Source organism: Streptomyces sp. NPDC096205, from assembly GCF_044763135.1.
In the GTDB taxonomy this organism is placed as follows: domain Bacteria; phylum Actinomycetota; class Actinomycetes; order Streptomycetales; family Streptomycetaceae; genus Streptomyces.
Genome location: NZ_JBIWFS010000001.1, coordinates 445931 through 559183, shown reverse-complemented (window position 1 = coordinate 559183; position 113253 = coordinate 445931). Strand labels below are relative to the sequence as shown.

Annotated in this window: 97 protein-coding genes, 2 tRNA genes and 5 pseudogenes (1 of these 104 running past the window's edge); 68 read left to right on the top strand and 36 right to left on the bottom strand. The window is 73.3% G+C overall.

The window, feature by feature from the left end; all coding sequences use genetic code 11:
• Positions 1–69 precede the first annotated feature (69 nt).
• A complete protein-coding gene (locus ACIQ6Y_RS02550) occupies positions 70–2166 on the top strand; it encodes an ATP-binding protein (protein ID WP_404031766.1) in 2097 nt (698 codons plus the stop codon).
• Positions 2167–2224: 58 nt separating this feature from the next.
• Here the strand turns inward: ACIQ6Y_RS02550 and ACIQ6Y_RS02545 are convergent, their stop codons facing one another.
• Both ACIQ6Y_RS02545 and ACIQ6Y_RS02540 read right to left on the bottom strand, forming a co-directional pair.
• Complete coding sequence (locus ACIQ6Y_RS02545; RefSeq protein ID WP_404031763.1) at positions 2225–2692, bottom strand: hypothetical protein; 468 nt, start codon at positions 2690–2692, stop codon at positions 2225–2227.
• Positions 2689–3912, bottom strand: a complete 1224-nt coding sequence (locus ACIQ6Y_RS02540) for a hypothetical protein (protein ID WP_404031760.1) — start codon at positions 3910–3912, stop codon at positions 2689–2691. Before ACIQ6Y_RS02540 ends, ACIQ6Y_RS02545 begins: the two co-directional genes overlap by 4 nt.
• Before the next feature lie 461 nt (positions 3913–4373).
• Between ACIQ6Y_RS02540 and ssuE the strand changes: the two genes are divergently transcribed.
• Both ssuE and ACIQ6Y_RS02530 read left to right on the top strand, forming a co-directional pair.
• Positions 4374–4931 (top strand): NADPH-dependent FMN reductase, encoded by a 558-nt coding sequence (gene ssuE / locus ACIQ6Y_RS02535; RefSeq protein WP_404031757.1) that lies wholly within the window; start codon positions 4374–4376, stop codon positions 4929–4931.
• 31 nt (positions 4932–4962) lie between these two features.
• Positions 4963–6123: an LLM class flavin-dependent oxidoreductase gene (locus ACIQ6Y_RS02530; protein WP_404031754.1), complete on the top strand. Its 1161-nt coding sequence runs from the start codon at positions 4963–4965 to the stop codon at positions 6121–6123.
• Positions 6124–6158: 35 nt separating this feature from the next.
• On the opposite strand, the gene ACIQ6Y_RS02525 is transcribed toward ACIQ6Y_RS02530, so the two are convergent.
• The 8 genes from ACIQ6Y_RS02525 to ACIQ6Y_RS02490 all read right to left on the bottom strand — a co-directional run bounded on the left by ACIQ6Y_RS02525 (position 6159) and on the right by ACIQ6Y_RS02490 (position 12417).
• Entirely contained in the window at positions 6159–6581 is a 423-nt protein-coding gene (locus ACIQ6Y_RS02525; protein ID WP_404031751.1) for a molybdopterin-binding protein, read from the bottom strand.
• Between the two features lie 75 nt (positions 6582–6656).
• Entirely contained in the window at positions 6657–7829 is a 1173-nt protein-coding gene (locus tag ACIQ6Y_RS02520; RefSeq protein WP_404031748.1) for a GTP-binding protein, read from the bottom strand.
• Positions 7830–7833: 4 nt separating this feature from the next.
• Complete coding sequence (rpmF, locus tag ACIQ6Y_RS02515; protein WP_404031745.1) at positions 7834–8004, bottom strand: 50S ribosomal protein L32; 171 nt, start codon at positions 8002–8004, stop codon at positions 7834–7836.
• Between the two features lie 91 nt (positions 8005–8095).
• Positions 8096–8494 carry a (2Fe-2S) ferredoxin domain-containing protein gene (locus ACIQ6Y_RS02510; protein ID WP_404031742.1) on the bottom strand — a complete coding sequence of 133 codons (399 nt, stop codon included), beginning with the start codon at positions 8492–8494 and terminating at the stop codon, positions 8096–8098.
• Positions 8491–9018: an NUDIX hydrolase family protein gene (locus ACIQ6Y_RS02505; protein ID WP_404033663.1), complete on the bottom strand. Its 528-nt coding sequence runs from the start codon at positions 9016–9018 to the stop codon at positions 8491–8493. The genes ACIQ6Y_RS02510 and ACIQ6Y_RS02505 overlap by 4 nt, the downstream gene beginning before the upstream one ends.
• 24 nt (positions 9019–9042) lie before the next feature.
• Positions 9043–10179 carry an amidohydrolase family protein gene (locus ACIQ6Y_RS02500; RefSeq protein ID WP_404031739.1) on the bottom strand — a complete coding sequence of 379 codons (1137 nt, stop codon included), beginning with the start codon at positions 10177–10179 and terminating at the stop codon, positions 9043–9045.
• Complete coding sequence (locus ACIQ6Y_RS02495) at positions 10179–11582, bottom strand: glutamine synthetase (protein ID WP_404031736.1); 1404 nt, start codon at positions 11580–11582, stop codon at positions 10179–10181. Before ACIQ6Y_RS02495 ends, ACIQ6Y_RS02500 begins: the two co-directional genes overlap by 1 nt.
• 25 nt (positions 11583–11607) lie before the next feature.
• Entirely contained in the window at positions 11608–12417 is an 810-nt protein-coding gene (locus ACIQ6Y_RS02490; RefSeq protein WP_404031733.1) for an SAM-dependent methyltransferase, read from the bottom strand.
• 154 nt (positions 12418–12571) lie between these two features.
• On the opposite strand from ACIQ6Y_RS02490, the gene ACIQ6Y_RS02485 reads away from it, so the two are divergent.
• Positions 12572–13432: a Cof-type HAD-IIB family hydrolase gene (locus ACIQ6Y_RS02485; protein WP_404031730.1), complete on the top strand. Its 861-nt coding sequence runs from the start codon at positions 12572–12574 to the stop codon at positions 13430–13432.
• Positions 13433–13671: 239 nt separating this feature from the next.
• On the top strand, positions 13672–14907 hold the full coding sequence (locus ACIQ6Y_RS02480; protein WP_404031728.1) for an amidohydrolase: 1236 nt from the start codon (positions 13672–13674) through the stop codon (positions 14905–14907).
• Here the strand turns inward: ACIQ6Y_RS02480 and ACIQ6Y_RS02475 are convergent.
• The 5 genes and pseudogenes from ACIQ6Y_RS02475 to ACIQ6Y_RS02455 all read right to left on the bottom strand — a co-directional run bounded on the left by ACIQ6Y_RS02475 (position 14897) and on the right by ACIQ6Y_RS02455 (position 17913).
• Positions 14897–15709 (bottom strand): SAM-dependent methyltransferase, encoded by an 813-nt coding sequence (locus ACIQ6Y_RS02475; protein WP_404031725.1) that lies wholly within the window; start codon positions 15707–15709, stop codon positions 14897–14899. The two genes, ACIQ6Y_RS02480 and ACIQ6Y_RS02475, sit on opposite strands and share 11 nt — an antisense overlap.
• A gap of 50 nt (positions 15710–15759) precedes the next feature.
• A pseudogene (locus ACIQ6Y_RS02470) lies at positions 15760–16164 on the bottom strand (endonuclease); the annotation flags it as partial.
• A 226-nt stretch (positions 16165–16390) separates the two neighbouring features.
• Positions 16391–16630, bottom strand: a pseudogene (locus ACIQ6Y_RS02465) (endonuclease); the annotation flags it as partial.
• The gene (locus ACIQ6Y_RS02460) at positions 16627–16959 is read right to left on the bottom strand and encodes a DUF3140 domain-containing protein (protein ID WP_404031722.1); all 333 of its coding nucleotides are present in this window, start codon (positions 16957–16959) and stop codon (positions 16627–16629) included. The pseudogene ACIQ6Y_RS02465 and the gene ACIQ6Y_RS02460, both read right to left, overlap by 4 nt.
• Positions 16960–17112: 153 nt before the next feature.
• On the bottom strand, positions 17113–17913 hold the full coding sequence (locus tag ACIQ6Y_RS02455; protein ID WP_404031719.1) for a lysophospholipase: 801 nt from the start codon (positions 17911–17913) through the stop codon (positions 17113–17115).
• Between the two features lie 132 nt (positions 17914–18045).
• Between ACIQ6Y_RS02455 and ACIQ6Y_RS02450 the strand changes: the two genes are divergently transcribed.
• From ACIQ6Y_RS02450 to ACIQ6Y_RS02440, 3 genes are all read left to right on the top strand, one after another.
• Positions 18046–19233 carry a thiolase family protein gene (locus ACIQ6Y_RS02450; RefSeq protein WP_404031716.1) on the top strand — a complete coding sequence of 396 codons (1188 nt, stop codon included), beginning with the start codon at positions 18046–18048 and terminating at the stop codon, positions 19231–19233.
• 127 nt (positions 19234–19360) lie between these two features.
• Positions 19361–20872 carry a long-chain fatty acid--CoA ligase gene (locus tag ACIQ6Y_RS02445; protein ID WP_404031713.1) on the top strand — a complete coding sequence of 504 codons (1512 nt, stop codon included), beginning with the start codon at positions 19361–19363 and terminating at the stop codon, positions 20870–20872.
• Between the two features lie 66 nt (positions 20873–20938).
• Positions 20939–21712 carry a sulfite exporter TauE/SafE family protein gene (locus ACIQ6Y_RS02440; protein ID WP_404031710.1) on the top strand — a complete coding sequence of 258 codons (774 nt, stop codon included), beginning with the start codon at positions 20939–20941 and terminating at the stop codon, positions 21710–21712.
• 52 nt (positions 21713–21764) lie between these two features.
• Here the strand turns inward: ACIQ6Y_RS02440 and ACIQ6Y_RS02435 are convergent, their stop codons facing one another.
• Positions 21765–23393, bottom strand: coding sequence for an amidohydrolase (locus tag ACIQ6Y_RS02435; protein ID WP_404031708.1), 1629 nt, complete (start codon positions 23391–23393; stop codon positions 21765–21767).
• 54 nt (positions 23394–23447) lie between these two features.
• Positions 23448–24119 (bottom strand): TetR/AcrR family transcriptional regulator, encoded by a 672-nt coding sequence (locus tag ACIQ6Y_RS02430; protein ID WP_404031705.1) that lies wholly within the window; start codon positions 24117–24119, stop codon positions 23448–23450.
• A gap of 98 nt (positions 24120–24217) precedes the next feature.
• On the opposite strand from ACIQ6Y_RS02430, the gene ACIQ6Y_RS02425 reads away from it, so the two are divergent.
• Both ACIQ6Y_RS02425 and ACIQ6Y_RS02420 read left to right on the top strand, forming a co-directional pair.
• Complete coding sequence (locus ACIQ6Y_RS02425; RefSeq protein ID WP_404031702.1) at positions 24218–25642, top strand: purine-cytosine permease family protein; 1425 nt, start codon at positions 24218–24220, stop codon at positions 25640–25642.
• 77 nt (positions 25643–25719) lie between these two features.
• Entirely contained in the window at positions 25720–26454 is a 735-nt protein-coding gene (locus ACIQ6Y_RS02420; protein ID WP_404031699.1) for a cobalt-precorrin-6A reductase, read from the top strand.
• Position 26455: 1 nt separating this feature from the next.
• Here the strand turns inward: ACIQ6Y_RS02420 and ACIQ6Y_RS02415 are convergent, their stop codons facing one another.
• From ACIQ6Y_RS02415 to ACIQ6Y_RS02405, 3 genes are all read right to left on the bottom strand, one after another.
• On the bottom strand, positions 26456–28531 hold the full coding sequence (locus ACIQ6Y_RS02415; RefSeq protein WP_404031696.1) for an MDR family MFS transporter: 2076 nt from the start codon (positions 28529–28531) through the stop codon (positions 26456–26458).
• A 64-nt stretch (positions 28532–28595) separates the two neighbouring features.
• Positions 28596–29369: a precorrin-6A synthase (deacetylating) gene (gene cobF, locus ACIQ6Y_RS02410; protein WP_404031693.1), complete on the bottom strand. Its 774-nt coding sequence runs from the start codon at positions 29367–29369 to the stop codon at positions 28596–28598.
• Positions 29370–29439: 70 nt separating this feature from the next.
• Positions 29440–29955, bottom strand: a complete 516-nt coding sequence (locus ACIQ6Y_RS02405) for a DUF309 domain-containing protein (RefSeq protein WP_404031691.1) — start codon at positions 29953–29955, stop codon at positions 29440–29442.
• Between the two features lie 120 nt (positions 29956–30075).
• Between ACIQ6Y_RS02405 and ACIQ6Y_RS02400 the strand changes: the two genes are divergently transcribed.
• Positions 30076–30149: transfer RNA gene (locus ACIQ6Y_RS02400), tRNA-Pro, on the top strand.
• A 91-nt stretch (positions 30150–30240) separates the two neighbouring features.
• Here ACIQ6Y_RS02400 and ACIQ6Y_RS02395 read toward each other — a convergent pair.
• From ACIQ6Y_RS02395 to ACIQ6Y_RS02385, 3 genes are read right to left on the bottom strand one after another with little or no spacing between them, the layout of a single operon-like run.
• A complete protein-coding gene (locus ACIQ6Y_RS02395) occupies positions 30241–31650 on the bottom strand; it encodes a phytoene desaturase family protein (protein WP_404031688.1) in 1410 nt (469 codons plus the stop codon).
• Positions 31647–32375 (bottom strand): SDR family NAD(P)-dependent oxidoreductase, encoded by a 729-nt coding sequence (locus tag ACIQ6Y_RS02390; protein ID WP_404031686.1) that lies wholly within the window; start codon positions 32373–32375, stop codon positions 31647–31649. Before ACIQ6Y_RS02390 ends, ACIQ6Y_RS02395 begins: the two co-directional genes overlap by 4 nt.
• Entirely contained in the window at positions 32372–32911 is a 540-nt protein-coding gene (locus tag ACIQ6Y_RS02385; protein WP_404031684.1) for a helix-turn-helix domain-containing protein, read from the bottom strand. The genes ACIQ6Y_RS02390 and ACIQ6Y_RS02385 overlap by 4 nt, the downstream gene beginning before the upstream one ends.
• Before the next feature lie 175 nt (positions 32912–33086).
• Between ACIQ6Y_RS02385 and ACIQ6Y_RS02380 the strand changes: the two genes are divergently transcribed.
• The 5 genes from ACIQ6Y_RS02380 to ACIQ6Y_RS02360 all read left to right on the top strand — a co-directional run bounded on the left by ACIQ6Y_RS02380 (position 33087) and on the right by ACIQ6Y_RS02360 (position 37786).
• Entirely contained in the window at positions 33087–33758 is a 672-nt protein-coding gene (locus ACIQ6Y_RS02380) for an NUDIX domain-containing protein (protein ID WP_404031682.1), read from the top strand.
• 43 nt (positions 33759–33801) lie between these two features.
• A complete protein-coding gene (locus ACIQ6Y_RS02375) occupies positions 33802–34605 on the top strand; it encodes a DUF427 domain-containing protein (protein ID WP_404031679.1) in 804 nt (267 codons plus the stop codon).
• Between the two features lie 208 nt (positions 34606–34813).
• A complete protein-coding gene (locus ACIQ6Y_RS02370; RefSeq protein ID WP_404031676.1) occupies positions 34814–35836 on the top strand; it encodes a sugar ABC transporter substrate-binding protein in 1023 nt (340 codons plus the stop codon).
• Positions 35836–36897 (top strand): ABC transporter permease, encoded by a 1062-nt coding sequence (locus ACIQ6Y_RS02365; protein ID WP_404031673.1) that lies wholly within the window; start codon positions 35836–35838, stop codon positions 36895–36897. The genes ACIQ6Y_RS02370 and ACIQ6Y_RS02365 overlap by 1 nt, the downstream gene beginning before the upstream one ends.
• A gap of 7 nt (positions 36898–36904) precedes the next feature.
• Positions 36905–37786 (top strand): ATP-binding cassette domain-containing protein, encoded by an 882-nt coding sequence (locus ACIQ6Y_RS02360; RefSeq protein WP_404031671.1) that lies wholly within the window; start codon positions 36905–36907, stop codon positions 37784–37786.
• A 220-nt stretch (positions 37787–38006) separates the two neighbouring features.
• Here the strand turns inward: ACIQ6Y_RS02360 and ACIQ6Y_RS02355 are convergent, their stop codons facing one another.
• Complete coding sequence (locus ACIQ6Y_RS02355; protein ID WP_404031667.1) at positions 38007–38993, bottom strand: DUF3068 domain-containing protein; 987 nt, start codon at positions 38991–38993, stop codon at positions 38007–38009.
• Positions 38994–39325: 332 nt separating this feature from the next.
• Here ACIQ6Y_RS02355 and ACIQ6Y_RS02350 point away from each other — a divergent pair, with 332 nt between their 5' ends.
• Entirely contained in the window at positions 39326–40708 is a 1383-nt protein-coding gene (locus ACIQ6Y_RS02350) for a glutamate decarboxylase (RefSeq protein ID WP_404031664.1), read from the top strand.
• A 4-nt stretch (positions 40709–40712) separates the two neighbouring features.
• On the opposite strand, the gene ACIQ6Y_RS02345 is transcribed toward ACIQ6Y_RS02350, so the two are convergent.
• Together ACIQ6Y_RS02345 and ACIQ6Y_RS02340 are read right to left on the bottom strand one after the other, a co-directional pair.
• Entirely contained in the window at positions 40713–41717 is a 1005-nt protein-coding gene (locus tag ACIQ6Y_RS02345; protein WP_404031661.1) for a Gfo/Idh/MocA family oxidoreductase, read from the bottom strand.
• 47 nt (positions 41718–41764) lie between these two features.
• The gene (locus ACIQ6Y_RS02340; RefSeq protein WP_404033661.1) at positions 41765–42925 is read right to left on the bottom strand and encodes a Gfo/Idh/MocA family protein; all 1161 of its coding nucleotides are present in this window, start codon (positions 42923–42925) and stop codon (positions 41765–41767) included.
• Positions 42926–43042: 117 nt separating this feature from the next.
• Between ACIQ6Y_RS02340 and ACIQ6Y_RS02335 the strand changes: the two genes are divergently transcribed.
• Complete coding sequence (locus tag ACIQ6Y_RS02335) at positions 43043–44044, top strand: LacI family DNA-binding transcriptional regulator (RefSeq protein WP_404031658.1); 1002 nt, start codon at positions 43043–43045, stop codon at positions 44042–44044.
• 130 nt (positions 44045–44174) lie between these two features.
• On the opposite strand, the gene ACIQ6Y_RS02330 is transcribed toward ACIQ6Y_RS02335, so the two are convergent.
• On the bottom strand, positions 44175–44519 hold the full coding sequence (locus ACIQ6Y_RS02330; protein ID WP_404031656.1) for a cupin domain-containing protein: 345 nt from the start codon (positions 44517–44519) through the stop codon (positions 44175–44177).
• Between the two features lie 129 nt (positions 44520–44648).
• Here ACIQ6Y_RS02330 and ACIQ6Y_RS02325 point away from each other — a divergent pair, with 129 nt between their 5' ends.
• The 8 genes and pseudogenes from ACIQ6Y_RS02325 to ACIQ6Y_RS02290 all read left to right on the top strand — a co-directional run bounded on the left by ACIQ6Y_RS02325 (position 44649) and on the right by ACIQ6Y_RS02290 (position 50222).
• The gene (locus tag ACIQ6Y_RS02325; protein ID WP_404031653.1) at positions 44649–45155 is read left to right on the top strand and encodes a hypothetical protein; all 507 of its coding nucleotides are present in this window, start codon (positions 44649–44651) and stop codon (positions 45153–45155) included.
• Between the two features lie 99 nt (positions 45156–45254).
• The gene (locus ACIQ6Y_RS02320) at positions 45255–45905 is read left to right on the top strand and encodes a GntR family transcriptional regulator (RefSeq protein WP_404031651.1); all 651 of its coding nucleotides are present in this window, start codon (positions 45255–45257) and stop codon (positions 45903–45905) included.
• A gap of 68 nt (positions 45906–45973) precedes the next feature.
• A pseudogene (locus ACIQ6Y_RS02315) lies at positions 45974–46129 on the top strand (PIG-L family deacetylase); the annotation flags it as partial.
• Between the two features lie 137 nt (positions 46130–46266).
• On the top strand, positions 46267–47361 hold the full coding sequence (locus ACIQ6Y_RS02310; protein ID WP_404031649.1) for a 4-oxalomesaconate tautomerase: 1095 nt from the start codon (positions 46267–46269) through the stop codon (positions 47359–47361).
• Between the two features lie 16 nt (positions 47362–47377).
• Positions 47378–47677, top strand: coding sequence for an MFS transporter (locus ACIQ6Y_RS02305; protein ID WP_404033659.1), 300 nt, complete (start codon positions 47378–47380; stop codon positions 47675–47677).
• Between the two features lie 81 nt (positions 47678–47758).
• A complete protein-coding gene (locus tag ACIQ6Y_RS02300) occupies positions 47759–48400 on the top strand; it encodes an SRPBCC family protein (RefSeq protein ID WP_404031646.1) in 642 nt (213 codons plus the stop codon).
• Positions 48401–48453: 53 nt separating this feature from the next.
• Positions 48454–48530 (top strand) — tRNA-Pro (locus ACIQ6Y_RS02295).
• A 183-nt stretch (positions 48531–48713) separates the two neighbouring features.
• Positions 48714–50222, top strand: a complete 1509-nt coding sequence (locus ACIQ6Y_RS02290; RefSeq protein ID WP_404031643.1) for a DUF4246 domain-containing protein — start codon at positions 48714–48716, stop codon at positions 50220–50222.
• A gap of 94 nt (positions 50223–50316) precedes the next feature.
• Here ACIQ6Y_RS02290 and ACIQ6Y_RS02285 read toward each other — a convergent pair whose 3' ends face one another.
• Positions 50317–51357, bottom strand: a complete 1041-nt coding sequence (locus ACIQ6Y_RS02285) for an alpha/beta hydrolase (RefSeq protein ID WP_404033657.1) — start codon at positions 51355–51357, stop codon at positions 50317–50319.
• 74 nt (positions 51358–51431) lie between these two features.
• Positions 51432–53948 carry a penicillin acylase family protein gene (locus ACIQ6Y_RS02280; protein WP_404031640.1) on the bottom strand — a complete coding sequence of 839 codons (2517 nt, stop codon included), beginning with the start codon at positions 53946–53948 and terminating at the stop codon, positions 51432–51434.
• Positions 53949–54131: 183 nt separating this feature from the next.
• On the opposite strand from ACIQ6Y_RS02280, the gene ACIQ6Y_RS02275 reads away from it, so the two are divergent.
• From ACIQ6Y_RS02275 to ACIQ6Y_RS02175, 21 genes and pseudogenes are all read left to right on the top strand, one after another.
• Complete coding sequence (locus ACIQ6Y_RS02275; protein ID WP_404033655.1) at positions 54132–55121, top strand: alpha/beta hydrolase; 990 nt, start codon at positions 54132–54134, stop codon at positions 55119–55121.
• A 38-nt stretch (positions 55122–55159) separates the two neighbouring features.
• Positions 55160–56611 (top strand): peptidoglycan DD-metalloendopeptidase family protein, encoded by a 1452-nt coding sequence (locus tag ACIQ6Y_RS02270; protein ID WP_404033653.1) that lies wholly within the window; start codon positions 55160–55162, stop codon positions 56609–56611.
• Between the two features lie 29 nt (positions 56612–56640).
• Complete coding sequence (locus ACIQ6Y_RS02265) at positions 56641–58113, top strand: hypothetical protein (protein ID WP_404031637.1); 1473 nt, start codon at positions 56641–56643, stop codon at positions 58111–58113.
• Positions 58114–58116: 3 nt separating this feature from the next.
• Positions 58117–60147 carry a family 43 glycosylhydrolase gene (locus ACIQ6Y_RS02260; RefSeq protein WP_404031634.1) on the top strand — a complete coding sequence of 677 codons (2031 nt, stop codon included), beginning with the start codon at positions 58117–58119 and terminating at the stop codon, positions 60145–60147.
• 417 nt (positions 60148–60564) lie between these two features.
• Positions 60565–61356 carry a serine/threonine protein kinase gene (locus ACIQ6Y_RS02255; protein WP_404031631.1) on the top strand — a complete coding sequence of 264 codons (792 nt, stop codon included), beginning with the start codon at positions 60565–60567 and terminating at the stop codon, positions 61354–61356.
• Positions 61353–62873: a serine/threonine-protein kinase gene (locus ACIQ6Y_RS02250; protein ID WP_404031628.1), complete on the top strand. Its 1521-nt coding sequence runs from the start codon at positions 61353–61355 to the stop codon at positions 62871–62873. Before ACIQ6Y_RS02255 ends, ACIQ6Y_RS02250 begins: the two co-directional genes overlap by 4 nt.
• A 47-nt stretch (positions 62874–62920) precedes the next feature.
• Positions 62921–62993: pseudogene (locus ACIQ6Y_RS02245) on the top strand.
• Between the two features lie 72 nt (positions 62994–63065).
• A complete protein-coding gene (locus ACIQ6Y_RS02240) occupies positions 63066–64208 on the top strand; it encodes a gala protein (protein ID WP_404031625.1) in 1143 nt (380 codons plus the stop codon).
• Positions 64205–66028: an ankyrin repeat domain-containing protein gene (locus ACIQ6Y_RS02235; RefSeq protein WP_404031622.1), complete on the top strand. Its 1824-nt coding sequence runs from the start codon at positions 64205–64207 to the stop codon at positions 66026–66028. Before ACIQ6Y_RS02240 ends, ACIQ6Y_RS02235 begins: the two co-directional genes overlap by 4 nt.
• Positions 66025–67215 carry an AAA family ATPase gene (locus ACIQ6Y_RS02230; RefSeq protein WP_404031619.1) on the top strand — a complete coding sequence of 397 codons (1191 nt, stop codon included), beginning with the start codon at positions 66025–66027 and terminating at the stop codon, positions 67213–67215. Before ACIQ6Y_RS02235 ends, ACIQ6Y_RS02230 begins: the two co-directional genes overlap by 4 nt.
• 4 nt (positions 67216–67219) lie before the next feature.
• Positions 67220–68428, top strand: a complete 1209-nt coding sequence (locus ACIQ6Y_RS02225) for a VWA-like domain-containing protein (protein WP_404031616.1) — start codon at positions 67220–67222, stop codon at positions 68426–68428.
• Positions 68429–68513: 85 nt separating this feature from the next.
• Positions 68514–68636, top strand: a complete 123-nt coding sequence (locus ACIQ6Y_RS02220; RefSeq protein ID WP_404031613.1) for a hypothetical protein — start codon at positions 68514–68516, stop codon at positions 68634–68636.
• A gap of 66 nt (positions 68637–68702) precedes the next feature.
• Entirely contained in the window at positions 68703–69359 is a 657-nt protein-coding gene (locus ACIQ6Y_RS02215; RefSeq protein WP_404031610.1) for a glutathione S-transferase C-terminal domain-containing protein, read from the top strand.
• A 111-nt stretch (positions 69360–69470) separates the two neighbouring features.
• Positions 69471–69626 (top strand): hypothetical protein, encoded by a 156-nt coding sequence (locus ACIQ6Y_RS02210; RefSeq protein WP_404031607.1) that lies wholly within the window; start codon positions 69471–69473, stop codon positions 69624–69626.
• A gap of 242 nt (positions 69627–69868) precedes the next feature.
• The gene (locus ACIQ6Y_RS02205; RefSeq protein WP_404031604.1) at positions 69869–70852 is read left to right on the top strand and encodes an amino acid ABC transporter permease; all 984 of its coding nucleotides are present in this window, start codon (positions 69869–69871) and stop codon (positions 70850–70852) included.
• Positions 70849–71613 carry an amino acid ABC transporter ATP-binding protein gene (locus ACIQ6Y_RS02200; protein WP_404031601.1) on the top strand — a complete coding sequence of 255 codons (765 nt, stop codon included), beginning with the start codon at positions 70849–70851 and terminating at the stop codon, positions 71611–71613. The genes ACIQ6Y_RS02205 and ACIQ6Y_RS02200 overlap by 4 nt, the downstream gene beginning before the upstream one ends.
• A 36-nt stretch (positions 71614–71649) precedes the next feature.
• Positions 71650–72663, top strand: a complete 1014-nt coding sequence (locus ACIQ6Y_RS02195) for an ABC transporter substrate-binding protein (protein ID WP_404031598.1) — start codon at positions 71650–71652, stop codon at positions 72661–72663.
• Positions 72664–72803: 140 nt separating this feature from the next.
• The gene (locus ACIQ6Y_RS02190; protein WP_404031596.1) at positions 72804–73988 is read left to right on the top strand and encodes an LLM class flavin-dependent oxidoreductase; all 1185 of its coding nucleotides are present in this window, start codon (positions 72804–72806) and stop codon (positions 73986–73988) included.
• Positions 73989–74009: 21 nt separating this feature from the next.
• Positions 74010–75389, top strand: coding sequence for an NtaA/DmoA family FMN-dependent monooxygenase (locus tag ACIQ6Y_RS02185; RefSeq protein ID WP_404031594.1), 1380 nt, complete (start codon positions 74010–74012; stop codon positions 75387–75389).
• Positions 75386–76471, top strand: a complete 1086-nt coding sequence (locus ACIQ6Y_RS02180) for an LLM class flavin-dependent oxidoreductase (protein ID WP_404031592.1) — start codon at positions 75386–75388, stop codon at positions 76469–76471. Before ACIQ6Y_RS02185 ends, ACIQ6Y_RS02180 begins: the two co-directional genes overlap by 4 nt.
• Positions 76464–77588 (top strand): MsnO8 family LLM class oxidoreductase, encoded by a 1125-nt coding sequence (locus ACIQ6Y_RS02175; protein WP_404031589.1) that lies wholly within the window; start codon positions 76464–76466, stop codon positions 77586–77588. Before ACIQ6Y_RS02180 ends, ACIQ6Y_RS02175 begins: the two co-directional genes overlap by 8 nt.
• A gap of 134 nt (positions 77589–77722) precedes the next feature.
• On the opposite strand, the gene ACIQ6Y_RS02170 is transcribed toward ACIQ6Y_RS02175, so the two are convergent.
• Positions 77723–78808, bottom strand: a complete 1086-nt coding sequence (locus tag ACIQ6Y_RS02170; protein ID WP_404031586.1) for a M12 family metallopeptidase — start codon at positions 78806–78808, stop codon at positions 77723–77725.
• Between the two features lie 320 nt (positions 78809–79128).
• Between ACIQ6Y_RS02170 and ACIQ6Y_RS02165 the strand changes: the two genes are divergently transcribed.
• Positions 79129–81189 (top strand): LuxR C-terminal-related transcriptional regulator, encoded by a 2061-nt coding sequence (locus ACIQ6Y_RS02165; protein ID WP_404031583.1) that lies wholly within the window; start codon positions 79129–79131, stop codon positions 81187–81189.
• Between the two features lie 93 nt (positions 81190–81282).
• Here the strand turns inward: ACIQ6Y_RS02165 and ACIQ6Y_RS02160 are convergent, their stop codons facing one another.
• Positions 81283–83847, bottom strand: coding sequence for a CHAT domain-containing protein (locus ACIQ6Y_RS02160; protein ID WP_404033651.1), 2565 nt, complete (start codon positions 83845–83847; stop codon positions 81283–81285).
• 148 nt (positions 83848–83995) lie between these two features.
• On the opposite strand from ACIQ6Y_RS02160, the gene ACIQ6Y_RS02155 reads away from it, so the two are divergent.
• The 3 genes from ACIQ6Y_RS02155 to ACIQ6Y_RS02145 are packed head-to-tail and all read left to right on the top strand — an operon-like array spanning position 83996 to position 86588.
• A complete protein-coding gene (locus ACIQ6Y_RS02155) occupies positions 83996–85420 on the top strand; it encodes a S8/S53 family peptidase (RefSeq protein WP_404031580.1) in 1425 nt (474 codons plus the stop codon).
• A 56-nt stretch (positions 85421–85476) separates the two neighbouring features.
• A complete protein-coding gene (locus ACIQ6Y_RS02150) occupies positions 85477–86076 on the top strand; it encodes an RNA polymerase sigma factor (RefSeq protein WP_404031577.1) in 600 nt (199 codons plus the stop codon).
• Positions 86073–86588: a hypothetical protein gene (locus ACIQ6Y_RS02145; protein WP_404031575.1), complete on the top strand. Its 516-nt coding sequence runs from the start codon at positions 86073–86075 to the stop codon at positions 86586–86588. The genes ACIQ6Y_RS02150 and ACIQ6Y_RS02145 overlap by 4 nt, the downstream gene beginning before the upstream one ends.
• A gap of 310 nt (positions 86589–86898) precedes the next feature.
• On the opposite strand, the gene ACIQ6Y_RS02140 is transcribed toward ACIQ6Y_RS02145, so the two are convergent.
• A complete protein-coding gene (locus tag ACIQ6Y_RS02140) occupies positions 86899–87684 on the bottom strand; it encodes an N-formylglutamate amidohydrolase (RefSeq protein WP_404031572.1) in 786 nt (261 codons plus the stop codon).
• A 121-nt stretch (positions 87685–87805) separates the two neighbouring features.
• Positions 87806–90025 carry an NADP-dependent isocitrate dehydrogenase gene (locus ACIQ6Y_RS02135; protein WP_404031570.1) on the bottom strand — a complete coding sequence of 740 codons (2220 nt, stop codon included), beginning with the start codon at positions 90023–90025 and terminating at the stop codon, positions 87806–87808.
• A 233-nt stretch (positions 90026–90258) separates the two neighbouring features.
• Here ACIQ6Y_RS02135 and ACIQ6Y_RS02130 point away from each other — a divergent pair, with 233 nt between their 5' ends.
• Positions 90259–91818, top strand: coding sequence for a M1 family metallopeptidase (locus ACIQ6Y_RS02130; RefSeq protein WP_404031567.1), 1560 nt, complete (start codon positions 90259–90261; stop codon positions 91816–91818).
• A gap of 20 nt (positions 91819–91838) precedes the next feature.
• Here the strand turns inward: ACIQ6Y_RS02130 and ACIQ6Y_RS02125 are convergent, their stop codons facing one another.
• Positions 91839–92936 (bottom strand): mechanosensitive ion channel family protein, encoded by a 1098-nt coding sequence (locus tag ACIQ6Y_RS02125; protein ID WP_404031565.1) that lies wholly within the window; start codon positions 92934–92936, stop codon positions 91839–91841.
• 312 nt (positions 92937–93248) lie between these two features.
• On the opposite strand from ACIQ6Y_RS02125, the gene ACIQ6Y_RS02120 reads away from it, so the two are divergent.
• The 4 genes and pseudogenes from ACIQ6Y_RS02120 to ACIQ6Y_RS02105 all read left to right on the top strand — a co-directional run bounded on the left by ACIQ6Y_RS02120 (position 93249) and on the right by ACIQ6Y_RS02105 (position 97721).
• Positions 93249–94688 (top strand): FGGY family carbohydrate kinase, encoded by a 1440-nt coding sequence (locus ACIQ6Y_RS02120; RefSeq protein WP_404031562.1) that lies wholly within the window; start codon positions 93249–93251, stop codon positions 94686–94688.
• Entirely contained in the window at positions 94685–96088 is a 1404-nt protein-coding gene (locus tag ACIQ6Y_RS02115) for an FAD-dependent oxidoreductase (RefSeq protein WP_404031559.1), read from the top strand. Before ACIQ6Y_RS02120 ends, ACIQ6Y_RS02115 begins: the two co-directional genes overlap by 4 nt.
• Positions 96085–96927, top strand: a pseudogene (locus ACIQ6Y_RS02110) (FAD-dependent oxidoreductase); the annotation flags it as partial. The gene ACIQ6Y_RS02115 and the pseudogene ACIQ6Y_RS02110, both read left to right, overlap by 4 nt.
• A gap of 77 nt (positions 96928–97004) precedes the next feature.
• A complete protein-coding gene (locus tag ACIQ6Y_RS02105; RefSeq protein ID WP_404031556.1) occupies positions 97005–97721 on the top strand; it encodes an SDR family oxidoreductase in 717 nt (238 codons plus the stop codon).
• Between the two features lie 12 nt (positions 97722–97733).
• Here ACIQ6Y_RS02105 and ACIQ6Y_RS02100 read toward each other — a convergent pair whose 3' ends face one another.
• Positions 97734–98699 carry a YbhN family protein gene (locus ACIQ6Y_RS02100; RefSeq protein ID WP_404031554.1) on the bottom strand — a complete coding sequence of 322 codons (966 nt, stop codon included), beginning with the start codon at positions 98697–98699 and terminating at the stop codon, positions 97734–97736.
• Positions 98700–98823: 124 nt separating this feature from the next.
• On the opposite strand from ACIQ6Y_RS02100, the gene ACIQ6Y_RS02095 reads away from it, so the two are divergent.
• Positions 98824–100704 carry an ABC transporter ATP-binding protein gene (locus ACIQ6Y_RS02095; protein WP_404033649.1) on the top strand — a complete coding sequence of 627 codons (1881 nt, stop codon included), beginning with the start codon at positions 98824–98826 and terminating at the stop codon, positions 100702–100704.
• A 104-nt stretch (positions 100705–100808) separates the two neighbouring features.
• On the opposite strand, the gene ACIQ6Y_RS02090 is transcribed toward ACIQ6Y_RS02095, so the two are convergent.
• A complete protein-coding gene (locus tag ACIQ6Y_RS02090) occupies positions 100809–101696 on the bottom strand; it encodes a pentapeptide repeat-containing protein (RefSeq protein ID WP_404031551.1) in 888 nt (295 codons plus the stop codon).
• A gap of 308 nt (positions 101697–102004) precedes the next feature.
• On the opposite strand from ACIQ6Y_RS02090, the gene ACIQ6Y_RS02085 reads away from it, so the two are divergent.
• The 11 genes in view from ACIQ6Y_RS02085 to ACIQ6Y_RS02035 are tightly spaced (at most 18 nt apart) and all read left to right on the top strand, a layout consistent with a single transcriptional unit that may run on beyond the window.
• Complete coding sequence (locus tag ACIQ6Y_RS02085) at positions 102005–103000, top strand: NAD-dependent epimerase/dehydratase family protein (protein WP_404031548.1); 996 nt, start codon at positions 102005–102007, stop codon at positions 102998–103000.
• An 18-nt stretch (positions 103001–103018) separates the two neighbouring features.
• The gene (locus ACIQ6Y_RS02080) at positions 103019–104656 is read left to right on the top strand and encodes a carbamoyltransferase (RefSeq protein WP_404031545.1); all 1638 of its coding nucleotides are present in this window, start codon (positions 103019–103021) and stop codon (positions 104654–104656) included.
• Positions 104653–105699 carry a glycosyltransferase family 2 protein gene (locus ACIQ6Y_RS02075; protein ID WP_404031542.1) on the top strand — a complete coding sequence of 349 codons (1047 nt, stop codon included), beginning with the start codon at positions 104653–104655 and terminating at the stop codon, positions 105697–105699. The genes ACIQ6Y_RS02080 and ACIQ6Y_RS02075 overlap by 4 nt, the downstream gene beginning before the upstream one ends.
• Positions 105696–106616 (top strand): D-glycero-alpha-D-manno-heptose-1,7-bisphosphate 7-phosphatase, encoded by a 921-nt coding sequence (locus ACIQ6Y_RS02070; RefSeq protein WP_404031540.1) that lies wholly within the window; start codon positions 105696–105698, stop codon positions 106614–106616. The genes ACIQ6Y_RS02075 and ACIQ6Y_RS02070 overlap by 4 nt, the downstream gene beginning before the upstream one ends.
• A complete protein-coding gene (locus ACIQ6Y_RS02065) occupies positions 106613–107620 on the top strand; it encodes a glycosyltransferase family 9 protein (protein ID WP_404031537.1) in 1008 nt (335 codons plus the stop codon). Before ACIQ6Y_RS02070 ends, ACIQ6Y_RS02065 begins: the two co-directional genes overlap by 4 nt.
• Entirely contained in the window at positions 107617–108573 is a 957-nt protein-coding gene (locus ACIQ6Y_RS02060) for a glycosyltransferase (protein WP_404031534.1), read from the top strand. Before ACIQ6Y_RS02065 ends, ACIQ6Y_RS02060 begins: the two co-directional genes overlap by 4 nt.
• The gene (locus tag ACIQ6Y_RS02055; protein WP_404031531.1) at positions 108570–109802 is read left to right on the top strand and encodes a glycosyltransferase; all 1233 of its coding nucleotides are present in this window, start codon (positions 108570–108572) and stop codon (positions 109800–109802) included. The genes ACIQ6Y_RS02060 and ACIQ6Y_RS02055 overlap by 4 nt, the downstream gene beginning before the upstream one ends.
• A complete protein-coding gene (locus ACIQ6Y_RS02050; protein ID WP_404031529.1) occupies positions 109799–110377 on the top strand; it encodes an SIS domain-containing protein in 579 nt (192 codons plus the stop codon). Before ACIQ6Y_RS02055 ends, ACIQ6Y_RS02050 begins: the two co-directional genes overlap by 4 nt.
• Positions 110374–111876 carry a D-glycero-beta-D-manno-heptose 1-phosphate adenylyltransferase gene (gene rfaE2, locus ACIQ6Y_RS02045; protein WP_404031526.1) on the top strand — a complete coding sequence of 501 codons (1503 nt, stop codon included), beginning with the start codon at positions 110374–110376 and terminating at the stop codon, positions 111874–111876. Before ACIQ6Y_RS02050 ends, rfaE2 begins: the two co-directional genes overlap by 4 nt.
• A gap of 9 nt (positions 111877–111885) precedes the next feature.
• On the top strand, positions 111886–112884 hold the full coding sequence (locus ACIQ6Y_RS02040; RefSeq protein WP_404031523.1) for a glycosyltransferase family 9 protein: 999 nt from the start codon (positions 111886–111888) through the stop codon (positions 112882–112884).
• Positions 112874–113253 carry the beginning of a glycosyltransferase family 2 protein gene (locus tag ACIQ6Y_RS02035; protein WP_404031520.1) on the top strand. The gene runs 514 nt beyond the window's last position, so 380 of the gene's 894 nt are visible here — the first part of the coding sequence; it begins with the start codon at positions 112874–112876; its stop codon lies off the right edge, out of view. The genes ACIQ6Y_RS02040 and ACIQ6Y_RS02035 overlap by 11 nt, the downstream gene beginning before the upstream one ends.

Sequence of the window (113253 nt, the reverse complement as noted above, 5' to 3'; positions counted from 1 at the left end):
GGCACCGGGGTAGGACCCCACATCGTCGATACATCATCGACAGGAGCGACAACGGGGGAGAGGAACGTGATGAGTGAGGCGTGGGAGGAAGGTCGGGGAAGAGGCAGCAGCAATTCGATCTCGGGATCGGCCCGTTTCTACGGACCCACCGTCCAGGCCCGTGACATCCACGTCCAGGCACCCGCACCACAGCCCCCGCCGACCCCACGCCAACTCCTGCCCGTTCCCGCTCACTTCACCGACCGCGTGAACGAACTCGCCGCCCTGGACCACATGCTCGCCGCGCAGGAGCCTCCCCTGGTCGTGGTCACCGGCCCGGCCGGCATCGGCAAGACCACCCTGGTCTCCCGCTGGTTACGCGGACACGCGTCCGCCTTCCCCGACGGGCAGTTGTACGCCGACCTGCGCGGCCACGCGGCGGACGGACCGGCTCCGCCGGGCGAGATCCTCGGCAGGTTCCTGCGGGCGTTCGGTGCCCGGGCGGTGCCCGTGGACGTGGCGGAGCAGGCCTCGCTGTGGCGGTCGGTCACCGCCGAGCTGCGGATCGCGGTCATGCTGGACAACGCCTTCACCGCGGCACAGATCCGGCCGTTGTTGCCGGGTGGCTCGGGCGGCCTCGTCGTCGTGACCAGCCGCCGCAGGCTGACGGGGCTGCGGATGGACGGCGCGGAGTTCCATCAGGTGCAGGCGCTAGGCCCCGCGGCCGGGGTGGAACTGTTCCTCCGCGGTGCCGGAGAGGACCGCACCACGGGTGAACTGCCCGCCGTGCGACGGGTGGTGTCGCTGTGCGCGGGCCTGCCCCTCGCGGTGTGCCTCGCCTCGGCCCGGCTCGCCGCGCGGCCCGGACAGCCCGTTGCCGCACTCGCGGACGCGCTCACACCGGACGGCGGCCGGCTGGCCGCGCTGGAAGTCGAGGGGGAGGCCACGGTGCGCAAGGCACTGGACGCGTCGTACGCCGTGCTCGGCCCGGAGGCGGCCCGCCTGTACCGGGCCCTCGGACTGCTGCCCCTGCCCGCCTTCGACTCCCTCACGGCGGCGGCGGCCCTGGCGGAGTCCCCGGAGTGGGCGGCCCGCCGGCTGGACGAACTCGTGGAGGCCAACCTGCTGGAGGACCTCGGCCCGGACACCTTCCGCTTCCACGACCTGGTCCGGGTCCATGCCCGCGACCGCGCCCGGTCGACCGACACCGAGGAGACGCACGACCGCATCCTGCGACGGGTGGCCGACCGGTACCTGCAGACCGCGACCGAGGCCCAACGCCTCATCACCCCGCACCAGTTCACCCTGCCCCGGACCTACGCCCACCCCTCCCTGCTGCCGGCGCCCTTCGAGGACGCCCGGGACGCCCTCGGCTGGCTGGACGCCCGGCGCGGCGACCTCATGGCCGTGCTGCGGCTGGCCGCCGAGCGCGGCTGGCACACCACCGCCTGGCAGCTCACCGACGCCATGTGGCCCCTCTTCCTCCGTCTGCGCCACTACGACCTGTGGATCGAGGCGCACCGCATCGGCCTGGACGGGGCGCGCGGCGACGGAGACCGCGAGGCCGAACGGCAGATGCTCAACTCCGGCGCCATCGGCCTGAGCGCCGCCGGCCGCATCGCCGACGCCGCCGAGTGGTACGACGCCTCGCTCCGGGCGGCCCGCGACGCCGGCGACGTACGGGACGAGGGGCAGGCCCTGCTCGGGCTCGGCGGCTGCCGCATCGCCGAGGGCCGGCTCGCGGAGGCCCGCTCCCTCCTGGACCGCGCCGTCACGGTCTGGGACGCCTGCGGCTACCCCCGAGGAGTTGCTCTCGCCCGCATCCTGCTCGGCGAGATCGCCCTCGCCGAGCAGGACCCGCAGCGGGCCGTCGACTGCTTCTCCCGGGCCCGGGAGGGCCTGCTCGCGGTGGCCGACCCGCATGACGCGGCCCGCGCGCTGGTCTTCCTGGGGCGGGCCCGGGCCGTCGCCGGTGACCACGCGACGGGCATCGCCCAGATGGAGGAGGCCCTCGCGGTGTTCACCGCCTCCGGCGCCGCCCACTGGCAGGCACGCACCTGGGAGATGCTGGCGGACACCGCGAAGGAGCGCGGCGAGGACACGGCCGCCGAGGACTTCCAGGCCCGTGCCCTCGCACTGTACGAGCAGACCAGTCCGGCGGACGCCCGCCGGCTCAGGGATCTGTAGAGCCGGCCGCCTCCGCCGGCCACCGGCGCGTCAGCCGCCTCCGTCAGTCACCGGCGCGTCAGCCGCCTCCCCCCACCACCCGGACGTCCTCGATGTCCCGCAGGCGGCGGCCGGCCGTCAGCCAGCCGTGCAGGCAGGAGGCCAGCAGAGGACGGTCTGCCGGCACCCCGCGGAGCAGCAGCAGACCCGACCGGTCGGTGACGGCCCAGCCGCCGTCCGCCAGCGGCACCGCGCCCACCCGGCAGCCGGGGTGGGCGGCCATGACGGCCGAGAGCCAGCGGGCCGCGGCGGCGAGCGGGCGGGGATGCCGCCCGTGCAGGACGTCGGCACAGGCGGACCACCGGGGCTCCACGCCCGCCTCGGCGTCGACGGCCAGGTGTTCGTCGGCGCCGGGCCCGTCGCCACCACCGACCCGGGCCAGCAGGTCGTAGTCCCGCCCGCCCGAGCGCAGCAGGAGCACCAGGTCCAAGCCGGGGTCCGCCGTACGGTGATGATCCGTCAGCAGGACGGAGACGAGGCACCTCACGCCGGGATCCCCCGGCGACCAGGTGCCCACGCGTCCAGCGCGGGCGGCACCGGTAAGGGGACCGTCTCCGGCTCGTGCGCGGGCTGCCCGAGGCCCAGCAGGCGGTACATCAGGCGGCGCATGTTGCGGTTGAAGCGGCCGGGCTCCGAGGTGATGCGCGAGGCGATCGCCGCGTACTCCTCCGGCCGGTACTCGGCCGCCGCGTAACGGAGTTGGTCGACGAGCGGGTGGGTGGGCGACAGTGCCGGCGCGGTCGCGGCCAGCGCGGCTGCGGGCGAGGCCGGGTTGATCTCCCGCTCCGGCGAACTCGCCAGCAGGATGGGCGCCCCGGTCAGCGTGCCGTACAGCGTGACCGAACCGTGGTCACCGATGATCGAGTCCGCGGCGATCAGCACGGTACGCCAGTCCGCCTCGGGCGGGACCAGCGTGACACCCAGCCGGATGCACTGCGCCAGCCAGGCCCTGACCTGCCACGAGCCGTGCCCCGACCAGACGTTGGGATGCACGAGCAGCACCGTCCGGTACCGGCCCGCGGGCAACTCGGCGACCAGCCGGGGCAGCAGGGCCTCGAATCGGCCGAAGGACGACGACGCGCCCCAGGTCGAGGCGACCACCACCAGCTCCTCGCCGTCCGGGACGCCGAGCGCCCGACGGTATGCGGCGCGCAGCGGCAGACTCGCCGTGATCCTGTCGTGCGCCGGATCACCGACCACATGGGCGTACGGCATCACCTCCGGGCAGTGGCGCGCCAGATCGGGCAGTTCGGCATGGTGCGGGACGGCCACCGCGGCGGGCAGCCGGCCGCCGGGCACGAGGTCGTACCGGCGCAGCCCCGCCACCCCCGGGTGCGCCCCCTTCACCAGGCGCTTCACATAACCGGCCCCGTGCGGCAGCGTGATCAGCGGGGCGGAGATCTCCTCCACGCCCCGCGGCCCCGCCGCCAGGGCCAGATCGAACGACATCCGCACCGCCTCCTCCCACGGCACCACCGCGCCGCCCAGCCCCTGGAGGAAGCGCGGCACCTCGTCTCCGAAGACGTGCGGCGGCGCGGTGAACACGACCTGGACCCGGAAGTCGGCCTCCAGCAGCGACAGGACGTCGACCAGGCGCTTTCCGTAGGTGAGGGTGTGCACCACGGCCAGCACCGTCTTGCGTTCGAGCAACGTCAGCCACTCGCGCCCTTCGTCCGGCACCCTCGGGCTCTTCCCCAACGCCGACATGGCAATGTCCCCCCGTCGTCCCTGCGGCCCGGGCGGGCCGCTCGCCGGGCGTGTGCCCCTGCCGGATGGACGGAAGGCTTGCCGCCGCCTTGCGGAAACCTTGCAGCGGGCGACCGGGCGGGCCGACGGCGGGTGTCCTCCGGGATGTGGAACGGCGTCGAGGCGTTCTTGACCCGTTCGGACCCGCCCTGCTTGGATCGGGGCATGAAGCGACAGGACCTCACGCGGCGACGCCATGTCGACCTCGCGCGTGTCTGCAGCTCCTGCTGTCGCAGCCGGGCCTGACCGTACCGAAGGCATTCCTCGTACCGTCCGCCCGGCCGGATTTCCCTCCGCGTCGGTGACGCCGTTCTTTTCCATTCCCTTCCCGCGCGCCTGAGTTCGCGTTCGCCGGTGTTACGTGCTGCCCGGCGGGTGAGGCCTGCGCGGTGTCGGCGCCTCATGAACCGAAAGGTCCCCGCATGGCCACCGTCCTGTCCGTCTCCGGCAGCCCCTCCGCCACCTCCCGCACCGCCCGACTGCTGCGTCACCTCGACCGGCGGCTGACCGAGCAGGGCCATGAGGTGATACCGCTGGATGTGCGGACGCTGCCCGCCGAGGCCCTGCTGGGCGCCGACTTCGGCCATCCGGCGATCGTCGAGGCCACCGCGCTGTTCGAGCGGGCCGACGGGGTCGTGATCGGCACGCCCGTCTACAAGGCGGCGTACTCCGGGCTGCTGAAGTCGCTGCTCGACCTGCTGCCGCAGTACGCGCTGGCCGGCAAGACCGTCCTGCCTCTGGCCACCGGCGGTACGACCGCGCACGTCCTCGCCATCGACTACGCCCTGCGCCCGGTCCTGGCCTCCATGGGACCCGCGCACATCACGCCCGGCTGGTTCACCCTCGACAAGGACCTCACCGTCGGCGAGGACGGCACGCTCACCGTCGCGCCGGCCTCGGCGGAGGCGCTGGCCCAGGTCACCGACCAGTTCTCGCTCGCCCTCGGCGGCCGGCCGCACCTCCTCGCCGCCACCGGCTGACAGCCGCCGCCGATCCGACAGGAGTCACCCCATGTCGCTCACCTTCCACTGGTTCCTGCCCACCAACGGCGACAGCCGCCATGTCGTCGGCGGCGGGCACGGCAGCCCGGCCACCGGGTCCGGGCGCGACCGGCCGCCGACGGTCGGCTATCTGAGCCAGATCGCCCGCGCCGCCGAGGACCTGGGCTTCGCCGGCGCCCTCACCCCCACCGGCGCCTGGTGCGAGGACGCCTGGCTGACGACCGCGATGGTCAGCCGGCACACCGAGCGCCTGAAGTTCCTCGTCGCCTTCCGGCCCGGCTTCGTCTCACCCACGCTCGCCGCGCAGATGGCCTCCACCTTCCAGCGGCACACCGGCGGCCGCCTGCTGCTGAACGTGGTCACCGGCGGCGAGAGCCAGGAGCAGCGCGCCTACGGCGACTTCCTCGACAAGGACGCGCGGTACCGCCGTACCGACGAATTCCTGGACGTCGTACGGCAGTTGTGGGAGGGCAAGGCCGTCGATCTGCGCGGCGAGCACCTGCGGGTCGAGGACGCGAGGCTCGCGCGCGTGCCCGACCCCGTCTCCGAGGTGTACTTCGGGGGCTCCTCGCCGATCGCCGGGGAGGTCGCCGCCCGGCACGCCGACGTGTACCTCACCTGGGGCGAACCGCCCGCGCAGGTCGCCGAGAAGATCGCGTGGATCCGCGGCCTGGCGGCCCGGCGGCAGCGCAGCCTGCGCTTCGGCATCCGGCTGCACGTCATCACCCGCGACACCGCCGCACAGGCCTGGGCGGAGGCGGACCGGCTGCTGGACGGCTTCGACCCGGAGACCGTGCGGGCCGTCCAGGCCGGGCTCGCCCGCAGCGAGTCCGAGGGGCAGCGGCGCATGCTCGCCCTGCACGACGGCGGCAGCCGCGAGCGCCTGGAGATCCACCCCAATCTGTGGGCCGGCATCGGCCTGGTCCGCGGCGGCGCGGGGACCGCCCTGGTCGGCAGCCACGACGAGGTGGCCGACCGCATCGAGGAGTACCACGCCCTCGGCATCGACGAGTTCGTCCTCTCCGGCTATCCGCACCTGGAGGAGGCGTACCGGTTCGGCGAGGGCGTCCTGCCCCGGCTGGCCGGGCGCGGCCTGTGGCGGCACCCCTTCGGCGACCCGGCCACAGCCGAGGCTCAGGTGTCCTTCGCCGGCACGACGGGAGCGCGCTGAGATCCCCGCCCCGACCCCGCTCCGACGGCGTGCGGTCAGCCCGTCGCGAGCGACACCTCCGTCGCCTTGACCAGGGCTGTCACCGGGGCGCCCGTGTCCAGGGCCAGTTCGGCGACGGCGTCCCGGGTCACGGCGGCGGTCAGCTCGCCGACGCCGTCGACCGTGACCTTCACCGAGGCCATGACGGCCCCCGTGGTGACCTCCCGGACCACTCCGGGCAGGCGGTTGCGGATGGACAGGCCCGCGACCGGCCCGGTGGCCAGCGCCACCTCGGTGGCCTTCACCAGGGCGCGCACGGCGGCGCCCGGGGCGAGCTCCAGCTCGTCCACGGCCTCCCGTGTGATGGCGGCGGTGAGTTCCCGGCCGCCGTCGAGGCGGACCCCGACCGTCGCCATGACCTCGCCGGGGACGACGGTGACGACCGTGCCGGTCAGCTGGTTACGGATGCTCAGGCTCATCGGGGTGCCTCACAGCCTTCGGGCCTCACGGGGAGGGAGTTGTCCGGTTTGTCCCCCACCGTACGGCCCGGAGCCTCAGCTCCCCGCGACCGCCGCGGCGTGCTCGTGCTCGCAGGTCTCGTCGAAGCCGTGGGTGTCCCAGGCCGGGAACGGGTCCTCGGCCGGGGCCGGCTCGCCGGGCCGCAGCAGACAGCCGGTGAGCGCGGTCCGCAGGGCCCCGGAGTCCAGGCCGGTGCCGATGAAGGCCAGTTCCTGGGCGTACGGCGCCCCGGGGTCGCGGGCCCCGGAGGGCTCGAAGCGGGCCACCGACCCGGCCTGCGACCACAGGCCCGTCACCCGCTCGCGCCCGGCCAGGGTGAAGAAGCCCTTGGACCGCAGGACCCTGCCGTACGCCCCGCTGTCCATGCCCTGGGTCACGAAGCTCCACAACCGCCCCGGATGGAAGGGGAGTTCGGAGCGGAAGACGGTGGAGGAGATGCCGTACTCCTCGGTCTCGGGCACATGGTCGCCGTTGAGCTCGCGCACCCAGCCGGGGGCCTGCTGCGCCCGGTCCAGGTCGAACAGGCGGGTGCCGAGCACCTCGGTGAGCGGAACGCGGCCGTGGGTCGCCGGGACGACACGGGCGGCCGGGTTGAGCCGGGCGAGGGTGGCCCGCAGCCGGTCCGCGGCGCCGGTGTCGACCAGGTCGAGCTTGTTCAGGACGAGGACGTCGGCGAACTCGATCTGGTCCATCAGCAGGTCGCTGACGGTGCGTTCGTCGTCCTCGTACGGGGCCAGGCCGCGTTCGGCCAGATCGTCGCCGCTCTGGAGCTCCGGCAGCAGATTGACCGCGTCCACGACCGTGACCATGGTGTCCAGGCGGGCCAGATCGCCGAGGGTGGCCCCGTCGTCGCGGGCGAAGGCGAAGGTCGCGGCCACCGGCATCGGCTCGGAGATACCGCTGGACTCGATGAGCAGATGGTCGAACCGCCCCTCGCGGGCCAGCCGTTCCACCTCCACCAGCAGGTCGTCGCGGAGCGTGCAACAGATGCAGCCGTTGGTCATCTCGACCAGCCGCTCCTCGGTGCGCGACAGCGCGGCCTCGCCGCCGCGCACCAGCGCGGCGTCGATGTTGACCTCGCTCATGTCGTTGACGATCACCGCCACGCGCAAGCCCTCGCGGTTGGCCAGCACATGGTTGAGCAGGGTGGTCTTGCCCGCTCCGAGGAAGCCGGACAGGACGGTGACGGGCAGTCGGCCGTGCGGCATCGGCTCAGCCCTCGGGGCGCAGCAGCCCGCGCTCGTACGCCTTGACCAGGTGCTGCGGGACGAGGTGGCGGACACCGTCGACGGTCACGGGCACGAGCTGCGCGGTGGCCGCCTTCCACTGGGCGCGCCGGTGGCGGGTGTTGCTGCGGGACATCTTCCGCTTGGGAACGGCCATGGGGAGTCCTCCACATAGGTGTGCCGGGGTGCGGCACCGACGCTACATGAAAATGAATCCCATTACGAAATGCGCGAAACGCTCGGGCGCCTCACCGCCGGGCCCGCGACCTGGCCTCCCGAGGCGCCGGGATGAACTGCAGCTCCAGCGTGCCCGGCGGCTCGGCGACGCCCGGCCCGCCCGCCGCCGCCCAGCGCACCAGGTCGTCCGTGCTGGCGTCGTCCGTCGCGAAGCCCACCCACACCGCGCGGCCGCCCGCGCGCCGGCCGGCCGCCGAGGGCTGGACCACCACGACGTTGGCCTGGCCGCACGGGCCGAGGCAGTCCGTCGTACGCACGGCGAACCGGCCGCCGGAGTCGGCCGCGGCGGCGCGCAGCAGCTGGAGCTGCCAGTCGTGGTCGAAGCCGGGATTCTTGCGGCGGTCCCCGCAGCAGCAGCCCCGGCAGACCACCAGCGTGCACGGGCGGGCGCTGTTGATGAAGGGGCTCAAAACGCCAGGCCCACGTGTGCCAGCGCCTGCTTCAGCAGGACCCCGTGCCCGCCCGGCATCTCGCTCTGCAGCGCCGCCGACGCCGCCTCCTGGGGGCTGAACCACACCAGGTCCAGGGCGTCCTGCCGGGGCCGGCAGTCGCCGCTGACGGGGACGACGTAGGCGAGGGACACCGCGTGCTGGCGCGGGTCGTGGTAGGGGGTGACGCCTGCCGTGGGGAAGTACTCCGCGACCGTGAAGGGCTGCGGGGAGGCCGGGACGCGGGGCAGCGCCACCGGGCCGAGGTCCTTCTCCAGATGGCGCAGCAGGGCGTCGCGCACCCGCTCGTGGTGCATCACCCGGCCCGAGACCAGGGTGCGGCTGACGGTGCCGTCCGGTCCGATGCGCAACAGCAGTCCGATGCTGGTGACCTCGCCGCTGTCGTCCACCCGCACCGGCACCGCCTCGACGTACAGGATCGGCATGCGCGCGCGTGCCATCTCCAGCTCATCGGTGCTCAGCCAGCCGGGCGTGGTTTCGGTCATGTCAGACATTGCTTGATCATACTTTCAGAGGTCGTCGGAAAGGCGGTAGACCCGGCGGGCGTTGTCCGCTCCCGCCCACCGCGCGAGACGCACGGCGTCCGCCGGGGACATCTCGTCGGCATCCACCCGGTCCTGCAGCAGCTCACCGAGCCCCCGGCGGAACGCGTACGCCCCGAGCCAGTGGAACTCGGCGAGACCGCAGGCGTCGGAGCTGTACAGCAATTTGCGGTACGGGGTGATCTCCAGCGCCTCCTCCAGCACCGCCCGTGCCCGCACCGGGCCCACGTGGTGCAGCGTGAGCCCCACGTCCAGGTACACGTGCTCGAACACCGCGGCCAGATAGGCGGCTTGGCGCTGATAGGGCCAACAGTGCAGGAACAGCACCGCAACGGTGCCGGAGACCAGATGCAGCCAGTCGGTGAGCAGCGCGGGGTCCGAGCGGTGCATCCGCAGGTCGTTGTCGCCGAACCCGGTGTGCAGCTGGAGCGGCAGCCCCAGGTCGACGGCCGTCCACAGCAGGTGACGGACCAGGACCGGGTCGTCCAGCCGGCCCCCGCGCGCCAGCCAGCGCCCGGCCGCGGCGGTGACCTCCTGGTCCGTGGGCCGGGCCGGGTCCAGCGCGAAGCCCGTACGGTACGCGGCCACCGACTTCACCCCGACCACCCCCGGCCGGCGCACGGCGTCCAGCGCGGCCGTGCGGAAGGCGTCGCCGTACGCGTCCGCCTCCACACCCCGCGCCGCCACGCCCTCGGCGACGCTCTCCAGCCGCACCACCTCGTGCGCCACCGCCCCCGCCGCCTCGGCGAGTTGAGCGGGAGTGCCGAGCAACTCCGGCGCGAACCCGGTGTCGACGCAGAACACCGCCGTCCCGGTGGCGGTGAGGAACCGGCGCTCGACCTCCCGCGGCCCCAGCTCGGCCCGCCGCGCCAGATACTCCTCGGCCGGGACGTGCCGCGGCAGGTCCAGCAGCGGCGCACAGTGACGTCGTACGGCCGTACCGACCGGCGTGTCGAAGGCGGAGACGCCCGGCCAGGGGTCGCCCTCGGTGAGCAGTGCCTCGAACCCGGCGGGCGTCAGGGCGCCGGTGGCCACGCCGTGACAGTGGTGGTCGATCAGCGGCAGCCCGGCGAGCGCCTCGTGCACGGCTGTGGCGGCTGCCATCAGTACACCCAGCGGTAGGCGGCGGCGATCTGCGCGTCCTCCAGCCCGTCCACCTGCGCGACCTCCCCTTCGCGTACGGCGGTCACCGCGTCGGCGAGGACCGGACCGAGGGCGGTGCGCAGCACCTCGTCGCCGCGGAACACCTCGACGGACTCGGCGAGGGTCTTCGGCAGGCGCCGCACCTCGCGGGCGGCGGCCTCCTCCGGGGCGAGATGGGCCGGATCGCCGGTGGTCTCCGGGGGCAGGACCGCCTCCGACTCCACTCCCTCCAGGCCCGCGGCGATCACACAGCCCAGCGCCAGATAGGGGTTGGCGGCCAGGTCCACCGGCTTGACCTCCAGGTTCGCGGCCCGGTCGCGCAGCCCCGCCGTGCCGGTGACCAGGCGCAGCGCACACTCCCGGGTCTCCAGGCCCCACGCGGTGTACACACCGGCCCACTGGGAGGGCCGCAGCCGCAGATAGCTCGCCGGGCTGGGCGCGGTCACCGCCGTCAGCGCGGGCAGCCGGGCCAGGACACCCGCCGCGAACGACTCGGCCTCGGCGGTCATGCCGTACCGCCGGACGCCACCGGTGTGCAGGTTGACGCCGTCGCGCCAGGCGGACAGATGCAGATGCCCGCCGTTGCCGACACCGGTCGCGTTCACCGCGGGGGAGAAGGACACCCGCAGCCCGTGCCGACGGGCCACAGCCCGGATGGTGTGCCGCACCAGGACGCTGCGGTCGGCCGCCGCGACCGGGTCGAGCGCGCCGGTGGAGAGCTCGAACTGCCCGGCCGCGTACTCCGGATGGAACTGGTCGACGTCCACGCCCTGCGCCGCGCAGGCGGCCAGCAGGTCGGCACCGAAGTCGCCCAGCTCCACCAGCCGGGTCGCCCCGTACGCGGGACCGGTGGCCGCCGGCACGAACTCCCCGGCGGGCGCCGAGTCCAGGCCCACCGACCACTCGATCTCCACGGCGGCCCGGAAGTCCAGACCGTGCCGGGCCCTGGCGTCGGTGAGGGTGTGCCGCAGGAAGGTGCGCGAGCAGCCCGGGTGCGGCGCGCCGTCCTGGGTGATCCGGTCGACCGGCACCCACGCCCAGCCGGGCTGCGCGGCCAGCACCGTGAGCCGGTCCAGCTCGGGGTAGAGACGCAGATCGCCGTCCGGGGAGCCGAGCACATCGGTGGTGACGATCGCGTCACCGGCCAGGAAGGTGTCGAACACCGGCGACATGCCCACGCCCCAGGCGGCGGCGTCCGCGAGCCGTCCGGTGGGGATCGTCTTGACCCGGCCGACACCCGCGGTGTCGACGTACGCCAGCACGATCCCGTGCACGCCCCGCCCGGCCAGCTCTCCGCTCAGCGCGGTCGCCCGCTCGACGTCGCCGGGGCGGCCGCCGGGGACCGGGTCGGCCAGGGTGGTCATACGTCCTCCTCACAGGCCGTGAGTGTCACGGCTTCACGGCGACCGCGCCGAGCTGCGGCACGACCACCGGCGCGTGCAGCTCCGCCCGCCACTGCGAACACGGCACCAGGCCCGGCTCCAGCAGGTCGAGCCCCTCGAAGAAGGCGGCGATCTCGTCGCGGGGGCGGGCGGTGATCGGCGGGGTGGCGTTGGCGTTCCAGAACTCCATCGCCGCCACATTGCCCTCGCCGCCCAGGTCCGCGTCGAAGGTGGGGTGCGTCAGCACCAGGAAGCTGCCCGACGGTACGGCGGCCATGACCCGGCGCACGATCTCGCGGGCCTTGTCGGTGTCCAGCACGAAGTTCAGGATGCCGAGCATCATCACGGCGATCGGCTTGTCGAAGTCGAGGGTCTTCCGTGCGCGGGCCACGATCGCGTCCGGGTCGTGCACATCGGCGTCGAGGTAGTCGGTGACGCCCTCGGGGGTGCTGGTCAGCAGCGTGCGGGCGTGCAGCAGGACGATCGGGTCGTTGTCGACGTACACGATCTTCGACTCGGGGGCGATCCGCTGGGCGATCTCGTGGGTGTTGTCGACGGTCGGCAGGCCCGTGCCGATGTCCAGGAACTGCCGCACCCCGCGCTCACCGGCCAGGTAGCGCACCGCACGGCCCAGGAAGTCGCGGTCGGCGCGCGCCACGTCCCGGATCACCGGGAACAGGCCGGCCACGTGCGCCCCGACCTGCTGGTCGACCTCGTAGTTGTCCTTGCCGCCGATCCAGTAGTTCCAGACCCGCGCGTTGTGCGCCACGGTGGTGTTCAGCCGGGCCGTGCCCTGTGCGGGCTGGCTGTCGCTCACGTCGCTCGCCTCTCCTCACGCCGGGCCTTCGCGGCCATTGTGCCCCGCCCAAGATCGGCTGTCCCGGGATTCGGCCGCCCCGGTAGGGTGGACGGTCGTTCACGGAACGACGAGGTGCCGTGGAGGTCCGTACCCGCCCAGCCAGGAAGCAGACATGCCCTACTCCGCGTCGCCCGAATCCGTCCGCACCGCCTCCGGAGCCACGGACATCCGTTTGATCGTGACCGACATGGACGGCACACTCCTCGACGACGACAAGCAGCCGCCGGCCGAGCTGTGGACCGCGCTGGAGCTGCTGCGCGAGCGCGGTGTGCTGTTCAGCCCGGCCAGCGGCCGCCAGTACGCGACCCTCGCCCGCGAGTTCTCCGGCGCGGCCGACGGCATGGTCTTCATCGCCGAGAACGGCACCTATGTCGTCCGCGACGGCGTCGAGCTCAGCTCCGACCCGCTGGACAAGGCCGTGGTCGCCGACGTGCTGGAGACCGTACGGCGGCTCAACGCCGACGGCGTCGACGTGGGCGCCGTCGTCTGCGGCAAGCGGTCCGCCTACGTCGAGCGCGCCGACGAGCCGTTCCTCGCCGAGGTCCGCAAGTACTACGTCGAGAACCGGGTCGTCGCCGACGCCACGGCCGTCGAGGACGACATCCTCAAGGTGGCCCTGTTCGACTTCGGGCCCGCCGAGCGGACCACCGCCCCAGCCCTCGCGCCCTTCACCGCCACCCACCAGGTCGTGGTCTCCGGCGAGCACTGGGTCGACCTGATGAACGGCACGGCGAACAAGGGCGCCGCGATTCGCCGCCTCCAGCGGGAGCTGGGCATCACGCCCGCGCAGACCATGGTCTTCGGCGACTACCTCAACGACCTGGAGATGCTCGACACCGCCGACTGGTCGTACGCCATGGCCAACGCCCACCCGGAGGTCGTGCGCCGGGCGCGGCATCTGGCGCCCGCCAACACCGACAACGGCGTGCTGCGCACGATCGCGCGGGTCCTGGGACTGCCACTGTTCACCTAGGGCCTGTCGTTTGGATCATGCCGGCGTCGCGGGGCCTGGCACGCACATCTGCGGCGTTGTCGTCGGTTGCCGACGCTCCGCGTCGACGCCCTCCTCCGCCTTGCAGCTGCACGCACCAGACCCCGCTCGACCCGGCCAAGAAGTGCAGTCCCTTTCAGCCGACCTGATCCAAACGACAGGCCCTAGCCGTGCCAGGGTGGCCTGGCCGGTGCTCAATGCCTTCGACGAGAGGGAGCCAGATGACCGAGCCCGTCCGGCTGACCAGGGAACTGACCTCCGCCCTCGACCGCGAGGAGCTGGCGGGCTTCTACGAGGACCTGCACCGCCACCCCGAACTGGGCTTCCAGGAGCACCGCACCGCCGCGAAGCTCGCCCTGCGCCTGCGCGCGGCCGGGTTCACCGTCACCGAGCGCGTCGCCGGCACGGGCGTGGTCGGGGTGCTCGGCAACGGGGACGGGCCGGTGGTGTGGCTGCGCGGCGACATGGACGCGCTGCCGGTGCGGGAGGCGACCGGACTGCCGTACGCCTCGACCGTGGACGGCGTGATGCACGCCTGCGGGCACGATCTGCACGTCACATGGCTGGCAGCCGCCGCCGAAGTGCTCGCGGCGGGCCGCGACGCCTGGTCCGGCACGCTCGTGGTGGTCGGGCAGCCCGCCGAGGAGACGGGCGGTGGCGCCGCCATGGCCGACGACGGCCTGCACGAGCGCTTCCCGCGCGCCGACGTGCTCCTCGGCCAGCACGTCACCCCGGGGCTCGCGGGGCTGTACGCGCACACGCCGGGCCTGATCATGTCGGCCTCCGACAACATCGACGTCGTCGTGCACGGCGTCGGCGGCCACGGCTCGCGCCCCGAGGCGACCGTCGACCCGGTGGTGACGGCCGCGCATGTGGTCACCCGGTTGCAGACCGTGGTCTCGCGCGAGATCGCGCCGAGGGACTCGGTGGTGCTCACGGTGGGGGAGTTCCACGCCGGTACCAAGCCCAACGTCATCCCCGCCGAGGCGCGGCTCGCGCTGAATCTGCGCACGCAGGACCCCGCGGTCCGCGACCGGGTTCTCGCCGCCGTACGCCGCATCGTCGAGGGCGAGTGCGCGGCCGCGGGCTGCCCGGTGCCGCCGGAGGTGTCGGTCCGGTCGGGCGGTTATCCCGTCACCGTCAATGACCCCGTACTGGACGCCGAGATCGCGGCCGTGCATCGCGAACTCCTCGGGGCGGAGAGGGTGTTGGACCTCGGACCGGCGATGGGCAGTGAGGACTTCTCGCTGCTCGTGCCCCAAGGGGTGCCGTACGACTACTGGTTCGTGACGTCGACCCCGGCGCAGGTCTGGGAGGCGGCGCCGGGGGAGGGGCTGCTGGAGAAGTTCGCCGCCGTGCCCAGCAACCACAGCCCGCTGTTCGCCCCCGACCCCTCGGTGCTCGTGCCCGGCGTGCACACGCTGGTGTCCGCCGCGTTGAGCCGCCTCAGCGCTTGACGCCCACCGCGCCGTACAGCGACACCGGCCCGTGGCCGAGGTCGGACTCGCCCTCCGCGAGTTCGGGGCGCCAGTCGGCCACCGACACGACACCCGGCTCCAGCAGGTCGAGTCCGGTGAAGAAGGCGGCCAGTTCGGCCTTGTCGCGGGCGACGAGGGTCACGCCCCGGGCGGTGTAGGCGTCGATGCCCCGCCGGACGTTCTCCGGCTCGAAGTCGGCCGTCATCGCCGACAGCACCAGGCAGCTGCCCGGCGCGAGCGCGTCGACCAGTGTGCTCACCAGGTCGTGGGCGCCGTCCTCGTCCGCGATGAAGTGCAGCAGCGCGATCAGCGACACGGCGACGGGACGCTCGAAGTCCAGGACGCGGCGCGCCTGTTCGAGGATGGTCCGCGGATCGCGCGCGTCGGCCTGGAGGTACTCGGTGACGCCCTCGGGGGTGCTGCGCAGCAGGGCGCCCGCGTGGGCGAGGACGATCGGGTCGTTGTCGACGTAGACCACCCGCGTCTCGGGCGCCACGCCCTGCGCGATCTGGTGGAGGTTGGGCTCCGTCGGTATGCCGGTGCCGATGTCCAGGAACTGGCGGATTCCGGCCTCCTTCGCCAGCAGCCGGGTGGCCCGCTGCATGAACCAGCGGTTGGCGCGGGCGGCCCGCGGGGCGCCGGAGTCGATGGCCATGATCTGCCGGCCGAGCTCTTCGTCGACCGGGTAGTTGTCCTTGCCGCCGAGGTACCAGTCGTAGACCCGGGCCGGGTGCGGCCTGCTGGTGTCGATGTACGGAGAGGCCGGCTGGGTCCCGGTCACACATGCTCCTCAGTCTCGCGGCGGGGCTTGGTGCGAGCAGTGTGACACGATCAAGCGGCCGCGCGGAGACAGTCTTCGGCCACCTCCTTCTCCAGTGAGGCCCGCACCGACGCGGCTGCCAGCACGGCCGGTTCGGCCTTCCCGGCCAGGCTCAGCAGCCGGTCGGGGTCCTTCGGCAGCCCGAGCCGGGCGGCCCCGTCCAGGGCCTTGCCGTCGACCTGAGGGGCGATGTCCGGCCACACGCGCTGTACTTCGCGCAGGAAGATGTCCGCACCGGCCGGGCCGATGCCGGGCACCTCCTGGAGCAGGCGCCGCAGTTCGCCGGTGTTCCCTTCGGCGGCCTCGTGCAGCCGGCGCAGGTCGCCCTTGTAGCGCTCGGTCAACAGCTCGGCGCCCTCGCCGAGTTGGGTGGCGGTGCGCTCGTCGTAGCGCCGGTAGCCGCCCCGGCCTAGGGCCTGTCTTCCGGATCATGCCGGCGTCGCGGGGTCTGGCACGCACATCTGCGGCGTTGTCGTCGGTTGCCGACTCCCCCACGCTCGAATCGAGCTCGCGCGGGGGGACCCCCATCGCGTCGACGCCCTCCTCCGCCTTGCAGCTGCACGCACCAGACCCCGCTCGACCCGGCCAGGAGGCGGAAGCGCCTCGCAGCCGGCCTGATCCGGAAGACAGGCCCTAGCGCGCCACCCGCTGCTGCCAGTCGGCGTCGGCCATCCGGCGCGGGTCGCGCAGCCCCGCCGCGTACAGCTCGCGGGCGGCGGCCACCGCGACCGAGGCGCGGATGCGGGCGCTGAGCAGCAGCGCGAGCACCAGCAGCCGGTACAGCGGCTGCGGGGTGTCGCGCAGGGTGATGCCCGCCTCCTCCGCGTAGGTGCGGCCGTGGCCGTCGAGCAGGGCCTTCAGGACCCGCTTGTCGTCGGTCATGGCTTGAGCGGGTCGTGGCCGATCGTCATCAGCTCATGGCGGCGGTCGGTGCGTTGTGCCTCCGGCTCGCTCTCCGGGTCGACCTGCCCGGAGACCATGTCCACCACGAGCCGCATCACGCGGACGTCGTCGTCGGTCAGGTCCATGCGCCGCTTCTGCAGGATCGCCAGGACGTGCCGCCCGAGCGGCGTGCCCGCCTGTTCGGGCAGCGGCTCCGTGGTCTCGTCGGCGTCGCGCACCCGCAACCAGGCGGCGAGTTCCTGGGAGGTCATGTTGACCACGCGGTGGAAATCGTCCCACAGCGTGTGGAGTTCCAGCGGGTCGGTCATCGCGGGCTCCTCCTTCCCACGTCGTGTCCTCGGCGGGAGAGCCGGAGCAGATCGGAAGAACAGCTCGGGGTCCTCACCCGCGCAGGCAGCGCTCCGTGAGCACTCCATGCGGGCGCGGGTGCCCGCCGCCCACCCGGACAAACACGGCCCGGCTCAGCGCGGCAGCACCCCGTCCAGGAAGCGCGTCAGGTCGGCGAAGACCTCGTCCCGGTTCGTCTCGTGGAACACCTCGTGCCGGGCCCCGGCGTAGATCCGCTCGGTCAGTGCGCCCCCGGCGAGCCGCTCCACTCCGACCCGGCTGCCGGTGAGCGGCACCAGCCGGTCGTCGTCGCCGTGCAGCCACAGCACCGGCAGCGGGCCGACGTCCCCGGCCTCGGCGACGGTCGCGAGGGTGCGCTCGAAGGCTTCCAGGGTCGGCTGCTTCATCGGGCCGTGCCAGACCAGCGGGTCCACCGCGTAGGCCTCGCCGACCGCGGGGTCCCGGGAGAGGGCCGCCGGGCTGACCGGGACGTCCGGGATCTCGTCGTACGCGAGCAGCCTCGACGGCGTCTCCCAGGCGCCGATCACCGGCCCGGACAGCACCAGCGCGGCGAGCCCGGCGCCGTGGTGCTGGGCGTAGCGGGCGGCGATCAGGCCGCCCATCGAGTGTCCTACGACGATCAGCGGCAGGTGAGGATGGTCGGCGCGGGCCTGCTCGGCGACCGTGTGGACGTCCGTGACGACGTCCTCGAAGTCCTCGATCACCACCCGCTCGCCGGCCGATCTGCCGTGGCCCATGTGATCCGGGGCGTGGACGGCGGCTCCGTGGGAGGTCAGCACCTCGGCGAGCCGTTCGTAGCGGCCGGAGTGCTCCCCGTAGCCGTGCACCAGCAGGGCCAGGAAGCGTGGGCCGGGGTGCGGCCAGGTGCGCACGGCGACCGTGCCTCGGGTGCCGGTGAAGGTGTGCTCGGGCATGTGTCCTCCGGCGGCGCGGGTGGAAGGTTCCGACGGATCTTCCCAGCGGGGCCGTCGGGCGTCTATAGTCCGAAACTAGCAGTGCTAATTAAGAGCTCTGGTCCACAGCGTCGTCGGTCAGGAGTCCCACCCGTGCGTCCCGTCCACTTCGCGGCCGCCCGCCGCACGCCCATCGGCAAGCTGCGCGGCGCCCTGTCCGCCGTACGTCCCGACGACCTCGCCGCGGCGGTGATCCGCGGCCTGGTCGCCGAGGTGCCCGCCCTCGACCCGGCCAGGATCGACGACGTCTACTGGGGCGCGGCCAACCAGGCCGGCGAGGACAACCGCAACGTCGCCCGCATGGCAGCCCTCCTCGCGGGCCTGCCCGAGAGCGTGCCGGGCGCCACGGTGAACCGGCTGTGCGCCTCGGGGCTGGAGGCGGTCACCACCGCCGCCCGCACCATCGCCGCCGGTGAGGCCGACATCGTCGTCGCGGGCGGCTCCGAGTCCATGAGCCGCGCCCCCTTCGTGCTGTCCCGGCCCGACGAGGCCCTGCCGCACCGCATGGAGACCGTGGACACCCGGCTCGGCTGGCGGCTGGTCAACCCGGCGATGAAGGACCTGCACGGACTGCTCTCCATGGGCGAGACCGCCGAGGAGGTCGCCGCCCGGCACGGTGTCTCGCGCGAGCGGCAGGACGAGTTCGCCCTGCGCAGCCATCAACTCGCCGCCCAGGCCCGTAAGAACGGGCACTTCGACGACGAACTCCTGCCGGTCCAGCGCCCGGACGGGGTCGTCGTCGACGCCGACGAATGCATCCGCGAGGACACGTCGTACGAGAAGCTGTCGCAGCTCAGGCCCGTCTTCCGCGCGGGCGGCACCGTCACCGCGGGCAACGCCTCCCCGATGAACGACGGCGCCGCGGGCCTGCTGCTGGTCAGCGAGGAGGCACTGAACGAGCTCGGTCTGGAGTCCCTGGGCCGCTATGTCGCCGGCGCCTCGGCCGGTGTCCACCCCGACGTGATGGGCATCGGCCCCGTCCCGGCCACGCGCAAGGCGCTCGCGCGGGTCGGCTGGGGAGTCGGTGACATCCAGGAGGCCGAGTTCAACGAGGCCTTCGCCGCCCAGGCCCTCGCCTGCGTCGACCAGCTGGGCATCGACCCGGACCTGGTCAACCCCAGCGGCGGCGCCATCGCCCTCGGCCACCCCCTCGGCTGCTCGGGCGCCCGCATTCTGACGACCCTGCTGCACCGCATGCGCCGCACGGGGGCGGAGCGCGGACTCGCCACCATGTGCGTCGGGGTGGGACAGGGCAGCGCGGTGCTCGTCGAGAGGCATTAGGCCTGTCTTCCGGATCGGGGCGGTGCCGCGGGGCGACGCGGGCGCCCTGTGCAGCCGGCCTGATCCGGAAGTCCGGCCCCGCAAGGCAATCCGGTACACGAGCCGCGAGAAGACGGAGCATCACCCCATGGCAACCCTGTCCCTGGCCAGCATCCTCGCCGAGAACGCCCGGCGCCGCCCCGACAAGGAGGCCCTGGTCGAGGGCGACCTGCGGCTGACCTTCGGCGAGGTGTGGCGACGGGCCCGCGCCCAGGCCGGCGCGCTCGCCGCCCTCGGCGTCCGCCCCGGGGACCGGGTCGCCCTGATGGCCCCCAACACCGCCGAGTTCCCTCTCGCCTACTACGCGATCGCCGCGGCCGGCGGGGTCGTCGTCCCCGTCCATCTGCTGCTGTCGGCGCCGGAGGTGGAGCACGTCCTGAAGGACAGCGGCGCCTTGCTGCTGCTGTGTCACCCCGCCCACGCCGAGACCGGCACCGCGGCGGCCGAGGCCGTCGGCATCCAAGTGGTCGCGCTGGGGGACGAGTTCGACAAGCTCGCCGCCATCGCCGAGCCGCTCCCGTCGTACGTCACCCGGGACGCCGACGACCCGGCCGTCGTCTTCTACACCAGCGGCACCACCGGCGTACCCAAGGGCGCGGTGCTCAGCCACTTCAACCTGGTGATGAACGCGACCGTCAACGCCTTCGACGCCAACGACATACGCCCCGACGACAGGGCCCTCGGCGCGCTGCCGCTGTTCCACGCCTTCGGGCAGACCGTGTCCCTCAACTCCACCTGGCGCGCGGGCGCGACGCTCGTGCTCCTGCCGCGCTTCGACGCGGAGCGCGCGATCGAGCTGATGGTGGCCGAGAAGGTCGACACCTTCCACGGCGTGCCCATGATGTTCGTCGTGCTCACCGCCGCCGCGGCCGGGGCGAAGGAGCTGCCCGAGCTGCGCGTGTGCATCTCCGGCGGAGCCTCGCTGCCCGTCGCCGTGCTGGAGGACTTCGAGGCGGCCTTCGGGGCGACGATCTACGAGGGCTACGGACTGTCGGAGACCTCGCCCACGGCGACCGTGAACCAGCCCTGCTTCGGCACCAGGCCGGGCACCATCGGGCACCCGCTGTGGGGCGTGGACGTGGAGATCGCCCGCGCGGAGCTGGAGGGCGCCGTCGAGCTGCTGCCGCCCGGCGAGCTCGGCGAGGTCGTCATCCGCGGCCACAACGTCTTCTCCGGCTACCTCGGCCGCCCCGAGGCCACCGCCGAGGCGATCGTCGACGGCTGGTTCCGCACCGGCGACCTGGGCACCAAGGACGACGACGGCTTCCTCAGGATCGTCGACCGCAAGAAGGACGTCATCATCCGCGGCGGCTACAACGTCTACCCGCGCGAGGTCGAGGAGGTCCTCGTGCGCCACCCCGCCGTCGCCCAGGTCGCCGTCATCGGCCTGCCGGACGACCTGCACGGCGAGGAGGTGTGCGCGGTGATCGTGCCCGCACCGGGCGCACCCGAGCCGGACGCGGCCGCGCTCGTGGAGTGGTCGAAGGAACACCTCGGCAAGCACAAGTACCCGCGCCACGTGGAGTTCACCGACGCACTGCCGCTGGGGCCGAGCATGAAGGTGCTCAAGCGGGAGCTGAGGGCGCGGTACGCCGACTGACCCCTGTACTTACGGTGAGGGGCGCCCGACGGAGGCCCGATGCGTGCGCATAGCATCGGTCCCCGCATGGACATCATCTCCTCGTGGCACCTCACCGGCTGGGAGTTCGCCGCCCTGGCCGCCGCCGCCCTGCTCGTCGGGTTCTCCAAGACGGCCGTGAGCGGGGCCAACACCGTCAGCCTGGCGATCTTCGCGGCGGTGCTGCCCGCCCGTGCCTCCACCGGCGTGCTGCTGCCGATCCTGATCGCCGGGGACGTGCTGGCCGTCCTCACCTACCGGCGGCACGCCCACTGGCCCACGCTGCTGCGGCTGTTCCCGGCGGTCGCGGCGGGCGTGGTGGCCGGCACGGTGTTCCTGGTGTGGGCCGACGACGAGGTCGTACGCGTCTCCATCGGCGCGACCCTGCTGCTGATGACGGCAGTGACTCTGTGGCGGCGGCGGGTGGCCGGCCAGGAGGACGACCCGGACGCGGTGACCACCCGCGCCGGCCGCGTCAAGGCCCGCTCCTACGGCGTCCTCGGCGGCTTCACCACGATGGTCGCCAACGCGGGCGGCCCGGTCATGTCGATGTATCTCCTTTCGGCGGGCTTCCGCAAGCTCGGCTTCCTCGGCACGTCGGCGTTCTTCTTCCTGATCGTCAACGTGGCGAAGGTGCCCTTCAGCGCGGGACTCGGGCTGATCGACGGGCACTCCCTGCTGCTCGACGCCGCGCTCGTGCTGTTCGTCGTACCCGGCGCGTTCATCGGCACATGGGCTGTGAACCGGATCAACCAGCGGCTGTTCGAGCAGCTGGTGATCGCCGCGACCGTGCTGGGGGCACTGCAGCTGCTGCTGCGCTGACCCCAGCAGGCCGGGCAGGCCGGGCAGGCCGGGCGGACGGCGGCGCCGTCCGTCAGAGGTGCGCCGCCCGATGGGTCGGCTTCCCGCCCACGACCGTGAGCAGCACCGGAACGCTCGCCAGGTCGGTGTCGGCGATCGTGAGGGGGTTCTCGGCGAGGACGGTCAGGTCGGCCCGGTGGCCGACGGCCAACCGGCCCGCTGTCGCCTCCTCGCCCGCCACCCACGCGGAGTTCACGGTGATGCCCCGGAGCGCCTGGAGCGGTGTGAGCGCCTGCTCGGGGCCGTGCGGCGGAAGGGACAGGTCGCTGGGCCGCCGGTGCCGGGCGCCGGCCATGACGGCCAGCGGCGGGAACGGCGCGATGGGCCAGTCCGAGCCCAGCACCACCCGCGCCCCGGCGTCCCACAGATCGCGGCAGCGGAACGCGCGCGAGGCCCGCTCCTCACCGAGCCGGCGGGACCAGTTGTCGGTGTGGTCGGCCCGGGTGAACTCACAGCAGTGGGTGGGCTGCATCGAGGCGGTCACCCCGAGCGCCGCGAACCTCCGCACCGTGTCGTCCGGCACCGTCTCGATGTGCTCCACCCGATGCCGTGGCGCCGGGGCCTGTGCGCCGTCCCCCGCCCGCGCCTTCTCCACCGCGTCCAGCACATGCCGTACGGCCGCGTCGCCGATGGCGTGCGTGGCGGTGGGCACCCCGGCCCGGTGCAGCTCGGCGATCACCTCGGTGAACCTCTGCGGGTCCGGCCAGAAGGCGTGCGTGGACTCGCCGTGGCAGTCGGGACGCTCCAGCCAGGCGGTGCCGTTGTCGATCGTGCCGTCCATGAACAGCTTCACCCCGGCGACCTGCCACCGCCGCCCCCCGGTGCCCTGCAGCGCGATCAGCTCCCGTACGGCGTCCGCGTCGGCACCCGGCTGGCACCAGGGCGCCACCCGCAGCCGCAGCGGCAGCTCGCCGTCGTCCTCCAGCGCGGCCAGCGTCGCCAGGCCGGTGCCGTTGGCGTCCATCGCGTGACCGCCGGTCAGCCCGGCCGCCGCCATGGCGCGCAGCACCTCGGCCGTACGGGACCGCACTTGCGCCTCGGTGGGCCTGGGCGCGACGGCCTCGACGACTTCGCAGGCGGCGTCCTCCAGCATCAGCCCCGTGGGCCGCCCGTCCGCGTCGCACACGATCTCCGAGCCCTGCTCGAACCGGCGCGGCCCGTCCACCCCCGCCAGCTCCAGCGCACGCGGGCTCGCCAGCAGCGAGTGGGCGTCGAACAGGTCCAGCAGCGCGGGTACGCCGTCCAGGACCGGCCCGAGCGAGGCGGAGGCGACCGGCGCGTCACCGAACGCGTTCGGGTCCAGGCCCCAGCCGCGCAGCCAGCCGCCCGGCTCCAGTGCCGCGACGGCCGCGGCGAGGGCAGCCCGTACGGCCGGCAGGTCCTTGCAGCCGGACAGGTCCACGCCCATCGTGCGCTCGGCTCCGGACACCGGATGCATGTGCCCGTCGGTGAAACCGGCCGTGACCACGGCCCCCTTGAGGTCGACGACCGTGGTGCCGGGACCGGCGAGCGCCCGCACCTCACGGTCGTCGCCCAGGTGTGTGATCCGCCCGCCGCCCGCGGCGAGCGCGGTGTGCGGCAACAGCTCACCGCTGCCGGGGTCGAGCAGCCGGGCGGAGAGCAGGACGAGGTCGGTGGACACGGAGCGGCTCCTTACGAGGGGGACAGCAGGGGCGGGGAGGGACAAGGGGGTGGCTCACGGGGAGTCGGCGGCGTCCTCGGCGCCGGGGCCGGTCCCGGCCGGGCGGCTCAACGTGCCCGGCTCCAGGCCCAGTTCACGCTCGGCCGTGATGAACGCCATCCGGGCGACGGCGTCCGGCAGATCCTCGTGGCCGACGTTGGCGTCGACCCCCAGCCCGTCGAGGACGACCAGAATCTGAAGGGTCGTCACAAGCGGGTCCTCCGTACGGAATTCGCCCGTCTCGACGCCCTCCCGGACGAGCCCCTCCAGCCGGGCCCGCCATGCGGCCTCCTGTACGGTGACGCGCTCGCGCAGCACCGGGCGGTAGCGGCTGAGGTGCCGGGCGTTGATCCACAGCCGGCTGATGGCGTCGTACGCCTCGCCGGCCGTGTGCCCGAGGAACCTCGCCAGATGACCGGTGGGCGTGCCCTGCGGCCGCTCCGCCGGAAGCAGTGCGTCGATCTCGGCGCCGGCGGCGCTGCCGAAGGCCTCGGCCACCAGGTCCTCGGCGGACGGGAAGTAATGGCTGATCAGGCCCGGGCGGACATCGAGTTCCTCGGCGATCCGCCGCAGGGTGACGCACTCCAGCCCCTCGGCCAGGGCGACCGCTGCGGCGGCGTCGACGATCTCCGCCCGGCGGGCGGCCGGGTCCTTGCGGATTCGTTTGCGCTGAACGCTTGACGACATATCGCGGATGCTATTGAGTGTGCGCCCAATAAGCAACACTATTGGTCTCTCGACCAATAGTGGTTCCCGAGGTCGCCACAACCGCTCCCGGAGGGCCCATGGTGTCCACCACTCCCGAATCGCAGCAGGACGCGGACGGCAGCTCCGCCCCGCCCGGCGGTCCGGCCCGTATCGAGGCCCACGGCATCGACCACATCCCCGACTCCGAACGCCGGGGCCGCCCCCGCGAGCTGTTCTCCGTCTGGGCCGCCGCCAACGTCAACTACCTCAGCCTCGTCATCGGCGGGGCGCTGGTCCTGATGGGCCTGAGCCTGTGGCAGGCCCTCGCCGTCATCGTCGTCGGCAACCTGCTCTGGCTGCTCACCGGGCTCCTCGCGATCCCGGGACCGGCCGCGGGCGCGCCCAGCGAGGTGATCACCCGCGCCGTCTACGGCGTCCGCGGCAACCGCGTGAACAACGCGATCACCGGCTGGCTGATCTCCGTCTGCTACTTCGCGCTGAACCTCGCCGCCGCCGCGACCGCCGCCTTCGCCCTCGTCGAGAAGACCGGCCTCCCGCTGAACACCGGCGTCCAGGCGGCCGTCGTCGTGGTCATCGCCGCCGCCACCCTGACCATCAGCGTCTACGGCCACGCCCTGATCGTCCGGCTCTACGTGCCGATCACCCTCGCGCTCACGGCCGTGTTCGCCGTCGTGGCCGCGTACGTGCTGCGCGGGGCCGACCTCTCCTACACGCCCGAGGCACCGCTGACCGGCACCGGCCTGTGGGCCACCCTCCTCGCCGGCGTCACCCTCATCGGCTCCGGCCCGCTGTCGTACACCACCAGCGCCGACTTCTCCCGCTATCTGCCGCGCACCTCCAAGGCCCGGGCGATCATCGGCTGGACCGCGACCGGCGCCTTTTTGCCCAGCGTCGTCGTCTCCTCGCTCGGCGCCCTCGCCGCGACCGCGGTGGACATGTCCGACCCGCAGTCGGCGCTGGGGCAGATGCTGCCGGGCTGGTTCGAGCCGGTGTTCCTGCTGGCCCTGGTCCTCGGCACGATCGCCATCAACGCCCTGACCGCCTACAGCGCGGGCCTCGCCCTCCAGGCCGTCGGGCTGCGCATCCGCCGCACGCTCAGCGTGCTCGTCGACGGTGCCGTGGCCGTCGCGCTCACGCTGTACGCGCTGCTGGTCTCCGACTTCCTCGACACCGTCTCGGACGTCCTCCAGCTCACCGTCGTCCTGCTCGGCCCCGCGACGGCGGTGTACGCCATGGACATCGTCCTGCGCCGCAATCGCTACGACGGCGCTGCGCTCGGCGATGAGCGGCCGGGCAGCGCGTTCTGGTACACGGGGGGCTTCAACCTGGCGGGGGTGGCGGGCCTCGGGGCGGGCGTGCTGGTGTCCGCGCTGTCGGTGAACACCCTGTACACGGGGCCGATCGCGCAGGCGCTGGGCGGGGTCGACATCGCCCTGCCGGCGGGTCTTGTGGTGACGGCGGTGGTGTACGCGGTGGGGGCGCGGAAGAAGGTGGGTGGCTGAGGGCGGTCCGCGGGTGCGGGCTGCCCCACGCGACCCGCAGTCGGGCGACGGCGGTCAGGCCCACTACGCTCGGCCGCATGTCGCACATCCTCATCCTCGGCGGCACCACCGAGGCCCGCCGTCTGGCCGACGAGCTGGCAGCACGGCCCGGTATCCGGGTGACCACCTCCCTGGCGGGAAGGGTGAAGAGGCCTGGGGCCGTCGAGGGGGAGGTCCGCATCGGCGGGTTCGGAGGTGCCGAGGGACTCACCGACTGGCTGCATGAGCACGGGGTCGACACCGTGGTCGACGCCACTCACCCCTTCGCTGAGGGCATCACCGCGAACGCGGCCCGCGCCGCCGCGGTCAGCGGCGTGCCGATGGTGGTCCTTCGACGCCCCGGCTGGCACCCCCGGCAGGGGGACCGCTGGCACTGGGCCGGCTCCCTGGCCGAGGCCGCTGCACTGCTGCCCGGCCTCGGGCAAAGGGTGCTGCTGACCACCGGCCGCCTGGGGCTGGGAGCCTTCGCCCACCTCACCGGCCTGCACTTCGTCGCTCGCTCCGTGGAGCCACCCGAGCCGCCGATGCCGCCGCACACCGAAGTCCTCCTGGCCCGCGGCCCGTTCACCGAGGCCGGCGAGACGGAGCTGCTGCGGGACCGCCGTATCGACGTCGTCGTCACCAAGGACAGCGGGGGAGAGGCGACCGCCGCGAAGCTCACGGCGGCGCGACGGCTGGGGCTGCCGGTGGTCGTCGTACGGCGTCCGCCGCTGCCCGAAGGGGTGGTGGCCGTGCCCGATCTCGCGGGTGTCCTGGACCGGCTGGGGGTGTGACTCAGGGCGCGGCGGCCGCGGTCAACTGGTCGGCGCGGTCGGGCAGTCCGCTGTTGAGGTCCTCCACCAGCAGCCGCTTGGCGATCGTGTGGACCGCCGCGCGCAGGTCGGCGCCGGGCGGGCGGCCGAAGTCCTGGTGCACGCGTTCCTCCAGCCAGCCCGACCAGGCCTGTCCGATGAGGGCGGCCTCGCGGGCGCCCGCCTCGGTGTGGGAGAGGAGCATGCCGTCGCGGGTGAGGTAGCCCTCGTCGACCATGCGGTCGAAGACCGGCAGCAGCACCTCCGGCGGAAGGTGCCGGCGGGCCGCGATCAGGCCGAGGCCCGCGTGGCCGACCATGCGCGTGAAGAGGTCGACCTGCATCACCGCCCAGGCCCCGGCGATGTCGAGCCGGCTGTCGGAGTCGCGCAGCAGTCTGCGGGCCGTGCTCAGGTCGGTCCCGGCGATGATCTTCGCGACGGTGGTCTCCAGGAGCCGTTGCGAGTCGGCGCCGTGCGGTGAGGCGAAGCCCTCGCCCATGTCGGTGGAGCCCATGCGGGCGCTGTCGCGCAGGGGGACCTGCTTGAGCAGCAGGGCGATCAGGAAGCCGAGCGCCGCGACCGGGACGGTCCACAGGAACACCGTCTGGAGCGTGTCCGCGTACGCGTCGACGATCGGCGCGGCCGCCTCGCCGGGCAGCTGGTGCACGCCCTCGGGGCTGGTCGCCGCCCGGCCGATGGTCTCGGCGTCGACCGTGCCGGTGGCCGTGGCCTCGCCGATCGCCTCCCGCAGCCTGGGCGTGAGGGTGTTGGTGTAGATCGTGCCGAACACCGCGGTGCCGAACGAGCTGCCCAGCGTACGGAAGAAGGTGACGCCCGAGGTGGCCGTGCCGAGGTCGGCGTAGTCGACGGTGTTCTGCACGGCGATCGTCAGGACCTGCATGCACAGCCCGATCCCGATGCCGAGCACGAACATGTACAGCGACTCCAGCCACGCCCCCGTCGACGGCCCCATCAGGGACATCAGATACAGGCCGAGGCCCATCACCAGCGCGCCGACGACCGGGAAGAGACGGTACTTTCCCGTCTTGCTGACCACGTTGCCGCTGAAGACCGACGCGATGAGCAGGCCGATCACCATGGGCAGGGTACGCACCCCGGAGATCGTCGCCGAGTCGCCGTCCACGTACTGCAGATAGCTCGGCAGGTAGGTCATCGCACCGAGCATCGCGAAACCGACGATGAAGCTGAGCACCGAGCAGACCGTGAACACCGGGTTGCCGAACAGCCGCATCGGCAGCATCGGTTGGGCCGCCCGTGTCTCCACCCAGCAGAACAGCCCGAGCGCGAGGACGCCGCCCACGAACAGGCCGATGATGACGCCCGAGCCCCACGCGTACTCGTTGCCGCCCCAACTCGTCGCCAGGATCAGCGCGCTGGCGCCCGCCGCGACCAGGGCGATGCCCAGATAGTCGATGACCGGGCGGACGGCCGACTTCACCACCGGGATGGTGCGGGCCGCGGCCGCCACGACGACGATCGCGATGGGCACGTTGACATAGAACGCCCAGCGCCAGGTCAGGTGGTCGGTGAACAGGCCGCCCAGCAGCGGGCCGATGACCGTGGCCACCCCGAACACCGCGCCGATCGCGCCCTGGTACTTGCCGCGCTCCCGCAGCGGGATGACGTCCGCGATCAGCGCCATGGACGTCACCATCAGACCGCCCGCGCCGATGCCCTGCATGGCCCGCCAGGCGATCAGCAGCGACATGTTCGAGGCGAGGCCGCACAGGAACGAGCCCGTGATGAACACGACCGCCGAGACCTGGAAGACCACCTTCCGGCCGAACAGGTCACCGAACTTGCCGACCAGCACGGTCGCGACGGTCTCCGCCAGGAGATACGCCGTCACCACCCACGACATGTGCTCCGCGCCGCCGAGGTCGGAGACGATCGTCGGCAACGCCGTGCCCACGATGGTCTGGTCGAGGGCCGCGAGGAGCATGCCGAGCATGATCGTCACGAAGACGACGTTGCGACGGCGGCTGTCCAGCACGGGAGGCTGCGCGGCGGGCGGAGCGGTTTCCTCGGCGACTGTCACGAGGCCACGATCACATCGGCCGCCCGCACGCGCACGCGGGAGCCGACCGCGCGGGTGGGGCCTCTCAGACGTCCCCGGGGTTGCGGCGCAGCAGGTACGTGTCCATGATCCAGCCCTTGCGCTCGCGCGCCTCGGCCCGCAGGGCCTCGATGCGGGGAGCGGCCTCGGCGATCGGACCGGAGGCGAGGATCTCGTCCGGGGTGCCGAGGTACGCGCCCCAGTAGATGTCGATGTCCTGGTCGGCGTACTGCCGGAAGGTCTGGTGGGCGTCGAGCATCACCACCACGTCGTCCACGCCCTCCGGGAAGCCCTCGGCGAGCCGCCGCCCGGTGGTGATCTGCACCGGCCGGGCCACCCGGTTCAGCCCGGTGCGGTGCCGCGCCACCAGCGACGAGACGCTGCTGATGCCCGGTACGACGTCGTACTCGAAGGCCACTCCGCCGCGCTCCAGCACCTCCTGGAGGATGCCGAGCGTGCTGTCGTACAGCGCGGGGTCGCCCCACACCAGGAACGCGCCCGTCTCCTCCTCGCCGAGCTCCGCGGTGATCAGCTGCTCGTAGATGTCCGCGCGGGCGCTGCGCCAGTCCCCGACGGCCGGGGAGTAGGCGGCCCCGCCGGCCCTGCGGTCCCGCTCCGGGTCGCGCGCCTCGACCACCCGGTAGGTCCCCTCGGGTATGTGCGCCCGGAGCATGTCCCGGCGCAGGTCGGTGAGGTCCGACTTCACCTCGCCCTTCTCCAGGATGAAGAAGACGTCCGTGTCCCGCAGCGCCCTGACCGCCTGCAGGGTCAGCTGGTCGGGGTCGCCCGCACCGATACCGATGACATGAATCCTTCGCACGCCCCCGAGTCTGCCGTACGCCACCGACACCGCGTACACCGGCCGTGCCCTCCCGGTGACGGGGTCCGGCTCAGCGCCCCCGCAGCCGGGGTGCGCGCGCGGCCGCGTCCACTGGGTGCTCGTCCCCGGCCTCCACCATGCGCGCCAGCTCCCGGGCCCAGGCCACGACGTGCGCCACGTCCACGTCGTGCGGCCGGGGGCGGCCGTCACTGGCGGCCCACTCCTCGGCCGCGGCCGCCCCGCGCCGGAGCAGCCGGGCACCGCCGGTGGTGTTGCCGCGGGCCGCGTGGGTGAGGCCGACGGCGAGCTGGGCGAGGCCGCGCCACAGTTCTCGTTCCTCCTCGGGGCCCGACTTCCAGGCGTCCTCGAACACCTCGTGCGCATGGAACGGCTTGCCCGCGTCCAGCAGCGCCTGCGCCTCGTCGACCGTCTCCCGCGGGCTGCGCGGCACCCCCTCCGGCTGCCGCTCCACCCCCGGCGCCCCGTACGGCAACGGCCGCCCCAGCCCGTCCCGCGGCCGGGCACTGCGCGCCCGCCCCTCACTGTCCCGGTCCCGGGCGGCTGCACGGCCCTCCGCATGCTCCATACGCCCATTGTCCGCCCGGCCAACCGACCGCCCGCCCGGCCGCCCCGCTTCGGTCTGCCCCGCCGGGTGAGGTAAAGTACTGTCCGCATGATCACGCGGGTCACCCGCGGATCACGGCATCGGGACGTGGCGCAGCTTGGTAGCGCACTTGACTGGGGGTCAAGGGGTCGCAGGTTCAAATCCTGTCGTCCCGACTTGTGAAAGTCGCAGATCGAGGGCTGTTTCAGAGCACATCTGAAACAGCCCTCGGCCGTTCCCGGGGGCCCGTTTCCGCAAGACGATCTCTCAGAGCCGGGCGAGGGCCCGCCGTGCCGCGTTGTAGCCGCACATGCCGTGGGCCCCGGCTCCGGGCGGGGTCGCGGCGGAGCACAGGTAGACGCCGGGGACACCGGTGGCGTACGGGTCGAGGGCCGCGCGGGGGCGGAAGAGCAGCTGCCAGGGGTCGTTGGCGCCGGTCACGATGTCGCCGGCGACGTAGTTCTCGTTGTGCCGGCTGATCTCGGTGGTGGAGCGTACGTGGACGGCCCGGATCCGGTCGCGGAAGCCGGGCGCGTACCGCTCGATCTGCGCGGTGATCGCCTCGGTGGCGTCGCCGGTGTAGCCGGCCGGTACGTGCGCGTAGGCGTAGAGGGGGTGTACGCCGCCCGCCGAGCGGGTCCTGTCGGCGAGGTACTGCTGGCCGACGAGGACGAACGGCCGCTCGGGCATCCGGCCGGCCGCCACGTCCTGCTCGGCGGCGGCGATCTCCGCCACGCTGCCGCCGAGGTGCACCGTGCACGCCGAGCGCGAGCCCTCGTGTGTCCATGGCACCCCGCCCTCGACGGCGTAGTCGATCTTGAACGCGCCGGGGCCGTGCCGGTAGCGGGTGTACGCGCGGCGCACCCCGGCCGGCATCCGGTCACCCGCGATCCGGGCGGCCGCCGCGGGTGAGGTGTCCAGCATGACCAGGTCCGGGCCGCCCAGCTCGTCGAGGGAGGTCACCCGGCGGCCCGTCTCGAACCGCACGCCGTACTCGGCGGCCCGCACCAGGACCGCGTCCCGGATCGCGGCCGAACCGCCCTCGGCGACCGGCCAGCCGACGGCGTGCGCGGACGCGGTCAGCGGGACCCCGATCGCCGAGGAGGCGAGGCTGTTCAGCGGACGGAAGGCATGCGCCGCCGCGCCGATCCACAGCGCCTGGGCCTCGGGCGAGCCGAAGCGGCGGGCGAGCAGCGTGGCCGGCAGGCCGGCGTAGACGCCGAGGCGGGCCAGGTGGAAGGGGTGCCGGGGGAGGTGCAGCACCGGCTGCAGGAACTCCTCGCTGATCGTCCCGAACCGCTCGGTGAGCGGGCCGAACACCCGCTGCCAGCCGCGCCCGCCCGCCCCCAGCCCGGCGGCGGTCCCGGCCACCGACCGGACCACGACCGCGCCCCGCCCGCCGTCCAGCGGGTGCGCGAACTCGGCCGGCGCCCAGCGCCAGGTCAGCCCGGCCCCGGCCAGGTCGAACCGCCTCGCGAAGGCCGAGCCCGGCCCCAGGGGGTGCATGGCGGAGCACTCGTCGTGGATCAGGCCGGGCAGGGTCAGCTCACCGGAGCGGGTCCCGCCGCCGAGGACGTCGGCGGCCTCGACGACCCGGACACGTACGCCCGCGGCGGCGAGGGTGAGGGCGGCGGCGAGCCCGTTGGGCCCGCTGCCGACCACGACCGCGGTGGTCATGTGACCGCTTCCCCCGTCTCCTGCGCCAACGCCTCCAGCAGGGCGTCCTGGAACTCCTCGTCGTGGACGGCCCGGTGGGGCCGGCGCAGGTGGCGGTGGTACCAGTAGCCGCCGGACGTGAGGGCCTCGGGGTCGTCGCCGGTGGCGAGCCACTCCTGGGTGCGATGGCCGAGTTCGAGGTCGTCGGGGGCGTTCGGGCCGCCCATCCTGGTCGGTACCCAGCCCGGGTCCACGGCGTTGCTCAGTACGTCAGGACGCAGCCGGGCCACCGCCGCCGCGAGAGTCGTGACGAACAGCTTGCTGTCGGAGTACGACCCCGCGCTGCGGCCCCGCCAGTCGATCCCGGTGAGCAGGGGGCGGCCACCGAAGTGCGAGCTGCTGCTCAGGTACACCAGCCGCCGCGGGGCGCGCAGCAGGGCGGTCAGCAGGTACGGCGCGACGATGTTGACCGGCATGACCGCGGGCCCGCTCCACACGCCGGCGTTGTGGATGACCGCGTCGAGCGGCCGCGCCGCGTTCAGCTCGGCGGCGATCCGCCGTACGGCGTCACGGTCCGCGAAGTCGCCCACCACCAGGTCCGCCCCGCGACCGGTCAACTCGTCGAGGGCCGCGGCGCGTTGCTCGTTGCGGGCGTGCACCACCACCTCGTGTCCCGCGGACAGCAGCGCGTCCGCCGCGGCGCGGCCGAGGCCGTCCGTGGAGCCCGTCACCAGGATGCGGCTCATGAGCGCGTCGGCTGCGGGGGCGGGCCGGCCTCCTGGGTGGCGGCCCAGGAGGCGAGCAGGCGCAGGCCCTCTTCGGAGGGGGAGCCGGGTTCGGCGGTGTAGACGGTGAGGGTCGGTCCGGGGTCGGCGGCCATCTCCAGGCCCTCGTGGGCGAGGGTGAGGTCACCGACGGCCGGGTGGCGGAACCGCTGCAGGCTGCGGTGCGGCGTCCACTGCCGGCCGGCCCGGCGCCGGGGGCGGGTGAGGGCGTCGGAGCCGTCGGCGGCCTGCGCCGGATGGAGCAGGTGGGCGCGCTCGGCGTCGTCGAGCCGCAGCGCGCGGGCGACGGCCTCGAGGACGGCGGGGGAGACGCCGGCGAGGCTGCCGCGCTCCGGTTTCGCGTAGTACTCGACACTCATGTCGGCCGGCGCCGCGACCTCGCTGCGCCGCAGGCCCGCCACGCGCCGTCTGCTGCCGGCGGGCAGCCCGGCCCGCTCGGGGGTGATCTCCGCCCGCCGCGAGGTGAGGAACTCGCGGACCTCTTCACGGTTGTCCACATCTCGACGGTACGGCGTCCCGGCCGCGGAGGGATGTACCAGCGGTACACCCCTCACCGGTGACTCACCGACCCGGGCGACGTCGAGCGACTCGCCACCGCCACGCGCGTCCTCATCGAGGCGGCCTCCCGACCGCCCGCCACCTGGCCGACATCCGGCCGTGGTAGAAGCAGGCATGACCACCACACCTGGAGCCGACACCCCCGACCGCCGCGGCCGCACCGGCCTGCACCGCACCGGCCTGGACCTGGCCGGCAACCCGCGGGTCAAGGTGCGCGAGGTGGAGCTGCTGTCCAGCCACTGGTACGTCGAGCGGGCCACGACGTACGACATCCAGCGGGCCGACGGCAGCTGGAGCACTCAGCAGCGCGAGACACACGACCGGGGCAACGGCGCGACCATGCTGCTGTACGACGCCGAGCGGGAGACGGTGCTGCTCACCCGGCAGTTCAGGTTCCCGGTGTATGTGAACGGCCACCCCGACGGGATGCTGATCGAGACGCCGGGCGGGGTGCTCGACGAGGAGGGCGAGCACCCGGAGGTCGCCGTGCGGCGCGAGGTGGTGGAGGAGACCGGGCACACCATCGGGGCGGTCCGGCATGTCTTCGACGTCTATATGAGCCCCGGCTCGGTCACCGAGCGCGTGAGCTTCTACGCCGCCGAGTACGGCCCCTCGACCCGTACGCACGAAGGGGGCGGGCTCGACGAGGAGGGCGAGGACATCGAGATCCTGGAGCTGCCCTTCCGCAGGGCGCTGGAGATGATCCGGACCGGCGAGATCGCCGACGCCAAGACGATCATGCTGCTGCAGTGGGCTGCGCTGGAGGGCCCCTTCGCCCGGGCGTAGGCTCCGAAGGGGGCTCCGCAGAGGTGCTTCGAAGGAGTGGGCCATGCCTGTCTTCCCCACCGAGCGGTCGGTCCGTACGACGCCCGAAGGCCTGCTGTGGGAGCCCAGTGAGCGCTGGGTGCGCGGCGTGAAGGGCGAGGTCACCGTCGTCGACAGCCGGCAACCCGTCCTGGTGTGGGAGCCCGAGGTGCCCGTGCCGTGCTACGCCTTCCCGCGCGAGGACGTCCGCACCGACCTGCTGAACCCGGCCGCGGACCCGCCCACGGGTGAGCACCGGGGGGCGCGGATCTTCTACGACCTCCGCTCCGGCCCCGAGCAGGTGGCGAACGCCGCGTGGACGTACCCGGGCGCCGACCTGGCCGGGCACATCGCCTTCGAGTGGTTCCGGCGCTGGGGCAGCGGCCTCGACCACTGGTACGAGGAGGAGGAAGAGATCTTCGTCCACCCGCGCGACCCGCACAAACGGGTGGACGCCCTGCCCAGCAGCCGCCATGTCCAGGTGGAGATCGCCGGCACCGTCGTCGCCGACACCCACCGCCCGGTGCTGCTGTTCGAGACCGGGCTGCCGACGCGGTACTACCTCCCGCGCGAGGACGTCCGGCTCGACCTGTTCGAGCCCACCGACCGCCGCACCGGATGCCCGTACAAGGGCACGGCCGAGTACTGGACCTGGCAGGGCGGGGGCGAGGTCCCGCGCAACATCCTGTGGAGCTACGCCGAGCCGCTGCCCGCGGTGGCCGCCGTGAAGGGGCTGCTGGCCTTCTACAACGAGGCCGTGGACCTCACCGTGGACGGCGTACGGCTGGAGCGCCCGGTCACCTTGTTCAGCAAGACACTCAGGCCCTGACCGGCAGCGGGAAGTCCCTCGCGGTTGACCGCCGCGGCCGGGGGTAGGGAACGGCCACACCAGCTGCGTTTCCTGACTTTGTGCTGACATTCTGACCTGCTCCTGAAATGATGTCTTGACAAAGTATTGACAGCGGGTGCGACGAGGGAGTGGAATCCGGTCGCAACAGCCGAGCCTTCCCCCTGTCGCACAGTGAGGTGCAGGAAAGATGGACCGCTCTTCGCGCCCCCGCTCCCGCAGAATCGCTCCCGCTCTGGCCCTGGCCGCGGCGGTGGCGCTGGCCCTCGCCGGCTGCTCCAGCAGCTCCGGCGGCAAGAAGGCCGAGGAGGGCGGCGGAGGTGGCGGCTCCGCGGGCAAGGCCGACACGCCCCGCATCAAGATCGCCTTGATCACCCACCAGTCGCCCGGCGACACCTTCTGGGACATCGTCCGCAAGGGCGCCGAGGCCGCCGCTGCCAAGGACAACGTCGAGCTGATCTACTCCGCCGACCCCAACGCGGGCAACCAGGCCAACCTCGTGCAGAACGCCATCGACCAGAAGGTCGACGGCATCGCCGTCACCCTCGCCAAGCCCGACGCCCTGAAGGACGTGGTGGCCAGGGCGAAGGCGGCCGGCATACCCGTGGTCGGCCTCAACTCCGGTGTCAGCGAATGGCAGAAGCTCGACCTGCTGGAGTTCTTCGGCCAGGACGAGACCGTCGCCGGCGAGGCCCTCGGCAAGCGGCTGAACGAGGTCGGCTCCAAGAAAGCCGTCTGCGTCATCCAGGAACAGGGCAACATCGGCCTCACCCAGCGCTGCGACGGCGTGCAGAAGACGTTCTCCGGCGCCATCGAGAACCTCTACGTCAACGGCACCGACATGCCCTCGGTGAAGTCGACCATCACCGCCAAGCTCAAGAAGGACGGCGACATCGACCATGTCGTCGCGCTCGGCGCCCCCATCGCGCTGACCGCGGGCCAGTCGGTCTCCGAGGCCGGCAGCAAGGCGAAGGTCGCCACCTTCGACCTCAACAAGCAGCTCACCAAGGCCATCGCCGACGGGCGGATCGAGTTCGCCGTCGACCAGCAGCCCTACCTCCAGGGCTACTTGGCGATCGACTCGCTGTGGCTCTACGAGAACAACGGCAACTACATGGGCGGCGGCGAGCAGCCGGTGCTCACCGGCCCGGCCTTCGTCGACAAGTCGAACGTGGCCAGCGTCGACACGTTCGCCGCGAAGGGCACCCGGTGATGAACATGGCCCAGCAGGCGCCGCCGGCCCCCGTCCAGGGGAAGGAGACCGACGGGCGGACCGCACAACGCCCCTTCGCGCGCAGGCTGTTGGCCCGCCCCGAGGTCGGCGTCCTGCTCGGTGCCGCGGCGGTGTTCGTGTTCTTCCTCGTCGCCGCCCCCGCGGTGCGCGACGGCAGCTCGATGGCGAACATCCTCTACCAGTCGTCCACCATCGGCATCATGGCCCTGCCGGTCGCGCTGCTGATGATCGGCGGCGAGTTCGACCTCTCCTCCGGCGTCGCGGTGATCACCTCGGCGCTGACCGCGAGCATGGTCAGCTACCAACTGACCATGAACGTCTGGGTCGGTGTACTGATCGCCCTCGTCGTCTCGCTCGGCGTCGGCCTGTTCAACGGGTGGCTGCTCATCAGGACCGGCCTGCCGAGCTTCCTCGTCACGCTCGGCACCTTCCTGATCCTCCAGGGCGTCAACCTCGCCGTCACCAAGTGGGTCACCGGCAACGTCGCCACCGACGACATCAGCGACATGGACGGCTTCGGCCAGGCCAGAGCGCTCTTCGCCTCGTCCTTCGGCGTGGGCGGCGTCCAGGTGAAGATCACCGTGGTGTGGTGGCTGGTCTTCGCCGCGCTGGCGACCTGGGTGCTGCTGCGCACCAAGTACGGCAACTGGGTCTTCGCGGTCGGCGGCAACAAGGAGAGCGCCCGGGCGGTCGGCGTGCCCGTGACCTTCACCAAGATCTCGCTGTTCATGCTGGTCGGCTTCGGCGCCTGGTTCGTCGGCATGCACCAGCTGTTCTCCTTCAACACCGTGCAGTCCGGCGAGGGCGTCGGCCAGGAGCTCATCTACATCGCCGCGGCCGTGATCGGCGGCTGCCTGCTCACCGGCGGCTACGGCTCCGCCATCGGGCCCGTCTTCGGCGCCTTCATGTTCGGCATGGTCCAGCAGGGCATCGTCTACGCCGGCTGGAACCCCGACTGGTTCAAGGCGTTCCTGGGCGTGATGCTGCTCGGCGCCGTCCTGATCAATCTGTGGGTCAGCCGCACGGCGACCCGGAGGTGACCCACCGATGACTGAACACCCTCTTGTGGAACTGCGCGGCGCGGGCAAGTCCTACGGCAACATCCGCGCCCTGCACGGCGTCGACCTGTCCGTGCACCCCGGCAGGGTCACCTGTGTGCTCGGCGACAACGGCGCCGGCAAGTCCACCCTCATCAAGATCGTCTCGGGGCTGCACCAGCACACCGAGGGCGAGTTCCTCGTCGACGGCACCCCCGTGCGCTTCACCACCCCGCGCGAGGCGCTGGACCGGGGGATCGCCACCGTCTACCAGGACCTGGCGACCGTGCCGCTGATGCCGGTGTGGCGCAACTTCTTCCTCGGCTCCGAACTCACCAAGGTGCCCTGGCCGCTGCGCCGCCTCGACATCGAGACGATGAAGCGGACCGCGGACCAGGAACTCCGTGCCATGGGCATCGTCCTCGACGACCTCGACCAGCCCATCGGCACGCTCTCCGGCGGCCAGCGGCAGTGTGTCGCCATCGCCCGCGCCGTCCACTTCGGCGCGCGCGTCCTCATCCTCGACGAGCCCACCGCCGCCCTCGGCGTCAAACAGTCCGGCGTGGTCCTGAAGTACATCGCCGCCGCCCGCGACCGCGGCCTCGGCGTCATCTTCATCACCCACAACCCCCACCACGCCTACATGGTCGGCGACCACTTCGGCGTGCTGCGCCTGGGCACCCTCGAACTCAGCGCCGCCCGCGACCGGGTCACCCTGGAGGAGCTGACCAACCACATGGCGGGCGGCGCCGAACTCGCCGCCCTCAAGCACGAGTTGGCCCAGGTCGACGGGGTCGACACCGGGGGGCTCCCGGAGCCCGAAGACGTCAGGCCCCAGGGTCTGTCTTCCGGATCAGGGCGACGCCGCCATGGTCCGGACGTCGGGCCCTAGGACCTGTCTTCCGGATCATGCCGGCGTCGCGGGGCCTGGCACGCACATCTGCCGCGTTGTCGTCGGTTGCCGACTCCCCCACGCTCGAATCGAGCTCGCGCGGGGGGACCCCCATCGCGTCGACGCCCTCCTCCGCCTTGCAGCTGCACGCACCAGACCCCGCTCGACCCGGCCAAGACGCCCATGTCCCTCATGGCCGGCCTGATCCGGAAGACAGGCCCTAGCCGACCGGCTGAGGCACGGGCGCAGTGGCGGCCGGTTCGGGGGAGACCGGCCGCCGGCCCCGTACCAGCAGCACCGCACCGGCCACGGCGAGCAGGAACCCACCGGCGGTGGCACCGACGGGCACGGACGTGCTCACGGCCCGCAGCAGGGCGCTCTCCTGCCGCGCCTTGTCCACCGCGAACTTCTGCGTGGCGGTGGTGTGAGCCAGCTTCGGCACGTCGAGCAGCACCACGGCGTCCTTCGCGGCACCCGGCGCGCGCAGCGTCCGGCGCGGACCGAGCTGCGCGTACAGGACGCGGCCGGTGGCCTGGTCGACGACCAGCCTGATGCCGTGGTTGGAGTACCACTCCTCGGCGAGCACCTGAGCGGCGCCCCGCCGCCCCACCAGCGCGCCCGGCACCTGCCGCGTGCCGACCTTGGTGGGGGCGACCGTGCCGGTGAAGACGTACCCCTCGTACCCCTGGACCTTCTGCTCGCCCCGGTAGGCCAGCGGGACGGTCGCGCCCAGCGCGCTGTCCCACCACTGGTAGGTGCGCCGCTGCACGTCGAAGGGGAACTTCAGATACGCCTCGCCCTCGTGGTACGGCTGCTCCTGGCAGCAGTGCGCGGGCCGGTTGGTGCGGCGGTCGGTGACCCAGCGCGCCTGCGTGAAGTCCAGGGCGTCGTGCGGGTCGGCCGCGGGCAGCGAGCCGTCCGTGTCGATCGTCGTCACGACGTCCCACACGGCCTTCCCGCTCGCCTCGCTGTCCGCCACATCGCCCCGCACCCGCTGTGTGACGGTGATGCGGCGCCCTTCGACCGTCCGGGCCGCGGCCACGTCGAAATAGCTGCCCTTCCCCTCGTACACCGCGGTCACGTCGATGTCGATCGGGTTCACCGCGGCGCGCGGCGCGACGTACCACGCCAGCATCGGCGCGAGGACCAGCAGGAAGACGCCGGCCCCCAGCAGGATCAGGGCCAGCGGTGAAGCGGTGCGACGCATCCGGCACTCCAGGAGGGCTCGACTGCGGGGACCGTATGGCGGCGGAGGGACCGCGTCTACGCACGCGCGTGACAAAAACGGGCCCGGGGACGCGGGGCTGTATCGGATGTGCGGCTCCGCCACGCGGGTGCGACGAGCCACGACGAGCCCGCAGCCGCCGAACGACTGGGGCCACCCCGTCCGGACGCGCAAAAAGGGCGCCACCACCCCCGCCCCGCCAGACTGACGACAAGAGGGGGCCGGTCGCGGCGTCGCAGTCCTCACGCGTGCTGCTCGGGTGTTCGCTTCCGGCCTCCTTCCTCCACACGTCCCTCGACCCGGGGATCACGGACATGGCGCTGCACCGCACGCACCGCGGCGACGCGGAACCCTTCGACGACGTGTACGCCCTGCCCATCAGCGAACACGCCCTGCCCAAGTACCGCATGCCGCAGCGCGTGTCGGACGCCCGGGCGGTGCGGGCCCTCATCCACGACGAGCTCACCCTCGACGGCAACGCCGCCCAGAACCTCGCCACGTTCTGCACCACCTGGGCGGAGCCCGAGGTGCACGCGCTGATGGACGAGTGCCTCGACAAGAACATGATCGACAAGGACGAGTACCCGCAGACCGCGGAGATCGAGAACCGCTGCGTCCATATGCTGGCCGACCTGTGGAACTCCCCGCAGGGCACCTCCACCGTCGGCTGCTCCACCACCGGCTCCAGCGAGGCCGGCATGCTCGGCGGCCTCGCCTTGAAGTGGCGCTGGCGCGAACGCCGCCGCGCCGAGGGCAAGTCCACCGACCGGCCCAACCTCGTCGCGGGTCCTGTGCAGGTGTGCTGGGAGAAGTTCGCCCGCTACTTCGACGTCGAACTGCGCCAGGTCCCGCTGGAGAAGGGCGCGTCGGGCCTGCGCGCCCACCAACTCCGCGACCACGTCGACGAGAACACCATCGGCGTCGTCGCCATCCTCGGCGTCACCTACACCTGCGTCTACGAGCCGGTCGCCGAGATCGCCGTCGAACTCGACCGTATCCAGCGGGACTCGGGCCTCGACATCCCCCTGCACATCGACGCGGCGAGCGGCGGCTTCGTCGCGCCCTTCCTCCAGCCCGACCTGGAGTGGGACTTCCGCCTGCCCAGGGTCGCCTCCATCAACGCCTCCGGGCACAAGTACGGCATGGCCCCGCTCGGCGTCGGCTGGGTGGTGTGGCGGTCGGCCGACCTGCTCCCGGAGGACCTCGTGTTCCGGGTGGACTACCTCGGCGGCGATATGCCCACCTTCGCGCTGAACTTCTCCCGCCCCGGCGGCGAGGTCGTCGCCCAGTACTACAACCTGCTGCGCCTGGGCCGTGAGGGCTACGCCAAGGTGCACGGGGCCTGCGCGGACAGTGCCGGGATGCTGGCGCGCAAGCTGGCCGGGATGGGCCCCTTCACCGTCCTGCACGACGGACAGGGCGGCCTCCCGGGGGTCTCCTGGACCCTCACCGACCCCGCCGCCACGCCCTTCACCCTCCACGACCTCTCCGACCAGCTGCGCCGACGCGGCTGGCAGGTCCCGGCGTACCCGCTGCCCGCCGGACGCCAGGACACCGTCGTCGCCCGCGTCCTGGTCCGACACGGCATCGGCTACGACAAGGTCGCCCTGCTCGCCGACGACATCCGCGCCGCGGTCGCCCGGCTCACCGAGGCGCCCGGGCCCCATGTGACCGAGCAACCGGGCTTCCACCACTGACAGTTCAGACGGTACGCACTTCCGCGAGCCGCACCGGCCGGTGCTCGGCGAGGGACAGCGCGCACGCCTCCGCGATCCACCCCGCCTCCAGCGCGTCCGCGACCGTGCAGGGGGAGGGCCGGGACCCGGCCACCACCTCGGTGAACGCGGCCAGTTCGGCACGGTAGGCGGCGGTGAAGCGGTCCATGAAGAAGTCGTGCGGCGTGCCCGCGGGGAAGCGTACGCCCGGTTCCACCGATCGCAGCGGCAGCTTGTCCTCCAGACCGACGGCGATGGAGTCGGCGAATCCGTGGATCTCCATGCGGACGTCGTAACCACGGCCGTTGTGGCGGGAGTTGGACACCACCGCGAGCGTGCCGTCGTCGAGGGTGAGCAGCGCGCCGGTGGTGTCGGCGTCCCCGGCCTCCCGGATGTACGCGGCGCCCCGGTTGCCGCCGACGGCGTACACCTCGTTCACCTCGCGGCCCGTCACCCAGCGGATGATGTCGAAGTCGTGCACCGAGCAGTCCCGGAAGATGCCCCCGGACGCGGCGACGTACGCGGCGGGCGGCGGAGCCGGGTCCAGCGTCGTCGACCGTACGGTGTGCAGGGTGCCCAGCTCCCCGGACCGTACGGCCCGCCGGGCGGCGGCGAAACCGGCGTCGAAGCGGCGGTTGTACCCGATCTGCACCGGAACCCCGGTCCCCTCGACCGCCTTGAGGACCTCGACGCCCTCGGCCATCGTCCGGGCGACCGGCTTCTCGCAGAACACCGGCACCCCCGCCTCGACCGCGGCCCGGATCAGCCCCGGATGGGCGTCCGTCGCGGCCGCGATCACCACCCCGTCGACCCCGGCCGCCAGCAGCGCCTCCGGCGAGTCCACGACCTGCGCGCCGAACCGCTTCGCAGCGGCCGCCGCCGCGTCCGCGAACGGGTCGGCCACGACGAGCGACTCGACCACGTCGAGTCCGAAGAGGGTCTCGGCGTGGAAGGCGCCGATCCGGCCGAGGCCGAGGATTCCGATGCGCATGGGTGCTCCTTACTGGGTCACAGAGGGGGTTCCGGCGTGCAACTGGTCTATGGCGCCTCGACGTCGGCCCACCGGCCGCTGCTCGCCGAGCGCTCCATCGCCTCCAGTACGGCGGCACTGCGCACCGCATCCATGAGCGTGGCCCCGTACGGCCGGCCCTCGGCGATCGAGCGCAGGAAGCGGTACGCCTCGATGACCTTCAGGTCGTCGTAGCCCATGGCGTTCGCCGCTCCGGGCTGGAACGCGCCGAACTCGCCGTCGCCCGGCCCGACATACACCCGGCTCACCGGCTGGTCCTGGTAGGCCGTGCCACGGCTGACGCCGAGCTCGTTCATTCTGCGGAAGTCCCAGAACAGCGCGCCCTTGGTGCCGTGCACCTCGAAGCCGTAGGCGTTCTGCTCGCCGACCGACACCCGGCAGGCCTCCAGCACACCGCGGGCGCCGGAGGCGAAACGCAGCAGGCAGCCGACGTAGTCCTCGTTCTCGACCGGGCCGAGGGCGCCGCCCGCGGCACGGGCGTGACCGGCTGTCGCTCCGGCGGGGCGGGGCCGGTGGGGGACGAACACCGCGCTGTCGGCGGTGAGTTCGGCGATGTCGCCCAGCAGATACCGGGCGAGGTCCGCGCCGTGCGAGGCGAGGTCGCCCAGCACTCCGCTGCCGCCGCGCTCACGCTCGTAGCGCCAGGTCAGGGCGGACTCGGGGTGGGCGGCATAGTCGGAGAACAACCGGATGCGGGCATGCGTGACCGTGCCGATCTCCCCGGCGGCGATCAGGTCGCGGGCCGTCTCGACGGCGGGCGCGCTCCGGTAGTTGAAGCCGACCGCGCCCTGCACCCCGGACCCCGCGACCGCGTCGGCGACCGCGCGGGCGTCGGAGAGGGCCAGACCCACCGGCTTCTCGATCCAGATGTGCTTGCCCGCGGCGGCCATCGCGGTACCGATCTCGCGGTGCAGGAAGTTCGGCGCGGTGATGCTGACCGCCTCGATCCCGGGGTCCGCGGCCAGCTCCCGCCAGTCGCGGGTGGTGGAGGCGAAGCCGAACTGCGCGGCCGCCGCCTGAGCCCGTCCCGGCACCTCGTCGGCGACCGCCACCAGCTCGGGCCGTACGTCGAGGTGCGGATAGTGGTGCGGGACGCGGACGTAGGCCTGGCTGTGCACCCGGCCCATCCAGCCGAACCCGACGACGGCGACACCGAGTGCGCGCACCACCATGGCTTGCCCCACTTCTTGGACCGGTCCAACACCTGTCCACGCCACCCTGGGCGCGGCTGTGGGGCGTGTCAAGGCCTTTGACAACCGGGCGCGCCGCGTGGAACGGTCCATCCCATGAGACCGCCGACCATCCGTGACGTCGCCGAGCGGGCCGGTGTGTCCAAGTCGCTGGTCTCCCTGGTGCTGCGCGGCTCGGCGCAGGTGCGGCCGGAGAAGCGGGACGCCGTGCTGCGGGCCGTACGGGAGCTGGGCTACCGGCCGAACGCGGCCGCGCGGAGCCTCAGCGAGCAGCGGACCCGCACGGTCGGGGTCCTCCTCAACGACCTGCGCAACCCCTGGTTCGTCGACCTGCTCGACGGCCTGAACTCCCTGCTGCACGACAACGGCCTCAACATGCTGCTCGCCGACGCCCGGCTGAACCGGCGCGCCGGCCAGGACCCGGCGGGGCCCCTGACGGACCTGGGCGTGGACGGCCTCGTCGTGGTCGGCACGCTGCCCGAACCCGCCGCGCTCGGAGCGGTCGCCGCACAGGTGCCGGTCGTGGTGGCCGGGGCGCGCGAGCCGGTGCCGGCCGGTGTGGACCTGGTGGCCGGCGACGACGAACGGGGTGTCCGGCTGGTCACCGAGCACCTCATCGGCCTCGGCCACCGCCGGATCGCCCACCTCGCCGGGTACGGGGCGGTGGGGGAGCTGCGGCGGCGTGCCTTCGAGGAGGTCATGCGGGAGCACGGGCTGGCGGCCGGGGCCGTGGTGGAGCCGGGTGACATGACCGAGGAGAGCGGGCACCGGGCCGGCGTGCGCCTGCTGGCCCGGCCGGACCGGCCGACGGCCGTCCTCGCGGTCAATGACACCGCCGCGGTGGGGGTGCTGTCGGCTGCCGAGGGGCTGGGGCTGCGGGTGCCGCACGACGTGTCGGTGACCGGCTACGACAACACCGGTGTCTCCCGGCTGCGGCACCTGTGGCTCACGACCGTCGACCAGGCCGGCCATGAGGTCGGCCGACGGGCCGCGCGCTTTCTCCTCGACCGGTTCGCGTCCGCCGGGGGAGAGGGGCGGGTGTACTTGGCTGCGCCGGTGCTGGAGGTGCGGGGGACGACGGCTGCGCCGTCGGGCTGACCAGCCAGCCGGGCGGGCGTCTTGGGTGGTTCTGTGGGGTGCCGGGTGCGGGTTGTGTGTGGCTGGTCGCGCCCACGCGGCGGAGCCGCACATCGGTACAGTCCCGCGCCCCTTTTGGGGCGCCACAGTTTCAGAGGTTGATCGCGTACGCCTTGCGCAGTGTCTCGTGGACCGTCCATGTCGTACGGTCGCCCGCGCGCAGGATCGCCATGTCGCCGGGGCCGACCTCCAGGGTCGGGCCGTTGTCGACCTCGACGGTGGCGCGGCCGCTGATCACCACGAACAGCTCGTCCGCCTCCGTGTCGGTGACCACGCCGGGCGTGATCTGCCAGATGCCGCGGAGCTGCTTGCCGTCCGCCGACTCCCAGACGACCTTGCCGGTCACCTCGGGCGTGCCCGACACGATCTGGGCCGGGTCGAGGGGCTCGGGTTCGAGGGCGGCGTCGGGGATGTGGAGAGCGAAGCTGTGGGTCATGGGGCGACCCTAGCGAGCGGGTGGGTGTCCCGGGCGGCGACAGAGTGTGGGGTATCGGCCCTGGTGACGGGACAGTCCGTCGGGTCGGCGAAGTGGCGGGGGTGATCGCGCCGCGTGATCGTGGAGGGCATGGCCCAGAACCCGCCCCTGGAGCGGCACCGGCACGACACACGCGAGGCCGTGCTGTTCGGCGGGGTCTACGGCGCCGTCCTGGCCAGCTCGATCGTCGCCGCGCTCACCCAGTACGGCCACTCCTCGCGCGGTGACCGCCGCTACGACGCCCTGTGGCTGCTGGTGACGGCGCTCGCCTCCGCGTTGGCTCATGGATACGCGCACTACATCGCCGAGCGGGGGCCGCACCGCCGCTGGGACGTGCTGCGCACGCTGGCCGACGAGTGGCCGCTGGTGGCTGCCGTGCTGCCGACCGTGGTGGTGCTCGCGGGTGCGGGCTGGGGCTGGTGGCCGGCGAAGAGTGTGGAGTACCCGGCCTTCGCTCTCAACATCGCGCTGCTGTTCGCGCTGGGCCTGCTGACGGCGCGCTGGTCGCACCGGTCGTGGGGCCGGGCGGTTCTTCTCGGTCTGGTGGACGCCCTGCTCGGGGTGGTCGTGGTGGTGGCCAACGCGCTGATCAAGTAGCGGGCGGGTGTCCGAGCCCGGTCGAGTGTCGTCGACGAAATTGTTGACAATGTTGTGGACTAGATTTAGTTTCGACAGGCACTCACTCAGGGAGGGCATGTGCCGAAAGAAGCCCGTCCGAGCACCGGGGAGCAGGCCAAGCAGCATGCGCTCGCGCAGTTGCGGCAGGCGATCCTGCACGGCGAGATGGCACCGGCGCAGCGGCTGGTGGAGCAGGAGCTCGCCGAGCAGTTCGATGTGACACGGGCGAGCATCCGCGCGGCGCTCATCGATCTGGAGGGCCAGGGTCTGGTCGAGCGGATCCGCAACCGTGGCTCACGGGTGCGGGTGGTGACCGTCGAGGAGGCGGTCGCCATCACCGAGTGCCGTATGGCCCTGGAAGGGCTGTGCGCGGCGAAGGCCGCCGTCGCGGCGAGCGACGAACAGCTCGCCGAGCTGAAGGAGCTGGGCGCGGCCATGGCCAAGGCCGTGGCCGACGGTGAGCCGATGACCTACTCCGAGCTCAACCAGGAGCTGCACGCCAAGGTCCGGGAGTGCTCCGGCCAGCGCACGGCCGTGGACCTGCTGGAGCGGCTCAACGCCCAATTGGTGCGCCACCGCTTCCAGTTGGCGCTCCGCCCAGGGCGCCCGCAGCACTCCCTGAACGAGCATCTGGCGATGATCGAGGCGATCACCTCCAGGGACCCGCAGGCGGCCGAGGCGGCCGTCCGCGCCCACCTCACCAGCGTGATCGAGGCGCTGCGCGACTGACCGTCGCGAGGGGGCGCACCGATCCGTGCGAGGCGGGCGCACACCTGTCACTCCTAGGAGATCCATCCATGACGCACGCGGATGCGCCCTCCCCCGCTCTCGGCTCCGCCCGAGCGGGGGGACCCCCGTCCCCGCCCCGCTCGACGCTCGTCGTCACCGCCCACGCCGGCGACTTCGCGTGGCGGGCGGGCGGAGCCGCCGCCCTGGCCGCCTCCCGCGGGGAGGCCAAGGAGGCCGCCACCCGGGCCGCCTTCCCCGACGGCCAACTCGGCGTGGACCGCGACGAGTTGCGCGAGACCCTGGCCCGGCTGGGCGTCACCTGCCGGTCGTACGAGGAGTACGCCGCCGAGGAGGCCGGGTCATGACCGGCCCCGCAGAAGTGCGCTGCATGCTGATGCGCGGCGGCACCTCCAAGGGCGCCTGCTTCCTGGCCGAGGACCTGCCCGCCGACCCGGCCGCGCGCGACGAGCTGCTGCTGAGCATCATGGGCAGCCCGGACCCGCGGCAGATCGACGGGCTGGGCGGCGCCCACCCGCTGACCAGCAAGGTGGCGGTGGTCTCGCCCTCGGCCGACCCGCGCGCCGACATCGACTACCTCTTCCTCCAAGTGGCCGTCGACAAGCCTGAGGTGAGTGACCGTCAGAACTGCGGCAACATCCTCGCCGCGGTCGGCCCGTTCGCCGTCGAGCGCGGGCTCGTCCCGGCGGGGGAGGACCGTACCGCCGTACGCATCCGCATGGTCAACACCGGTGACCATGCCGTCGCGACCTTCCCCACCCCGGGCGGCCGCGTCGACTACACGGGCTACGCCGAGATCTCGGGCGTGCCCGGCACGGCGGCCGCTGTGGAGATCGAGTTCCCGCCCGGCGAGGGGCCGTTGCTGCCGACGGGCCGGGTCCGCGACGAGATCGACGGCATCCCTGTGACCTGCGTGGACAACGGCATGCCGACCGTCCTGATCCCCGCCACGGCCCTCGGTGTCACCGGCTACGAGTCCCCGCAGGAGCTGGAGGCGGACGCCGTCCTGGCGGAGCGGCTGCGCTCCCTGCGCCTGGCGGCGGGCCGGCTGATGGGCCTCGGGGACGTGTCCGCCACCACCGTGCCCAAGGTGACCCTGCTCGCCCCGCCCCGCGACGGCGGCGCGATCACCACCCGCACCTTCATCCCGGTGCGCTGCCACACCTCGATCGGCGTGCTCGGCGCGGCGAGCGTCGCCGCCGGCGTACGCGTCGAGGGCGGTGTCGGCGCGGACCTCGCCCGGCTCCCGGCCGACGGGGACCGCGTGCGCATCGAACACCCCACCGGGTTCCTCGACATCGACAGCGGCCTGGGCGCCGGCCCCGACGGCCTGCCCGTCGCCCGCCGCACCGCCGTGGTCCGCACGGCCCGCAAGATCCTCGACGGCACCGTCTTCCCCAGGACCGAACCCGCACAGCCCCCAGGAGGCCGACGATGACTCCCCGCTCGGCGACATCGCCCACATCGGCCACGCCCAGCTTGCCCAGGCCGGTGACATCGGCTCCTACGCCACCTTCGGCATGCTGATCGGCGCGCTCGCCTCCGGCGCCGTCAGCGACTGGGCCGGCCGCAAGAAGACGAGCAACGTCTCGACCGCCCTCTTCTCCCTCGCCTCGGCTCTGTGCGCCACGGCCGGCAGCCTGGGCGCGTTCGGCTTCGGACGGTTCGTCGCCGGCATCGGACTCGGCGGCCTGCGGTCTCTGCGGCCCGCCGCGTCGGCCGACACGCCGCGCTCGCTGTCCCCGGCGGGCTGACCCGCCCGCAGGCCTCCTGGATGCCCGGACCCGGCGCCACTGCTTGGATGGGTGGCGTCCGGACCCACTCGGAGGAGCCCCATGATCGACGTGACCCAGCAGATCGACTCCGTACGCCGTGAGGTCGGCCGACGTGCCGTCGACGGTGGCCAGGTGCGGGTGGTGAGCCTGAGCCGGAGCTACGACGTCCCGGCCGAGGACCTCTGGGCGGCCTGCACCGACCCCCGGCGCATCCCGCAGTGGTTCCTGCCGGTGTCGGGGGAGCTGCGCACCGGCGGCCACTACCAGCTGGAGAACCACGCGGGCGGCACCGTGGAGCGCTGCGACCCGCCCCACGGCTTCCTCGCGACCTGGGAGTACGGCGGTGACGTCAGCCGGATCGAACTGCGCCTGACCCCCGAGGGCGAGGGCCGCACCCGCTTCGAGCTGGCGCACCTCGACCCCGACGACGACAAGAAGTGGACCGAGTTCGGCCCCGGCGCGGTCGGCGTCGGCTGGGACATGGCCCTGGTCGGCCTCACCCTCCACCTGTCCTCCGGCGCCCCCGTCGACCCCGCCCAGGCCATGGCCTGGTTCGGCTCCCCCGAGGGCCTCGCCTTCGTCACGGCCGCGGGCGAGGACTGGTACGCGGCTCACGTCACGAGCGGCGAGGAGCCCACCGCCGCCCGCGCCGCCGCCGACCGCACCAGGGCCGCCTACACCGGCGAGGACCCCTCCGCCTGATGCGGTAAGGTTTACCTGCACGATCACGCGGAACACCCGTGATGCGCGCACATCGGGACGTGGCGCAGCTTGGTAGCGCACTTGACTGGGGGTCAAGGGGTCGCAGGTTCAAATCCTGTCGTCCCGACCACGCGGAAACGCAGGTCGGAGGCCGTTCTCTCATCCATGAGAGGGCGGCCTTTCGTGCGTCCGGGGAACGGGCGGTCGCGGCCACGCCGGTCGGGGCGGGCGGTCGGCGGCTCGCGCGGCCGTGGTGTCAGTGGGCTGGGCTATCCTTCCCGCCACCGCACAACGACCTTAGGGATCACGAGAATTGACCGGCCTGTCTGCCTTTCCGCTGCCCTTCCACGCTTCCCGTTCCATAACGTACGCGACACCCCGTACGCTCCGGGAAATTCAGATGATGCAGTGCAGCGCGCACATCCGGGCGAAGCCGGGATGGTTCGACAAGATGAACGATGCCGACATCGTCGCCAGGTGGACGCGCGAAGCGGTTGCCCAGGGCCTCACCGAAGCGCAGGTCCGCTATGTGCTCGCCGAACTCGTGCACTACGCCGCGCTGCGGGACGGACGCACCGGCATCGAGGTGTCCGCCGTCGACGGGGTGTGGCAGTCGGACACCCTGATCGACGACAAACTCAGGTCACGGCTGCGCGAGGCGGTCCGGGTCCTGGAAGAAGTCCCCGAAGCTGAGCAGGACTGGCATCCCGGATCCGACGGGCAGGTACTGGATCTGGTGCATCCCTCACTGTTCTGCCTGGTGAGAGAGGTCAGCGGCGCGCCCGAGCGAGCCTGGCAGAACCCCACGGACCGCTACTCGAAGTACGAGTTCTCGGAGAGGTTCCAGTGGCTGCCCACCGACGTCGATGTCAGTGACGACGGCGCTGTCGCCTTCCGTTCGTACGTCAACAACGTCCACCCCGAGACCCATCACGCACTGGCTGCCGTCCTGCCGGACCTGTTCGCGCGAATGCGCCCGCTGCTGGAGAACGTGCTCACCGATCTGCGCCATCCGCGGCCCCTGCGGATCGAGGCCGACCCCTACGGGTGGTACGACTCGGAGCCGGAGCAGCCGGACAAGTCCTCCTACAGCGACGACGGGGCCTACGCGGAGGCGGTCCGTGCCTGGGAAGCGGCCCAGGACGACTGGTGGGAGAACCGCCGCCCGGTCGTCCCGGACGCCCCGGACTTCACCCCGCCCGAGGTGCCCGACGCATCCGCCCGAGTCGATCTGCGCGGCCGCGGTCTCCAGGTCATCGTCAAGCTCGCCACCATTCATCTGACCCCGGAGAAGCCGGAATACCCCGGCGGTTCCTGGCACGTCGAGGGAATGCTGAACGAGCGGATCGTCTCGACCGGCATCTACTACTGGGACAGCGAGAACATCACCGAGAGCCGGCTGAGCTTCCGGGCCGCACTCGACGACCCGGACTACGAACAGAACGACGACAACGGTGTGCGCGAGGTCTACGGCCTGGAGAACGAAGACGCACTGAACCAGATGCTGGGATCGGCATCGACGCCTCAGGGGCGCTGCCTGGCGTTCCCGAACATCCTGCAACACCGCGTCGGCTCGTTCCGCCTCATGGACCCCACCCGCCCGGGACACCGCAAGATCGTGGCGTTCTTCCTGGTCGACCCGTCGGAAAAGATCGTCTCGACCTCCGATGTGCCGCCGCAGCAACCTTGGTCCGACACCTCGACCATGACGCTCGAACAGGCCAAGGACTTCCGCGAGCAGCTCATGCACGAGCGCAAGTTCTTCGTCGCCGAACACAACGAACAGCTCTACGAACGGGAATTCTCCCTCTGCGAGCACTGAACGCACGCGGCCCTCGACATGACGAAGCCCCGGCTCGGGTCCGTTCACCGGCCGGGGCTTCGGGTCTCACGCTGCGCTCACGGGCTCTCGCAGGTCAGGACGCGAAGGCCCGCTCCAGGCGGGGGATCAGGTCGCGCAGGTCCTCCTCCCAGCAGCCGGCGTTGTGGCCGCCGTCGCAGAGGGTGCCCCAGCCGGAGCCGTCGCCGTAGTTGACGTAGTAGTAGGGCATGCCGAGGGCGTCCATGCGGGCCTTGACGTTCTTGGCCGCGCCGGCGAGCCAGAACTCCATGTTGGCGGGGGAGCCGCCGCCGTCACCGACGTAGACGGAGACCCCGATGCCGGCGCCGGCGAGCCGGTCCATGTGCTGGGAGGGGTCGACCTCGTTCCAGCGCCAGTCGGCGTTGAAGAACGGGTAGGGCGAGCCGAAGAGGGCGTCGCTGTCCACGCCGGGCTTGTACGGGGAGTCGTTGGGGTCGCAGTAGCCCGAGGCCGAGGCGCAGACCGCGCCGAGCGCGTCGGTGACGGAGGCGACGACGGCCATGCGCAGGTCCATGGAGTTGGCCGACAGGTCGATGTCACCGGACAGGGACGCGGTCTGGCTGAAGAGGTCGGGACGGACCTGGGCGTAGTGGAAGGCACCGAACCCGCCCATGGAGACACCGGCGACGGCCCGGGCCTTCTTGGTGGGGATCGTCCGCAGGTTCGCGTCGATGAACGGGATCACCTGCTTGAGGTGGAAGTTCTCCCAGTTCTGGGCGCCGAGCACGGTCTTCTGGTTGAGCCAGTTGGCGTACCAGCTGCGGGCGCCGCCGTCCGGGATGACGGTGATCATCTGGGTCGACATGCTTAGCGCCGGATAGTTCTGCTGGACCGGATCGTCGGGCGAACCGTGCAGGAAGTACAGGACGGGGTAACGCCGGGCCGGATCGTCGTAGTAGCCGCTCGGCAGGATGATCTTGATGTGCTGCTCGCCCGTGACCTCGGGTGTGGTCACCGTCAGGTAGAAGTGGGTGGCGCTGCCTGTCGGTGCGCCGACCTGGGTGAGGCCGAACCCGTTCGCCATCGGTGGTGGTGCGGTGCCGTCGGCGGCCTGTGCCGTGCCTGCCGGCAGGGTCAGGGCCATGGCGGCGACCATCCAGGCCACCACCAGCGCCCACCGGTTCACTCTCTTCGTCACTGTGTGCCCCCTGGTGAGTCTGTGTATGGCGCTCAGGTCAGAACCTTGACCTGAAGCTGCGGTGAGGCCGCGATCTGTTCCTCGGTGAACCGCTCGGTCACCCACCGGCCGGCCGAGAACAACTTCGTCTGGTCCGCGTAGTGCGGCGAGTTCGGGTCGGCCGACTGGGAGTAGGCCAGCAGGGACAGCGTCTGGGGCGGCCCGTCGGCGGTGAACCGTACGATCTGCATGAAGCTGGAGCCGAAGACGATGTCCAGCTTGCCGTCGATCTGGGCCGGAGTGATCACGTTCAGGACGCCCAGCTCGGAGAGCGAGCCGTGGATCGGGATCTGCTCACCGCCCCGGGTGATCTTCTGGATGTCCGACAGCGGCGCGTTCAGCGGAATGCCCGCCTTGCGCAGCGCGAGCACCGCGCGGCCGAACGCGTCGCGGACGGCGGAGCTGCCGGAGTCCAGCGAATTGGGCGTGTGCACCGGGTCGTTGGGGTCGAAGGGAACCCGCCACGGCAGCTTCTCGATGCTCTGCCCGTTGCGCAGCAGCTCCCAGTAGTTCGCGAACAGCCAGGACCCCCGGCTGCTCGCCGAGTAGTCGTGGTCCTTCCATGCGGCCAGGATCGGACACGCCTCGCTGACGTTGACCAGGTTGCCGTCCACCAGGATCAGCCCGAACGGCTGGCTCTGGCACATCGTCACCGTGGCGTTGAGGGCCAGGTCGGCCGCCCTGCTGTTGTCGGCGAACAGCAACTGCCCCATGTTCTCCGGCGTGAAGCCCCTGCCCGGCAGGCCGTCCGTGCCGTTGAGCCGGTTCTGCGCGGTCAGGATCAGCTCCTGCGTCCGCAGCGACCGGGGCGCCGCCCTGTCACCCATCACCCTCGGGAAGGTCAGCGGCTGCTCCGGGTTGGCCAGCCAGGCACTGTCGTTGGCGTTGCCCACGAAGTCGGAGCGGATCAGCCGCGGCTGCTTGTGCGGGTCGAGGAGGCCCGGCGCGACCGCGTTCGGATCGTTCGGCCAGTCGCAGGCGCTGCGCTTGCCGTCGAGGATGGACACCGGCGGCACGTTCGGCAGCCGCAGTGACTGGTTGAACAGCAGCTTGCCCGTCTCGGTGAGGCAGTTCTGCGCGTGCTCGTCGGTGATGTTCGGGGTCGCCTGGATGTCGGCGTACAGCGCCCTGCCCGTGCGGTCGGAGGCGACGGTGTTGAAGAAGGGCACGCCCTGCGTGGTCTCCAGGGTGTTCACCACGTCGTCGACGTCGGTGGCCTGGTCGAGCCGGAACCAGGTGTTCAGCGCCCGCAGGTTGTTCATGTTCACATCGCGGACTGCGTGCGCGCTGACCACCCAGGGCAACGGGACGCCCTGCATCGAGGTGGTGACCGGGCCGTAGCGGGTGGACCACAGCGTCCTGGTGACCTTGCCGAGCGAGCCGTCCGCGTTCCGTACGTCGACACTGACCTGCTGCGAGGTCATCTTCTGCCAGGTGCCGTCGACCAGGTACATGGTCGGGTTCAACGGGTCGACCTGGACGTCGAACAGCCCGAACGGGGCCACGGTGGCCACGGTGTGGCTCCAGGCGACGTTCTCGTTGTGCCCGATGTTCACCGCGGGCAGTCCGAGCAGGCCGGCCCCGGAGACGTTGACCTTCCCCGGGATCGTCAGATGGGCCTGCCACATACGGTTCTTGCCCTGCCAGGGGAAGTGCGGGTTGGCCAGCAGCATGCCGGTGCCGCCGGACACGCCCTGCGAGCCGACCGCCAGCGCGTTGCTGCCCATGCTCTCCCGACGGCTCGCCGCCATCGCGTCGCGGATCTTCGCCGCGGTCTTCGCCGGGTTCATGGCTTTCGGAGCCTTCGGAGCCTTCGGAGCCTTCCTGGCCTCCGTAGCCTTCGTGGCTTCCGTGGCTTTCGTGGCTGTCGTGGCGGAGGACGCCGACGGCGGTGCGGCGTTCACCTGGCCGTCCAGCAGCGCCTCGGCGCTGCCCATGATGATCTCGGCGTGGGCGTGCCGGTAGACGTCCAGCTCGGTGATCGGCCGCACCCAGGCGGCACCGCGGCAGGCCGGGTCGGAGATGTTGCCCACGCCCGTCTCGGACAGGTACCTGTTGTACCCCTGGACGTAGCCGCGAACGGCCTCCCTGACCTCCGGCTCCGGCCCGTTGGGTGCGGGCTGTTCGAGGAGGCGCTCCACGACCCGGTCGTCCTTGATCCGCTGGAAGTACAGGTCGCTGTTGAGGTTGGTGGTGGTGTTCTGGTTCTGGCCCGGGCTCGCCCTGCCGTCGGGCCCCAGATACCGGGACCTCTCCGCATTGACCATCAGATAGGTGTCGGCCAGGATGCAGAGGTTGTCCTTGGCCGCGGCGTATCCGTAGCCGGTGCCGAGTCCCTCCCAGTCGGAGGCGACGATGTGCGGGATGCCGTACTCGGTGTAGCGGATCGTGGGCCTGTCCGGCCCCTCTTCGGCGGTGGCCGGCCCGGTGGCCGCCGATGTGCTCAGCACCGCCGCCACCATGGCGACGACCGCCATGGGCAGCCTTGTTCTCCGTCTCCTCCGCGCCATGAGCCGTCCTTCCCCTGGGCTGCGGCCTGCGGCCTGCGGCCTGCGTCCGAATGCGGCCACGGTAGGAGGGCCGGCCGGGACGGTCACTCCGTAACCTTCCGGAGTCCCCGGGCACCCCCTCCGTTGCTACGGTCCGGATCTCCTGTCCTGACATCGCGTCACGGTCCCGACCCGGAGGTCATGTTGAGCGCCCAGCACCCCACTCGCAGGAACATCCTCAAGGCCGTCGGCGGACTCTCGGCCGCCACGGCACTGGGCGCCGGCGGCGTCCTCGCCGGCGCCTCGGCCGCCGCCGCGGTCGGCGACGGCTTCGGCCTGCGGATCGTGGACCGCAACGAGGGCGACCCCCGCATGTGGTACTACCGGTTCCAGACCGCCGCGATCGGCTGGAACCCCGGCGTCAACGTGCTCCTCCCGGACGACTACCACTGGAGCGGCCGCACCTACCCGGTCCTCTACCTCTTCCACGGCGGCGGCACCGACCAGGACTTCATCACCTTCGACCGCGAGGGCGTCCGCGACTGGACCGCCGGGAAACCGATCATCGTCGTCATGCCCGACGGCGGCCACGCCGGCTGGTACTCCAATCCGGTCAGCTCCAACGTCGGCCCCCGCAACTGGGAGACGTTCCACATGGCCCAGCTGCTGCCGTGGGTCGAGGCGAACTTCCGCACCTACGCCGAGTACGACGGCCGTGCCGTGGCCGGGTTCTCGATGGGCGGCTTCGGCGCGCTGAAGTACGCCGCCAAGTACTACGGCCACTTCGCCTCGGTCAGCGCCCACTCCGGCCCCGCCAGCCTGCGCCGCGACAACGGCATGGTCGTCCACTGGGCCAACGCCAGCTCCGCGGCCCTCGACCTGGGCGGCGGCACGGTGTACGGCGTCCCGTTCTGGGACGAGGCCCGGGTCAACGCCGACAACCCGGTGCAGCGCATCGAGAGCTACCGCAACAAGCGGGTGTTCCTCGTCGCCGGCACCAGCCCCGATCCGGTCAACTGGTTCGACACGGCCAACGAGACCCATGTCCTCGCCGGCCAGCGGGAGTTCCGCTCCCTGCTCGGCAACGCGGGCATCCCGCACGAGTGGTACGAGCTGCCCGGCGGCCACTTCATCCGCCACGACATGATGCGGCGCGACATCGACGGCATCATCGACCGCCTGCGCAAGGCGTGACCCCGGTGAAGCGGACACTCGCGGCGGCAGCCGCCCTGATGCCGGTCCTGGTGTTCACATCCCCGGCCACGGCCCGCACCGCCGACTTCACCGCAGCCTGCCCCGCCGCCGGCTTCGTGTCCCAGCACTTCCACAGCGGCCACAACGGCGTCGACATCGCCAACGACTACGGCACCCCCATCTACGCCGTGGGCGACGGCGAGGTGACCCACTCCGGCTATGCCGGCGGCTACGGCCAGTGGATCCGTATCCAGCACCCCGACGGGACGATCTCCGAGTACGGCCACATGTACCAGCGGGACGTCGCCGCCGGCGACCATGTGGTGGCCGGCCAGCAGATCGCCCTGATGGGCTCCGAGGGCGAGTCGAGCGGCCCCCACCTCCACCTGCGGATCTGGGGCGATTCCTCCGCCACGTACGGCATCGACCCCGAGCCCTACCTCGCCGAGCGCGGCGTGGTCCTGCCCTGCACCCCGGGCACCGGCCCACGCCCCCAGCCGCTCGTCTACCCGGCGGAGTCGGGGCGTGTGGTGTCGGCGCGGTCGGCGGACGGCCGTCTGGAGGTGTTCGCGGCCGGAGCGGACGGGATTCATCATGCCTGGCAGCTCCAGTCGAACGGGAACTGGTCGGCGTGGGAGTCTCTCGGCGGGCCGGGTGGGGCGGAGTTGGCGATCGCGCCGAACGCGGACGGCCGGTTGGAGTTGTTCGCGATCAACGGGAACGTCTTCCAGCACCGGTATCAGCTGTCGGCGTCGGGTGGCTGGTCGGGCTGGGAGTCGTTCGGTGGTGGGGGTCGTGATGTGGCGGCCGGGGTGAACGCGGACGGGCGGATCGAGGTGTTCGCCTCGGGTCCGGTCGGGCTGTTCCACAAGTACCAGACGGCACCCAACAGCGGGTGGTCCGACTGGGAGCCGACGGGTGGTGGCCCTGCCGACGGCCGGGTGGAGATGGAGAAGTCCCCGGACGGGCGTCTTGAGGTGTTCGCCCTCAACGGCAGCACGTTCCAGCACCAGTACCAGACCTCACCGAACGGCGGCTGGTCGCAGTGGGACACCTTCGGTGGCGGTGGACACGATGTGACCGTCGACCACAACGCCGACGGCCGGCTCGAGGTGTTCGCCTCCGGTCCCGTGGGCGTGTTCCACAAGTACCAGACGAGCCCGACGAGTTGGTCCGACTGGGAGCCCACCGGCGGACCGGCCGACTCGCAGTTGAGCACCGAGCGTACGGCCGACGGCCGCGTCGAGGTGTTCGCGATCAACGGCAGTACGGCGATGCACGCCTGGCAGACCGGTCTGAATGCGCCCTACAGCGAGTGGGCGGCCTTCGGCGGGGGCGGCACCGAGGTCACGGCGACGGCCAACGCGGACGGCCGGATCGAGGTGTTCGGCACCAGCCATGCCGGGGTCTACCACAAGTGGCAGACCGGCTTCTCGACCTGGTCCGAGTGGGCCTGGGTCAACAACTCCGGCGGCCCCGCCCTCGATTGACCCCCCGGCAACCCGAAGGAGGCAATGACGTGACCACTTCCCTCAGACGCCGCGCTCCGCGCCGGCTCGTCCTGTCGTCCCTGGCCGCCTCGCTGCTCGTCGCCGGCGGTGTGCTCGGCGGGGCCTCGCCGGCGAGTGCCGCGCCCAGCGACCTGTGTGCCAAGGTCGGCTACCACGCGGGCTGGCGCGGTGACGCCCTGGTCACCGCCGTGGCGGTCGCCCTGGCCGAGTCCGGCTGCAACCCCGCCGCGTCCAACACCGCGGGCAACGTCGACGCCCCCGGGTCGACGGACCGCGGGCTGTGGCAGATCAACGACGAGTTCCACCCGGACGTCTCGGACGCCTGCGCCTACGACGCCCAGTGCAACGCCGACCAGGCCTTCCGCATCTCCTCCGGCGGCACGAACTGGCAGCCCTGGTCCACGTACAACCGCGGTATGCACTGGCAGTACATGGACACGGCCCGCGAGGCGGTGGGCCGACTCGGCAACCCGGGCACCGGTCCCAAGCCGCTGGTGTACCCGGTGGAATCGGGGCGTGTGGTGTCGGCGCGGTCGGCGGACGGCCGTCTGGAGGTGTTCGCGGCCGGTGCGGACGGGATTCATCATGCCTGGCAGCTCCAGTCGAACGGGAACTGGTCGGCGTGGGAGTCTCTCGGCGGGCCGGGTGGGGCGGAGTTGGCGATCGCGCCGAACGCGGACGGCCGGTTGGAGTTGTTCGCGATCAACGGGAACGTCTTCCAGCACCGGTATCAGCTGTCGGCGTCGGGTGGCTGGTCGGGCTGGGAGTCGTTCGGTGGTGGGGGTCGTGATGTGGCGGCCGGGGTGAACGCGGACGGGCGGATCGAGGTGTTCGCCTCGGGTCCGGTCGGGCTGTTCCACAAGTACCAGACGGCACCCAACAGCGGGTGGTCCGACTGGGAGCCGACGGGTGGTGGCCCTGCCGACGGCCGGGTGGAGATGGAGAAGTCCCCGGACGGGCGTCTTGAGGTGTTCGCCCTCAACGGCAGCACGTTCCAGCACCAGTACCAGACCTCACCGAACGGCGGCTGGTCGCAGTGGGACACCTTCGGTGGCGGTGGACACGATGTGACCGTCGACCACAACGCCGACGGCCGGCTCGAGGTGTTCGCCTCCGGTCCCGTGGGCGTGTTCCACAAGTACCAGACGAGCCCGACGAGTTGGTCCGACTGGGAGCCCACCGGCGGACCGGCCGACGCGCAGCTCAGCAGCGAGCGCACGCCCGACGGCCGTGTCGAGGTGTTCGCGATGAACGGCAGTACGGCGATGCACGCCTGGCAGACCGGGGTGAACGCCCCCTACAGTGAGTGGACCGCGTTCGGGGGCGGTGGCAGCGAGGTCACGGCGACCACGAATGCCGACGGCCGGATCGAGGTGTTCGGCACCAGCCATGCCGGGGTCTACCACAAGTGGCAGACCGGCTTCTCGTCCTGGTCGGAGTGGGCGTGGGTCAACAACGCCGCCGGACCGGGGCTGGACTGAGCCATGCCGTCGATCAGCAGACGGAGCCTGTTGCGGGCCGGCGTCGGCCTGGGGGCTGTCACGCTCCCGGGTGCCGGCCCCGCCATGGCCACGACCACCGCCGACACCCCGCCGCACCGGTGGATCGGCGCGGGCCCGTTCTCGTACGTCCACGATCCGTCCACCTCCGCCGGGCCCCGCTATCTCAACGACCACACGCTGATCAAGGTCCAGGACCGCTGGCATCTGTTCGGGATCGTCGGGGACAGCGCGCCGCGAGGGCAGTCGCCGGACAGCGCGGCGGAGGTGTCCTTCGCCCATGCGTCGGCCCCGTCGCCGTACGGTCCGTGGACGACGCACCCCGATGCCCTCACGGTCGACCCGTCCTACTTCGGGGAGGCGCACCTGTGGGCGCCGCATGTCGTGGAGGCGGGGGGCCGGTACTGGATGTTCTACGCGGCCGGCGGTGACGCGGGGGCCGCGATCAACCTCGCCACCTCCACGGACCTGTTCACCTGGACCCGGGAGCCGTCGGGCCCGCTGTTCCGCGGTCTCGCGGCGCGTGACCCCATGGTGGTGCGGGTCGGGGGCGAGTGGGTCATGTACTACACCGAGCTCTCCGGGCCGGGCGGCCATCACATCGTGGCCCACCGGCGCTCCGCCGACCTGCTGCACTGGAGCGAGCCGGGGACCGCGTTCACCGACCCGAGCACCGCGACGACGGTGTCGGTCACCGAGTCGCCGTACGTGGTCGAGCGGGACGGCTGGTACTACCTGTTCATCGGGCCGCGCGGCGGCTACGAGGGCACCGATGTGCTGGCATCGCGGGACCCGTTCCGCTTCGGCCTCGACGGCTACGCGGGTCATGTGCCCGGGCATGCGGTGGAGGTGGTGGCCGACGGGGACACCTGGTACGCGAGCGCCGCGGGCTGGTTCCGCAACGGGCTGTACGTGGCGCCGCTGCACTGGCGTGACACCCCGCAGTGGTGGCAGAGCCCCGAGAACCCGGCCGCGGGCCTCGACGTGGACGGCCGGCTCACGGTGTTCGCGCTCGACGCGGGGGACCGGTCGATGCTGCGGCGCGTCCAGCTGGACCCCGCCGCCGACGCCTGGTCGGGGTGGGAGTCCTTCGGCGGGCCCGCCGGGGCGGCGCCCACGCTCGGCCGGAACACGAACGGCAGGCTGGAGGTGTTCTCGCTCGCTCCGGGCGGGGTGAATCTGCACCACCGGGTGCAGCGGCCCGACGGGGGCTGGCACGAATGGGAGGAGTTCGGCGGCCCCGCGGGCGCGGCTCCTGCCGTCGGGCGGGACGCGGCCGGCCGGCTGGAGGTCTTCGCGCCGAGCCCCGGCGGTGCCTCGTTCGCCCGCAGGCGCCAGTCGTCGCCCGGGTCGCTCGCCTGGGACCCCTGGGAGCCCGGGTTCGGTGGTGCCGTGGGTGCACCGCCCGTCGTCGCGGCCAACGCCGACGGCAGGCTGGAGGTGTTCGCCCTCGCGCCCGGCGGTTCGGGGATCCACCATCGCTGGCAGGAGGCGCCGGGCGGCGCCTGGACCGGCGCATGGCACCTCTTCGGCAACGCCGCGGGGGCCGCGCCGCGGGTGGCCCGGGACGGCAGTGGCCGGCTCACCGTGACCGCCATGGGGCCGTCCGGTGTCGGGACGTTCCAGCGCCGGCAGTCCGTGCCCAGCGGCGGTTGGGACGACTGGCAGCCGCTGTTCGGCTGGAGCGCCGCCGCCCCGGCTCTCGCCGTCAACGCCGACGGACGGCTCGAGGCCTTCTCCCTGTCTCCTGGCGGGGCACGGCTGAGCCATCGCTGGCAGTCGGCGCCGGGTGGTTCCTGGTCGTCCGAGGCGGAGTTCGGGGAGCCCGGTATCCGGCTCGCCGCGACCCCCACGGCCGTGCTCGACCCCACGGGGCGGTTGCAGGTCTTCGCCGTCACGGCCGAGGGACGCATACGCCGACGGGTCCAGCTCCGGCCGAGCGGCGGGTGGGGTCCGTGGGCGACTTTCGGTGACCGTCCGGTCGCCCCGGTGCTGTCGGGCAGCCCCTCGCCCTGAGCCGGGGTCGGGATCTCGCCATGCGGCGGGTGGCGACCCGGGCCGCGGGCCCGCAGGCCCGGGCCCCGTCCGCCCCGTGCGCGGTGACCTTGCCCACCTTGCGGTATGCGGCCCGGACCGTCCCCGCTCCCGGCCCCGGCCGTCCGCCGCGCGCGGTCGGGCTCGGGGACCGGCTCCCCAGAAACTGAAAAACCATTCTAAAACACCGCTCCTGATATGGAGTTCGGGTGCCGTGGGTCACACCGTGAACGCCGGTCGCCGGCCGCTCGCGCCGTACCGGAGGGCTGCACTCCGGGACCTCGGGGCCGCTGCTCGCGGTCCCGCCCGAAGTGGCCGAAGCCCGCCGGTGAATCCCCCTTACCCGTGGGTATCGTTCCGCCCGTCCGAGAACTGCCGACGCGCGGAACGGGGGGTGCGGTGAGCGGCGTAGTCGTCCATCTGCCGCAGGGGAGCGGCGGCGCCGACGGCGGCGAGGCGGTGACCTTGCGGCTGGGGCCCGGTCAGGTGGCGCGCTTCGGGCGGGGCTCTCCCCGGACACCGGTCGAGCTCCGGCTGGACGACGACGCGGTCTCCCGGCTCGCGGGTGAGATCAGGGTGACCGACGACCACTGGCAGCTGACCAATCACAGCACCGCCCACAGCTACCTGGTGGAGAACCCGGAGGGAGCGGGCGAGTACATCAGGGTGCAGCCCCGCCGGGTGGGCGCGCCCATCCCGTTCGAGTTCTCCCGGGTGGTGCTGCCCGCCCGCAGCCAAACCCCCGTCTCCTTCCAGGTGTTCGCGCCCGACCACCTCTACCTGGACCCGGACGCGCTCGGTGCGCCCTGGGGGAGCCGCACCGTCACGGCGTACTCCCTCGACGAGACGGCGACGTACTTCCTCGTGCTCGTCGCCCTGTGCGAGCCGCGCCTGCGCGACCAGTCGCGGGTGGCGGTCCCCACCACGCCGCAGATCGCCGAGCGGCTCAGAGGGCACCCCACCGCGGGCGGCCTGACCCCCCGGGCGATCAGCTCGCACATCGACTACCTCGCCGAGCAGAAGCTGCGCATCGCCGACGCGCAGGAACCCGGCAAGGGCGACCGCCGCAACGGCAAACGCGAGGAGATCGTCACCCTCGCGCTCCGCTTCGGGCTCGTACGCGAGGAGCACCTCCCGCTGCTGCACCCGCCGGCGGGATCGGCCGGGCGGGAGCGGAAGTCCGCACCATGACACCGCCGCACGGCGCCGGTGACGACACGGAACACGACCCGCCTGACCTGCTGCCGCGCGGCTACCGGGCGGGGTCGTGGGTGGTCACGGGGCTCATCGGGGCGGGCGGGTGGTCCACGGTCTACGCGGCCCGACCGGCCGGTGCCGCGTGCGCCGATACGGCCGCCTCCGTGACCGCCGATCCGGCCGGCGCCTCGGGCGCCGGTCCGGCCGCCGTGCCCGCCACGCCCGCCGACTCGGCCGTCACCCCCTTTGGATCGATCACCATCGCGACCACCAGCCCCGCCCCCGACGACGTCGCCCTCAAGGTCATGCCGACCGCAGGTCTTGCGCCCCGGCAGGTGGCGCGGATCGTCGAGTCGGCGCGTAGGGAGGTCGAGCTCGGTCGTAGGGCGGGGCATCGGAGGCTGGTCGGGCTGCGGGAGTCGTTCGTGCTGTCGGCGCCGGACCGCCCGGCGCTGGACGGGGCGATCGTGCTGGTCATGGAGAGGGCCGCGGGGAGTCTGCGGGAACTCCTCGATGCCGGAGTGCCCGAGGAGGACCGTGGCCGGCTGATCGAGGGGATCTGCGAGGGGCTGGCCCATCTGCACCGCTCCGGCTGGGTGCACGCCGACCTGAAACCGGAGAACGTGCTGCTGGGCAGGGACGGTTCGGTGAAGCTCTCGGACTTCGGCCTCGCCACCGAGCTGACCGGCACGCACGGTTACGCGCCTCCCCTGGGCACCCTCGACTACCTGCCGCCCGAACGCTGGAAGGCCCCCCTCGGCGCACAGGGCGTGCAGATCAGGCCGAGCGCGGACATCTGGGCCCTGGGCATCGTCGTGCACGAGGTGTTCGCGTCCGGCACCTCGCCCTTCCCCGGGGCCACGCCGATGGCGCGCGGCGCCGCCGTGCAGGAGTACGGCGAGGGCCGCGCCCCGCTGCGCATGGACCACACCCTCCCGCCGTTCTGGCGCGACCTGGCGGCCGACTGCCTGGCCCCCACACACGAGGCGCGCGCCGCGCACACGGCCGAGAGCCTGTTGCGTCGTATCGCCGCCGAGCGGTCGAGGCGGCGCGGGCGGGGAGGACGGGGTGTACGGCTGACCGGGCGGACCCGCGCGGCCCTGCTCGCCGCCGCCCTGTGCGGCACCGCGGGCACAGCCCTGTGGTGGGGTGCCGTACGGGACGATCCGCCCCGGGCCGGCCGTGACCTCACGGTGTTCAACGCCGAACGGGGCTGCCAGGAGCGTGCGGACCGGGACCTGGAGTGCAGCCTGGGGCTGGCCGTCGATCCGCTGCGGCCGTACACCCCCGACAACGTCGTCCCGACCCGGGTGTGGCACGGGGACGTTCTCACCGCCGACTGCCAACTGCCGGGCGGACAGCCCATCGTGGACGAGGAGGACCGGCGGTCCACCCTGTGGTTCCGGGTGCGTCTCCCGCGCGGCACGACGCCCGGTACCGCGTGGCTGCCTGCCGTACGCACCAAGGACCGGCCCGCGCTGCCCCGTTGCCCGCACCCCTCGGGCTCCTGAACTGGTGATCGAAATCGGCCGCGCGGACGGCTATGATCCTGCGCAGCAAGGCCGTAGCGCAGTGGTCGTCGCGCCCACGCATCGAGCTGGAGGACGTCGGTTCGAATCCGACCGGCCTTGCGTCTACTTTGTTACCGACTACTTGATCTCGACGCGGACGCCGGGCACCGGCGAAGGACCGGTGGAGTGGTGATGAACCAGCCGACAACGCCCGTACGCTGTCCCGCCATCGAGCACCCCGATCTGCCGCTCGCCGACCCCGCGCGGCTCGGCCCGCTGCTGGACCGCCTCACGGACGCGCGGCCCGTCACCGATGACGAGGCCTTCCCGCTGGGCACGTTGCGCGCCGACAGCCGGGTCGACCTGTGCAAGCAGGGCCTCGGCCCCCAGGGCGCCGCCCAGTTGCTGCCCGTCGCCACCGGCTCCCCGCACGCCGCCCACCTGCTGCTCGGCACCAACTCCCTCGGCGACGAAGGCGCCCGGTCGGTCGCCGGGGCACTGACCGCCGATGCCTCCCACGGAGTCCACACCCTCTACCTCGGCTGCAACCGCATCGGGCCCGAAGGCGTGACCGCCCTCGCCGAGGCGCTCGCCGACGACACCACGGTCCGTGCGCTGTGGCTCAAGCGGAACCCCGTCCACGAGACCGGCGCCCGCACCCTGGCCGGGCTGCTGCGCCGCAACACCGGCCTGCGCACCCTCGACCTCGTGAACTCCGGCATCGGCGCCACGGGCGTACGGCTGCTGCTCGACGCCCTGCTGGAGCGCGACGCACCGCTGGAGCGGCTGTTCCTCGGCGGCAACGGCCTCACCGCCGCCGATGCGCCGCTGCTCGCCGCCCTCGTCCGTGACGCGGGCGTCCGTGAGCTGTATCTGACGGCCAACCACCTCGGCGACGAGGGCACCGCCGTCCTGGCCGCCGCGACCGACCCCGCCCGGCCCGTACGGCTCGGCCTGGGCGGCAACGGCATCGGCCCGGCGGGCGCCCGCACCCTCGCCGACGCCCTCGACGGCATCGACACCCTCGACCTCGGCCGGGCCATGTCCGAGCGCAGCCTCGGCGCACCCGCCAACGCCACCGGCGACGACGGCGCCCGCGCCCTCGCCGCGGCCCTGCCCGGCAGCCCGCTGCGCCGCCTGGAACTGCGCCACACCGGCATCACCGGGCACGGCGCCAAGAGCCTGCTCGCCGCGCTGCCCGACGGCCACCGGCTGGAGTACGTCGGCCTCGGCCCCGGCCTGCCCCGCCGCGTCAAGCGGGCCTTCGCCGACCGGCTGCGCCCCGCCCGGCCGACCCACCCCGACCTGCGCGCGATCGGCAGCGTGTACCGATGAGCCCGCTGCCGAAGACACCCGGCGCCCTCCAGCCCGACGAGGCCTCCGCCTGGGCCCGCGTCCGCCGTTACGCCGTACCCCGCCGGATGATCGAGCGTGCCACCGAGGCCCGCCTGGCCGGTGACTGGCGTACCGCGTGCGCCGTGGCCGCCGTGGACGTCCCCGCCGACCTCGACCCGGAGCGCGTCGCCGACCGGTACGGCGCTGAAGTGGCCGCCTCGGTGGCCGACGACCTGCGCCATCTCGCCCCCGACCTGCTGCGCTGGCATCTGCCGCGCGCTCTCGGCGGCCACACCACCCTGATGCCCGCCCGGCGGATCGTCCTCGCCTCCTACGGCCCCGCGGGCCCGGTCCTGTCGGTGACGACCACCCCGATGCTGGAGGGGCCCCAGCGGCTGCGCCTGCGCTTCGGGCCCGCCGTCGTACCCGACAAGGACCGGCTGCACGGGCTGACGTACACCACCGAGGACTGGACGGCCGCCCGTCGCTTCTGGGACGCCCGCCGTACGGGTGAACTGCGCTACAGCGCGGGCCCGTTCGACTGCGTCCGGCTGCCGTTCCTGCGCCCGGACGGCTCCCCGCTCGCTGTCGAGGAGCTGCCCTCCGAGGACCCGGGGTCCGCCGACCCGGCCGCCCGCGCGGAGTGGGTCGCCGTGCTCCAGGCGCGCGGCGACCACGCCGAGGCCTACGCCGCCGCCGGGCTCGACCTCGACCTGACCGCCCCGCCGCGCGGCCGGTACTCGTACCGGGACCTCGACGTCGCCGCACAGGTGTCCTTCATCGCACCCGACCTCACCCGCCTCGTCGCCGAGATGCGGCTGCTCGAGCGCGCCGGACGCGGCAGCCGGTTCCGGCTCCCCGTCGGTTGGCAGGGCCACCTGCGGATCGCCCTCCCGGACGAGGGCACAGCCGCGGCGCAGGTCTCCGGCCGGGAGCGCGGCCAGGAGGACGACGTCCCGATGCTGCCCTCGTACGTCTGGCAGCGGCTGCCCGACATCGGCCTGCTGCGGGCCGGCCGCATCCGGCCCGAGGAGCTGCACCCGCTGGTCACCGCCGCCCTGTTCCCGCAGGCGGGCCCCGCTGTCGGCCCGCCCGAGCCGGGACTGCCGACGCCGGTGCGGGTGCGCTGCGGGGGTGTCTGGCACAAGGTCGTCTCCCGGGGCGGCACCCTGGACATCCCGCACACCGCGCAGGAGCAGCAGCGCGAACTCGCCCTGCGCGCCTTCGGCGGCACCGTGTCCGGCTGCTTCGCGGTCCGGCACGCCTGGAGCACCGGCGAGGGCCGCCTCCCGCGCGCCCTGCGCGACCAGCGGCGCGAGCTGTTCCAGCTCGTCCAGCACGGGGACACGCCGGCCGTGCTGGCGCTGCTCGATGCCGGGGCCGACCCGCATGTGCGCGACCGCAGGGGGCGCGGACTGCTGCACGTCCTGCATCTGCTCGACCACCGGGAGCTGCTGCCGCGGCTGCTGGCCGCCGGGCTCGACCTGGAGGCGAAGGACAAGACGCACCGCACACCGCTGCAGAGCGCCGTCCAGTGCCAGGGCTCGGCCGACCTGGTGCGCGACCTCCTCGACGCCGGTGCCCGCATCGACGTGGTCGACGACATGGAGCTCTCCCTCGCCCAGGTCGCCCGCCGCTTCGAGCGCACGGACCTGATGTTCCTGCGCCGCCGGGTACTGAAGGAGCACCCCGGCATCGGCTCCGAGTGGTTCGACGAGTACATGAGCGAGCGGAACGCCGAGCCCGACTGGGACGAGGACGACGTGCCGTTCCCCGACGACGACTTGCCGTTCCCCGACGACGAGGACATCACCGCGTGACCCCCTCCGTGCCCACCGCCCTCGCCGCGGCCGACGCCCTCAACGCCCGTCTGCGCGTCACCCGCAGCGAACCGGCCGGCAACCCCCAACTGGAGGCACTCGCCCTGGCGGTGACGGCCAATCAGCCGGTGCTGCTGTGGGGCGAGCCGGGCATCGGCAAGTCCGCCGGCATGGAGCAGCTCGCCGACGCCCTCGGGGTGCGCCTGGAGACGGTCGTGGCCAGCGTCCACGAGCCGTCGGACTTCGCCGGGCTGCCGATCGTCGGCGACGACCCCGCCACGCAGGGCGTGCCGATGGCCCCGCCGGACTGGGCCGTCCGGCTCGCCCGGACCGGGCACGGGCTGCTGTTCTTCGACGAGTTGTCCTCCGCGCCGCCCGCCGTGCAGGCCGCCCTGCTGCGGGTGGTGCTCGAACGCCGGGTGGGCAGCCTGGAGTTGCCCGAGTCGGTGCGGATCGTCGCCGCCGCCAACCCGCCCTCCAGCGCCGCCGACGGCTGGCACCTCACCCCGCCGCTCGCCAACCGCTTCGTCCACCTCGACTGGACGCACGACCCGCGCACGGTCGCCCGCGGCATGGCCGGCACCTGGCCCGAGACCGTCCTGCCCGTGGTGGACCCGGCGCGCGTGCCGGGCGCGGTCGCGCGGGCCCGCGGTGTCGTCTCCGGCTTCCTCACCGCCCGCCCCGGGCTGGTCCATCACATGCCGAAGGAGGCCGAGGGCCGCGGCCGGGCCTGGCCCTCACCTCGTACGTGGGAGATGGCGCTGCGGCTGCTCGCCGCCGGGTACGCCTCCGGAGCCGGACGCGAGGCGCAGGCCGCCGCCCTGACGGGCGCCGTGGGGGAGGCCGCCGGCATCGAGCTGCTGTCGTACCTGGAGAACCTCGACCTGCCGGACCCCGACCGGGTGCTCGCCGACCCGTCGGCCTTCGCGCTGCCCGAGCGCGGCGACCGTCAACTGGCGTTCCTCATCGCGGTCGTGGCCGCCGTGCAGAGCGAACCCACCCGCCCCCGCTGGGAGGCCGGCTGGGAGGTCCTCGCCAAGGCCGTGGAGGCCGGGGTGCCGGACGTGGCCGCGCGGGCCGCCCGCGACCTCGCCACGATGCGCGAACCCGACTGGCCGATCCCGCCCGGCATCGACGCCTTCCTGGAACTCCTCCAGCTCGCCGGCGCCCTGCCCGGCCCGCGCTGAGGCCATGACCCCCGCCGAAGGCCCCGCCGGCGCGCTGGACCGCGCCAAGCTGCTCGCCGCGCGCTACACCGCGGCCGAGGCCCGCCCGTACCTGGCCTCGGCCCTGTACGCGCTCACGGTCGTCCCCTCCGGGCAGGTGCGCACCATGGCCGTCGACCGGCACTGGCGCTGCTATGTCGCGCCCGCCTTCGTCGAGGCCACCGGCGTCGAGGAACTGGCCGGGGTGTGGGTCCACGAGGTGGCGCACCTGCTGCGCGACCACCACGGCCGGGCCGACCGGCTGCCCGCCGCCGAGCAGCGCGACCGGCTGCGCGTGAACATCGCGCAGGACTGCGAGATCAACGACGACCTCCTCTCCGACGGACTGCGGCTGCCCGAAGGGCGCATGGAGCCACGGCTGTTCGACCTGCCGGAGGGCGGCACCTTCGAGACGTACCTGCCCGGCATCCCGCCCACGCCCGACCTCACGCTGGACTGCGGGTCCGGCGCACACGGCGTCCCCGCGCCCTGGGACCTGGGGGAGGGCGGCGCGGGCGTGGCCGGGCTCGGCCCGGTGGAGGCCGAGGCGCTGCGCCGCCAGACCGCGCAGGCCGTCCGCGCCCACCAGCGCTCCCGAGGCTCGGTCCCGGCGGGCTGGCGGCGCTGGGCGGAGGAGGTCCTGGAACCCACCGTCGACTGGCGCAAGGCGCTGACCGGCGCCGTCCGCGAGGCCGCCGCCTGGGCGGGCGGCGCCGTCGACTACACCTACCGGCGCCCTTCCCGCCGTACGCCCGCCCTCGGCGGCCGCGTCGTGCTGCCCAGCCTGCGCCGGCCGCTGCCGCGCGTGGCGATCGTCGTCGACACCTCGGGCTCGATGGGCGAGGACGACCTCGCCGCCGCGCTCGCCGAGGTGTCGGGCGTGCTGCGCGAGGTGGGCGTCGGCGGCAACCGGGTCGCCGTCCTCGCCTGCGACGCCGATGTGCACGCCGTCGCCCGGGTGACCGCCGTCGACCAGGTCGAACTCGCGGGCGGCGGCGGGACGGACATGACCGTGGGCATCGCGCGGGCGCTCGCCGCACCTGAACGGCCCCAGATCGTCGTCGTGCTCACCGACGGCTACACGCCCTGGCCGCCGGAGCCCGTCTCCTGCCGGCTCATCGTGGCCCTGATCGGCGAGGACGCCCCCGAGCCGCCCGCCTGGGCGGAGACCGTACGGATCACGCCGCCGCGCTGACCGCCGCATGGTGGACGCCCCCTTGACGCGGGACCCGGCCCGGCCGACACTCCAGTCAGGAATCCTAGTGAACAGGTAGGGAAACATGGGGCGCCGCGAGCAGGTCACCGAGGCGGTGCCCCGCGTGTCCCCGCGGCCGCTGCTGCTGACCTCCCGCCGTCACATCGACCTGCTGCGCGTCTGCAGCGCGGCCGGCGCCCGCGGCTGAGCCCGCCCCCCCTCGCTGTCGGCCTTTCCGTCGCGCGTACGTTCACGCCTCCACCCGGGGAGAACCATGTCCGTCGCACCGCTCGCCACCCGTCCGCTGCCCCCGCTGCGCGGCCGTATCGGCCCCGACGCGCGCAGCGGCCACTACGCCGTGCCGCGCCGCTATCGCCTGTATCTGTCGACCGCGTGTCCCGACGGCCTGCGCCTCGCCGTCACCCACGCCCTGCTCGGCCTCGACGCCGTGCTGCCCGTCACCCACCTGCCCGCCGTCCCCGACCTGCCCGACGGCGGGCACTCCCGGCTGCTCCCGCTGTACGAGGCGAGCGCGCACCACCACCCGGGACCCGCGGCGGCGCCGGTGCTGGCGGACGACTGGTCCGGCCGTGTAGTCAGCACCCACGTCCAGGACATCATGCGTGATCTTGCCCGGTGCTTCGGCGCGGGGCGTCCCTCGCTGTATCCGTGCGGGGCGGAGGCGGAGATCGAGGCCGTACGACGGCTGTGTGCGCGTGTCCGGCACGGCGAGCCGGAAGCCGCGCTGGAGGAGCTGGAGGAACGGCTCGGCCGGTCCGAGTACCTGGTGGGCAGTCACATCACGGCTGCCGACGTCGAGTTGTGGGTGACCCTCGTACAGCTCGGGACCCCGGAGCGGCCCGCCCTTGCCGCGTACGTGCGCCGGCTGTCCGCGCACCCCGCTTTCAGCCGCCGGCTCGACCGCGGCTGAGTCCGCCAAGTGGACCGGAATTGACAGCCATTGGATCCAATGTGTTCAGTGGTGCCCCCAGGTGACGACCGGACGCATCGCGTCCCGGGCCGCAAGGTGAGGACGAAGGACATGGACGCAGCTTCCAGGACGGCGGCAGGACGCCGCCCCCGGGGCCGCGTCCTGCCACCCGCGACCCCGCTCGTCGCCGACCGCGCCGTCGACCTTCTGCGTGTCAGCAGCGCGCTGTGTACCGCACCGGGCCGTGCCCGCCGCCGGGCCGTCTGACCGACCTCTCGAGTCGTCCGACCCGCCTGTCCACTCCCGGCCGCCCCGCACGCCCTGAACGAACACCGCCCGAGCGGTGTGCCGTCGCCCGCCCAGCCCCCGGTCCCGTGCGGTCCGCGCCCCCGTGCGCCACCACGCCGTACCGCCGTCCCGGCCCACCACCGTAGCCCCGCCCTCCCGGCGGGGTCCGCCGTGGTGTCCCGCCGGGCTGCCCGGGGTGTCCGACTCCGCTGGAGCCCGCCATGAGTGAACCCCCAGGCGCCGCCGTGTCCCTCGCCCAAGCCGCGCCCGCCGCCCCCGCACCCGAGCGTCCCCTCGCCGCACAGCGGGTGCAGCCGCTGCGCCGCCCCGGACGCTGGATCGCCACCGCCGTCGTCCTCGTCCTGCTCGCCCAGTTCGTCCACGGCCTGGCGACCAACCCCTTCTACCAATGGGACCGGTTCCAGTACTGGTTCCTGCGCCCGGTCATCCTCGACGGGCTCCTCATCACCCTCGAAGTCGCCGCCCTGAGCGCGGTGTTGGGTCTGCTCGGCGGCATCCTGCTCGCCCTCGCCCGGCTGTCCGGCAGCCCGGTGCTGCGGGCGGTGAGCTGGACGTACACCTGGCTGTTCCGGTCGGTGCCGCTGATCGTCGTGCTGCTCTTCCTGTACAACTTCAGTGCGCTGTACCAGACGCTCAGCCTGGGCGTGCCCTTCGGCCCGGCGTTCTTCACCTTCGACGAGTCGCGCCTGGCCACCGATCTCGCGGTCGCGGTCGTCGGGCTCAGCCTCAACGAGGCGGCCTACGCCTCCGAGGTCGTGCGCGGCGGCATCCTCTCCGTCGACCAGGGCCAGCACGAGGCGGCCGCCGCGCTGGGACTGCCCAAGGGCTACCAGTTCCGCAGGATCGTCCTGCCGCAGGCGCTGCGCTCGATCGTGCCGAACTACGTCAACCAGCTCATCGGCCTGATCAAGGCGACCTCGCTGGTGTTCTACGTGTCGCTGCTCGACCTGTTCGGCTCGGTGCAGACCATGGGCAGCACCTACCCCGGCGACATCGTGCCCCTGCTGCTGGTCGCCACCGTCTGGTACCTGCTCCTGACCAGCGCCGTCTCCGTCGTCCAGTACTACGTCGAGCGGTACTTCGCCCGCGGCGCCACCCGCACCCTGCCGCCGACCCCGCTGCAGAAACTCCGCGCAGGCCTCGGTGAGCTGCGCGCCCGCGCCCGCAGGGAGGCCGCCGTATGACCGCCACCGCCCTCGAAGTGCACGACGTGCACAAGTGGTACGGCACTCAGCGCGTCCTGGACGGCATCGACCTCACCGTCCGGCCCGGCGAGGTCACCGTCATCCTCGGCCCCTCCGGGTCCGGCAAGTCGACGCTGCTGCGGGTGATCAACCACCTGGAGAAGCCCGAGATCGGCCATGTCAGCGTCGGCGGCGAGCTGATCGGCGTACGACGGCACGGCGGCCGGCTCAAGGAGCTGGGGGAGCGGGCCATCCTGGCCCAGCGCGGCCGGATCGGGTTCGTCTTCCAGAACTTCAACCTCTTCCCGCACCTGACCGTCCTCGACAACGTGGCCGCCGCGCCCGTCGCCACCGGACGGCTCTCCCGTCCGGCCGCCGAGCAGCTGGCCCGGGAACTCCTCGGCCGGGTCGGCCTCGCCGACCGCGCCGGCGCCTACCCCCGCCAGCTGTCCGGCGGACAGCAGCAGCGCGTCGCCATCGCCAGGGCGCTCGCGCTGCGGCCCGGGATCATCCTGTTCGACGAGCCGACCTCGGCGCTGGACCCCGAGCTGGTCGGTGAAGTCCTCGCCGTCATCAAGGACTTGGCGACCAGCGGCACCACCCTGCTGATCGTCACCCACGAGATCGGCTTCGCCCGCGAGGTCGCCGACCGGATCGTCTTCATCGACGGCGGCCGGATCGTCGAACAGGGGCCGCCCGAGCAGGTCCTCGACCACCCGCAGCACGAACGGACCCGCGACTTCCTCGCCAAGGTCCTCTGAACACCCACCGCGACAAGCACCAGAAAAGGAACACGCATGTTCTCGCGACGCACCCTCCTCCGCGGCCTCACCGCGGCGACCGCCGCCGCCACCCTCGCCACCGGCCTCACCGCCTGCGGAGGCGAGAGCGACGCCGCCACCACCACGGCCGACCCGGCCGGCACCGTGACCGTCGGACGGCTCTCCAACGGCGCCGCGAAGGAGACCACCCTGAAGGTCTCCGAGGTGAAGTCCATCAGCGCCCAGCTCCCCGAGGAGATCAGAAAGCGCGGCACCCTGGTGATCGGCTCCGGCACGCTGCCCTCCGGCAGCCCGCCCCTCGGGTTCGTGGGCGAGGACCAGAAGACCCTCACCGGCTCCGAGGTCGACCTCGCCCGCCTGGTGGCCGCCGTTCTCGGCCTCGAACCCGAGGTGCGCCGCTCCACCTGGGAGAACCTCTTCATCGGCCTCGACAGCGGAAAGGTCGACGTGGCGTTCTCCAACGTCACCGACACCGAGGAACGCAAGCAGAAGTACGAGTTCGCCTCCTACCGCAAGGACGACCTCGCCCTGGAGGTGAAGAAGGACGACACCTGGACCTTCGACGGCGACTACCACAGCCTCGCCGGCAAGACCGTCTCCGTCGGCAACGGCACCAACCAGGAGAAGATCCTCCTGGAGTGGAAGGCCAAGCTCGCCAAGGAGGGCAAGCCCCTCACGGTCAAGTACTTCCAGGAGACCAACAGCCTCTACCTGGCCCTGAACAGCGGCAAGATCGACGCCTACTTCGGCCCCAGCCCGAACCTCGCCTACCACGCGACGAAGACCGCCGGCACGCCCCAGGCGACGCGGATCGCGGGCCAGTTCTCCGGCGCGGGCGAGACCCTCCAGGGCCTGATCGCCGCGACCGCCAAGAAGGACAGCGGACTGGCGAAGCCGCTGGCCGCCGCCATCAACCACCTCATCGACAGCGGCGCCTACGCCAAGTGGCTCGCCGCCTGGAACCTCTCCAACGAGGCGGTCGCCAAGTCCGAGGTCAACCCGCCCGGCCTGCCGCTCACCAACTCCTGAGGCAGCCGCTCAGGTACCTCTGAGGCACCCCCTGAAGCAACCGCTCAGGCACCTCTGAGGCACCCCCTGAAGCAACCGCTCAGGCACCTCTGAGGCAACCCCTGAGGCCACCCCTCAGGCCCGCAACGGAAGGCACCCCGATGTCCTCTGCGTCACCCCTGCACCTCGCCGTCGCCCTGGACGGCACCGGCTGGCACCCCGCCTCCTGGCGCGAGCCGGTCGCCCGGCCCCGTGAACTGTTCAGGGCGGGCTACTGGGCCGACCTCGTCACCGAGGCCGAGCGCGGCCTGCTCGACTTCGTCACCGTCGAGGACGGCCTCGGCCCCCAGTCCTCCCACTTCCTCGACCCGGACGAGCGCACCGACCAGGTCCGCGGCCGTCTCGACGCCGTCCTGATCGCCTCCCGCGTGGCCCCGCTGACCTCGCACATCGGCCTGGTGCCGACGGTCGTCGCCACGCACACCGAGCCGTTCCACATCTCCAAGGCCGTCGCCACCCTCGACTACGTCAGCACCGGCCGCGCCGGCCTGCGCGTGCAGATCACCGCCCGTCCGAACGAGGCAGCCCACTTCGGCCGCCGCACCATCGCCCGCATCACCGACTACGACGACCCGTCGGTCCCCGAACTCTTCGACGAGGCCGCCGATTACATCGAGGTCGTGCGGCGGCTGTGGGACAGCTGGGAGGACGACGCCGAGATCCGGGACGTGGCCACCGGCCGCTTCATCGACCGCGACAGACTGCACTACATCGACTTCGAGGGCCGCCACTTCAGCGTCAAGGGCCCCTCGATCACACCGCGTCCCCCGCAGGGCCAGCCGCTCGTCACCGCCCTCGCCCACCAGACCGTGCCCTACCGGCTGGTCGCCCGCGCCGCCGACGTCGGCTATGTCACCCCGCACGACGCCGCCCACGCCCGCGCGATCGTGGCCGAGATCCGCGCCGAGCAGGAGGCGGCCGGACGGGCGGACGAGCCCCTGCACGTCTTCGGCGACCTGGTCGTGTTCCTCGACGCCACCGAGGCCGAGGCCGTCGCCCGCCGCGAGCGTCTCGACACGCTCGCCGGAGCCCCGTACGAGAGCGACGCCCGGATCTTCACCGGGACGGCCGCCCAACTCGCGGACCTGCTCCAGGAGTTGCAGACGGAGGGGCTCAGCGGCTTCCGGCTGCGGCCCGCCGTCGCCGGGCACGACCTGCCCGCGATCACCCGGCACCTGGTGCCCGAACTCCAGCGCCGGGGCGCCTTCCGCCGCGCCTACGAGGCGAACACTCTGCGCGGGCTGCTGGGCCTGCCGCGCCCCGCCAACCGCTACGCCGCAGCCTGAGCCGGAGGGAGACCGCACCCCATGAGCAAGAGCAAGTCGCAGAAGCAGATCCATCTCGCCGCCCACTTCCCCGGCGTCAACAACACCACCGTCTGGAGCGACCCGCGCGCCGGCAGCCACATCGAGTTCTCGTCCTTCGCCCACTTCGCGCGCACCGCCGAACGCGCCAAGTTCGACTTCCTGTTCCTCGCCGAGGGCCTGCGCCTGCGCGAACAGGGCGGAAAGATCTATGACCTGGACGTGGTCGGCCGGCCCGACACCTTCACGGTGCTCGCCGCGCTCGCCGCCGTCACCGACCGCCTCGGCCTGACCGGCACCATCAACTCCACCTTCAACGAGCCCTACGAGGTCGCCCGCCAGTTCGCCAGCCTCGACCACCTCTCCGACGGCCGCTCCGCCTGGAACGTCGTCACCTCCTGGGACGCCTTCACCGGCGAGAACTTCCGCCGCGGCGGCTTCCTGCCGCAGGAGGAGCGCTACTCCCGCGCCAAGGAGTTCCTCGCCACCGCGAACGAACTCTTCGACTCCTGGCACGGCGACGAGATTCTCGCCGACCAGGCCACCGGCACCTTCCTCACCGACGCCAAGGCAGGCGCCTTCGTCCACACCGGCAGGCACTTCGACATCCACGGCCGCTTCAACGTCCCGCGCTCCCCGCAGGGCCGCCCCGTGATCTTCCAGGCGGGCGACTCCGAGGAGGGCCGCGAGTTCGCCGCGTCGAGCGCCGACGCCGTCTTCAGCCGCTACGCCCAGTTCGACGCGGGACGCGCCTTCTACACGGACGTGAAGTCCCGCCTCGCCAAGTACGGCCGCCGCCCCGACCAGTTGCTCATCCTGCCCGCCGCGAGCTTCGTCCTCGGTGACACCGACACGGAGGCCGAGGAACTCGCCCGCGAGGTGCGCAGGCAGCAGGTCAGCGGGGCCACCGCCCTCAAGCACCTGGAGTTCGTCTGGAACCGGGACCTCTCCTCGTACGACCCGGAAGGTCCGCTGCCCGACATCGACCCCGACCCCGGCGAGCACCACATCGCGCGGGGCCGCGCCCAGGTGCGGATGTACCGGGACCCGGTCGCCACCGCGCGGGAGTGGCGGGAGCTGGCCGAGGCCAACAAGTGGTCGATCCGCGACCTGGTCATCGAGACCGGCAACCGGCAGAACTTCGTCGGCAGTCCCGCCACGGTCGCGCAGACCATCAACGACTATGTCCAGGCCGACGCCAGCGACGGGTTCATCCTCGTGCCCCACATCACCCCGGGCGGCCTCGACGAGTTCGCCGACAAGGTCGTCCCGCTGCTCCAGGAGCAGGGCGTCTTCCGGGCCGACTACGAGGGCACGACCCTGCGCGACCACCTGGGCCTCGCCCACCCCGACGAGGTGGCCGACAGCCGGGCGGCGTCATGAAGTTCCTCGCCATCACCCTGATCGTCCACCGTCCCGACCCGGTCACCGGCGTCCTGAAGTCCACCCAGGACCGTTTCCGCGAGGTCCTGGACAACGCGCTGCTCGCGGAGGAACTCGGTTTCGACGGCTTCGGCGTGGGGGAGCGGCACGAACGCCCCTTCCTCTCCTCCTCGCCGCCGGTCGTCCTCAGCCACATAGCCGCACTGACCAGACGTATCCGCCTGTTCACCGCGGTGACCACGCTCAGCCTGCTCGACCCGGTGCGCGCCTTCGAGGACTACGCCACCCTCGACCATCTCTCCGGCGGCCGCCTGGAGCTGATCATCGGCAAGGGCAACGGCTCCGCGCAGCGCGAGCTGTTCCACGTCACGCCCGAGGACCAGTGGGAGCGCAACGCCGAGAGCTACGAGGTGTTCCGGCGGCTGTGGACGGAGGACAAGGTCACCGCCCAGACCCGGTTCCGCCCGCCGCTGAAGGACGCCGAGGCCTGGCCGCGCCCCTACCAGCGGCCGGTGCGGGTCTGGCACGGCAGCGCCACCAGCCGGGAGTCGGTCGACCTGGCCGCCCGCTACGGCGACCCGCTGTTCTCGGCGAACGTCACCCATCCCATCGAGCCGTACGCCGAGTTGATCACGTACTACCGCGAACGCTGGGCACACTACGGCCACGACCCGGCCGGTCTCGCAGTCGGCGCGGGCACGGCCGGGCTGTACGTGGCGCGGACCTCGCAGGAGGCGGCCGAGACCTACCGGCCGGTCTTCGAGAGCAACCTCGCCTTCCAGCGGCGGCACGGACTGCCGGTCGTCTTCGAGACCCTGGAGGACTTCGTCGAGCGCAGCTCGGCGCTGATCGGCAGCCCGCAGCAGGTCGTCGAGAAGGTGCACCGCTACCACGAGCGGTTCGGGCACACCGTGCTGCATCTGCACGCCGACGCCGGCGGCCTGACGGACACTCAGCACCGGGACTCCCTGAGCCTGTTCCAGTCGGAGGTGGCCCCCGTCCTGCGACGCTCCATCCCCGACCCGCCCTTCGCCTGGGAGCCGGTGCTGCCGAGTACGGAGAAGGAGCGCGCTCATGCCTGAGATCCCCCTCGGCGTCCTCGACCTCGTCCCCATCTCCTCGGGATCGACCGCAGCGGACGCCCTGCGCAACTCCATCGACCTGGCGCGGCAGGCCGAGCGTCTGGGCTACGCCCGCCACTGGTTCGCCGAGCACCACCTCAACCCGGGCGTGGCGGGGACGTCCCCGGCGGTCCTCCTCGCCCTGACGGCCGCCGCGACCTCCACGATCCGGCTCGGCTCGGGCGCCGTCCAGCTCGGGCACCGCACCGCGCTCAGTACGGTGGAGGAGTTCGGCCTGATCGACGCCCTGCACCCGGGCCGCCTGGACCTCGGCCTCGGCCGCTCGGGCGGCCGGCCGGCCCCCGCCCTGCCCGGGGACGGCCCCCGGCACGCGCCGAACGGCCTGCTCATCCCGCCCCGCTTCTCCTTCGAGCACCTGCTCGGCTCCCCGCGCATCGCGCTCCAGCGCAGGCTGCTCCTGCAACCCGGGGCCGAACCGCAGGACTACGCCGAGCAGATCGACGACCTCCTCGCCCTGCTCGCCGGCACCTACCGCTCACCGGAGGGCGTCGAGGCGCACGTCGTGCCCGGGGAGGGCGCCGACATCGAGGTGTGGATCCTGGGCAGCAGCGGCGGGCCGAGCGCGGAGACCGCGGGCGCGCGCGGACTGCGGTTCGCGGCGAACTACCACGTCAGCCCGGCCACCGTGCTGGAGGCCGTGGACGCCTACCGGGCGCACTTCAAGCCCTCCGCCGTACTCGACGAGCCCTACGTCAGTGTCTCCGCGGACGTCGTCGTCGCCGAGGACGACGACCGGGCCCGCGAACTCGCCACCGGGTACGGGCTGTGGGTGCGCAGCATCCGTACGGCCGAGGGCGCGATCCCCTTCCCGACCCCCGAGGAGGCCCGGACGCACGAGTGGAGCGACGAGGACCGGGCCCTGGTGCAGGACCGGGTCGACACCCGGTTCACCGGCTCACCGGCCACGGTCGCCGACCGGCTGGAGCAGCTCCAGGAGGCCACGGGCGCCGATGAACTCCTCGTCACCACGATCACCCACGACCACGCCGACCGCGTCCGCTCCTACGAGCTGCTCGCCGAGGAGTGGGCGCGCCGCGGCCACTCGGGACGTCCCTGACGTGCGGAAGCCCCGCACCTCCCTCGTAGTGCGGGGTTTCCGCTCGCAGCCGGGGATTTCGCCACCCTCCCCCGAAGGTGACGAAATCCCCGGCCGCCCCCCGGTGCCGGACTGTGGTTCGTGCGTGCGGTGTGTCACCAGCACATGACGGCGGTCTCGCCCGGACCCCAGCCGGAGTACAGACGGGCCCTGACGAAGTAGCGGCGCCCCTTGACCAGCCGGGATGCGATCCTGGCGTTGCGCGGGGTGCCGCCGTCGTCGTCGCCCGCGAGATAGCGGGGCTCCCCGTCCCGCTCCTCGAACAGCACGACGACGGTGTCGCAGTCGCCGAACGCGGCGACCGTGTACTCGCGGGTCTCGGCCGGCTCGACGGTGAAGTCGGCCTGCTCGCCGGGGCCGAGGCGCAGCGGCGCGGAACGGAACGGCACCAGCGCCGGCGGGCGCGGCGCGTCCAGCGGCGGATACCAGCGCAGCGCGAACTCCTTGTCCAGCGGCGACAGCGTCCCGGGCGGGTTGAGCCCGCCGCGGAACTCCTCCGGCTCCAGGATCAGCCCCGGCGGGAACGGATACTCCATGATCGACTGCGGGTCCCACACCGCGCGGTTGACCTCCGCGGGGTCCAGCTTGCGCAGGATGTTGAAGTGGGTGGTCTCCCGGCTCCAGAAGTTCGGCGGGCCCGCCAGTTCGTCGTAGACGGCCTCGTCGTCCCAGTGGATGCCGGCGCACGGGCTCTGGTGCTCGTGCAGCATGCCCAGCGCGTGCCCGATCTGGTGCAGGGCCGTGGCACGCTCGCCGGGTGCGGTGAGGTCCCAGCCGAAGTTCATCGTGCGGTCGTTGATGCCGACGCGCAGCGCGTCCTTGCCGATCGACGACCATGAGCCGTCGCCGAGCTGGAACCCGATGCGCAGCTCCGCCTCCGAACGGTCGGAGACCTCCACGAAGGACAGCCCGATCCCGAGGTCGCGCCACTCGCGGAACGCGGCGCGCACCACGTCCCGCTGCTCCTCGGAGCCGACCCACGACACCCGCCGGGTCTCCGTGGAGCCGGGCAGGTGGATGACGGAGGCGTCGTGGTCGCCGTCGAAGAAGCAGTAGTGCAGGACCGTGCCGTTGACCCACATCGGCCGGCCGCCGATGAGCGCGCTCAGCCGTTCGGCGGCCAGCCCCGGGGTGAAGGCGGGGGCCGGCGCCTGCGCGAGTGAGCAGTAACGTCCGGTCATGGCAGCAGCCTGCCCCCCGGCCGCCGCCGGGCGCCTGAGTCGGGGTCTACTCAAGTCGCCCTGTATCAGGGGTGAGTACGCCGACTCCCGTTACCGTGACGACTTTCGAGACCGTGACGCCCTTCGAGACCGCTGTGCCGTCTGTCGAGACGGGGGCGGGGACGCCTACGGGGACGGGGATGCTTACCGGGACGGGGATGCTTTCCGAGACGGTGGCGCCTACGGAGCCGGGGATGCTTTCCGAGACGGTGGCGCCTACCGACACGGTGACGTCTACCGACACGGTGGCGCCTACGGAGACGGGGACGCTTTCCGAGACGGTGACGTCTTTCGGGCGGGGTGCCAAGGTCCTGGGGCCGGTGCCCTGGCCGTTCACCGGGCGGGAGGAGGAACTGGAGCTGGTCCGGCGGTCCTTGACGGCCGCCCGGCACGGCATCGTGGTGACCGGACCGGCCGGCTGCGGCAAGACCCGGCTGGTCGAGGAGGCAGTCCGGGGCGCCGACCGCGCCCGGGTCGCGGGCACGCCCGGCACCCGTGAGACGCCGTTCGCCGCCTTCGCCCACCTGCTGCCCGAGTCCGTCACCCTGCACCGCGCCCTGCACCTGCTGTCCGGCGTACGGCTGCTCGTCGTCGACGACGCCCATCTGCTCGACGACGCCTCCGCCGCGCTCGTCCACCAGCTCGCCCTGCACGCCCGGACCCGGCTGGTCGTCGTCGCCACCGACGGCGTGCCCGCACCGGGCGCGGTACGGCGGCTGTGGACCGGCGAGCTGCTGCCCCGGCTGGAGCTGGAGCCGCTGCCCCGTGACGAGGCCGACCGGCTCGTCACCGCCGCCGCGGGAGGTCCCGTCGAGCCCCTCACCGCGCGGCGGCTGCACCGCCTGTGCGCGGGTGACCTGCGGCTGCTGCGCGACCTGCTGGGCGCGGTGGAGGAGCGGGGGCTGCTCGTCCCCGACCCGGACACCGGGGCACGCGCCTGGCACGGGCCGCTCCCGCTGACCCTCGCCGTCCACGAGCGCGCCGCGGCCGTCCTGGACCGCACCGACCCCGCCGAGCGGGCGACCCTCGACCGGCTGGCCTTCGCCGAACCCCTGCCGCTCGACGCCGCCGACTGCGACCTGGGCGTCCTGGAACGCCTGGAGTCCGAGGGCCTGATCCTCGTCACGGACGACCCGCGCACCCCGGACGCCGTCCGCCTCGCCCACCCCCTGCACGGCCCCGCCCTGCGCGCCGCGGCCGGCCGCCTGCGCGCCCGCCGCCTCACCCGTACGTCGGAGGAGACCGGCCTCGCCCTCAAGACCGAGGCGGCCACGCTGGAACGGCGCATCGACGCCGCCGACGTACGCGACCTGCCCACACCCGCGGGCGACTGGCTCACCGAGTCCGGCACCCCGGTCCCCGCGCCCTACGCGGCCGTACGCGCCCGCTTCTCCCGCCTCCGCGGCGAACTCCACGAGGCCGCGGCCTGGTCCCGCCTGGCCCTCCGGCACACTCCGGAGGACGAGGCGTGCCGACTCGAACTCGCCCTGAGCACAGCGCAGTCGGGTGACCTGTCCGGCCATGACACGGGCTGGCCGACGAGCCCTCGCGCGCACGGGCCGTCCGCGCGCGGCGAGCGAGACGACGAGGCCCCGGTCGCCCGTCACCCGCACCGCGTGCCGCGTGGCGCGGGGGCGGGGGACCGGCCGGCCACCGGGTCCGCGCAGCTCGGCGCCGAACCCACCGGCGCACTGCCCGGCGACAAGGCTGCCACCACGGATGCCCAACGCCTCACCCCGCGCGGCGTCCTTGAAGGCCCAGCCCTCAGCCGTGTCCCTCCTGCCGCGTCCGCCTGGTTCGCTGCCGCCCGGGGCGACCTCGACGGCGCGATCGCCGCGCTCGGCGACGACCGGCCCTACGACGCCGTACGACTCGGTGTGCCGGAGCGGGCGGTCGGGGCGCTGCCTGCCGGTGGGGTGTTCGCCGCTCACGCCGAGGCGCTCGCGCGGGGTGACGGACCTGCCCTCGACCGGGTGGCCGAGGCGCTGCGGGAGCGGGGGTTCGTGTTGTTCGCGGCCGAGGCGCACGCCCAGGCGGCCCGGGTGCACCGGGACCCGCTTGCGGCGCGTACCGCGCGGACGCGGGCCGTCGCCCTGGCGCGCCGCTGCCAGGGGGCGCGTACCCCGGCCCTGACCGGGCTGGTGCTCGGCGAACTCACCGCGCGCCAGCGGCAGATCGTGACCCTGGCAGCGGCGGGCCTGAGCAACCGGCAGATCGCCGAGCGCCTCACCCTGTCCGTGCGGACGGTCGGCAATCACCTCTACGGCGCCTACACCCGCCTCGGCGGCGACCGCCGCACCCTGCCCTGCCTGGTGGCCGAGCCGGACTCCAAGTCGGCCTGAGCCGACGGCGTGCACCGGCTCGGCGGCGACCGTCGGACCCTGCCCTGCCTGGTGGCCGAGTCCGACACCAAGTCGGCCTGACCCGGCGGGCCTTCACGCCGCGCCGAACGCCGTGAACGCCCACCCCGTCGCCTGGTGCACCGCGTCGTCCGGCACGGCCGCACGGGCGTCGCGCAGGGCCTCGGCCAGGGACAGCCCGGCGGCGAGGCCCTTGTGCAGGGCCAGCATCAGCGGTACGACGGCCTCGTCGTTGACGGGCGCGCTGCACGCCACCACGCCCGCGGTGCCCAGCGGCAGCAACGCCGTGACGAGGCCGAGGAGTTCGTCGGCGCCGACGGACGCGAAGCGGGCGGTGTCGCAGCAGGACAGGATGATGCGGTACGGGCTGCGGTCGAGGCGCTCGAAGTCGTGGACGACGATGGGCCCGTCGGCCATCCGCAGCGAGGAGAACAGGGGGCTGTCCACCCGGAACGCCCCGTGCGCGGCGATGTGCGCCAAGGCCGCCCCGTCCAGTTCCTGAAGCACCCGCGGCACCCGCGCCTCGTCGTCCTCCAGGACGGTCGGGGAGCCGTACCGGCCCACCAGTTCCGGCACCTCCGCGCCGCCCGTGGCCAGCCCTGGACCGCGTACCAGGACATGCCGCCCGCCCGGCGGCGGCGCGGTCTCATGGGCCCGCAGCCAGCTGGTCGCCGACGGCGACACGCTCAGCACCCGGTCCCGGAGCGACGGCAGCAGCGCCCACGGCACCCGGTGCAGCCGCCCCGGCGGCACCACCACGACCGGTCCGCCGCCCAGATGCGCGGCCGCCGGACCCAGCAGCAGCTCCTCCAGGCGCCGCCCCATGGCCTCCACCAGCGGCAGCCGCGCCTCCGCCCCGGGATGCGCGAGCCGCCGCAGCCCGGCCTGCACATGCTCGGCCTCGGACTCGGCCTGCGCCAGCGGCCCCGCCTCGAAGCGGCGCACCCGTCCGCCGCCGCACAGCAGCACATGCACCCGGCCGTCCACCACCGCCAGCTCCAGCAGCCGGGTCTCGCCGAGCGCCGCCAGCAGCCGGCCCGTGTCGAACCGGTCCCCGTCCCCGGGCGCGTCCCCACGGATGTGCAGGGTGCGGGAACGGATCTCCCGCTCCAGGCGCCGCTGTTCACGCTCCAGCGCCGGCACCGGACGCCCCTCCATCCGGGCCGCGTCCGCACGGGCCGCGATCTCCCGGTAGGCGGTGAGCCCGCTCTGCAGGGCCGGGTCGGCCGGTGGCCGGGTCGGCGGTGCCGACAGCGCGGTCGCCCGCCAGCGCTCGCTCCACTCCAGGAGCCGCCGTGACCCGCCCGCCGCCAGCGAGGCCCGCTGCGCGAGCGCCGCCAGCTCCGCGCCCTGCTCCGACGCCCGCGCCCTGAGCTCCGAGGCGCCCAGCGTCATCCGATGGTCGTCGAGCACGGCCAGACCGCGCCGGCACGCCTGAAGGACACCCCGCCCCGACCCGGCCGCCTGCGCGCGCAGCGCCTGCGCCGCCCAGCCGGTGATCCGCGCCAGCGGCGGCCCGGCGTGTCTGCTGCGCGCGGCCACCGCCAGATGCCGCTCCGCGTCCGCCCGCCAGCCCAGCGCCAGCGCGATCCGGCCCGCGAGCAGCGAGGCCTCGGGCGCGGCCGGAGCCTTGAAGGACGCCAGGCGCTCGGCCACCGCGGCCGCGTCCGCCACCAGCCGGCCCGAGCGCCGCCCGGCCGCCACCCGCGCCTCGATCAGCACCAGCCGGGCGTGCGTCTCCCACCAGGTGCGCCGCTGCCCGGCGAACAGCCGTACCGCCAGCGCCGCGCGGGCTATCGCCGTGTGCGGGTCACCGGCGAGCCGTGCCGCGCGGGCCGCCGCCAGCAGCAGCTCCGCCTTGCGGGTCGACTGGCCGCCGATGCCGTCCAGCGCCGCGATCGCCGCGTCCGCCTCCGCGAGCGCCTCCGGCGCGAGGCCCGCCGCCATCAGCACCTCGCAGCGGCGGATGTTCAGCATGAACGTCGGTGTGCCCAGCGCCGCGTACCGGCCCTCGGCCTCGTCCAGCAGCCGCAGCGCCGCCGGGATGTCCCCGGCGCGGAACGCCGCCAGGCCCCGGCTCTCCACCGCGTCCGCCTTGTCGTGCTCCTGCCCGGTGGTGTCCCACAGCGCCTCTGCCGCCGTGAAGTCCGCCTCCGCCCGGTCCACCGCGCCCAGCGCCAGATGCACCGTCGCCCGCAGGGTGAGCGCCCGCGCCGTCCAGATCGTGTCGTCCGCCTGCCGCAGCACCGGGATCGCCCGCCGTACGTCCTCCAGTGCCTGCCGGTGCTGCCCCAGCACCCACCAGGCGTACGCCCTGCGGTACAGCACCCGCGCCCGCGTGTGCCCGCTGCCGCGCAGCACGCCCCGCTCGAACGCGGTGAGCCCCTGCCGAGTGCGCCCCGCGTGCACCAACGCGACCCCGAGCGTGCCCAGTACGTCCGCCTCCCGCTCGGCGGAGTCCGCGCGCGCCGCGCAGTCCCGGGCCCGGCGCAGATGGTGCAGCGCGAGCCGCAGATCGCCGAAGTCCCGCTGCCAGATGCCGATCACCTGATGGGCCACGGAGGCGTGCAGGGGCGAGGCGCCGGACCCCAGCACGCTCCGGGCCCGCGCCAGCGCCTCGTTCGGGGCGGCGAACACCATCGGCAGCAGTTCCAGCACCGAGTCGCTTCCCGCTGTCACGCAACGGATGCTAGTCGCCACGGAACCGCATCACACGGGTCGGGGTCTGTATCAGGCAACGATCCCGCGGCTCTGTCTGACGACCGTTGCCCCACCGGGAGGACCCGCCATGGCACCACAGCGATTCCACGAGCAGTTCGACCAGATCCAGCGCTCGCTGCCGGACGTCCCCCTCGCCCTGGGGCCCGACGACTCCGCCGAGTTCATCTACGAGAAGGGCGTCGTCCTCGCCCGCGACGGCGAGGAGGCCCGCATCGTCGAGGACGTCGTGCGCGCCCACTTCACCGAGAACCCGGCACTGACCGCCGACACCGTGCGCCGGGCCAGCCGGGAGGCCAACCGCTCCGGCATCACCCGCATCCAGGTCGGCGACCCCGGCCAGGGCGTCCGGGGCGCGGACCAGGAGGTCGCCGCCGCGATGCGCGCCGTGCGGCAGGCCGAGGGCCGCGCCGGACGCCGGCTGATCAGCCGCAACCACGTCGTCTCCATCGCGGTCAACGCCTGTCCCGGCGACGAACCCGTGCCCGTCCCGCGCACCGAGGTTCCCAACCCCGGCCTGGACACCAGCCGTTACGACCCCGAGACGGCCGTCGGCGTCCTCGTCGTCGACACCGGCCTGATGCACGACTACCGCTCCTACCCGCCCCTCGTGCACACCGAGGGCGACGCCCAGCTCAGGGAGACCGACGACCAGGGTGTCCTGCAGCAGTACGTCGGCCACGGCACCTTCATAGCCGGGCTCGTCGCCGCCGTCGCGCCCAACACCGAGATCACGGTGAGCAACGCGCTCACCGACGCGGGCGCCATCCTGGAGTCCGAATTCGGCGAGAAACTCTTCGAGGCCGTCGACCGCGGCGGCTGGCCCGACATCCTCAGCCTCTCCGCCGGCACCTCCAACGGCCGCACCGACGGCCTGCTCGGCATCGAGACCTTCATGCTCGAACTCAAGCAGCGGCGCACCCTGCTGGTCGCCTGCGCCGGCAACAACGCCAGCGCCACGCCCTTCTGGCCCGCCGCCTACGCGGGACTGCCCGACTTCGAGGACGTCGTGCTGTCCGTCGGAGCCCTGCGCGGCGACGGCGAGTTCGGCGCCTGCTTCTCCAACCACGGCTCCTGGGTGCGGGCGTACGCCCCCGGCGAGCGCCTCACCAGCGCCCTCACCGGCTTCACCACCCCCGTGCCGTACGTCTACCAGCACTCCACCTACGACGCCTGCCGCTACGGCTTCACCTACGCCTGCACCTGCCAGGCCCCCAGCCACACCGGCGTGCTGACCGAGGGGCAGAGCGGCGGGTCCGGCAAGGCCGACCAGGTCATGTTCGAGGGATTCGCCAGCTGGAGCGGCACCTCCTTCGCCGCCCCGGTCGTCGCCGGGATGATCGCCGCCCATATGACCGCCCACAAGGAGACCGACCCGCGCGCGGCCCGTCGGCAACTGCTCGCCGCGAACACCGAGTTCGCGGAGGTGCGCGGGGCGCACGTGCCGGCGCTGCGGCCGGCCGGCTGGCGCCCGGTGCCGGTCACGGCCTCGTGATGAGCACCTCCGTTCAGACGAGGATCGGAGCATGCCCCTCCACGGCGTACGATGACATGCCGTACACGAGGGGTGGGGCCGTGGACCGTGCAGATGTCGGCGCGCTCGTCCAGTCCGCCGTCGAGGGTGACGCGGCGGCCTGGAAAGCGCTGGTGGAAGGGCTGAGCCCGCTGGTGTGGTCGGTGGTGCGCGCCCACCGGCTGTCCGACGCCGACGCCCACGAGGTCTACCAGACGGTGTGGTTCCGCTTCGCCCAGCATCTGGGCCGGCTGCGGGAACCGGACAAGGCGGGCTCCTGGCTCGCCAGCACCGCACGGCACGAGAGCCTGAAGGTCATCAAGAGCCTCAAGCGGCTCACGCCCACCGACGACCCGCAGCTCCTGGACCGGGTCAGCGAGGACCGTACGCCCGAGCAGTCCGTCCTCGACTCCGAGGAGGCGGCCGCCGAGACCGAGCGGATCCGCTGCATGTGGCAGGAGTTCGAGGCGCTCGGCGACCGCTGCAGGCAACTGCTGCGGGTGCTGATGGCCTCGCCGCCACCGGCCTACCAGGAGGTGTCCGCGGCCCTTGGTATTGCCGTGGGCTCCATCGGACCGCTGCGCCAGCGCTGTCTGCGGCGGCTGCGCGCCCGAATCGACGCACGGGGAGCGCTGTGAACCACTACGACGCCAACGACAACGCCCACGACGACGGCAACGGCTTCGACGACGAGCCCTTCGGTGAGGACTCCTTCGACACCGGCCCGCTGGAGGAGGAGCTGCGCCGCGCCGCGGCCGTCCTCGACCCGGTGCCGGCCGAGCTGCGCAGGGTCGCGGTGGAGGCCTACTTCCTGCACGACCTCGACGCGCAGATCGCCGAGCTGACCTTCGACTCGCTGGTCGACGCCATCCCGGTGAGGGGAGTGGCCGACCCGCCGCGGATGCTGACCTTCCGGGCGGGCGAGCTGACCGTGGACGTGGAGGTGAGCGGCGAGGGGCTGATGGGGCAGGTGCTCCCGCCCCAGCCGGCCGGCATCGAGGTCCTCGGCGGGGTGCAGCCGGCCGCGCCGACCGCCCTCGCCGCCGACGACATGGGCCGCTTCGCCAGCGACACGACCCCGTCGGGGCCCTTCGCGCTGCGGCTGCGGGCCGGCGGACAGGTGGTCGTCACCGAATGGCTGCGCGCCTGACGCACCAGGCCGCACCCGCCTCCCGGTCGCCCCTGACGCACCAGGCCGCACCCGGCCTCCCGGGTCACCCCTGACTCACCAGGGGCAGGCTCCGCGGTCCCCGGATCATCGTCCTGATACGCCAGGGCACCTGATCCACGGGGACCGCGAGCCGCAGCCCCGGCATCCGGTCCGGCAGCGTGTCCACCAGCAGCCGCGGTGGGGGATGAACCGCGCGGCCGGCCCGACGGCCTGCCGCCGCCTCCTTCTCCTCCTCGCACACCTCACCCGCCGCCCCGCCACCCGTCGCACGGGAGTTGCTCCGGCCGGATCAGCCCTTCGGTACGGCGTCCACCAGACGGGCCAGCGCCTGTGCGAGCGCACCGAGCCCGGCCGTGGCGGGGCCGCCCGGCTCGGTCATGTAGGTGTCCCGCCGGATCTCCACCATCAGCGCGGCGACCCGCGGGTCACGGCCGTAGAACTCCAGCGGCACGTACGTCCCCGCGAAGGGACTGTCCAGCCCCGTCTCCCCGATCTGCGAGAACGCCTCGGAGGCGGCCGCGAGCAGTTCCGGCGGGGTGTGGAAGGAGTCGGTCCCGAGGCACACCGGCGGACGGGGTCCGCTGCCGTGCAGCTCGTAGGGCAGTGCCCGGGTCGGATACGAGTGCACGTCGATGATCACCGCCCGCCCGGTGGCGGCCAGCCGGTCGGCCACCGCCTCGCTCATGGCCTGCGCGTACGGCCGGAAGTACCGCTCGATGAGCGGCCCGGGCCGGCCGTCCCCCTCCCGGAGCACCTCCTTGTGCGTCGTCCGTGTGTACACGGCCCCCATCCCCACGGCGAGCATCTCCTCCCGCTCGTCGGGGAACCGCTCGGGGTCGACGACGAGCCGCGACAGCCGGTTCACGAACCGCCAGGGCGTGAGACCGGCGAGCGCGGCGGCCTCCGCGGCGATCTCGGCGGTGTGCGCGTCGGTGATGTGGTCCAGCTCCCGCTCCAGCGCCGGGTCGTCCAGCACGATCCCGGCCCGCACCTCGGCCGGTATCTCCCGAGAGGAGTGCGGCACATGCAGGATCACGGGCGAGTCGTCGGCGCCGGACACAAGAGCGAAGGACATCACGGTCTCCCTGAAAAGGCGGAAGCTTATGTGATCAAGGTGCCACACGGGTCTGACAACGGCTCCGCCCCGGCCGGGCGCGATGCCGGCCGGGGCGGAGTCTCGGTCAAACCCGCGAGCGTCAGCTCAGGGAGGCGAGGGCCTCGTTCCAGGTGGCCGACGGGCGCATGACCGCGGCGGCCTTGGCCGGGTCGGGCTGGTAGTAGCCGCCGATGTCGGCCGGGTTGCCCTGGACGGCGTTCAGCTCGTCGACGATCTTCTGCTCGTTGGCCGCGAGGGTCTCCGCCAGCGGGGCGAAGGCCTTGGCCAGGTCGGCGTCGTCGGTCTGCTTGGCCAGCTCCTGCGCCCAGTACAGGGACAGGTAGAAGTGGCTGCCGCGGTTGTCGATGCCGCCGACGCGACGGGTCGGGGACTTGTCCTCGTTGAGGAAGGTCGCCGTGGCGCGGTCCAGCGTGTCGGCGAGGACCTTGGCCTTCGGGTTGTCGGTGGCCGCCGCGTACTGCTCCAGGGACGGGACCAGCGCGAAGAACTCACCGAGGGAGTCCCAGCGCAGGTAGTTCTCCTTGACCAGCTGCTGGACGTGCTTCGGGGCGGAGCCGCCGGCGCCCGTCTCGAACAGGCCGCCGCCCGCCATCAGCGGGACGACCGACAGCATCTTGGCGCTGGTGCCCAGCTCCAGGATCGGGAACAGGTCGGTGAGGTAGTCACGCAGCACGTTGCCGGTCACCGAGATGGTGTTCTCACCGCGGCGGATGCGCTCCACCGACAGCTTGGTCGCCTCGACGGGGGCGAGGATGCGGATGTCCAGACCCTCGGTGTCGTGCTCCGGCAGGTACTGCTGGACCTTGGCGATCAGCTGCGCGTCGTGGGCGCGGGTCTCGTCCAGCCAGAACACCGCCGGGTCGCCGGTGGCACGGGCCCGGGTGACGGCCAGCTTCACCCAGTCGCGGATCGGGTCGTCCTTGGTCTGGCAGGCGCGGAAGATGTCGCCCTCGGCGACCGGCTGCTCGATCAGGACGTTGCCGGCCTGGTCGACCAGGCGGACGGTGCCCGCGGCCGGGATCTCGAAGGTCTTGTCGTGGGAGCCGTACTCCTCGGCCTTCTGCGCCATCAGGCCGACGTTCGGGACCGAGCCCATGGTCGACGGGTCGTAGGCGCCGTTGGCGCGGCAGTCGTCGATCACGGCCTGGTAGACGCCGGAGTAGGAGGAGTCCGGCAGGACCGCGAGGGTGTCGGCCTCCTGGCCGTCCGGGCCCCACATGTGGCCGGAGGTGCGGATCATGGCCGGCATCGAGGCGTCGACGATGACGTCGGACGGCACGTGCAGGTTGGTGATGCCCTTGTCGGAGTCGACCATGGCCAGCGCCGGGCCCTCGGCCAGCTCGGCGTCGAAGGACGCCTTGATCTCGGCGCCGTTCTCCAGGGCGTCCAGGCCCTTGAGGATGCCGCCCAGACCGTCGTTCGGGGACAGACCGGCGGCGGCCAGCGCCTCGCCGTACCGGGCGAACGTCTTCGGGAAGAAGGCGCGTACGACGTGGCCGAAGATGATCGGGTCGGAGACCTTCATCATCGTGGCCTTCAGGTGCACGGAGAACAGCACGCCCTCCGCCTTGGCGCGGGCGACCTGCGCGGTGAGGAACTCGCGGAGCTGGGCGACACGCATCACGGAGGCGTCGACGACCTCACCGGCGAGCACCGGCACCGACTCGCGCAGCACCGTGGTGGAGCCGTCCTCGGCCACCAGCTCGATCTTCAGCGAGCCGGCCTCGGAGACCACCGCGGACTTCTCGGTGGAGCGGAAGTCGTTCTCGCCCATGGTCGCCACGTTGGTCTTGGAGTCCGCCGACCAGGCGCCCATGCGGTGCGGGTGGGTCTTGGCGTAGTTCTTCACCGAGGCGGGGGCGCGGCGGTCGGAGTTGCCCTCGCGCAGGACCGGGTTCACGGCCGAGCCCTTGACCTTGTCGTAGCGGGCCTTGATCTCCCGCTCCTCGTCGGTCTTCGGGTCGTCCGGGTAGTTCGGCAGCGCGTAGCCCTGCGCCTGCAGCTCGGCGACGGCGGCCTTGAGCTGCGGGATGGACGCCGAGATGTTCGGCAGCTTGATGATGTTGGCCGCGGGCGTCTTGGCCAGCTCACCCAGCTCCGACAGCGCGTCCGGGATGCGCTGGTCCTCGGTCAGGTACTCCGGGAACACCGCGATGAGGCGCCCGGCCAGCGAGATGTCCCGGGTCTCCACAGAGACACCCGCCTGCGAGGCGTAGGCCTGGACCACCGGCAGGAAGGAATACGTCGCCAGGGCCGGGGCCTCGTCAGTGTGCGTATAGATGATGGTCGAGTCAGTCACCGGGTGCTCCGCTCCACGTCTGCAACATTGCTCGACATCAAGATATCTCGTGACCGCCCCCGTCTCGACAGGGGTCCGGCCGGAGCCGCTCGTGGATCGGTCGGAGATCGGTCGTGGATCATCCGGGTCACGGAGCAACCGAAGGAGGTGATCTTGCACTCATGGCAGGTGATCGTCATCTCATCCGACGACGGCCGGACCCGACCAGCCGGCCGCCCGAGCGAAAGCCGACCATGAGATATCGCAGCAGACTGACCGCCCCGGCCGCCCTCCTCGGCACCGCCGCGGCACTGACCGCCGGCGTCCCGGCGCACGCCGCCACGGGGGGACCGACGGCGAAGCGCCCCGTGCGCACCCCCTCGCCCGGCCCCGAGACCCTCGGCGACCCCGTCTACCCGAGCCTCGGCAACGACGGCTACCGGGTCGGCGCCTACGACCTCGACCTGGCCTGGGACGCCGGCAACCGGATCGTCACCGGCACCGCGACCCTCCTGATCACCACCACCCGGGAGCTGAACCGCTTCTCCCTGGACGCCCTCGGCCTCGACATACGGTCCGTGCGGGTCAACAACACCCCGGCCACCTACGCCCAGTCGGGCGAGAAGCTGCGGATCACCCCCGCCACGCCGCTCGCGGCGAACGTGGCCGCGCGGGTCACCGTCCTGTACTCGGCCGACCCGCGGCGGGCCCTCGCCCACACCGCCTGGGTGCCCACCCCGGACGGGTTCGCGGTGTGTCCGCAGCCGAACTCGGCGCACACCGTCTTCCCCTGCAACGATCACCCGGCGGACAAGGCGGACTTCACCTGCCGCATCACCGTCCCGGCCGGACTGCGCGGCGTCGCCAGCGGCAACCTCGTGAGCACCGAGACCCTCGCCGACGGCCGCAAGGCGTACTACTACCGCTCGGCCTCGCCCATCGCGACCGAGGTGGTGCAGATCACCGTCGGCGACTACGTCGTCAAGGAGCGGCCCGGCCCGCACGGGCTGCCGCTGCGCGATGTCGTCCCCACCGCGCGCGCCGCCGCGCTTGAGCCCGCCCTCGCCCTCACCCCGCGCCTGATGGAGTGGGTCGAGGCCCGCCTGGGCGCCTTCCCGTTCGAGACGTACGGGCTGCTGCCCTGCAACTCCGACGACCCCGCGGCGTTCGACTTCACCGGCCTGGAGACCCAGACCCTCACCCTGTACAAGCCGAACTTCCTCCTTCAGGAGGAGAAGAAGATCGGCTCGCACATGATGCACGAGCTGGTCCACTCCTACTTCGGCGACAGCGTCTCCCCGGCCACCTGGGCCGACCTGTGGCTGAACGAGGGCCACGCCGACTACTACGGGCTGCTCTACCGCTACGAGCGCGGCTGGCCGGACTCCCTCGGCCTGACCACGCTGGAGGCGCGGATGAAGCACACCTACGCGCTCGGCGACCAGTGGCGGGCCCAGTCCGGGCCGGTGGCCTCGCCGACCGCGGCCAACCTCTTCGACAGCCAGCGCTACCTGGGCGGCGTGCTCGTGCTGTACGCGCTGCGGCAGCGGGTCGGACAGGGCGTGTTCGACGCGATCGAGCGCGCCTTCCTCGCCCGCCACCGCAACTCCGCGGCGTCCACGAAGGACTTCATCGCGGTCGCCTCCCAGACGGCGGGCGAGGATCTGTCCGGCTTCCTCACCGAGTGGCTCTACGGCACCAAGACGCCGCGGATGCCCGGCCACCCGGACTGGACGGTCACGCCGGTGAGCTCGTCGTTCGCCGCCCCGCCCAGCCGCAGCGCCAAGCCCCACGACAACTCCGCGACGCTGTAAGGCGCTTTCGGAGGGAGCTGTCAGTCGAGCCGGGCGGAGGCCACCTCGCCCGGCTCGGCCGCGCCGGAGCGCTGCTGCGGGATGACCACCGCGCCCTGCTCCAGCGACACCGTGCGGGTGGGAGCCGGGATGCGGATGCCCTCCTCGCGGTAGCGGCGGTGCAGCCGCTTGATGAACTCGTGCTTGATCCGGTACTGGTCGCTGAACTCGCCGACGCCCAGGACGATCGTGAAGCCGATCCGGGAGTCGCCGAAGGTGTGGAACCGCACGGCCGGCTCGTGCTCCGGCAGCGCCCCGGTGATCTCCTGCATCACCTCGGCCACGACCTCGACGGTCACCCTCTCCACCTGCTCCAGGTCGCTGTCGTAGGCGACGCCCGCCTGCACCAGGATCGTCAGCTCCTGCTCGGGGCGGTTGTAGTTGGTCATGTTGGCCCCGGCGAGGCGGCCGTTGGGGATGATGATCAGGTTGTTGGAGAGCGAACGGATCGTCGTCTGCCGCCAGTTGATGTCCGTGACATAGCCCTCCTCGCCGCTGCTCAGCCGGATGTAGTCGCCCGGCTGGACGGTCTTGGAGGCCAGGATGTGGATGCCCGCGAAGAGATTGGCGAGAGTGTCCTGAAGGGCCAGCGCGACGGCCAGACCGCCCACCCCGAGGGCGGTGAGCATCGGCGCGATGGATATGCCGAGCGTCTGGAGCACCACCAGGAAGCCGAGCGCCAGGACCACGACCCGGGTGATGTTCACGAAGATCGTGGCCGACCCGGCCACCCCGGAGCGGGACTCGGTGACCGTGCGCATGAGGCCGGCGACCACCCGGGCCGCGGTCACCGTCGTCGCGATGATCAGCAGCACGGTCAGGGTCTGGTTCACATGCCGCTGCACGGCCCGGGTCAGCGGCAGCGCGGCCCCCGCCGCGGCCGCGCCGCCCAGCACCGCGGCCCACGGCAGCACGGTCCGCAGACCGTCCACCAGGACGTCGTCGCCGCCCCAGCGGGTGCGGTCGGCCTGCTTGCCCAGCCAGCGCACCAGCACGCGCAGCACGAACGCCGCCAGCAGGCCGGCGGCCATGGCCGTACCGGCGATGACGTAGTCGTTCAGGGTCAGCGTGCGGGTCACCGGTCACCTCCGGGGAGACGGGGTGCGGCGGAACGGCCCGCCGACGGCCGGATGTGAAGTCTCGTCACGTTGTCACCTGCTCGATTCGGAATGTGCGCGTGCGCCGGACCGGCCGCTGTCGCGGACCGGAGCGCGCGCTCATCCTGCCGTATCCGGAACATCGGTTCGCACACGTGGTCGGCCCTCGCGGCCGATGTGGTCCGCCTCCGGCCGCCCTTGACGTCGCGGGCGCCCCGACGGCAGGCTGGCGAGCCGTGATCACTGGGGGAGGGGTCCGATGAACGGTGCTGCGCGGGCGGGGAGCGGGCCCCGATGACCGGCCCCGTACTCGCCGTCGACCAGGGCACGTCCGGCACCAAGGCGCTGGTGATCTGCCCCGAGCGCGGGGTGATCGGCACTGGTTTCGCGCCCGTGCGGCCGCGCCACCTCCCCGGCGGCCGCGTCGAGGTCGACCCCCGCGAGCTGTACGACTCCGTCCTGGACGCCGGCCGGCGAGCCCTCGCCGAGGCGGGCGAACCCGTCACCGCGCTCGGCCTGGCCAACCAGGGCGAGACCGTGCTCGCCTGGGACCCGGCGACCGGCGAGCCCCTCACCGACGCCCTCGTCTGGCAGGACCGCCGCGCCGAGCCGCTGTGCGCCGAACTCGCCCCGCACGACGCGGAGTTACGCCATCTCACCGGGCTGCCGGTCGACCCGTACTTCGCCGCGCCCAAAATGGCCTGGATCCGCCGTCACCTCACCCGCGACGGCGTCGTCACGACCTCCGACGCCTGGCTCGTCCACCGGCTCACCGGCGCCTTCGTCACCGACGCCGCCACCGCGGGCCGCACCCAGCTCCTCGACCTCGACCGGGCCGCCTGGTCCCCGCGCGCCCTCGACCTGTGGGGACTGTCCGGCGAACGCCTCCCCTCGGTCGTCGACGCCGCGCAACACATCGGTACGACCCGGGCGTTCGGCCCCGAGATTCCCCTGACCGGCCTCGTCGTCGACCAGCAGGCCGCGCTGCTCGCCCAGCACCTCACCGGCCCCGGCGGCGCCAAGTGCACCTACGGCACCGGCGCGTTCCTGCTCGCCCACACCGGCGACACGCCCCGGCGCGGCGACTCGGGCCTGGTCACCTGTGTCGCCTGGCGCCTCGCCGGACGCACCGGCTACTGCCTCGACGGCCAGGTCTACACCGCCGCCTCCGCCGTCCGCTGGCTCACCGACCTCGGCGTGCTCCGAAGCGCCGCCGACCTGGACCGGGTCGGCGGCACCGTCCCCGACAGCGGCGGCGTCACCTTCGTCCCCGCCCTCGCCGGGCTCGCCGCCCCCTGGTGGCGCGGCGACGTCCGCGGCTCCCTCACCGGCCTCGGCCTGGACACCGGCCCGGGGCATGTGGTCCGCGCCCTGTGCGAGGGCCTGGCCGCGCAGGTCGTCCACCTGGCGGAGGAGGCCGCCACCGACCTCGGCGCCCCACTCACCCACCTCCGCGTCGACGGCGGCCTCACCCGCTCCGCCCTCCTCATGCAGACCCAGGCGGACCTGCTGCAACGCCCCGTCGAGGTGTCCGCCCTCGCCGACGCGACAGCCCTCGGCGCCGGCGTCCTCGCCCGCCTGGGCACCGAGCCGGGGCTGACCCTCACCGAGGCCCTGCCCGAGTGGCGCCCGTCGGCGGTGTACGAGCCCCGCATCACGCCGGCCGAGGCCACCGAACGACTCGCCACGTTCCGGGCAGCGGTGGGTGCGCTGCTGGAACGGGGCCGGTCATGACCGTCACCCGGCGCGGCCCCCTCCCCTCGCAGCCGTACGACGTCGCGGTCGTCGGTGCCGGTGTCGTGGGCTGCGCCGTCGCGCGGGCCCTGGCGCGGTACCCCCGGCTGAGAGTCGCGCTGGTGGAGGCCGCGGACGACGTGGGGGAGGGCACGTCGAAGGCCAACACGGCGATCCTGCACACCGGCTTCGACGCGACGCCCGGCTCCCTGGAGGCGCGGCTCGTGGGGGAGGGCGCCCGGTCGCTGGCCGCGTACGCCGCTGAGGCGGGCATCGCGGTCGAGCCTGTCGGTGCGCTGCTCGTCGCCTGGGACGAGGAGCAGCTCGCCGCTCTGCCCCGCCTCGCGGAGAAGGCCGAGCGCAACGCCTGCCACGACACCGGCCTGCTGGGGCCGGCCGAGCTGTACGCCCGGGAACCCCACCTGGGCGCGGGCGCGCTGGGTGCCCTCCATGTTCCGGGCGAGAGCATCGTCGACCCCTGGACGACGACCCTGGCCTACGCCACCCAGGCCGTCCGGCACGGCGTCGACCTCCACCTCGACTCGCCGGTGCGGGACATCAGGAGACAGCACGGCATCCACACCCTCACCACCGCACGCGGCCCACTGCACGCCCGCCGGCTGGTGAACGCCGCCGGGCTGCACGCCGACACCCTCGACCGGCTGCTCGGCCACCAGGACTTCACCGTCACCCCGCGCCGCGGCCAGCTCCTCGTCTTCGACACCTTCGCCCGCGACCTCGTCCGCCACATCCTGCTGCCCGTGCCCACCGCGCTCGGCAAGGGCGTCCTGGTCGCGCCGACCGTGTACGGCAACGTCCTGCTCGGCCCCACCGCGGAGGACCTGGACGACAAGCAGGCCACGCAGTCCACCGCCGAGGGCATCGCGCTGCTGCGGGAGAAGGGCCGCCGCATCCTGCCCCGGCTCCTCGACGAGGAGGTCACCGCCGTCTACGCCGGACTGCGGGCCGCCACCGAGCACGAGGACTACCGCATCCGCGCCCACCCCGAGCAGGCCTGCGTCACGGTCGGCGGCATCCGCTCCACCGGCCTCACCGCCTCCCTGGCCATCGCGGAGCACGTCCTGGGCCTGCTGACGGAGACGGGCCTCGACCCGGGCCCGGCAAGGGAGTTGGAGCCGGCGCGCCTGCCCCACCTGGGCGCCGCCGCCCCGCGCCCCCGCGAACGGCCCGAACGCGTCGCCGCCGACCCGGAGTACGGCATCCTCGTCTGCCACTGCGAGCGCGTCTCCCGAGGCGAGATCCGCGACGCCCTCGCCGCTACGATCCCGCCGCGCAGCCTCGACGGCCTGCGCCGCCGCACCCGTGCCCGGGCGGGCCGCTGCCAGGGCACCCACTGCGGTGCGGCGGTCCGCGCACTGCTCGAGGAGGCCCGGCCGTGACGCGCGAGGTCGACGTCCTGATCGTCGGCGCCGGCCCCGCCGGACTCGCTGCCGCCGCCCGGCTGGCCCGCGCCGGGGTGGACCGCGTGGAGGTGCTGGAGCGTGATCCGCAGGCCGGGGGAGTGCCCCGCCACTGCGCTCGCGTCGGCCTCGGCACCGGGCCGCGGTTCGCGCGCCGGCTCGCCCAGCGGGCCGAGCGTGCCGGTGCCGTCGTACGGACGGGCGTGACCGCGCTCGACTGGGCCGGCCCGCTCGCCCTGACGACCGTCGGCGCGCAGGGCACCGAGACGATCCGGGCCCGCGCGATCGTGCTCGCCACCGGCGCCCGCGAACGCCCCCGCGCCGCCCGCCTGGTGCCGGGCACCCGCCCCGCCGGGGTGTACACCACGGGCGAACTCCAGCAGGCGGTGCACCTGTTCGGGCAGCCCATCGGCACGCGCGCGGTCGTCGTCGGCGCCGAGGACGTCTCCTGGGCGGCCGCCGCCACCGTACGGGCCGCCGGGGCCACGGTCGTCGCCATGGTCACGGACCGGGAGAACGCCCCGATGCACCGCCTGTGGCGGGCCGTGCCGGTGCTCACCGGCACCACCGTCACCGAACTCCTCGGCCACGGGCGCCTGTCCGCCGTCCGCATCCGCCACCGCGACGGCCGTACGGCCCTGCTGCCCTGCGACACCGTCGTGTTCACCGGCGACTTCGTCCCCGACGACGAACTGGCCCGCCGCGGTGGCCCCCGGCCGGGTGTCTTCGCCACGGGGGGCGTCGTACGGCCCGGTCGGCGGGCGACGGCGGCGGCGCGCGCGGGGGAGCGGACAGCCGACGCAGTGCTGGCCCGGTGGGGCGGGTGAGGTGCCCGGTGCGGACCGGCGTGGTGAAATCGACTGCGGCAGAGGCGACTTGAACGGAAGAGGGCTCGATGACGGCACGAAGCAAGGGCGGGCAGCGCGTCGCGGTGGTGACCGGCGCCAACCGGGGCATCGGGCGGGAGGTCGTCCGGCAGCTCGCCGAACGCGGGTACCGGGTCGTCCTCGGCTCCCGCAAGCTGGAGAAGGGGCGCTCCGTCGCCGCGCGGCTCGACCCCGGCGGCGAGCGGATCACCGCCGTACAGCTCGACGTCTCCGACCAGGCGAGCGTGACCGCGATGGCCGAGTGGGTGACCCGGGAACTGGGCCGCACGGACGTCGTCGTGAACAACGCGGCGATCCTTTACGACACCTGGGCGCAGGCCCGTACCGCCGACCTGGCCGAGGTACAACAGGCCCTGGACACCAACCTGTTCGGCGCCTGGCGGGTCACCCAGGCGCTGCTGCCGCTGCTGGAGCGCAGCCCGCACCCGAGGATCGTCAACGTCAGCAGCGGGGGCGGCTCACTGGCCTCGATGACCGGCGGCACACCGGCGTACAGCGTGTCCAAGGCCTCCCTCAACGCCCTCACCCGGCTGCTCGCCGGGGAACTGCGCGGCCGGCGGATCCTGGTCAACGCCATCTGCCCGGGCTGGGTCGCCACCGACATGGGCGGCGGGGGCGGCCGGCCCGTGTCCGAGGGCGCGGCCGGGGTGGTGTGGGCGGCGACGCTGCCCGACGACGGGCCGACCGGCGGCTTCTTCCGGGACGGCGAGCCCGTGCCGTGGTGAGCCGAGGGCGGCTCAGATCACCTTCAGCCGCACCAGCGCGCCCAGGGTCAGCGCGCCGGGCACCAGCGGCACCCACACCGTGATGATCCGGTACGCCAGCACCACCGCCGTCGCCACGGCCACCGGGCAGCCCGCCGCCACCAGCGCCACGACCAGGGCGGCCTCCACCGAGCCGACGCCGCCCGGCGTGGGGATCAGGGCCACGGCGACGGTGGCCGCGAGGTAGGCGACGGCCATGTGCGCGGGCGGCACCGGCAGCCCCAGCGCCAGGCCCACCGCGGTGAGCCCCGCGGCCTGGAGCGCCGGGAAGGCGAACGAGCCGCCCCACAGCGCCAGCGCCCGCGCGGGCCGCGTGTGCACCGAGCGGGCCTCGTCCAGCGCGGTCCGCAGGAACGACACCAGACCCCGCCGCACCGGCCGTACGAGCGTCAGCACGGCCACCGCGGCCACCGCGCCCGCGCCGAGCACGACCAGCAGCGGGCCGCCCGTCCCGGCGGGCAGCACGGTGCCCGGGCGCAGCGCGTTCGGGAAGACGGCCAGCAGCACCGCCAGCAGGCCGAGCCGGGCCATGCTCTCCGCCAGCAGATACAGCGCGAGCGCCGCCGAGGAACGGGCCGGCGACAGCCCGCACACCGTCAGGAACCGCAGGTTCACCGCACCGGCCCCGAGCCCGGTCGGCAGCAGATGGTTGGCCGCGCCCGCCGCGAACTGCGTGGCCAGCAGCCGCCGCCTCGGCAGCCGCTCTACGACCGCGCCCTGCCGGCTGACGGCCGCCGCGACCCAGGTCAGACAGGTCGCCCCGGCCGCGGCCAGCAGCCACGGCCACTCGGCACGCCCCAGCTGTCCGAACCCGTCGGCCAGCACAGCCCGGTGGCGCAGCGCCACCACGGCGACCAGCGCCACCGGGAGCACACACAGGATCTGCCGGGTGGGGACGCGCCGAGCGAGGCGTCCCGCGGCAACTCGTAGCCCTGTCACACTCCGGTAGGCTCACCGCGCGGTCCCAACTCCCGGTTGCGGACGCGGAGACGGCGGATGGCGGCCGGACACCGAAATTCTTGACCTCAAGGTTGCTTCAGGTTCTACGGTCTTGCCCATGAGTATGGAGACCACCGCCTGGACGCAGCTGTACAGCGTCATGAACGCCCAGCAGGAGCGCCGCCCGTTCGCCCGCGCGACCCTGCGCCGCATCGGGGCGTTCGCCCGCCCGCACCGCTCCCGTATCGCCCTGTACGTGCTGCTCGGGGTGGCCACCGCGCTGCTCGCCGTGGCGACGCCCGTCCTCGCCGGGAAGGTGGTGAACGCGATCGTGCGGGGCGGCGACGAGGACACCGTCGTACGGCTGGCCCTGCTCATCGCCCTCATCGCGGTCGTCGAGGCCGGGCTCGGCATCCTCGGACGCCGGCTGTCCGCCCGGCTCGGCGAGGGGCTGATCCTCGATCTGCGGACGGCCGTCTTCGACCATGTGCAGCGCATGCCGGTCGCGTTCTTCACCCGCACCCGCACCGGAGCGCTGGTCAGCCGCCTCAACAACGACGTCATCGGCGCCCAGCGGGCCTTCAGCAACACCCTGTCCGGCGTGGTGAGCAACCTGGTCACACTGGTGCTCACGCTCGCCGTGATGCTCACCCTGTCCTGGCAGATCACCCTGCTCGCGCTGGTGCTGCTGCCGGTGTTCGTGGTGCCGGCCCGGCGCATGGGCGGCCGGATGGCCCGGATGCAGCGGGAGGCGGCGGCGCTGAACGCGGCGATGAGCACCCGCATGACCGAGCGGTTCTCCGCGCCCGGCGCCACCCTGGTCAAGCTGTTCGGGCGGCCTGGGGAGGAGTCCGCCGAGTTCGCCGACCGGGCCCGCCGTGTCGCCGACATCGGGGTGCGTACCGCGACCGCGCAGTCGGCGTTCATGACCGCGCTCACCCTCGTCTCGGCCCTCGCGCTGGCCCTCGTCTACGGCCTCGGCGGCTGGTTCGCGCTGCGGGGCAGCATGGATCCCGGCGCCGTCGTGGCGCTCGCCCTGCTGCTGACCCGGCTGTACGCGCCGCTCACCGCGCTCGCCGGGGCGCGCGTGGAGGTGATGAGCGCCCTCGTCAGCTTCGAGCGGGTCTTCGAGGTGCTCGACCTGAAGCCGCTCATCGAGGAGCGGCCCGACGCCCGCCCGGTGCCCGACGGTCCCGTGGCCGTCGAGTTCGACGACGTCCGCTTCGGCTACCCGTCCGCCGACAAGGTCTCCCTGGCCTCCCTGGAGGAGGTCGCCGCCCTCGACACCCGCGGCGGCGCCGAGGTGCTGCACGGCGTGTCCTTCCGCGCCGAACCCGGCCGGACCGTGGCGCTGGTCGGCTCCTCCGGCGCGGGCAAGTCGACGATCGCCCAGCTGCTGCCCCGGCTGTACGACGTGGACGCGGGCGCCGTCCGGGTCGGCGGGGTCGACGTCCGCGAGCTGAGCGCGGAGTCCCTGCGGGGCACGGTCGGCATGGTCACGCAGGACGGACACCTCTTCCACGACACCGTCCGCGCCAACCTGCTGCTGGCCCGGCCCGAGGCGGGCGAGGAGGAGCTGTGGGACGCGCTGCGCCGGGCGCGCCTGGAGGATCTCGTACGGTCGCTGCCGGACGGTCTCGACACGGTCGTCGGGGAGCGCGGCTATCGGCTCTCCGGAGGTGAGCGGCAGCGGATGACCATCGCGCGGCTGCTGCTGGCCCGTCAGCGGGTGGTCGTCCTCGACGAGGCGACGGCTCATCTGGACAACACGTCCGAGGCGGCTGTGCAGGAGGCTCTCGCCGAGGCGCTTGCGGGGCGGACCGCGTTGGTGATCGCGCATCGGCTCTCCACGGTGCGGTCTGCCGATCTGATCCTGGTGCTGGAGGCGGGCCTGATCGTGGAGCGGGGCACGCATGAGGAGTTGCTGGCCCTGGGCGGGCGTTATGCCGAGCTGTACCGGACGCAGTTCGAGGCCTCGGGGGAGGCGGAGGGGGTCACGGTCTGAGGTCGCCGTCGCGTCTGCCGTGATCTGTCGTCTTGCGTCTGCTGCGCCTTCGTGGCTTGTCGCGCCCACGCGGCGGAGCCGCAAATCGATACAGCCCCGCGCCCCTAAGAAACCCAATGCCCGGGTCGGCTCACCGTTCCGGGTAGGCGGGTCGCCCCGTCCCCCCTCGCCGCGTTCACCTGGGCCTGGGTCAGGAAGACGCTGCCGGTCAGGTCGGCGCCGGTCAGGTCCGCGTCGCGGAGGTCGGCGCCGATCAGGTCGGCCATGCGCAGGTCGGCGTTCTTCAGGTCGGCGGCGACCAGGAGGGCGCCCCGCAGGCTCGCGCCGCGCAGGTCGGCGCCGGCGAGGCGGGCGCCCATCAGGTCGGCGCCGCGATGGTTGCGGGTGCGGCCGGGGACCTGCTCGCGGACGAGGTCTCCGACCCGCAGCAGCAGGACGTTCACCTCGCCGCGCAGCGCGTTCACGTCCAGGCCGAGGAGCGCAGCCGCGTCGCCCCGGGTGAGCTCCTCCAGGCGGGTGCGGGCCCGCCGGAGCTGCTTGTGCACCGGCCGGGCCACGGCCACGTCCAGCCCCTCGGCGACGTACCAGAGCAGCTCGTGCAGCTGCCGCATCACCGGGAACACCTCGAACATCTCCCGGGCGGTGTCCGGGGCCTGCCGCCAGTCGGTGCCGCCGTAGGTGACCTGGGAGACCTTCTGGCCGGCGCCGAAGCAGTCGAAGACCGTGCAGCCCTGGTAGCCCTCCGGCCGCAGCCGGGCGTGGATGCCGCAGCGGAAGTCGGCGTCCAGGTTGGTGCAGGGCTTCCCGGCGGGCTTGTCGACCGCGAAGTCGGCGGAGCGGGCGAAGGGCAGGGCGACGCAGCACAGGCCGAAGCAGTCGCCGCAGTCCGCCCGCAGTTCCTCGCGGTCCGGGCCGGCCGAAAGGGCCTCGGGAGAGGCCTTGGCAGAGGCTGCGGGAGGGGCCTCGGCAGGGGCCTTGCGCTGTCGGGTCACCGTGCGATCTCTCCTCGTGAACGGCCTGCGGGCGGAGCCTACCCGCGCCCGCGCGGCCCGCCATTCTCGCAGACCACAGGCCTTTCGGCACACGCTGCGCTTCTGCCACAAACGCATCATGAATCAACGTGTGAAACCAACTCGTGCGGTAACCCGGGGGCCTGCGCCGTCGCCCACCGGGCGGCCGGCCCGGCAGCGCCCGTTCGCGCCACGACCCGGGTCCCGCGCCTTCATCAGCACAAGGAGCCTTCTTCCAGCACAAGGAGCCTTCTTCCAGCACAGGACTTCGCACGCTCGAAGGACGCCGTATGAACCCTGCGACGACCCGCGCCCCCTGGCGCCGCGCCCTGGTGACCGGCGGGGCCGGTTTCCTCGGCAGCCATCTGTGCGAGCAGCTGTTGGCTTCGGGTACCGAAGTCGACTGCGCCGACAACCTCGTGTCGGGATCGACCCGCAACATCAGCCACCTGCTCGGCGGCCCCGGCTTCCGGTTCGTGGACACCGACGTGTGCGCCCCGGAGGCGTCCGAGCGCCTGCCCGGCCCCTACGACCTGGTGCTGCACTTCGCCTGCCCCGCCTCCCCGGCCGACTACCTGCGGCTGCCGCTGCAGACCCTCGACACCGGAAGCCTCGGCACCCGCGCCATGCTCGGGGTCGCCGAGCGCGACGGCGCCCGCTTCCTGCTGGCCTCCACCTCCGAGGTGTACGGCGACCCCCTCGTCCACCCGCAGCGCGAGGACTACTGGGGCAACGTCAACCCGGTGGGGCCGCGCAGCGTCTACGACGAGTCCAAGCGGTTCGCCGAGGCGCTGGTCACCGCCCACGCCGGCACGCTCGGCACCGACGCGGGCATCGTCCGGCTGTTCAACACCTACGGCCCCCGCATGCGCGCCCACGACGGCCGGGCCGTGCCCACCTTCGTGTGCCAGGCGCTCGCCGGAGAGCCGCTGACCGTGGCGGGCGACGGCAGCCAGACCCGCTCCCTGTGTTACGTCGACGACACCGTCGACGGCATCCTGCTGGTCGCCGCCAGCCACTCCGTGCGGCCCGTGAACATCGGCGGCACCGACGAGGTCACCGTCCGCGACATCGCCCGCCGGGTGGTGGAGCTGACCGGGTCGAGGTCCACGATCACCTTCGTCGACCGGCCCGTCGACGACCCCCAGCGCCGCCGCCCCGACACCTCCCTGGCCCGCGAGCTGCTCGGCTGGACGCCCCGCGTGCCCTGGGAGGAGGGCATCAAGCAGACCATCGCCCACTTCGCCGCCGCGCAGCCCGTGCGCGAGCCCGCCCCGCATCCCTGAGCGCCTTTGGAGACCCGCATGCGCGTGCTGGGAATCAACGCCCTCTTCCACGACCCCGCCGCCGCTCTCGTCGTGGACGGCCAGGTCGTCGCGGCCGCCGAGGAGGAACGCTTCAGCCGTCGCAAGCACGGCAAGCGGCCCGTCCCCTTCTCCGCCTGGGAACTGCCCGAACGCTCCGCCCGCTGGTGCCTGGACCGGGCCGGCCTCGACCCCGCCGGCCTCGACGCGGTCGCCTACTCCTACGATCCCGCCCTCGCCCGCCCCGCCGAGGAGATGGGCCTGCACGACCCCTGGGACCACCTGCGCCAGGAGTACGCCCGCCGCGCCCCGGAGTTCCTCGCCGAGGCCCTGCCCGGGCTCTCCCCGCACAAGGTGCGCTTCGTCCCCCACCACGTCGCCCACGCCGCCTCCGCAGGCCCGGCCTCCCCGCACCCCGAGTCCTCCGTCCTGGTGCTCGACGGCCGCGGCGAGAGCCGCTCCCACCTGGCCGGCCGCTACACCGGCCCCCGCCTCGACGTCCTCGCCGCGCAGACCCTGCCCGACTCCCTCGGCCTGTTCTACGAGGACCTCACCGCCCATCTCGGCTTCCTGCGCAGCAGCGACGAGTTCAAGGTCATGGCCCTCGCCTCCTACGGCAAACCGCGCCTGGCCGACCAGCTGCGCGGCTACGTCCACGCCGACGCCGACGGCGGCTTCACCGCACGGCCCGTGCCCTGGGCCTCCCTCGTGCCGCCCCGCCCCGCGGGCGAACCCTGGACGCAGGACCACGCCGACCTCGCCGCCAGCGCCCAGGCCTGCCTGGAGGAGGTCCTGCTGGAGCTGGCGCACTGGCTGTACGGCCGTACCGGCGACGAGGTCCTCACCCTGGCGGGCGGGGTGGCCCTGAACTGCGTCGCCAACAGCCGCCTGCACCGCGAGAGCCCCTTCCGGCACATCTGGGTGCAGCCCGCGGCCGGGGACGCCGGGACCGCCCTCGGAGCCGCCCTGCACGTGGCCGGTCAGAGCGAGACCCGGATGGAGCCCATGCCGACCGCCGCCCTGGGCCGCGACTGGACCGACGCCGAACTGCGCGCCTGGCTGGAGCGGGCCGCCGTGCCCTACGAGGAGCCCGTCGACATCGCCGAGACCGTCGCCGCCGAGCTGGAGCGGGACGGCATCGTGGCCTGGTTCCAGGGCCGCAGCGAGTACGGGCCCCGCGCCCTTGGCCACCGCTCCCTGATGGCCCACCCCGGCCGCCCGGCCAACCTGGAGCGGCTCAACGCCGTCAAGGGCCGCGAGGAGTTCCGGCCCGTCGCCCCGATGGTGCTGGCCGAGCGGGCCGCCGAGCTGTTCGACGGGCCGATGCCGAGCCCGTACATGCTGTTCGTGCACGACGTCGATCCGCACTGGCGCGACCGGATCCCGGCCGTCGTCCACGTCGACGGCACGGCCCGCATCCAGACCGTCGACCGGCGCACCGAGCCGCTGGTGGCCCGGATGCTCGACGCCTTCGAGCAGCGCACCGGGCTGCCCGTCGTGGTCAACACCAGCCTCAACACCGCGGGCCGGCCCATGGTGGACGACCCCCGCGACGCCCTGGAGTGCTTCGGCTCCGCGCCCGTCGACCTGCTGGCGCTCGGCCCCTTCGCCGTCCGCCGCAGGGCGGTGTTCGCATGACCGCCCCCGTCCCCGCCTACACCGTCGTCGTCCCGACGATCGGCCGGCCGTGCCTCGCCGACTGTCTGCGGGCCCTGGCCGCGGCGGAAGGGCATGCGCCCGAGGGCGTGCTCGTCGTCGACGACCGCCCGGACCCCGTCGGCCCGCTGCCCCTCGACGCGGCCGGGCATCTGCGGGACCGCGTACGGGTGCTGCGCACCGGCGGACGGGGCCCGGCCGCCGCGCGCAACGCGGGGCTGCGGGAGGTGGACACGCCGTGGACGGTCTTCCTCGACGACGACGTGCGGGTCCTGCCCGACTGGAGCCGCCGGCTCGCCGCCGACCTGGCCTCCGCCGCCGAGAACACCGGCGGGATCCAGGGCCGGCTGCGGGTCCCGCTGCCCGCCGACCGCAGGCCCACCGACTGGGAGCGCGGCACCGCGGGACTGGAGCACGCGGCATGGGCCACCGCCGACATGGCGTACCGCACCCAGGCCCTGAAGGGCGTCGGCGGCTTCGACGAGCGGTTCGGCCGCGCCTTCCGCGAGGACGCCGACCTGGCGCTGCGCGTGCGGCGGGCCGGCTGGACGCTGCACCGGGGGCGGCGCACCACACTGCACCCCGTACGCCCCGCCGACCGCTGGGCGTCGGTGCGCGCCCAGCGCGGCAACGCGGACGACGCCCTGATGAACCGGCTCCACGGCCGCGACTGGTGGGCCCGTGCAGAGGCGCCCCGCGGCCGGCTGCCCCGGCACGCCCTCGTGACCGCCGCCGCGCTCGCCGCATGCCTGGGCGCGATCACGGGACACCGCCGGGCCGCCGCGGCGGCCGGCGCCGTGTGGGCGGCCGGCACCGCCGAGTTCGCCCTCGCCCGTATCGCGCCCGGCCCGCGCACGCCCGACGAGATCCTCACCATGACCGTCACCAGCGCCCTCATCCCGCCCCTGGCGACCGCCCACTGGCTCGACGGCACCCGCCGCCACCGCCGGGCGCTCCCCCTGGGAAGCGCCACCCACGGCACCCGCCTCCGCCACCGTGCGGCGCCCCAGGAGAGCCGCTCATGACCGGCCACCTGCCCTCACCGGGCTGCGCCCCCAGGGAGCCCCTGGTGGCTGGGGGCGTGCCGGGCCTGTCCGCGGCGGGCCGCCTGCGGAGGGAGCCGGTCATGGCGGGGCATCTGCCCCCGGCCGGCTGCTTCCCTCGGGAGTCCCTGGGGGCCGGGAGCCTGCCGGACCTGTCCGCGGCGGGGCGCCTGCGCAGGGAGCCGGCCATGGCGGGGCATCTGCTCTCGTCGGGCTGCGCCCCCAGGGAGCCCCTGGTGGCTGGGCGCCTGCCGGACCTGTCCGCGGCGGGGCATCTGCCCCCGGCCGGCCGCCCGCAGAGGGAGCCGGTGGGGGCCGTGCCCCCGGCCGCCCGCCCCGGGACCGAGCCCGTCAGGCCCGGGCGGCAGCCCGCCGTGGCCGTTCTCTTCGACCGCGACGGCACCCTCGTCGAGGACGTCCCGTACAACGGTGACCCCGACCGCGTGCGGCTGCGTCCGGGGGCGCGGGAGGCGCTGGAGGTGCTGCGTGCCCGGGGCGTGCCGAGCGCGGTGGTGAGCAACCAGTCCGGCATCGGCAGGGGCCTGCTCACCCACCACGCCGTACGGCAGGTCAACGCCCGCGCGGACGCGCTTCTGGGCGGCCTGGACGCCTGGCTGTACTGCCCCCATTTGCCCGGCGCCGGCTGCGACTGCCGCAAGCCCGCGCCGGGACTCGTCCTGGAGGCCGCCGACCGGCTCGGCGTGCCTCCCGGCCGGTGCGTGCTGATCGGCGACATCGCCGCCGACGTCCTCGCGGCCCGCGCCGCGGGCGCCCGCGGCATCCTCGTCCCCACCGCCGTGACCCGCCCCGAGGAGATCGCCGCGGCGCCCGACACCGCCGAGGACCTGCTCACCGCCGTGCACGCGGCGCTGGCGCCGCAGCGAGGTGAACTCCCATGAGGGCCCTGGTCGTACGACTCGACAGCTTCGGGGACGTCCTGCTCGCCGGACCCGCCGTCCGCGCGGTCGCCGCCCGCAGCGCCCATGTCACCCTGCTGTGCGGCCCGCTCGGCGAACCCGCCGCGCGGATGCTGCCCGGCGTGGACGACGTGCTGGTGTGGGCCGCCCCCTGGGAGGGCTTCACGCCGCCGGGCGTCGCCGAGGCCGACGTCCCCCGGCTGGTGCGGCTGCTCCAGGACGGCGCCTTCGACGTGGCGCTGATCCTGACCTCCTTCCACCAGAGCCCCCTGCCCACCGCCCTGGTGCTGAAGCTGGCCGGCTTGCCCCGGATCGGCGCCGACAGCGTCGACCACCCCGGGCGCCTGATCGACGTACGGCACCGGCGGCTGCCCGGCCGGCACGAGGCCGAGGCCGCCCTGGACACCGCCGCCGCGCTGGGCTTCCTGCCGCCCCCGGGCGACGACGGCCGGCTGCGCGTGCTGCCCCCGCCGGACACCATCTCCCTGACCGGGAACGGCCCCTACGTCGTCCTCCACCCCGGCGCCAGCGCCCCTGCCCGCGCCTGGAGCCCCGACCGCTGCGCCGAGGCCGTCGAGCTGCTCGCCGACGCCGGCCACCGGGTCGTCGTCACCGGCGGGCCCGACGAGACCGCGCTGACCCGCACGGTGAGCGGCGACACCGCCGTCGACCTCGGCGGCCGCACCGACCCGCGCGTCCTCGCCGGAGTCCTGCGCACCGCCGACGTCGTGATCTGCGGCAACACCGGCCCCGCCCACCTCGCCGCCGCCGTCGGCACCCCCGTCGTGTCGCTGTTCGCGCCGGTCGTCCCCGCCGAGCGCTGGGCACCGTACGGCGTGCCCTGCATCGTCCTCGGCGACCAGAAGGCCCCCTGCGCGGACACCCGCGCCCTGCACTGCCCCGTGCCCGGCCACCCCTGCCTGGAGGAGGTCACGGGCCGGGACGTCGTCGCCGCGGTGCACAAACTGCTGGAGGAGAGCGTATGAACGTCCTGGTCTGGCACGTGCACGGCTCCTGGCTGACCGCCTTCGTCCAAGGGCCGTACACCTACCTCGTGCCGGTCACCCCCGACCGGGGCCCGGACGGCCTGGGCCGGGCCAGAACCTGGCAATGGCCCGACTCCGTACGGGAGTTGCCCCCGGACGAGCTGCGGGACGCCGACATCGACCTGATGGTGCTGCAACGGCCCCACGAACTCGCCCTCGCCGAACAGTGGACCGGCCGCCGCCCCGGCATCGACGTGCCCGCCGTGTACGTCGAGCACAACTGCCCCGACGACACGGCCGTCGACACCCGCCACCCCCTGGCCGACCGAGGCGACATCCCCGTCGTCCACGTCACCCACTTCAACCGGCTGATGTGGGACAACGGCCGCGCCCCGACCGAGGTGATCGAGCACGGCATCATCGACCCCGGCCCGCTGTGGACCGGTGACGAGCGGCGCGCCGCGGTCGTCGTCAACGACCCCGTCCGCCGCGGCCGTACCACCGGAACCGATCTGCTGCCCCGGTTCGCCCGTATCGCCCCCCTCGACGTGTTCGGCATGCGCACCGGACTGCTGGCGGGCGACCCCGGGCTGGAGCTGTGCCGCATGCGGGACCTCCCGCAGGGCGCGCTGCACCCGGCGATGGCCCGCTGCCGGCTCTATCTGCACCCCGTGCGCTGGACGTCGCTCGGGCTGTCCCTGCTGGAGGCGATGTTCCTCGGCATGCCCGTCGTGGCCCTCGACACCACCGAGGTGCGCGAGGCCGTCCCCGCCGGGGCCGGTGTCGTGTCCAACCGGTTCGACGTACTGGAGGACGCCGTACGCGGCTTCCTCGCCGAGCCGGAGCACGCGCGGCGGACGGGCGAGGCCGCCCGGGCCGCGGCACAGGCCCGCTACGGAGAGCGGCGCTTCCTGGACGACTGGGAGCGCCTGATCAAGGAGGTCATGCGATGAGCCCCACCTGCCCCCAGGCCGGCCGTGTCGCCATGGTGTCCGAGCACGCGAGCCCCCTCGCCGTGCTCGGCGGCCCCGACGCTGGCGGCCAGAACGTCTACGTCGCGCAGGTCGCCGCGCAGCTCGTCCGCCGCGGGCACGAGGTCACCGTCTACACCAGGCGGGACTCCACCCGGCTGCCCGACCAGGTCACCACCCCCGACGGGGTGAAGGTCGTGCAGGTGCCGGCCGGACCTCCCGCACCGATCCCCAAGGACGAACTCCTGCCGTACATGCCGGAGTTCGGCTCCTGGCTGGCCCGCGCCTGGGCGGGCCGTCCGCCGGAGGTGGTGCACGCCCACTTCTGGATGTCCGGCATGGCCGCGCTGGCCGGGGCCCGCACGCTCGGCATCCCCGTCGTGCAGACCTACCACGCGCTGGGCACCGTAAAGAAGCGCCACCAGGGCGCCGCCGACACCAGCCCGGCCGACCGCATCGCGATCGAGACGGCCGTGGGCCGGGAGGCCGCCGCGATCATCGCCACCTGCCGGGACGAGGTCGCCGAACTGGAGGCCATGGGCCTGCCGCGCGACCGGGTCTCCATCGTCCCCTGCGGTGTCGACCCGGTGATGTTCCGCCCGGTCGGCACCCGCCGTCCGCCCGGTGCGGCGCGCCGGCTGCTCTCCATCGGCAGGCTGGTCCCCCGCAAGGGCTTCGACCGGGCGATCCGCGCCCTCGCCGAGGTCCCCGACGCCGAACTCGTGATCGCCGGTGGCCCCGAGCCCGCCCTGCTCTTCGCCGAGCCCGAGGCCGAGCGGCTGTGGGCCGTCGCCGAGGAGTGCGGCGTCGCCGACCGGGTCCGGCTGCTCGGCGGCGTGAGCCGGGACCGGATGCCGGGCCTGATCTCCGACGCCGACCTCGTGCTCTCGCTGCCGCGCTACGAACCCTTCGGCATCGTCCCCGTGGAGGCCATGGCCTGCTGCACACCCGTCCTCGCCACCGCGGTCGGCGGCCAGCTCGACACCGTCGCCGACGGCGTGACCGGCCGCCTGGTCCCGGCCGACCCGCGGCACGACATCACCGGCGCCGTACGGGACCTGCTCGACGACCCCGCGCTGCGCGCCCGGTACGGCGCCCAGGGCCGGCGCCGTGTCCTCGCCCGCTACACGTGGGACCGCGTGGCGGACGGCGTCGCCCAGGTCTACAGCGCCGTCTCCTCCGTCCCCTCGCTCTCGGGAGCCCTGCGATGACCCTCGCCACCGACGTCAGCCACTGCGACGACCTGATCAGGGCCGTGGCGGAGTTCCGCCGGTACGCGCCGCTCGTGCGGCGCTGGGGCTTCGAGCTCGCCGGCCGCCTCGGCGCCGGAGGACGCCTCCTGGTCGCCGGCAACGGCGGCAGCGCGGCCCAGGCCCAGCACCTCACGGCCGAACTGGTCGGCCGCTACCGCGAGGACCGGCCCGCGTTCTCCGCACTGTCCCTGCACACCGACACGTCCACGACGACCGCCATCGCCAACGACTACGGGGTGCGGGAGATCTTCGCCCGCCAGGTCGCGGCGCACGGCCGCCCGGGCGACGTCCTGATGCTCCTGTCGACGAGCGGCGCCAGCGCCAACCTGCTCGCCGCGGCGTCCCGTGCGCACGGTCTGGGCCTGACGGTGTGGGCCCTCACCGGGCCGCCTCCGAACCCCCTGCAGAGCATCGCCGACGAGGCCGTACCGGTGTCGGGCCCGACCTCGGCGACGGTCCAGGAACTGCACCTCGTCGCCGTGCACATGCTCTGCGAGTACTTCGACGAGGCGGTCACCGGGGAGGACACATGAGCGGGGCCGGCCCGAAGACCTCGCCCGGCCGACGTACGGCCGCCGCCGTGCCGCTGCTGGTCGTCGGGGACGCCCTGCTCGACCACGACCTGGTGGGCCGCGCCGAGCGGCTGGCGCCCGACGCGCCCGTGCCCGTCGTCAGCGGGGCCCGGCGCACCACCCGGCCCGGCGGCGCCGCCCTCGCGGCCTGTCTCGCCGCCGCCGACGGCCGCGAGGTCATCCTCGTCACCGCGCTCGGTGACGACGAGGCCAGCGCGCGGTTGCGCCGGCTGCTGCCGGACCGCGTCCGCGTGGTGCCGCTGCCGCTGACCGGCGAGCTGTCCGCCAAGACCCGCATCCTCGCCGCCGGCCGCCCCCTCCTCCGCCTCGACGACGGCGACGGCCGCGCCGCCGGCCCCACGGAGGAGGCCTGCCGGGCCGTCGCGGACGCGGACGCGGTCCTGGTCGCCGACTACGGCCGCGGCAGCGCCGACGTCCTCCGCGACGCCCTGGCGGAGGCTGCCGCCCGGGTCCCTGTGGTCTGGGACCCGCATCCGCGGGGATGCCCGCCGGTCCCGGGCACGCGCCTGGTGACGCCGTCGGCGGCGGAGGCGAGGGGATTCGCGGCGGGCGTGGAGGCGAGGGGCTTCGCAGCGAGGGCGGGGGCTCCTCGGCCGGACGCCCCGTCAGCCCGTGACAACGCCGGAGAGCTGCACACCGCCGCCCAGGACGCCGCCACGCTCGTACGGGCCTGGCGGGCCGCCTCCGTCGTGGTGACACTGGGCGGCCGCGGGGCCCTGCTGTCCCACGGGGCGACACCGCTGCTGGTGCCCTGCCCGGTCACCGCCGAGGGCGACGCGTGCGGGGCGGGGGACAGGTTCGCGGCGGCCGCCGCGGGGGCGCTGGCCGACGGGGAGCTGACCGAGGCCGCGGTCCGCGCGGCGGTGCACGCCGCCACGCGGTACGTCGCCGAGGGCGGAGTCCGCTCCCTCGGGCCAGCCGGCCCACCGCCGGCCGAGGGCGGCGTCCGACGCCCGGCCACCGGCGCCGAGCTGACCCGGGACGCCCTGCGGACCGCCACGCGGGTACGTGCGGCGGGCGGCACGGTCGTCGCCGCGGGCGGCTGCTTCGACCTCCTGCACGCCGGCCATGTCTCGCTCCTCCAGGCCGCCCGGCGCGCCGGCGACTGCCTGGTGGTGTGCGTCAACTCCGACGCCTCGGTGCGGCGGCGGAAGGGCGAAGGCCGCCCGCTGGTGCCCATGGCCGACCGGGTGCGTGTGCTGCGCGCCCTGGAGTGCGTCGACGCGGTCGCCGTCTTCGACGAGGACACCCCCGAGCGGCTCCTCGCCGAACTCCGCCCGCACATCTGGGCCAAGGGCGGCGACTACGCCCGCACCGACCTCCCCGAGGCCGACCTGATCGCGAGCTGGGGCGGCCAGGTGGTTCTCCTGCCCTACCTCGACGGCCGCTCCACCACCGGCCTCGCCGCCCGCGCGGCCCTCACCCCGAACCGGAGGTGAACTCCGCGGATGCCCACACCCCCTGACGTCCTCACCCGACCCCGCATCCTCGTGCTGCGCGCCCTCGGACTCGGTGACCTCCTCGCCGGGGTCCCCGCCCTGCGGGCCCTGCGGCGGGCGTTCCCCCGGCACGAGATCCTGCTCGCGCTGCCGCCCGCCCTGGAGGAGGCCGCGTCGGCGACCGGGGCGGTCGACGGGGTGTTGCCCGCCGAGGCGCCGAACCGGGAGGTTCCGTCGCTCACGCACTGGCCGTATCCGCCGCCGGATGTGGCCGTCGATCTCCACGGCAACGGCCCGGCCAGCCGGGACGCGCTCGCCGTGCTCCGGCCCCGGCGGCTGATCGCGTACGCCGGGTCCGACCCCCTGCCCGAGCTCCCCCCGAAGTGGCACCCCGAGGAGCACGAGCGCGCCCGCTGGTGCAGGCTCCTCGGTGCGCACGGCATCCCGGCCGACCCCGGGGACGTACGGCTGAGGCCGCCCGCGCGGCCCTCGCCGGCGCCCGGGGCCGTGGTGGTGCACCCCGGCGCGGAGGCCGCCGCGCGGCGCTGGCCGGCCGAGCGGTACGCCGCCGTGGTGCGAGACCTGCGGTCGGCCGGGCACCGGGTCGTGGTGACGGGCGGCCCGCGCGAGGACGCCCTGGTCAAGGAGGTCGCCACCCGGGCCGGGGTCCCCGCCCACGACGTCCTGGCCGGGGGGCTGCCCTTCGCGGACCTGTCGGCGCTGGTCGCCGAGGCCGCCCTCGTCGTCAGCGGCGACACCGGCCTCGCCCATCTCGCGGTGGCCCACGGGAGCCCGTCCGTCACCCTCTTCGGCCCGGTGTCCCCGCTGCTGTGGGGCCCGCCCAGATCACCCCGCCACACCGTCCTGTGGAAGCCCGGCCCGCCCGGCGACCCGCACGCGACCGTCCCCGACCCGCTGCTGCTGGACATCACCACGGACGACGTCCTCACCGCCGCCCTGACCCACCTCGACGCCCCCGAGGAGGAGGCAGAGCCCTGTGCCCGGTGAGCGCCGCCCGGACGGCCGGGTCACCGTGGCGGTGATCACCCGCGACCGCCCGGTCGCCCTGCTGCGCACCCTCGACGAGCTCGCCGCGCTGCCCGAGCGGCCCCCGGTGATCGTCGTGGACAACGGCACCGACTCCGTCCCCCCGCGCCACCCCGCCCGGCCCCGGGTCATCCGCCCCGGACGCAACACCGGCGCCCTCGGCCGCAATCTGGCCGCCCGGCACGCCACCACGCCCTACGTCGCCTTCTGCGACGACGACTCCTGGTGGACGCCGGGCGCGTTGCGGCACGCGGCCGACCTGCTCGACGCGCACCCGCGGCTCGGCCTGCTGGCCGCCCGCACCCTCGTCGGCCCGGAGGCCGCCGAGGA

Coding starts and splice junctions, on each gene's coding strand:
- ACIQ6Y_RS02550 (WP_404031766.1), top strand. CDS start 70: ATGAGTGAGGCGTGGGAGGAAGGTCGGGGAAGAGGCAGCAGCAATTCG.
- ACIQ6Y_RS02540 (WP_404031760.1), bottom strand. CDS start 3,912: ATGTCGGCGTTGGGGAAGAGCCCGAGGGTGCCGGACGAAGGGCGCGAG.
- ssuE (WP_404031757.1), top strand. CDS start 4,374: ATGGCCACCGTCCTGTCCGTCTCCGGCAGCCCCTCCGCCACCTCCCGC.
- ACIQ6Y_RS02530 (WP_404031754.1), top strand. CDS start 4,963: ATGTCGCTCACCTTCCACTGGTTCCTGCCCACCAACGGCGACAGCCGC.
- ACIQ6Y_RS02525 (WP_404031751.1), bottom strand. CDS start 6,581: ATGAGCCTGAGCATCCGTAACCAGCTGACCGGCACGGTCGTCACCGTC.
- ACIQ6Y_RS02520 (WP_404031748.1), bottom strand. CDS start 7,829: ATGCCGCACGGCCGACTGCCCGTCACCGTCCTGTCCGGCTTCCTCGGA.
- rpmF (WP_404031745.1), bottom strand. CDS start 8,004: ATGGCCGTTCCCAAGCGGAAGATGTCCCGCAGCAACACCCGCCACCGG.
- ACIQ6Y_RS02505 (WP_404033663.1), bottom strand. CDS start 9,018: ATGACCGAAACCACGCCCGGCTGGCTGAGCACCGATGAGCTGGAGATG.
- ACIQ6Y_RS02500 (WP_404031739.1), bottom strand. CDS start 10,179: ATGGCAGCCGCCACAGCCGTGCACGAGGCGCTCGCCGGGCTGCCGCTG.
- ACIQ6Y_RS02495 (WP_404031736.1), bottom strand. CDS start 11,582: ATGACCACCCTGGCCGACCCGGTCCCCGGCGGCCGCCCCGGCGACGTC.
- ACIQ6Y_RS02485 (WP_404031730.1), top strand. CDS start 12,572: ATGCCCTACTCCGCGTCGCCCGAATCCGTCCGCACCGCCTCCGGAGCC.
- ACIQ6Y_RS02480 (WP_404031728.1), top strand. CDS start 13,672: ATGACCGAGCCCGTCCGGCTGACCAGGGAACTGACCTCCGCCCTCGAC.
- ACIQ6Y_RS02460 (WP_404031722.1), bottom strand. CDS start 16,959: ATGACCGACCCGCTGGAACTCCACACGCTGTGGGACGATTTCCACCGC.
- ACIQ6Y_RS02455 (WP_404031719.1), bottom strand. CDS start 17,913: ATGCCCGAGCACACCTTCACCGGCACCCGAGGCACGGTCGCCGTGCGC.
- ACIQ6Y_RS02445 (WP_404031713.1), top strand. CDS start 19,361: ATGGCAACCCTGTCCCTGGCCAGCATCCTCGCCGAGAACGCCCGGCGC.
- ACIQ6Y_RS02440 (WP_404031710.1), top strand. CDS start 20,939: ATGGACATCATCTCCTCGTGGCACCTCACCGGCTGGGAGTTCGCCGCC.
- ACIQ6Y_RS02430 (WP_404031705.1), bottom strand. CDS start 24,119: ATGTCGTCAAGCGTTCAGCGCAAACGAATCCGCAAGGACCCGGCCGCC.
- ACIQ6Y_RS02425 (WP_404031702.1), top strand. CDS start 24,218: ATGGTGTCCACCACTCCCGAATCGCAGCAGGACGCGGACGGCAGCTCC.
- ACIQ6Y_RS02420 (WP_404031699.1), top strand. CDS start 25,720: ATGTCGCACATCCTCATCCTCGGCGGCACCACCGAGGCCCGCCGTCTG.
- ACIQ6Y_RS02405 (WP_404031691.1), bottom strand. CDS start 29,955: ATGGAGCATGCGGAGGGCCGTGCAGCCGCCCGGGACCGGGACAGTGAG.
- ACIQ6Y_RS02395 (WP_404031688.1), bottom strand. CDS start 31,650: ATGACCACCGCGGTCGTGGTCGGCAGCGGGCCCAACGGGCTCGCCGCC.
- ACIQ6Y_RS02390 (WP_404031686.1), bottom strand. CDS start 32,375: ATGAGCCGCATCCTGGTGACGGGCTCCACGGACGGCCTCGGCCGCGCC.
- ACIQ6Y_RS02380 (WP_404031682.1), top strand. CDS start 33,087: ATGACCACCACACCTGGAGCCGACACCCCCGACCGCCGCGGCCGCACC.
- ACIQ6Y_RS02375 (WP_404031679.1), top strand. CDS start 33,802: ATGCCTGTCTTCCCCACCGAGCGGTCGGTCCGTACGACGCCCGAAGGC.
- ACIQ6Y_RS02370 (WP_404031676.1), top strand. CDS start 34,814: ATGGACCGCTCTTCGCGCCCCCGCTCCCGCAGAATCGCTCCCGCTCTG.
- ACIQ6Y_RS02365 (WP_404031673.1), top strand. CDS start 35,836: ATGAACATGGCCCAGCAGGCGCCGCCGGCCCCCGTCCAGGGGAAGGAG.
- ACIQ6Y_RS02360 (WP_404031671.1), top strand. CDS start 36,905: ATGACTGAACACCCTCTTGTGGAACTGCGCGGCGCGGGCAAGTCCTAC.
- ACIQ6Y_RS02355 (WP_404031667.1), bottom strand. CDS start 38,993: ATGCGTCGCACCGCTTCACCGCTGGCCCTGATCCTGCTGGGGGCCGGC.
- ACIQ6Y_RS02350 (WP_404031664.1), top strand. CDS start 39,326: ATGGCGCTGCACCGCACGCACCGCGGCGACGCGGAACCCTTCGACGAC.
- ACIQ6Y_RS02345 (WP_404031661.1), bottom strand. CDS start 41,717: ATGCGCATCGGAATCCTCGGCCTCGGCCGGATCGGCGCCTTCCACGCC.
- ACIQ6Y_RS02335 (WP_404031658.1), top strand. CDS start 43,043: ATGAGACCGCCGACCATCCGTGACGTCGCCGAGCGGGCCGGTGTGTCC.
- ACIQ6Y_RS02330 (WP_404031656.1), bottom strand. CDS start 44,519: ATGACCCACAGCTTCGCTCTCCACATCCCCGACGCCGCCCTCGAACCC.
- ACIQ6Y_RS02325 (WP_404031653.1), top strand. CDS start 44,649: ATGGCCCAGAACCCGCCCCTGGAGCGGCACCGGCACGACACACGCGAG.
- ACIQ6Y_RS02310 (WP_404031649.1), top strand. CDS start 46,267: ATGACCGGCCCCGCAGAAGTGCGCTGCATGCTGATGCGCGGCGGCACC.
- ACIQ6Y_RS02300 (WP_404031646.1), top strand. CDS start 47,759: ATGATCGACGTGACCCAGCAGATCGACTCCGTACGCCGTGAGGTCGGC.
- ACIQ6Y_RS02285 (WP_404033657.1), bottom strand. CDS start 51,357: ATGGTCGCCGCCATGGCCCTGACCCTGCCGGCAGGCACGGCACAGGCC.
- ACIQ6Y_RS02280 (WP_404031640.1), bottom strand. CDS start 53,948: ATGGCGCGGAGGAGACGGAGAACAAGGCTGCCCATGGCGGTCGTCGCC.
- ACIQ6Y_RS02270 (WP_404033653.1), top strand. CDS start 55,160: ATGCCGGTCCTGGTGTTCACATCCCCGGCCACGGCCCGCACCGCCGAC.
- ACIQ6Y_RS02260 (WP_404031634.1), top strand. CDS start 58,117: ATGCCGTCGATCAGCAGACGGAGCCTGTTGCGGGCCGGCGTCGGCCTG.
- ACIQ6Y_RS02250 (WP_404031628.1), top strand. CDS start 61,353: ATGACACCGCCGCACGGCGCCGGTGACGACACGGAACACGACCCGCCT.
- ACIQ6Y_RS02240 (WP_404031625.1), top strand. CDS start 63,066: ATGAACCAGCCGACAACGCCCGTACGCTGTCCCGCCATCGAGCACCCC.
- ACIQ6Y_RS02235 (WP_404031622.1), top strand. CDS start 64,205: ATGAGCCCGCTGCCGAAGACACCCGGCGCCCTCCAGCCCGACGAGGCC.
- ACIQ6Y_RS02225 (WP_404031616.1), top strand. CDS start 67,220: ATGACCCCCGCCGAAGGCCCCGCCGGCGCGCTGGACCGCGCCAAGCTG.
- ACIQ6Y_RS02220 (WP_404031613.1), top strand. CDS start 68,514: ATGGGGCGCCGCGAGCAGGTCACCGAGGCGGTGCCCCGCGTGTCCCCG.
- ACIQ6Y_RS02215 (WP_404031610.1), top strand. CDS start 68,703: ATGTCCGTCGCACCGCTCGCCACCCGTCCGCTGCCCCCGCTGCGCGGC.
- ACIQ6Y_RS02210 (WP_404031607.1), top strand. CDS start 69,471: ATGGACGCAGCTTCCAGGACGGCGGCAGGACGCCGCCCCCGGGGCCGC.
- ACIQ6Y_RS02205 (WP_404031604.1), top strand. CDS start 69,869: ATGAGTGAACCCCCAGGCGCCGCCGTGTCCCTCGCCCAAGCCGCGCCC.
- ACIQ6Y_RS02200 (WP_404031601.1), top strand. CDS start 70,849: ATGACCGCCACCGCCCTCGAAGTGCACGACGTGCACAAGTGGTACGGC.
- ACIQ6Y_RS02195 (WP_404031598.1), top strand. CDS start 71,650: ATGTTCTCGCGACGCACCCTCCTCCGCGGCCTCACCGCGGCGACCGCC.
- ACIQ6Y_RS02190 (WP_404031596.1), top strand. CDS start 72,804: ATGTCCTCTGCGTCACCCCTGCACCTCGCCGTCGCCCTGGACGGCACC.
- ACIQ6Y_RS02185 (WP_404031594.1), top strand. CDS start 74,010: ATGAGCAAGAGCAAGTCGCAGAAGCAGATCCATCTCGCCGCCCACTTC.
- ACIQ6Y_RS02180 (WP_404031592.1), top strand. CDS start 75,386: ATGAAGTTCCTCGCCATCACCCTGATCGTCCACCGTCCCGACCCGGTC.
- ACIQ6Y_RS02175 (WP_404031589.1), top strand. CDS start 76,464: ATGCCTGAGATCCCCCTCGGCGTCCTCGACCTCGTCCCCATCTCCTCG.
- ACIQ6Y_RS02170 (WP_404031586.1), bottom strand. CDS start 78,808: ATGACCGGACGTTACTGCTCACTCGCGCAGGCGCCGGCCCCCGCCTTC.
- ACIQ6Y_RS02160 (WP_404033651.1), bottom strand. CDS start 83,847: ATGGTGTTCGCCGCCCCGAACGAGGCGCTGGCGCGGGCCCGGAGCGTG.
- ACIQ6Y_RS02155 (WP_404031580.1), top strand. CDS start 83,996: ATGGCACCACAGCGATTCCACGAGCAGTTCGACCAGATCCAGCGCTCG.
- ACIQ6Y_RS02150 (WP_404031577.1), top strand. CDS start 85,477: ATGCCGTACACGAGGGGTGGGGCCGTGGACCGTGCAGATGTCGGCGCG.
- ACIQ6Y_RS02140 (WP_404031572.1), bottom strand. CDS start 87,684: ATGTCCTTCGCTCTTGTGTCCGGCGCCGACGACTCGCCCGTGATCCTG.
- ACIQ6Y_RS02130 (WP_404031567.1), top strand. CDS start 90,259: ATGAGATATCGCAGCAGACTGACCGCCCCGGCCGCCCTCCTCGGCACC.
- ACIQ6Y_RS02120 (WP_404031562.1), top strand. CDS start 93,249: ATGACCGGCCCCGTACTCGCCGTCGACCAGGGCACGTCCGGCACCAAG.
- ACIQ6Y_RS02115 (WP_404031559.1), top strand. CDS start 94,685: ATGACCGTCACCCGGCGCGGCCCCCTCCCCTCGCAGCCGTACGACGTC.
- ACIQ6Y_RS02105 (WP_404031556.1), top strand. CDS start 97,005: ATGACGGCACGAAGCAAGGGCGGGCAGCGCGTCGCGGTGGTGACCGGC.
- ACIQ6Y_RS02095 (WP_404033649.1), top strand. CDS start 98,824: ATGGAGACCACCGCCTGGACGCAGCTGTACAGCGTCATGAACGCCCAG.
- ACIQ6Y_RS02085 (WP_404031548.1), top strand. CDS start 102,005: ATGAACCCTGCGACGACCCGCGCCCCCTGGCGCCGCGCCCTGGTGACC.
- ACIQ6Y_RS02080 (WP_404031545.1), top strand. CDS start 103,019: ATGCGCGTGCTGGGAATCAACGCCCTCTTCCACGACCCCGCCGCCGCT.
- ACIQ6Y_RS02075 (WP_404031542.1), top strand. CDS start 104,653: ATGACCGCCCCCGTCCCCGCCTACACCGTCGTCGTCCCGACGATCGGC.
- ACIQ6Y_RS02070 (WP_404031540.1), top strand. CDS start 105,696: ATGACCGGCCACCTGCCCTCACCGGGCTGCGCCCCCAGGGAGCCCCTG.
- ACIQ6Y_RS02065 (WP_404031537.1), top strand. CDS start 106,613: ATGAGGGCCCTGGTCGTACGACTCGACAGCTTCGGGGACGTCCTGCTC.
- ACIQ6Y_RS02060 (WP_404031534.1), top strand. CDS start 107,617: ATGAACGTCCTGGTCTGGCACGTGCACGGCTCCTGGCTGACCGCCTTC.
- ACIQ6Y_RS02055 (WP_404031531.1), top strand. CDS start 108,570: ATGAGCCCCACCTGCCCCCAGGCCGGCCGTGTCGCCATGGTGTCCGAG.
- ACIQ6Y_RS02050 (WP_404031529.1), top strand. CDS start 109,799: ATGACCCTCGCCACCGACGTCAGCCACTGCGACGACCTGATCAGGGCC.
- rfaE2 (WP_404031526.1), top strand. CDS start 110,374: ATGAGCGGGGCCGGCCCGAAGACCTCGCCCGGCCGACGTACGGCCGCC.
- ACIQ6Y_RS02040 (WP_404031523.1), top strand. CDS start 111,886: ATGCCCACACCCCCTGACGTCCTCACCCGACCCCGCATCCTCGTGCTG.